108 protein-coding genes, 1 tRNA gene and 1 riboswitch (2 of these 110 running past the window's edge) are annotated in these 113337 nt (G+C 64.2%); of the genes, 48 read left to right on the forward strand and 61 right to left on the reverse strand.

All coding sequences use genetic code 11. The annotated features are described in order from the left end of the window. Positions 1-82, reverse strand: partial view of a winged helix-turn-helix transcriptional regulator gene (locus tag ACLFLU_RS12415; protein ID WP_426412467.1) — the 5' portion only. It extends 383 nt beyond the left edge of the window; 82 of the gene's 465 nt are visible here — the first part of the coding sequence; the start codon lies at positions 80-82; its stop codon lies beyond the left edge, outside the window. A gap of 163 nt (positions 83-245) precedes the next feature. On the opposite strand from ACLFLU_RS12415, the gene ACLFLU_RS12420 reads away from it, so the two are divergent. The 5 genes from ACLFLU_RS12420 (at position 246) to ACLFLU_RS12440 (ending at position 5206) form a co-directional block, all read left to right on the forward strand. After that, positions 246-983, forward strand: coding sequence for an SDR family oxidoreductase (locus tag ACLFLU_RS12420; RefSeq protein ID WP_426412468.1), 738 nt, complete (start codon positions 246-248; stop codon positions 981-983). A gap of 64 nt (positions 984-1047) precedes the next feature. Then, complete coding sequence (locus ACLFLU_RS12425) at positions 1048-2049, forward strand: NAD(P)H-dependent flavin oxidoreductase (RefSeq protein ID WP_426412469.1); 1002 nt, start codon at positions 1048-1050, stop codon at positions 2047-2049. A 108-nt stretch (positions 2050-2157) separates the two neighbouring features. Further along, entirely contained in the window at positions 2158-2577 is a 420-nt protein-coding gene (locus tag ACLFLU_RS12430) for a hypothetical protein (protein ID WP_426412470.1), read from the forward strand. Between the two features lie 118 nt (positions 2578-2695). Continuing rightward, positions 2696-4261, forward strand: coding sequence for an alkaline phosphatase D family protein (locus tag ACLFLU_RS12435; RefSeq protein WP_426412471.1), 1566 nt, complete (start codon positions 2696-2698; stop codon positions 4259-4261). A gap of 126 nt (positions 4262-4387) precedes the next feature. After that, a complete protein-coding gene (locus ACLFLU_RS12440; protein WP_426412472.1) occupies positions 4388-5206 on the forward strand; it encodes an aldo/keto reductase in 819 nt (272 codons plus the stop codon). Between the two features lie 71 nt (positions 5207-5277). Here ACLFLU_RS12440 and ACLFLU_RS12445 read toward each other — a convergent pair whose 3' ends face one another. Then, positions 5278-5496, reverse strand: coding sequence for a hypothetical protein (locus ACLFLU_RS12445; protein ID WP_426412473.1), 219 nt, complete (start codon positions 5494-5496; stop codon positions 5278-5280). 105 nt (positions 5497-5601) lie between these two features. Then, a complete protein-coding gene (locus tag ACLFLU_RS12450; RefSeq protein ID WP_426412474.1) occupies positions 5602-6054 on the reverse strand; it encodes a hypothetical protein in 453 nt (150 codons plus the stop codon). 158 nt (positions 6055-6212) lie between these two features. On the opposite strand from ACLFLU_RS12450, the gene ACLFLU_RS12455 reads away from it, so the two are divergent. Then, positions 6213-6491, forward strand: coding sequence for a helix-turn-helix domain-containing protein (locus ACLFLU_RS12455; RefSeq protein WP_426412475.1), 279 nt, complete (start codon positions 6213-6215; stop codon positions 6489-6491). A gap of 54 nt (positions 6492-6545) precedes the next feature. Here the strand turns inward: ACLFLU_RS12455 and ACLFLU_RS12460 are convergent, their stop codons facing one another. Both ACLFLU_RS12460 and ACLFLU_RS12465 read right to left on the reverse strand, forming a co-directional pair. Beyond that, positions 6546-7778, reverse strand: a complete 1233-nt coding sequence (locus tag ACLFLU_RS12460; RefSeq protein WP_426412476.1) for a PLP-dependent aminotransferase family protein — start codon at positions 7776-7778, stop codon at positions 6546-6548. Between the two features lie 228 nt (positions 7779-8006). Next, on the reverse strand, positions 8007-8534 hold the full coding sequence (locus ACLFLU_RS12465) for a DUF3124 domain-containing protein (RefSeq protein ID WP_426413975.1): 528 nt from the start codon (positions 8532-8534) through the stop codon (positions 8007-8009). 67 nt (positions 8535-8601) lie between these two features. Between ACLFLU_RS12465 and ACLFLU_RS12470 the strand changes: the two genes are divergently transcribed. From ACLFLU_RS12470 to ACLFLU_RS12485, 4 genes are all read left to right on the forward strand, one after another. Then, positions 8602-10332, forward strand: a complete 1731-nt coding sequence (locus ACLFLU_RS12470; RefSeq protein ID WP_426412477.1) for a cation:proton antiporter — start codon at positions 8602-8604, stop codon at positions 10330-10332. Positions 10333-10515: 183 nt separating this feature from the next. Then, positions 10516-11592 (forward strand): 3,4-dihydroxy-2-butanone-4-phosphate synthase, encoded by a 1077-nt coding sequence (ribB, locus tag ACLFLU_RS12475; protein WP_426412478.1) that lies wholly within the window; start codon positions 10516-10518, stop codon positions 11590-11592. 162 nt (positions 11593-11754) lie between these two features. Further along, on the forward strand, positions 11755-12969 hold the full coding sequence (locus ACLFLU_RS12480; protein WP_212323360.1) for an acyl-CoA dehydrogenase: 1215 nt from the start codon (positions 11755-11757) through the stop codon (positions 12967-12969). Between the two features lie 177 nt (positions 12970-13146). Further along, entirely contained in the window at positions 13147-14064 is a 918-nt protein-coding gene (locus ACLFLU_RS12485; RefSeq protein ID WP_426412479.1) for an MBL fold metallo-hydrolase, read from the forward strand. A gap of 47 nt (positions 14065-14111) precedes the next feature. Here ACLFLU_RS12485 and ACLFLU_RS12490 read toward each other — a convergent pair whose 3' ends face one another. Together ACLFLU_RS12490 and ACLFLU_RS12495 are read right to left on the reverse strand one after the other, a co-directional pair. Next, positions 14112-14966: a DUF1499 domain-containing protein gene (locus ACLFLU_RS12490; protein WP_426412480.1), complete on the reverse strand. Its 855-nt coding sequence runs from the start codon at positions 14964-14966 to the stop codon at positions 14112-14114. A 204-nt stretch (positions 14967-15170) separates the two neighbouring features. Continuing rightward, complete coding sequence (locus ACLFLU_RS12495) at positions 15171-16799, reverse strand: fatty-acid--CoA ligase (RefSeq protein ID WP_426412481.1); 1629 nt, start codon at positions 16797-16799, stop codon at positions 15171-15173. Between the two features lie 65 nt (positions 16800-16864). On the opposite strand from ACLFLU_RS12495, the gene ACLFLU_RS12500 reads away from it, so the two are divergent. Then, positions 16865-17977 carry an extensin family protein gene (locus ACLFLU_RS12500; protein ID WP_426412482.1) on the forward strand — a complete coding sequence of 371 codons (1113 nt, stop codon included), beginning with the start codon at positions 16865-16867 and terminating at the stop codon, positions 17975-17977. 38 nt (positions 17978-18015) lie between these two features. Here the strand turns inward: ACLFLU_RS12500 and ACLFLU_RS12505 are convergent, their stop codons facing one another. After that, positions 18016-18699 carry a L,D-transpeptidase gene (locus tag ACLFLU_RS12505; protein WP_426412483.1) on the reverse strand — a complete coding sequence of 228 codons (684 nt, stop codon included), beginning with the start codon at positions 18697-18699 and terminating at the stop codon, positions 18016-18018. Between the two features lie 339 nt (positions 18700-19038). Between ACLFLU_RS12505 and ACLFLU_RS12510 the strand changes: the two genes are divergently transcribed. Both ACLFLU_RS12510 and ACLFLU_RS12515 read left to right on the forward strand, forming a co-directional pair. Beyond that, positions 19039-20016, forward strand: a complete 978-nt coding sequence (locus tag ACLFLU_RS12510) for a magnesium transporter CorA family protein (protein WP_426412484.1) — start codon at positions 19039-19041, stop codon at positions 20014-20016. 205 nt (positions 20017-20221) lie between these two features. Next, on the forward strand, positions 20222-20461 hold the full coding sequence (locus ACLFLU_RS12515) for a hypothetical protein (RefSeq protein WP_426412485.1): 240 nt from the start codon (positions 20222-20224) through the stop codon (positions 20459-20461). A gap of 82 nt (positions 20462-20543) precedes the next feature. Here the strand turns inward: ACLFLU_RS12515 and ACLFLU_RS12520 are convergent, their stop codons facing one another. From ACLFLU_RS12520 to pdxH, 3 genes are read right to left on the reverse strand one after another with little or no spacing between them, the layout of a single operon-like run. After that, the gene (locus ACLFLU_RS12520) at positions 20544-21314 is read right to left on the reverse strand and encodes a class I SAM-dependent methyltransferase (RefSeq protein ID WP_426412486.1); all 771 of its coding nucleotides are present in this window, start codon (positions 21312-21314) and stop codon (positions 20544-20546) included. A gap of 48 nt (positions 21315-21362) precedes the next feature. Then, positions 21363-22115, reverse strand: coding sequence for an SDR family NAD(P)-dependent oxidoreductase (locus ACLFLU_RS12525; RefSeq protein WP_426412487.1), 753 nt, complete (start codon positions 22113-22115; stop codon positions 21363-21365). Positions 22116-22141: 26 nt separating this feature from the next. Continuing rightward, positions 22142-22783, reverse strand: coding sequence for a pyridoxamine 5'-phosphate oxidase (pdxH, locus tag ACLFLU_RS12530; RefSeq protein ID WP_426412488.1), 642 nt, complete (start codon positions 22781-22783; stop codon positions 22142-22144). A 113-nt stretch (positions 22784-22896) separates the two neighbouring features. Between pdxH and ACLFLU_RS12535 the strand changes: the two genes are divergently transcribed. Together ACLFLU_RS12535 and ACLFLU_RS12540 are read left to right on the forward strand one after the other, a co-directional pair. Next, the gene (locus ACLFLU_RS12535; protein WP_426412489.1) at positions 22897-23304 is read left to right on the forward strand and encodes an RT0821/Lpp0805 family surface protein; all 408 of its coding nucleotides are present in this window, start codon (positions 22897-22899) and stop codon (positions 23302-23304) included. 159 nt (positions 23305-23463) lie between these two features. Then, on the forward strand, positions 23464-24429 hold the full coding sequence (locus ACLFLU_RS12540) for a DnaJ C-terminal domain-containing protein (RefSeq protein ID WP_426412490.1): 966 nt from the start codon (positions 23464-23466) through the stop codon (positions 24427-24429). A gap of 324 nt (positions 24430-24753) precedes the next feature. On the opposite strand, the gene ACLFLU_RS12545 is transcribed toward ACLFLU_RS12540, so the two are convergent. Both ACLFLU_RS12545 and ACLFLU_RS12550 read right to left on the reverse strand, forming a co-directional pair. Beyond that, positions 24754-25527 (reverse strand): anti-sigma factor family protein, encoded by a 774-nt coding sequence (locus tag ACLFLU_RS12545; protein ID WP_426412491.1) that lies wholly within the window; start codon positions 25525-25527, stop codon positions 24754-24756. Between the two features lie 106 nt (positions 25528-25633). After that, on the reverse strand, positions 25634-26122 hold the full coding sequence (locus tag ACLFLU_RS12550; RefSeq protein ID WP_128953175.1) for a sigma-70 family RNA polymerase sigma factor: 489 nt from the start codon (positions 26120-26122) through the stop codon (positions 25634-25636). Positions 26123-26291: 169 nt separating this feature from the next. Between ACLFLU_RS12550 and fabI the strand changes: the two genes are divergently transcribed. The 5 genes from fabI to ACLFLU_RS12575 all read left to right on the forward strand — a co-directional run bounded on the left by fabI (position 26292) and on the right by ACLFLU_RS12575 (position 30643). After that, on the forward strand, positions 26292-27101 hold the full coding sequence (gene fabI, locus ACLFLU_RS12555; protein ID WP_426412492.1) for an enoyl-ACP reductase FabI: 810 nt from the start codon (positions 26292-26294) through the stop codon (positions 27099-27101). A gap of 12 nt (positions 27102-27113) precedes the next feature. Continuing rightward, complete coding sequence (locus ACLFLU_RS12560; protein ID WP_426412493.1) at positions 27114-27713, forward strand: histidine phosphatase family protein; 600 nt, start codon at positions 27114-27116, stop codon at positions 27711-27713. A 70-nt stretch (positions 27714-27783) separates the two neighbouring features. Continuing rightward, the gene (gene aroC, locus ACLFLU_RS12565; RefSeq protein ID WP_426412494.1) at positions 27784-28878 is read left to right on the forward strand and encodes a chorismate synthase; all 1095 of its coding nucleotides are present in this window, start codon (positions 27784-27786) and stop codon (positions 28876-28878) included. A gap of 63 nt (positions 28879-28941) precedes the next feature. Further along, complete coding sequence (locus ACLFLU_RS12570; RefSeq protein WP_426412495.1) at positions 28942-30132, forward strand: adenylate/guanylate cyclase domain-containing protein; 1191 nt, start codon at positions 28942-28944, stop codon at positions 30130-30132. Positions 30133-30148: 16 nt separating this feature from the next. Then, entirely contained in the window at positions 30149-30643 is a 495-nt protein-coding gene (locus tag ACLFLU_RS12575) for an N-acetyltransferase family protein (protein WP_426412496.1), read from the forward strand. Between the two features lie 39 nt (positions 30644-30682). Here the strand turns inward: ACLFLU_RS12575 and ACLFLU_RS12580 are convergent, their stop codons facing one another. From ACLFLU_RS12580 to leuC, 3 genes are read right to left on the reverse strand one after another with little or no spacing between them, the layout of a single operon-like run. Beyond that, positions 30683-31996, reverse strand: a complete 1314-nt coding sequence (locus tag ACLFLU_RS12580; RefSeq protein ID WP_426412497.1) for a 2-hydroxycarboxylate transporter family protein — start codon at positions 31994-31996, stop codon at positions 30683-30685. Between the two features lie 45 nt (positions 31997-32041). Beyond that, on the reverse strand, positions 32042-32644 hold the full coding sequence (gene leuD, locus ACLFLU_RS12585) for a 3-isopropylmalate dehydratase small subunit (RefSeq protein WP_426412498.1): 603 nt from the start codon (positions 32642-32644) through the stop codon (positions 32042-32044). Next, positions 32641-34065 (reverse strand): 3-isopropylmalate dehydratase large subunit, encoded by a 1425-nt coding sequence (gene leuC / locus ACLFLU_RS12590; protein ID WP_426412499.1) that lies wholly within the window; start codon positions 34063-34065, stop codon positions 32641-32643. Before leuC ends, leuD begins: the two co-directional genes overlap by 4 nt. Before the next feature lie 114 nt (positions 34066-34179). Here leuC and ACLFLU_RS12595 point away from each other — a divergent pair, with 114 nt between their 5' ends. After that, entirely contained in the window at positions 34180-35139 is a 960-nt protein-coding gene (locus ACLFLU_RS12595) for a LysR family transcriptional regulator (protein ID WP_426412500.1), read from the forward strand. Between the two features lie 4 nt (positions 35140-35143). On the opposite strand, the gene clpS is transcribed toward ACLFLU_RS12595, so the two are convergent. The 5 genes from clpS to ACLFLU_RS12620 are packed head-to-tail and all read right to left on the reverse strand — an operon-like array spanning position 35144 to position 37899. Next, complete coding sequence (gene clpS / locus ACLFLU_RS12600; protein WP_426412501.1) at positions 35144-35461, reverse strand: ATP-dependent Clp protease adapter ClpS; 318 nt, start codon at positions 35459-35461, stop codon at positions 35144-35146. Between the two features lie 41 nt (positions 35462-35502). Next, positions 35503-35844, reverse strand: a complete 342-nt coding sequence (locus ACLFLU_RS12605) for a DUF190 domain-containing protein (RefSeq protein ID WP_426412502.1) — start codon at positions 35842-35844, stop codon at positions 35503-35505. 2 nt (positions 35845-35846) lie between these two features. Next, a complete protein-coding gene (gene crcB, locus ACLFLU_RS12610) occupies positions 35847-36275 on the reverse strand; it encodes a fluoride efflux transporter CrcB (RefSeq protein WP_426412503.1) in 429 nt (142 codons plus the stop codon). A gap of 6 nt (positions 36276-36281) precedes the next feature. Beyond that, complete coding sequence (gene crcB, locus ACLFLU_RS12615) at positions 36282-36716, reverse strand: fluoride efflux transporter CrcB (protein ID WP_426412504.1); 435 nt, start codon at positions 36714-36716, stop codon at positions 36282-36284. Continuing rightward, complete coding sequence (locus ACLFLU_RS12620) at positions 36691-37899, reverse strand: MFS transporter (RefSeq protein ID WP_426412505.1); 1209 nt, start codon at positions 37897-37899, stop codon at positions 36691-36693. The genes crcB (ACLFLU_RS12615) and ACLFLU_RS12620 overlap by 26 nt, the downstream gene beginning before the upstream one ends. Positions 37900-37986: 87 nt before the next feature. Further along, positions 37987-38065: riboswitch (Fluoride riboswitch) on the reverse strand. A gap of 251 nt (positions 38066-38316) precedes the next feature. Here ACLFLU_RS12620 and ACLFLU_RS12625 point away from each other — a divergent pair. Both ACLFLU_RS12625 and ACLFLU_RS12630 read left to right on the forward strand, forming a co-directional pair. Further along, positions 38317-39195 (forward strand): DUF1194 domain-containing protein, encoded by an 879-nt coding sequence (locus ACLFLU_RS12625; RefSeq protein ID WP_426412506.1) that lies wholly within the window; start codon positions 38317-38319, stop codon positions 39193-39195. A gap of 126 nt (positions 39196-39321) precedes the next feature. Then, positions 39322-39957, forward strand: coding sequence for a hypothetical protein (locus tag ACLFLU_RS12630; protein ID WP_426412507.1), 636 nt, complete (start codon positions 39322-39324; stop codon positions 39955-39957). A 296-nt stretch (positions 39958-40253) separates the two neighbouring features. Here ACLFLU_RS12630 and ACLFLU_RS12635 read toward each other — a convergent pair whose 3' ends face one another. Further along, on the reverse strand, positions 40254-41312 hold the full coding sequence (locus ACLFLU_RS12635; RefSeq protein WP_426412508.1) for a class I SAM-dependent methyltransferase: 1059 nt from the start codon (positions 41310-41312) through the stop codon (positions 40254-40256). Positions 41313-41566: 254 nt separating this feature from the next. On the opposite strand from ACLFLU_RS12635, the gene ACLFLU_RS12640 reads away from it, so the two are divergent. After that, the gene (locus tag ACLFLU_RS12640; RefSeq protein WP_426412509.1) at positions 41567-42160 is read left to right on the forward strand and encodes a hypothetical protein; all 594 of its coding nucleotides are present in this window, start codon (positions 41567-41569) and stop codon (positions 42158-42160) included. 4 nt (positions 42161-42164) lie between these two features. Here ACLFLU_RS12640 and ACLFLU_RS12645 read toward each other — a convergent pair whose 3' ends face one another. The 8 genes from ACLFLU_RS12645 to ACLFLU_RS12680 all read right to left on the reverse strand — a co-directional run bounded on the left by ACLFLU_RS12645 (position 42165) and on the right by ACLFLU_RS12680 (position 51130). After that, complete coding sequence (locus ACLFLU_RS12645) at positions 42165-43409, reverse strand: class I SAM-dependent RNA methyltransferase (RefSeq protein ID WP_426412510.1); 1245 nt, start codon at positions 43407-43409, stop codon at positions 42165-42167. Then, positions 43402-44136, reverse strand: a complete 735-nt coding sequence (locus ACLFLU_RS12650) for a TlyA family RNA methyltransferase (RefSeq protein ID WP_426412511.1) — start codon at positions 44134-44136, stop codon at positions 43402-43404. The genes ACLFLU_RS12645 and ACLFLU_RS12650 overlap by 8 nt, the downstream gene beginning before the upstream one ends. 25 nt (positions 44137-44161) lie before the next feature. Beyond that, the gene (locus tag ACLFLU_RS12655; protein WP_426412512.1) at positions 44162-44716 is read right to left on the reverse strand and encodes a nucleoside 2-deoxyribosyltransferase; all 555 of its coding nucleotides are present in this window, start codon (positions 44714-44716) and stop codon (positions 44162-44164) included. 38 nt (positions 44717-44754) lie between these two features. After that, entirely contained in the window at positions 44755-46683 is a 1929-nt protein-coding gene (gene dxs / locus ACLFLU_RS12660; RefSeq protein WP_426412513.1) for a 1-deoxy-D-xylulose-5-phosphate synthase, read from the reverse strand. 589 nt (positions 46684-47272) lie between these two features. Further along, positions 47273-47524 carry an exodeoxyribonuclease VII small subunit gene (locus tag ACLFLU_RS12665; protein WP_008132970.1) on the reverse strand — a complete coding sequence of 84 codons (252 nt, stop codon included), beginning with the start codon at positions 47522-47524 and terminating at the stop codon, positions 47273-47275. A 74-nt stretch (positions 47525-47598) separates the two neighbouring features. After that, the gene (locus ACLFLU_RS12670; protein WP_426412514.1) at positions 47599-48528 is read right to left on the reverse strand and encodes a histone deacetylase family protein; all 930 of its coding nucleotides are present in this window, start codon (positions 48526-48528) and stop codon (positions 47599-47601) included. Positions 48529-48663: 135 nt separating this feature from the next. Next, positions 48664-50322, reverse strand: a complete 1659-nt coding sequence (locus tag ACLFLU_RS12675; RefSeq protein WP_426412515.1) for a bifunctional metallophosphatase/5'-nucleotidase — start codon at positions 50320-50322, stop codon at positions 48664-48666. A gap of 49 nt (positions 50323-50371) precedes the next feature. Continuing rightward, complete coding sequence (locus ACLFLU_RS12680; RefSeq protein ID WP_426412516.1) at positions 50372-51130, reverse strand: enoyl-CoA hydratase-related protein; 759 nt, start codon at positions 51128-51130, stop codon at positions 50372-50374. Between the two features lie 267 nt (positions 51131-51397). Between ACLFLU_RS12680 and ACLFLU_RS12685 the strand changes: the two genes are divergently transcribed. Continuing rightward, the gene (locus ACLFLU_RS12685) at positions 51398-52633 is read left to right on the forward strand and encodes an MFS transporter (RefSeq protein WP_426412517.1); all 1236 of its coding nucleotides are present in this window, start codon (positions 51398-51400) and stop codon (positions 52631-52633) included. Positions 52634-52750: 117 nt separating this feature from the next. On the opposite strand, the gene ACLFLU_RS12690 is transcribed toward ACLFLU_RS12685, so the two are convergent. Next, on the reverse strand, positions 52751-54529 hold the full coding sequence (locus ACLFLU_RS12690; RefSeq protein WP_426412518.1) for an acyl-CoA dehydrogenase: 1779 nt from the start codon (positions 54527-54529) through the stop codon (positions 52751-52753). Between the two features lie 240 nt (positions 54530-54769). On the opposite strand from ACLFLU_RS12690, the gene ACLFLU_RS12695 reads away from it, so the two are divergent. Then, positions 54770-54844 (forward strand) — tRNA-Gln (locus ACLFLU_RS12695). A 27-nt stretch (positions 54845-54871) separates the two neighbouring features. On the opposite strand, the gene ACLFLU_RS12700 is transcribed toward ACLFLU_RS12695, so the two are convergent. Next, the gene (locus tag ACLFLU_RS12700; RefSeq protein WP_426412519.1) at positions 54872-55828 is read right to left on the reverse strand and encodes a hypothetical protein; all 957 of its coding nucleotides are present in this window, start codon (positions 55826-55828) and stop codon (positions 54872-54874) included. Positions 55829-56106: 278 nt separating this feature from the next. Here ACLFLU_RS12700 and ACLFLU_RS12705 point away from each other — a divergent pair, with 278 nt between their 5' ends. Further along, positions 56107-56580 carry a hypothetical protein gene (locus ACLFLU_RS12705; RefSeq protein ID WP_426412520.1) on the forward strand — a complete coding sequence of 158 codons (474 nt, stop codon included), beginning with the start codon at positions 56107-56109 and terminating at the stop codon, positions 56578-56580. A gap of 87 nt (positions 56581-56667) precedes the next feature. Here ACLFLU_RS12705 and ACLFLU_RS12710 read toward each other — a convergent pair whose 3' ends face one another. Continuing rightward, the gene (locus ACLFLU_RS12710; RefSeq protein ID WP_426412521.1) at positions 56668-57690 is read right to left on the reverse strand and encodes an alpha/beta hydrolase; all 1023 of its coding nucleotides are present in this window, start codon (positions 57688-57690) and stop codon (positions 56668-56670) included. A 281-nt stretch (positions 57691-57971) separates the two neighbouring features. Between ACLFLU_RS12710 and ACLFLU_RS12715 the strand changes: the two genes are divergently transcribed. Further along, entirely contained in the window at positions 57972-58559 is a 588-nt protein-coding gene (locus ACLFLU_RS12715) for a DUF6538 domain-containing protein (protein WP_426412522.1), read from the forward strand. Here ACLFLU_RS12715 and ACLFLU_RS12720 read toward each other — a convergent pair. Then, positions 58539-59036 (reverse strand): winged helix-turn-helix transcriptional regulator, encoded by a 498-nt coding sequence (locus ACLFLU_RS12720; RefSeq protein WP_426412523.1) that lies wholly within the window; start codon positions 59034-59036, stop codon positions 58539-58541. The genes ACLFLU_RS12715 and ACLFLU_RS12720 overlap by 21 nt on opposite strands. Positions 59037-59242: 206 nt before the next feature. Here ACLFLU_RS12720 and ACLFLU_RS12725 point away from each other — a divergent pair, with 206 nt between their 5' ends. From ACLFLU_RS12725 to ACLFLU_RS12775, 11 genes are all read left to right on the forward strand, one after another. Then, entirely contained in the window at positions 59243-59881 is a 639-nt protein-coding gene (locus tag ACLFLU_RS12725) for a 2-hydroxychromene-2-carboxylate isomerase (RefSeq protein ID WP_426412524.1), read from the forward strand. A gap of 53 nt (positions 59882-59934) precedes the next feature. Beyond that, positions 59935-61488: a class I adenylate-forming enzyme family protein gene (locus ACLFLU_RS12730; RefSeq protein WP_426412525.1), complete on the forward strand. Its 1554-nt coding sequence runs from the start codon at positions 59935-59937 to the stop codon at positions 61486-61488. A gap of 46 nt (positions 61489-61534) precedes the next feature. After that, on the forward strand, positions 61535-62272 hold the full coding sequence (locus tag ACLFLU_RS12735; RefSeq protein ID WP_426412526.1) for an SDR family oxidoreductase: 738 nt from the start codon (positions 61535-61537) through the stop codon (positions 62270-62272). 12 nt (positions 62273-62284) lie between these two features. Beyond that, entirely contained in the window at positions 62285-63466 is a 1182-nt protein-coding gene (locus ACLFLU_RS12740; RefSeq protein WP_426412527.1) for an acyl-CoA dehydrogenase family protein, read from the forward strand. A gap of 25 nt (positions 63467-63491) precedes the next feature. Then, complete coding sequence (locus ACLFLU_RS12745) at positions 63492-64622, forward strand: acyl-CoA dehydrogenase family protein (RefSeq protein ID WP_426412528.1); 1131 nt, start codon at positions 63492-63494, stop codon at positions 64620-64622. A gap of 13 nt (positions 64623-64635) precedes the next feature. Beyond that, complete coding sequence (locus tag ACLFLU_RS12750; RefSeq protein ID WP_426412529.1) at positions 64636-65823, forward strand: acetyl-CoA C-acyltransferase; 1188 nt, start codon at positions 64636-64638, stop codon at positions 65821-65823. Between the two features lie 18 nt (positions 65824-65841). Continuing rightward, entirely contained in the window at positions 65842-66852 is a 1011-nt protein-coding gene (locus ACLFLU_RS12755; RefSeq protein ID WP_426412530.1) for an NAD(P)H-dependent flavin oxidoreductase, read from the forward strand. Between the two features lie 100 nt (positions 66853-66952). Then, positions 66953-68113 carry an iron-containing alcohol dehydrogenase gene (locus ACLFLU_RS12760; protein WP_426412531.1) on the forward strand — a complete coding sequence of 387 codons (1161 nt, stop codon included), beginning with the start codon at positions 66953-66955 and terminating at the stop codon, positions 68111-68113. 73 nt (positions 68114-68186) lie between these two features. After that, on the forward strand, positions 68187-69386 hold the full coding sequence (locus ACLFLU_RS12765) for an ABC transporter substrate-binding protein (protein WP_426412532.1): 1200 nt from the start codon (positions 68187-68189) through the stop codon (positions 69384-69386). Between the two features lie 55 nt (positions 69387-69441). Continuing rightward, positions 69442-70248 (forward strand): glutathione S-transferase, encoded by an 807-nt coding sequence (locus tag ACLFLU_RS12770; protein ID WP_426412533.1) that lies wholly within the window; start codon positions 69442-69444, stop codon positions 70246-70248. Positions 70249-70281: 33 nt separating this feature from the next. After that, the gene (locus ACLFLU_RS12775; protein WP_426412534.1) at positions 70282-70983 is read left to right on the forward strand and encodes an SDR family NAD(P)-dependent oxidoreductase; all 702 of its coding nucleotides are present in this window, start codon (positions 70282-70284) and stop codon (positions 70981-70983) included. Positions 70984-71500: 517 nt separating this feature from the next. Here the strand turns inward: ACLFLU_RS12775 and dinB are convergent. The 7 genes from dinB to ACLFLU_RS12810 form a co-directional block, all read right to left on the reverse strand. Next, positions 71501-72601, reverse strand: coding sequence for a DNA polymerase IV (gene dinB, locus ACLFLU_RS12780; RefSeq protein ID WP_426412535.1), 1101 nt, complete (start codon positions 72599-72601; stop codon positions 71501-71503). A gap of 72 nt (positions 72602-72673) precedes the next feature. Continuing rightward, the gene (locus tag ACLFLU_RS12785; protein WP_426412536.1) at positions 72674-73729 is read right to left on the reverse strand and encodes a threonine aldolase family protein; all 1056 of its coding nucleotides are present in this window, start codon (positions 73727-73729) and stop codon (positions 72674-72676) included. A 17-nt stretch (positions 73730-73746) separates the two neighbouring features. Then, positions 73747-75384 (reverse strand): ABC transporter permease, encoded by a 1638-nt coding sequence (locus ACLFLU_RS12790; RefSeq protein ID WP_426412537.1) that lies wholly within the window; start codon positions 75382-75384, stop codon positions 73747-73749. Then, a complete protein-coding gene (locus ACLFLU_RS12795; RefSeq protein ID WP_426412538.1) occupies positions 75381-76442 on the reverse strand; it encodes an ABC transporter ATP-binding protein in 1062 nt (353 codons plus the stop codon). Before ACLFLU_RS12795 ends, ACLFLU_RS12790 begins: the two co-directional genes overlap by 4 nt. A 4-nt stretch (positions 76443-76446) precedes the next feature. Further along, entirely contained in the window at positions 76447-77454 is a 1008-nt protein-coding gene (locus ACLFLU_RS12800) for an extracellular solute-binding protein (RefSeq protein WP_426412539.1), read from the reverse strand. Between the two features lie 29 nt (positions 77455-77483). Continuing rightward, positions 77484-78662 carry a pyridoxal-phosphate-dependent aminotransferase family protein gene (locus ACLFLU_RS12805; RefSeq protein ID WP_426412540.1) on the reverse strand — a complete coding sequence of 393 codons (1179 nt, stop codon included), beginning with the start codon at positions 78660-78662 and terminating at the stop codon, positions 77484-77486. A gap of 86 nt (positions 78663-78748) precedes the next feature. Next, positions 78749-80017, reverse strand: coding sequence for an ROK family protein (locus ACLFLU_RS12810; protein WP_426412541.1), 1269 nt, complete (start codon positions 80015-80017; stop codon positions 78749-78751). Between the two features lie 256 nt (positions 80018-80273). Between ACLFLU_RS12810 and ACLFLU_RS12815 the strand changes: the two genes are divergently transcribed. The 3 genes from ACLFLU_RS12815 (at position 80274) to ACLFLU_RS12825 (ending at position 83886) form a co-directional block, all read left to right on the forward strand. After that, complete coding sequence (locus tag ACLFLU_RS12815) at positions 80274-81239, forward strand: sugar-binding protein (protein WP_426412542.1); 966 nt, start codon at positions 80274-80276, stop codon at positions 81237-81239. Between the two features lie 62 nt (positions 81240-81301). Further along, positions 81302-82828 carry a sugar ABC transporter ATP-binding protein gene (locus ACLFLU_RS12820; protein ID WP_426412543.1) on the forward strand — a complete coding sequence of 509 codons (1527 nt, stop codon included), beginning with the start codon at positions 81302-81304 and terminating at the stop codon, positions 82826-82828. Next, a complete protein-coding gene (locus tag ACLFLU_RS12825) occupies positions 82825-83886 on the forward strand; it encodes an ABC transporter permease (RefSeq protein WP_426412544.1) in 1062 nt (353 codons plus the stop codon). Before ACLFLU_RS12820 ends, ACLFLU_RS12825 begins: the two co-directional genes overlap by 4 nt. A 75-nt stretch (positions 83887-83961) precedes the next feature. Here ACLFLU_RS12825 and ACLFLU_RS12830 read toward each other — a convergent pair whose 3' ends face one another. Beyond that, the gene (locus ACLFLU_RS12830; protein WP_426412545.1) at positions 83962-84849 is read right to left on the reverse strand and encodes a VOC family protein; all 888 of its coding nucleotides are present in this window, start codon (positions 84847-84849) and stop codon (positions 83962-83964) included. 187 nt (positions 84850-85036) lie between these two features. On the opposite strand from ACLFLU_RS12830, the gene ACLFLU_RS12835 reads away from it, so the two are divergent. Then, positions 85037-86221, forward strand: coding sequence for a CaiB/BaiF CoA transferase family protein (locus tag ACLFLU_RS12835; RefSeq protein WP_426412546.1), 1185 nt, complete (start codon positions 85037-85039; stop codon positions 86219-86221). Positions 86222-86455: 234 nt separating this feature from the next. Here the strand turns inward: ACLFLU_RS12835 and ACLFLU_RS12840 are convergent, their stop codons facing one another. Continuing rightward, positions 86456-86641: a hypothetical protein gene (locus ACLFLU_RS12840; protein ID WP_426412547.1), complete on the reverse strand. Its 186-nt coding sequence runs from the start codon at positions 86639-86641 to the stop codon at positions 86456-86458. Here ACLFLU_RS12840 and ACLFLU_RS12845 point away from each other — a divergent pair. Both ACLFLU_RS12845 and ACLFLU_RS12850 read left to right on the forward strand, forming a co-directional pair. Beyond that, complete coding sequence (locus ACLFLU_RS12845) at positions 86640-89747, forward strand: DEAD/DEAH box helicase (RefSeq protein WP_426412548.1); 3108 nt, start codon at positions 86640-86642, stop codon at positions 89745-89747. The two genes, ACLFLU_RS12840 and ACLFLU_RS12845, sit on opposite strands and share 2 nt — an antisense overlap. 73 nt (positions 89748-89820) lie before the next feature. Continuing rightward, complete coding sequence (locus tag ACLFLU_RS12850) at positions 89821-90462, forward strand: glutathione S-transferase family protein (RefSeq protein ID WP_426412549.1); 642 nt, start codon at positions 89821-89823, stop codon at positions 90460-90462. 1 nt (position 90463) lies between these two features. On the opposite strand, the gene ACLFLU_RS12855 is transcribed toward ACLFLU_RS12850, so the two are convergent. The 7 genes from ACLFLU_RS12855 to ACLFLU_RS12885 form a co-directional block, all read right to left on the reverse strand. After that, entirely contained in the window at positions 90464-91141 is a 678-nt protein-coding gene (locus ACLFLU_RS12855) for an SDR family NAD(P)-dependent oxidoreductase (RefSeq protein WP_426412550.1), read from the reverse strand. A 4-nt stretch (positions 91142-91145) separates the two neighbouring features. After that, complete coding sequence (locus ACLFLU_RS12860; RefSeq protein ID WP_426412551.1) at positions 91146-92330, reverse strand: sialidase family protein; 1185 nt, start codon at positions 92328-92330, stop codon at positions 91146-91148. Further along, a complete protein-coding gene (locus tag ACLFLU_RS12865; RefSeq protein ID WP_426412552.1) occupies positions 92327-93754 on the reverse strand; it encodes a sodium:solute symporter family protein in 1428 nt (475 codons plus the stop codon). The genes ACLFLU_RS12860 and ACLFLU_RS12865 overlap by 4 nt, the downstream gene beginning before the upstream one ends. A 243-nt stretch (positions 93755-93997) precedes the next feature. Beyond that, positions 93998-94276, reverse strand: coding sequence for a hypothetical protein (locus ACLFLU_RS12870; protein ID WP_426412553.1), 279 nt, complete (start codon positions 94274-94276; stop codon positions 93998-94000). 380 nt (positions 94277-94656) lie between these two features. Then, positions 94657-95805: an amidohydrolase gene (locus ACLFLU_RS12875; protein ID WP_426412554.1), complete on the reverse strand. Its 1149-nt coding sequence runs from the start codon at positions 95803-95805 to the stop codon at positions 94657-94659. A 101-nt stretch (positions 95806-95906) separates the two neighbouring features. Continuing rightward, complete coding sequence (locus ACLFLU_RS12880) at positions 95907-96995, reverse strand: mandelate racemase/muconate lactonizing enzyme family protein (RefSeq protein ID WP_426412555.1); 1089 nt, start codon at positions 96993-96995, stop codon at positions 95907-95909. Positions 96996-97022: 27 nt separating this feature from the next. Beyond that, on the reverse strand, positions 97023-97523 hold the full coding sequence (locus ACLFLU_RS12885) for a hypothetical protein (protein ID WP_426412556.1): 501 nt from the start codon (positions 97521-97523) through the stop codon (positions 97023-97025). A gap of 33 nt (positions 97524-97556) precedes the next feature. Between ACLFLU_RS12885 and ACLFLU_RS12890 the strand changes: the two genes are divergently transcribed. Beyond that, entirely contained in the window at positions 97557-100100 is a 2544-nt protein-coding gene (locus ACLFLU_RS12890) for a hypothetical protein (RefSeq protein WP_426412557.1), read from the forward strand. Between the two features lie 35 nt (positions 100101-100135). Here ACLFLU_RS12890 and ACLFLU_RS12895 read toward each other — a convergent pair whose 3' ends face one another. Both ACLFLU_RS12895 and ACLFLU_RS12900 read right to left on the reverse strand, forming a co-directional pair. Beyond that, entirely contained in the window at positions 100136-101341 is a 1206-nt protein-coding gene (locus tag ACLFLU_RS12895; protein ID WP_426412558.1) for a M20/M25/M40 family metallo-hydrolase, read from the reverse strand. 34 nt (positions 101342-101375) lie between these two features. After that, complete coding sequence (locus ACLFLU_RS12900) at positions 101376-102623, reverse strand: MFS transporter (RefSeq protein WP_426412559.1); 1248 nt, start codon at positions 102621-102623, stop codon at positions 101376-101378. Positions 102624-102930: 307 nt separating this feature from the next. Between ACLFLU_RS12900 and ACLFLU_RS12905 the strand changes: the two genes are divergently transcribed. Further along, on the forward strand, positions 102931-103704 hold the full coding sequence (locus ACLFLU_RS12905) for a metallophosphoesterase family protein (RefSeq protein WP_426412560.1): 774 nt from the start codon (positions 102931-102933) through the stop codon (positions 103702-103704). Positions 103705-103777: 73 nt separating this feature from the next. Then, positions 103778-104749, forward strand: a complete 972-nt coding sequence (gene dapD / locus ACLFLU_RS12910; protein ID WP_426412561.1) for a 2,3,4,5-tetrahydropyridine-2,6-dicarboxylate N-succinyltransferase — start codon at positions 103778-103780, stop codon at positions 104747-104749. A gap of 27 nt (positions 104750-104776) precedes the next feature. Here dapD and ACLFLU_RS12915 read toward each other — a convergent pair whose 3' ends face one another. The 9 genes from ACLFLU_RS12915 to ACLFLU_RS12955 form a co-directional block, all read right to left on the reverse strand. Further along, positions 104777-105133 carry a response regulator gene (locus ACLFLU_RS12915; RefSeq protein WP_426412562.1) on the reverse strand — a complete coding sequence of 119 codons (357 nt, stop codon included), beginning with the start codon at positions 105131-105133 and terminating at the stop codon, positions 104777-104779. A gap of 330 nt (positions 105134-105463) precedes the next feature. After that, positions 105464-106135, reverse strand: coding sequence for a hypothetical protein (locus ACLFLU_RS12920; protein ID WP_426414238.1), 672 nt, complete (start codon positions 106133-106135; stop codon positions 105464-105466). Continuing rightward, on the reverse strand, positions 106020-106868 hold the full coding sequence (locus tag ACLFLU_RS12925) for a DUF4747 family protein (protein WP_426412563.1): 849 nt from the start codon (positions 106866-106868) through the stop codon (positions 106020-106022). Before ACLFLU_RS12925 ends, ACLFLU_RS12920 begins: the two co-directional genes overlap by 116 nt. Positions 106869-107111: 243 nt before the next feature. Next, positions 107112-107375 carry an HGGxSTG domain-containing protein gene (locus ACLFLU_RS12930; protein ID WP_426412564.1) on the reverse strand — a complete coding sequence of 88 codons (264 nt, stop codon included), beginning with the start codon at positions 107373-107375 and terminating at the stop codon, positions 107112-107114. Beyond that, entirely contained in the window at positions 107372-107968 is a 597-nt protein-coding gene (locus tag ACLFLU_RS12935; protein WP_426412565.1) for a hypothetical protein, read from the reverse strand. The genes ACLFLU_RS12930 and ACLFLU_RS12935 overlap by 4 nt, the downstream gene beginning before the upstream one ends. Before the next feature lie 380 nt (positions 107969-108348). Then, on the reverse strand, positions 108349-110889 hold the full coding sequence (locus tag ACLFLU_RS12940) for an ATP-binding cassette domain-containing protein (protein WP_426412566.1): 2541 nt from the start codon (positions 110887-110889) through the stop codon (positions 108349-108351). Continuing rightward, complete coding sequence (locus tag ACLFLU_RS12945) at positions 110886-111761, reverse strand: branched-chain amino acid ABC transporter permease (RefSeq protein WP_426412567.1); 876 nt, start codon at positions 111759-111761, stop codon at positions 110886-110888. The genes ACLFLU_RS12940 and ACLFLU_RS12945 overlap by 4 nt, the downstream gene beginning before the upstream one ends. 28 nt (positions 111762-111789) lie before the next feature. Continuing rightward, a complete protein-coding gene (locus tag ACLFLU_RS12950; protein ID WP_426412568.1) occupies positions 111790-113034 on the reverse strand; it encodes an ABC transporter substrate-binding protein in 1245 nt (414 codons plus the stop codon). Between the two features lie 142 nt (positions 113035-113176). Continuing rightward, positions 113177-113337 carry the 3' end of an IclR family transcriptional regulator gene (locus ACLFLU_RS12955; protein ID WP_426412569.1) on the reverse strand. 751 nt of this gene lie beyond the right edge of the window, so 161 of the gene's 912 nt are visible here — the last part of the coding sequence; its start codon lies off the right edge, out of view; its stop codon occupies positions 113177-113179.

The raw sequence follows: 113337 nt of genomic DNA on the forward strand, positions 1-113337 counted from the left end.
TCAAGAGCGTCCAGCGGTCGCCGACGACGGCGACGGTGCGGGAGAGCGAGCAGGGCTCCTCGTCCAGCGTATCCCACTTCATGATCCCGTCTCCGGCCTTCGTGCCATAAGTCTGAAAAAGCAACTGGCTTGAATGACCAGTGATATTTCAACAGAAACCTAGCATCTGCTCTCGAAGTTTGACGGTTCTATTTTAGAACTATAGCCTCCGGCGCAATCACATGCTCTCACCGGAGGAGGCGACCTTGCCCAAGCGAAACGCGACTGCGGCCGTGATCGGGGCCGGCGATTTCATCGGCTCAGAGATTGCCAAGAAATTCGCCGCCGAAGGCTTTTCGATCTATGCGGGCCGTCGCAACGGCGACAAGCTCGCGCCGCTGGTGAAGGACATCGAAGCTGCCGGCGGCGAGATCCATGCGCGCTCGCTGGACGCGAGGAAGGAGGAGGAAATCATCTCCTTCCTCAACGATGCCGACACGCACGCGCCGCTGGAAGTCTGCATCTTCAATGTCGGCGCCAACGTCAATTTTCCGATCCTCGACACCACCGAGCGCGTGTTTCGCAAAGTCTGGGAGATGGCCTGCTATTCCGGCTTCCTCGCAGGGCGCGAGGCGGCGCGGCTGATGCTGCCGCGCGGCGGCGGCAAGATCTTCTTCACCGGCGCGACGGCGTCCTTGCGCGGTGGCAGCGGCTTTGCGGCCTTTGCCAGCGCCAAGTTCGGACTGCGTGCGGTGGCGCAGGCGATGGCGCGCGAGCTCGGTCCGAAGAACATTCACGTTGCCCATCTCATCATCGATTCGGGCGTCGATACGGCCTGGGTGCGGGAGCGCCGAGAGCAGCTCTGGGGCAAGGAGGCGCTCGACAATCCCGATCTGCTGATGCCGCCGTCGGCGGTCGCCGATTCCTATTGGCAGCTCTACCAGCAGCCGAAGAGTGCCTGGACCTTCGAGATGGAGATTCGTCCGTTCGGTGAGAAATGGTGACCGCGGCGCGAAAGTCCGGCTAGACTGATCCCAATACCAGGCAAAATTCCGGGAGGTAATCTAAGTGAAGACCGCGATCACCGAACTGTTCGGCATCGAGCACCCCATCATCCAGGGCGGCATGCATTTCGTCGGCTTTGCCGAGCTTGCCGCCGCCGTCTCCAATGCCGGCGGGCTCGGCATCATCACGGGCCTCACGCAGAAGACACCGGAGCTGCTCGCCAAGGAGATCGCGCGCTGCCGCGACATGACCGACAAGCCGTTCGGCGTGAACCTCACCTTCCTGCCGACCTTCGCAGCACCGCCTTATCCGGAATACATCGCAGCCATCGTCGAGGGCGGCATCAAGGCGGTGGAGACCGCGGGCCGCAGTCCGGAGGCATACATGCCGGCACTGAAGGCGGCCGGCATCAAGGTGATCCACAAATGCACCTCGGTGCGCCATTCGCTGAAAGCCGAACGCATCGGCTGTGATGCCGTCAGCGTCGACGGCTTTGAGTGCGGCGGTCATCCCGGCGAGGACGACATCCCGAACATGATCCTGCTGCCGCGCGCGGCGGAGGAACTGAAGATCCCGTTCGTGGCCTCCGGCGGCATGGCCGACGGGCGCAGCCTCGTCGCAGCGCTGTCGCTGGGTGCGGCCGGCATGAACATGGGCACGCGTTTTATCGCGACCAAGGAAGCGCCTGTCCATCAGAACGTGAAGAATGCGCTGGTCGCGGCAACCGAGCTCGACACCCGCCTGATCATGCGGGCCCTCCGCAATACCGAGCGCGTGCTGAAGAACGCCAATGTCGATCGCCTGCTCGAGATCGAGCATGCCAAGGGCGACAAGCTCACGATCGGCGACATTCACGACCAGGTCGCGGGTGTTTATCCCAAGATCATGCTGGAGGGGCAGATGGATGCCGGTGCCTGGAGCTGCGGCATGGTCGCGGGCCTCATCCACGACATCCCCACCTGCAAGGAACTCGTCGATCGCATCATGAGCGAGGCGGAACAAATCATCCGCGGCCGGCTTATGGGTTTCCTGGATGGGACGGGTGCGACGCGAAAGGTCGCCTGACACCGCCAAACTTCTTAACCACAGCGGCAGTTGACCGCTGGATTTGCACGCGACGCCTCCTAAATAAAGGTAGATTACTCCTTTAATCATCAATTTCAGGAGGCGTCCGTGGTCCTGAAAAGCGTTCCTTTTGCAGTTGCCATTGCCCTCGTGCTCGCATGGGGCGGCATCGCGCGCGCTGACGACTACAAGCCTGACGAATATCTCGGTCTCGATCTCTCCACGGCAATCCTGTCGCCGAAACGGCTCGGGCCCGAGACGCAATTCGCGCCGGTCGCGCTGGAGGCGAAGGGCGGCAGCGAGGCGCAGGCCCGTGCCGAACCGGTTGACGTGCCGAAGAAGGTCGCGGCCGAACGCGTGCATGTGTCCGAACCGAAGATCGCTCACACGAAGAGCGCTCAGCCGCGTGGCGCAGCACGCACCAAGCTCGCGCATCGTCATGGCAATCCGCTCGATGCACAGGCGATGGACACCCGCATCCAGACCTGGCCGTGCCGTTCCGGCGGCATCTGCAACTGGAAGCACTGACCCGGTCCGAGACCGTCACCTCCGCGTCGCAAAACCGTCGGCGTGGAGTCAAGAAACCGTAAGCTAGCAGTCAAACGGCGCAGGCACCTTCCGTCACGATTCGACGAAGGTCTCCTGAATGGCAACGTCTCGCGCGTCGCGCGCATGGACTCGGCGGCAGTTCCTGGCCCGCTCTACGTCTTCCCTGGCCGTCGCCTCGCTCGCAAAGCCCCGTATCAGCCGCGCCGCCGACCGCCCGCAGATCGCGGGCGGCATCCAGTCGGGTGACGTTTCGGATGGCTCTGCCGTGATATGGGCGCGTGCCGACCGACCTGCGCGGATGCAGGTGGAATGCTCGACCGTCGAGAGTTTCAAGACCATCATCGCGTCAGCTTCGCGCGAGGCGTTGCCGGACGCAGACTTCACCGCAAAGCTGCTGTTCGGCGAACTGCCGCCCGGGCAGGACATCTTCTATCGCGTGCGCTTCGACGACATCGCGACGGGCATCGCCGGCGAAAGCCGCATCGGCCATTTCCGCACCGCGCCGGCTGCCGGCCAGTCAATCTCGTTCCTGTGGTCGGGCGACGTCGCCGGGCAGGGCTGGGGCATCGACATCTCGCGGGGCGGCTATCGCAGCTACCGCACCATGCTCGACAATCGTCCGGATTTCTTCATCCATTCCGGCGATCACATCTATGCCGATTGCACGATCCCGCCCGAGCAGAAGCTGCCGAACGGCGAGATCTGGCGCAACGTCGTGACCGAGGAGAAAGCGCAAGTCGCGCACACGCTGGCGCAGTTTCGCGGCAACTACAAATACAACCACCTCGATGAGGACTTCCGCGCCTTCCATGCGCAAGTGCCGATGCTCGCGCAATGGGACGATCACGAGGTCACCAACGATTGGTCGCCGACCGGCAGCTACGACGACGCCGGCTACGAGGACGACGGCACGCCGCGCCTGGTCGCGCGCGCACGCCGCGCCTTCTTCGACTTCATGCCGATCCGGGACATCGGCGCGCGGCAGGGCCGGGTCTATCGCAAGATCACCTACGGCCCGCTGCTCGACGTCTTCATGATCGACATGCGCAGCTATCGCGACGAGACCTGGAATAAGGGCGACGATCATCGCGGCTGGATTCTCGGCGGCGAGCAGCTCGCCTGGTTGAAGCGGGAGCTCGCTGCCTCGTGCGCGACCTGGAAGGTGATCGCGGCAGATTTGCCGATCGGGCTGATCAGCCTCGATGCTGTCGCGCTCGGCGACGGCCCGCCCGACCGGCGTGAGCACGAAATCGCCGATCTGCTTGCGTTCATCAAGCGCGCTTGTGTCCGCAACATCGTCTGGCTCACCGCTGACATGCACTACACCGCCGCGCATTACTACGATCCGGACAAGGCGCAATTCCAGGATTTCGAGCCGTTCTGGGAGTTCGTCTCGGGTCCGCTCCATGCCGGCACCTGGGGCCCCGGCGAGCTCGACAACACGTTCGGCCCCGTAGCGATGTACCGGAATGGGTGTAGCGAAGCCCAGGGCGAGAACCTCGCGCCCAGCTTCGGCCTGCAGTTCTTCGGCCGCGTCGACATTGACGGCACAAGCGGCGTGATGACGGTGACCCTGAAGGACGTCGACAACCGCGATCTCTGGTCCGTCGATATCGTGCCGCAGCCGCAGGCGCGTTCGGCCATGGTTGCGCAGCATTCGTGATTGGCCGCCGCGCGCCTGCCGCGTTATAGTGTCCGCTCCCGCCACCTCTTTTCCATCACCGAAGAGTCTGCTCACGCGGCATCGCCGCGCGCATCCGGCGGGCTGAAATGCTCAGGAGCCTGTTTAATGGACAATCTGAAAACACGGGGCATCAGCATGCCCAAGCTCGGCCTCGGCACCTTCCGCATGCAGGGCGATGCCTGCCGCGCCGCGGTCGAGAGCGCGCTGTCGATTGGCTATCGCCACATCGACACCGCCGAAATGTATGCCAACGAGGAGGCGATCGGCGCCGCGCTCGCGGCGGCCTCCGTGCCGCGCGGCGAGCTGCATGTCACGACAAAGGTCTGGCACGAAAATCTGGCGCCGGATGCGATCCGCCGCGCCTTCGATTCCAGCCTGAACAAGCTGAGGCTCGATCATGTCGATCTCTATCTCGTGCACTGGCCATCGAGATCGGCGAATTGGGGCGCGGTGTTCGAGACCCTGATGAAGCTGAAGGAAGAGGGGCGTACGCGCGCGATCGGCGTCGCCAATTTCACCACGGCGCTGCTCAAGATCGCGGTCGAGGACGTCAAGGCGCCGATCGCCTGCAATCAGATCGAGTATCACGCGATGCTGGATCAATCGAAGGTGCTGGCCTATCTCAAGGCCAAGTCGATCCCGCTTGTCGCTTATTGCCCGCTTGCGCAGGGGCGTTTTGCCTCGGATCCGGTGCTGGGCGAAATCGGCGCCAAGCACAATGCGAGCGCCGTGCAAGTCGCGCTGAAATGGCTGCTCGACCAGGATGGTGTTGCCGCGATCCCGAAGGCATCACGCCGCGAGAGCCAGCAGGCCAATCTGGACGCGCTGAAGATCAAGTTGGATGATGCCGACCGCAAGAAGATCGCAGCGCTGCCGAAAGACAGACGTTGCGTCAATCCCGGCTTCGCGCCGGCCTGGGATTAGTTTCGTCAGTCAGCTTTTCGAACGCAGAGAAATGGCCCCGCGAGGGGCCATTTCCATGTTTGCGTTGCGCATTAGTCCCAGTGGTGATGGCCGTGCTTGATCATCACGACACGGTCGTGATGGTGCCAGCCACGATGCCAGCCATTGTCGCGATGCTCGCGGAATTCGGCGCGAGCGCCGTACGGGCCGTGATGACCGTGGTTGACGATCACAGTCTCAGCACTTGCCAGTGTCGGCGCCGCAACCGCGAGCGCACCCAGAGCGGCAACGACATAACCAAGCTTCTTCATGATGTCCTCCTCCAACGTAATGCAATTGAGAACGGTGCATACGTGTGAACGTTCCGAAGGAACGGGAAGAGAATTCTGAATGGATATTCAGGATCAAAACGATCGTTAATCGCAGCGCTGTTGTAGAGGCGTCGGCGCACCGGTCTTGACGTATTTGCCGTCCCTGATCGTGTACTCGCCGCGCTCGCTGCGATTGTAGATCGCTCGCAGGCTACCTTGCTCTGAGAGCAACAGTCCGAACTCGCGCGTCTGCTGCAGCGAGGGGAAGTACACCATCACATTGAGCAGGCCTTCGGCGTTGACCGTGGCGGACACCACCTCGTTCTCGTCCTTGGCGTCGCCGAAATTGCGCCGGTACATCACCCGGCCGTCCTTCCGGATTTCGTAGGTCAGCAGCGCGCCCTTGTCGCGGTCGGGCCTGACAGCGCAGTCGACCGCCCACGAGCCGAGCAAGCCCCATTGCTCGACCGTCGCCGCGGGCGACTCGGCACGCGCGAGCGACGTGGACACAATCCAAAGCACCGCCGCTGCCACCCAGCGGCTCAAACAACGCGTCATGTCCCGAAAAGCCCCGCCTCGAACAATTCCAAGTTCTAGCATTCCGGGCGCGGCCGTCCATGGCAGCCGGGTAATCGCGCGCGAATTTGATCCGCGTCAATGAGGCCGTACGTGTCGGGGGTAAGATGGCGCTCCCGAAGGCGAGATTGGTGAGAGCGATGCTGAATCAGGTGATGGATTTCGCGGGCGAGGTGCTGCCGGGAAGCTGTGCGCTGCCGCCTTATTCCGAGACCGCGTTCCTGGCCGAACTGGGCGAGCGCCTGAGGTCCTCGCGCATGCGTTGCGAGCTGTCGCGCCGGGAGCTCGCCCGCCGCTCCGGGATTTCCGAGCGCTACATCGCTCAGATCGAGGCCGGCAAGGGCAACGTTTCGATCGTCCTGTTGCTGCGGCTGGCCTCCGCGATCCACGGCAGCCAGCCCCAGGCGGCTCAAGCATGATCCGGAAAAGTGCGAAGCGGTTTTCCGAAAAGATCATGCTTAAACAATAAGCCGTTAGGCGCGCTTCTCCACATTGGCGCTGCGAGCCGGCACGCCAAACTCCTTGCGGCAGACTTCCGCCAGCACGGCGACGCCTTCGCGGATCTGCTGATGCGAGGGGCTCGCAAAGCACAGCCGCAGGCGCGAGCCTGAGTGGCCTTTGTTGGTCGACCATTCCGGTCCGGGATTGATCGAGACACCGGCGGCGAGCGCAGCCTGATAGAGCTTGAGCGTATCGACCTGGTCGGGCAGCTTCACCCAAAGGAAGATGCCGCCCTTGGGCTCCTCGAATTCCGCCGCCGTCCCGAACTGCTCGTTCAGCGCCTCCATCAGCGTGTCGAGCTTGGTGCGCAGCGTCTTCGTGAGTGCCGGCACGTGGCTGGCGAAATGCGGCTTGCAATAGGTGGCGAGCACCATCTGCTCCAGCGCGCCGGAGCCGGCATCCGTCTTCAGCGCCAGCATCCGCGACATCACATCCCAGGGCGCCACGATGAAGCCGACGCGCAGGGCCGGCGCGATCGACTTCGAGAACGATCCGATATGGATCACGCCGCCGTCCTTGCTCAAGGCGTGGATCGCGGGCGGGCGCTGTCTCGACCAGACCAGGTCGGCATAGCAATCGTCCTCGAACACAGGCACGCCATATTCGGCCGACAACTGCAGCAACTCGACGCGACGCGCCTCCGGCATGATGCTGCCGGTCGGATTCTGGACGGTCGGAATGGTGTAGATGTATTTCGGCCGGATGCCGCGGCCCTTCAGCTCGGCGAGCGTCGAGGCCAGCGCATCCATGCGCATGCCGTCGTCGTCAAGGGGAATGCCGACGGTGTTGACGCCCAGCCGCGTCAGCCGCTGCAGCGCTCCCTGGTACGTCTCTTGCTCGACGATCACGGTGTCGCCGCGCGAAAGCAGCGTGTTGTTGACGAGGTCGAGCGCCTGGAGCGAGCCGGAGACGATCATGAGATCGTCGACCGTGCAGCTGATGCCGGCATCGCGCTTCAGTTTTGTCACCAGGAATTCGCGCAGGGGCAGGTAACCCTGCGGGCCATGCGCAAGCCCGTAAGTCGCGAGCGACCGGCCCTCGCGTCGCAGGGCCTGATTGGCAGCCTCGATCAGCTCGTCGAGAGGCACCTGCTCGGAATCGTTGTTGCCGCCGACAAAGCTGTATTTGGCAAGGCCCGTCCAGCGCGCAGAAGGGGCCGGCAGCCCTGCGGGAAACAGGGGCGCGAAATCGAAGCTGGACGTCATGGGAGCGTTCCTCGTTGTTTTTTTATTGAGCGGCCGGCCTGGTCCCGACCGGGCGCCGCGATTTCGATGATGTCATCATGCCAGTGTTTTGCCCGACGGGTCAAACAAAATTCGTAAAATCCGCATCCTCATCGCGCGTGTCAACATGGCATTGATTTTTGCTGGGCGTGGCTACTGTGCATGGGGTTGTTTTCGTGTTTTCGATCTGCGGTCGCGACAGCGCTCGCTTCACTTCTTGCCGGCCGTCCGGGTCGGACGTCCCTGGCTGATGAAAGCGTAATGCGCATTGGCGACGCCGCCAACCATCAAGGCCTCGACCACCGGCTCGGCGATCTCGCCTGTGGCGGCCCAGTCGACGATGAAATTGGCTCCGGTCCCGCCGCGCACGTCTTCGGTCGGAATGAAAATCGAGATGGTCGCGAGCGGCTTTATCGCGACCGGCGCCTTCAAATAGCTCTCGACCTGCTTGCCGGCCGTGTCGAAATAGGCGATCCGCTTGACCACCAGTGCTTGCGTCTCGGAGGCGTTGTGGACGCTCAGGGTCACCGAGAAATCGACCCGCAGCTTGCCCTGGCTCATGGTGACGCTGGAATAGGCCGGTACGTAGAAGCCGCCGGAGACGCCGAGATCCTCCTTCGGCACCGCAGTCAGCGAATCGGCAAAGTTTTGCTCGATATTGACCTTTGGCTGCGCGAGCGCTGGCTGCGCGAAGGCGAGCGGGCATAGCAGCATTGCAGCGGCGAGCCCCATCAGCATGTGACGAATTGCTCGCTTGCCGCGCTGCACTCGGTCTCTAGGGTGCGACGAAACGGACCGATCTGGCATGCACGAGCTCATTCGCGACATCACTCTCTGTATCCTGTTTGCCTGGATGCTGGGCCTGCTCGCCCATTTCTCCCGGCAACCGCTGATCCTGGCTTACCTTATCGCCGGCTTCTGCATAGGTCCATTCGGCGCCGGCTGGGTCAAGTCGCAGGAATCGATCAGCGTCATCTCCGAGCTCGGCCTGATCTTCATGCTGTTCATGATCGGGCTCGAGATCGACCTGAAGAAGATCGTGCGGGCGGGCAAGGTGATCCTGTTCGCGGCCGGCGGCCAGCTGATCGGCGGCTGCCTGCTCGGCATCCTGTTCTTCGTCGGCATTGGGCTTTCGCTCGGCGGCGGCCATTTCGATGCGCTCTATCTCTGCATTGCCTGCGCGCTCTCCTCAACCGTCATCATCGTCAAGGTGCTCTACGAGAAACGCGAGCTCGACACCTTGCCCGGCCGCATCACGCTCGGCGTGCTGGTGCTTCAGGACATCTTCGCCATCCTGTTCCTGGCGGTGCAGCCGAGTCTGGCCAATCTGCAAGTCAGCGTCATCCTGCTCTCGATCGGCCGCGTCGCGGTGCTGGTCGCAGCCGCGCTGCTGGTCAGCCGCTATGTGCTGCCGCGCCTGTTCCACCAGATCGCGCGCCGCCCCGAGCTGATCCTGCTCGGGGCGCTGGCCTGGTGCTTTCTCGTCGCCGAGACTGCCGAGCAGCTCTCGCTCTCGCGCGAGATGGGCGCGCTGATCGCCGGCGTCTCGCTCTCGACCTTTCCTTACGCGCTCGACGTCACCGCCAAGGTCACGACGCTGCGCGACTTCTTCATCACGCTGTTCTTCGTGGCGCTGGGCATGACCATTCCCGTGCCCGGCCTCTCGGTGATCGGGCTGGCCTTGATGATTGCCGCGTTCACGGTGGTGAGCCGCCTCGTCACCACCTTCACTCCGCTCTATCTGATGAAGCAGGGTCTGCGCGCGAGCCTGCTGCCCGCGATCAACCTGGCGCAGATCTCCGAGTTCTCGCTGGTGGTGATCCAGACCGGCGTCGCCGACAATCACATCGCTCCGGAGACGGCGAATGCGGCCTCCTTCGCCTTCGTGGTGCTGGCCGTGCTCTCGACCTTCGTCATGACGCGCAGCGATGAGATCACCCGCTGGGCCATCGGCCCGCTCAAGCGGATCGGCTTGCGCGATCTCGACCATGGCAACGGCCACGCCGAGGAGGGCGGCGAAGGCGGCCACGGCGAAGCGCGCCGCATCGTCATCCTCGGCTTTTTCCGCAGCGCGAGCGCGCTGCTGGCCGAGATCGAACGGCAGACACCGGTGCTGCTGGAGCAGATCACGGTGATCGACTTCAACCCCAATGTGTACCAGACTCTGCTTTCGCGCGGCCTGCACGTGATCTATGGCGACATCAGCAGCGCTGACACGCTGCTCCATGCCGGGATCGGCAAATCCGAGATGATCATCCTTAGCGTGCCGGATGCGCTGCTGAAGGGCGCCAGCAACGAGAAGCTGGTCCGCCACGTCCGCACCCTCAACCCCAAAGCCCTGATCGTCGCCACCGCCGATCTCCTCTCCGACGTCGGCGAGCTCTACGCGGCCGGCGCCAGCTATGTCACCGTGACCCGGCTCAGTGACGCCCATGAATTGTTTACGGTGATCGAGGCCGCCCAGGCCGGCCTGTTGGACGACAAGCGCGCCGAGCTCGATGCTCGGCTTGGCGAGCGGCGCGAAGTTCTGCCCTGAGGGCACCCGGCTGCCTTCCGCCCGGGCCGCCGGCGCCTATATCCCTGGTATCTTCGGTGCAAGCCTCGTTAGCAGGTCTGCCTCCGGACATGTGCGGTTGCGTCCAGGACACTAGCGCCGGAGCCCAAGTCCGGCTAAGGCGTCCGGCTAAGCCTCCGGCCCATAACCGATAGAGATTGGGAAATGCCCGATACCGTTCAGGAAGTCTTGCAGGCCTTTGCCCGGGGCGAGCTCGTCGTCGTGACCGACGACGAGGATCGCGAGGGCGAGGGCGATCTGATCGTCGCCGCCTCATTCTGCACAGCGGAAAAGATGGCCTTCATCATCCGCCACACCTCCGGCATCGTCTGTGCGCCGATCACCACCGAGGATGCGCGCCGGCTGCGGCTCGATCCGATGGTCGCCCACAACGATTCCGCCCACACGACAGCCTTCACGGTCTCGATCGATTACAAGCCCGACGGCGGCACCGGCATCTCGGCCGAGGAGCGCGCCTCCTGCTGCCGTGCGCTGTCCAATCCCAATGCCGGCGCCAACGACTTCGCCCGTCCGGGCCACATCTTCCCGCTGATCGCCAAGGACGGCGGCGTGCTCCTGCGCTCCGGCCATACCGAGGCCGCGGTCGATCTCTGCAAGCTCTCGGGGCTCCCGCCGGTCGGCGTCATCAGCGAATTGATGAACGACGACGGCAGCGTGATGAAGGGCGAGCAGGTCGCCCAGTTCGCCGCCAAGCACAAGCTGAAGCACGTCACCATCGCCGACATGATCGCCTATCGCCAGGCGCGCGAAAAGCTGATCGAGCGGGTCTCGACCTTCACCACCGAAAGCCCGATCGGGCCGCTTCAGGGCTACGCCTACCGTTCGCCGTTCGATTCCATCGCCCATGTCGCCTTCGTCTACAACGGCGTTGGTGACGGCAAGAATGTGCTGACGCGCTTCCACAAGCCGAACATCGTCAAGGACACCTTTACCGGCCACAAGCGCATGGCGGTCGTGCTCGAACATTTCAAGAAGTCCGGCCGCGGCGTGCTGGTCTATCTGCGCGATGGCGCGGCAGGCGTGCCCGTGGCCCCGCTGCCTGATGAGAGCGCGACGGAAGCCGACCGCAACCGCCAGTGGCGCGAAGTCGGCGTCGGCGCGCAGATCCTGCGCGATCTCGGCGTCACCTCGATCCGCCACCTCACCTCGTCGGTGCATGACTACAAGGGCCTGTCGGGCTTCGGCATCGAAATCGTCGCCAACGAGCAGCTTGAAAGCTAGCGCTGTCATTCCGGGGTGCGCGAAGCGCATCCCCCGGCGCGCGCGACACGCATCCGCGGGATTCACGCAGACCCGTACTTCTGCAACGCAATTGCACTTGTTGCCGCGGCGCATTAATTTGTCCGGCAATTTTTAGACGGAACCAGACCGAAAGGACGTTTCATGAGCGTGCGCCCTCAGACCAAGGACAAGCCGGCTGCGGCTTCCTTCCAGTGGGACGATCCGTTCCTGCTCGACGAGCAGCTGACCGAAGACGAGCGCATGGTGCGCGACACGGCGCGCGCCTACGCCCAGGACAAGCTGCTGCCGCGCGTCACCAAGGCCTATCTGGAAGAGAAGACCGACCGCGAGATCTTCAACGAGATGGGCGAGCTCGGCCTGATCGGCATCACGCTGCCGGAGGAATATGGCTGCGCCAATGCGAGCTACGTGGCTTATGGCCTCGTCGCGCGCGAGATCGAGCGGGTTGATTCCGGCTATCGTTCGATGAACTCGGTGCAGTCCTCGCTGGTGATGTACCCGATCTACGCCTACGGCGACGAGAACCAGCGCAAGAAGTACCTGCCGAAGCTCGCCAGCGGCGAGTGGGTCGGCTGCTTCGGCCTGACCGAGCCCGACGCCGGCTCCGACCCGGCCGGCATGAAGACCCGCGCCGAGAAGGTCTCCGACGGCTATCGCCTGACCGGCAGCAAGATGTGGATCTCGAACGCGCCGATCGCCGACGTGTTCGTGATCTGGGCGAAGTCGGCCGAGCACGACAACCAGATCCGTGGCTTCGTGCTGGAGAAGGGCATGAAGGGCCTCTCTGCGCCGAAGATCGGAAGCAAGCTCAGCTTGCGCGCTTCCATCACCGGCGAGGTCGTGATGGACGGCGTCGTGGTGCCGGAAAGCGCGCTGCTGCCCAACGTCTCCGGCCTGAAGGGTCCGTTCGGCTGCCTCAACCGCGCCCGCTACGGCATCTCCTGGGGCGCGCTCGGCGCCGCTGAGGACTGCATGCATCGCGCCCGCCAGTATACGCTCGACCGCAAGCAGTTCGGCAAGCCGCTCGCTGCGACCCAGCTGGTGCAGAAGAAGCTCGCCGACATGGAAACCGAGATCGCGCTCGGCCTCCAGGGCTCGTTGCGCGTCGGTCGCCTGATGGACGAGGGCAAGTTCGCGCCCGAGATGATCTCGATCATGAAGCGCAACAATTGCGGCAAGGCGCTCGACATCGCCCGCGTTGCCCGCGACATGCACGGCGGCAACGGCATTTCGGCCGAGTACCACGTGATGCGCCACGTCCATAACCTCGAGACGGTCAACACCTACGAGGGCACCCACGACGTCCACGCCCTGATCCTGGGCCGCGCGATCACGGGCATTCAGGCGTTCTTCTGAGTGAGTGACCTCCGCGTGGGTTGCGACTGAACTCTCCAAGTGCGTCATGGCCGGGCAAAAGCGCGAAGCGCGTCTTCGCGCTAGATGTCCCGGCCATCCACGTCTTGGCCGCCAGAAAGAACGTGGATGCCCGGCACAAGGCCGGGCATGACGAAGTCAGCAAGGTATGAGCCAGCCATGTCCGACAACGACGACGTCCCGTTCAACCGCAACTTTCCGCTCAAGGCCGGTGTCGTCGAGGAAGTCCGCCCCGGCGTGCGGCGGGTGCTCTGCAACAATCCGAGCCCGTTCACCTTCACCGGTACCGTCAGCTACATCGTAGGCACCGGCAACGTCGCGATCATCGATCCCGGTCCCGACGATGAGGCTCACGCGGCCGCGCTGCTCGACGCCGTGCGCGGCGAGACGGTGACCCATATCTTCGTCACCCACACCCACCGCGACCACTCGCCCAATACACCCCGGATCAAGCAGGCGACCGGCGCGCCGGTTTATGCCGAGGGCCCGCACCGCGCCTCGCGGCCCCGCTTCGAGAGCGAGAAGCACAATCCGGAATCCGGCTCCGATCGCGACTTCGTTCCCGATGTCAGGATCGCTCACGGCGACGTCGTCGAAGGCGCCGGCTGGCGGCTCGAGGCCGTGGCGACGCCCGGCCATACTGCCAACCACCTCGCCTTCGCCTGGCCCGAACGAAAGTTCAACTTCGTCGGCGATCACGTTATGGGCTGGTCGACTTCGATCGTGGCGCCGCCCGACGGGTCGATGATCGACTATATGGAATCGCTCGATCGGCTCGCTGCGCGCGAGGAGGATCTGTATTTCTCCGGTCACGGTCCGGAGATCCCGGAGGGCCAGCGCTTCGTGCGTTTCCTGATCCGCCACCGCAAGGCGCGCGAGGCCTCGATCCTGCACCGCCTCGCCAAGGGCGAGACGGATATCCCGACCATGGTGCGCGCGATCTATATCGGCATCGATCCGCGGCTGACGACGGCCGCCGGCTATTCCGTGCTGGCGCATCTGGAGGACCTCGTCGCGCGCGGCGTTGTCGCGACGGACGGCGATCCCGTGATCGCCGGGACGTATCGGATGGCTTAGGGGCGAATGGCGAATACGCGCTATTCGCTACTCACCATTCGCCAATCTCACTTCTTCACTGTCTTTGCCGGCGCCTTCGGCGGCGCGACCGGGGTCTTCTTCACCGGCTTCAGCGCGTCGGCGTCGGCGGCGGTGTTGAGGTCGTCGATGAATTTCGTCACGCGCGCCGCGTTGCTGCCGAGATCGCTCTCGAAATAGCGCGATGCGGAGCGGATATCGACGCGGGAATCGTCGCCGTCAGGCACGACCCTGATCGAGATGTCCTCGCGAAAGCCCATGATCGGCGTGCGTGCCACCGCCTCGATGCGGCCCATGCGGCGCGGTGGCTGCGGCTCGCGTTCGTCGATGACGGTCCATTTGCGCTTGATGACGAGCTGGCGCGCGATCGCATAGGCGCGGTCAACGGGGATCTCGAGCTCGATCGGCTCGATGTCGGGATAGAACTGGCGCTGCTGCTCGGCCGAATAGAGACCGGCATAGACGGCGGTGTTGGTGCCGTCGCCGGTGCGAAGGCGCGACAGCGCGTCGAAGCGCGGCGGGTCGATCGGGTCGGTGGTGATGTCGTGGATCGGCGGCAGCTTGCGGTACAGCAGGGCTTGATACGCGGGATAGGCGAGAATCGCCCCGTCGATCAGGAGGGCAAGCAGGATGCGCGCCATGCCGCGCGAGCCGTTCTGCCAGATCGCGGCAAAGCCGGCGAGGCCGAACAGGATGGAAAGTCCGGCTATCGCGAGCCCGCCGAAGAAGGTGGCCAGCGCCGGCTTCATCTCCAGGAAGTCGAAACGGACGATGATGATCGATACCACGACCGCCACCACCGCAAACACGGCCAGATTGCGCGCCCAGCTCGCGAGGCTGGACACGGGCTCCGATTGATAGGGAGCGGAAAACCTGCGGGCCATCGGGTGAGCTCTGCCGGAGTCTTGGGGCTTGCCGGCCGATTTGGCGCGACGATGAGCCGTTGAGACCACGGCCCGGAGGCAAATTCAAGAGTTCCGCGGGCTCTTGCATCGTCATGGTCCGGCTTGTTCCGGCCATCCACGCCATTCTTGCAGCCCAAGACGTCGATGCCCGGGAAGCAGCCCGGGCATGACGGTGGTGGTGATTTACGCTGCCGCGTTCGGGAAGCGGTATTCCTTGAACTGGTCGCGCAGCGCGGTCTTCAGGATCTTGCCGGTCGCGGTATGCGGGATGCCGTCGACGAAGGCGACGTCGTCGGGCATCCACCATTTGGCGATCTTGCCGTCCATGTATTTCAGGATGTCGTCGCGCGTGGCCTGCTGGCCCTGCTTGAGCTGCACGATCAGCAGTGGCCGCTCGTCCCATTTGGGGTGGAAGACGCCGATCACAGCGGCCTCCGCCACGGCCGGGTGGCCGACCGCGAGGTTCTCGAGGTCGATCGAGGAGATCCACTCGCCGCCGGACTTGATCACGTCCTTGGAGCGGTCAGTGATCCGCATATAGCCGCCCTCGTCGATGGTCGCGACGTCGCCGGTGTCGAAGAAGCCCTCCTCATCGAGGATGTTGGCATCGAGACGGAAGTAGGCCTTGGCGACGGCCGGGCCCGAGACCTTGAGGCGGCCAAAGGTCTTGCCGTCCCAGGGCAGCTCCTTGCCGGCATCGTCGGTGATCTTCATTTCGACCGCGAACGGCGCATAGCCCTGCATCTGCAGCACGTCGAGACGCGCATCGCCGGTCGCGTTCTGGAACGGCGGCTTGAGCGCCGAGACGCTGCCGATCGGGCTCATCTCGGTCATGCCCCAGGCGTGACGGACGTTGGAGCCCATGTCGAGGAAGGCCTTGATCATCGAGCGCGGCATCGCCGAGCCGCCGCAAATCACCATCTTCAGCTCCGGCAGCTTCAGATTATTGGCGGTCATGTGTTGAAGCAGCATCAGCCACACCGTCGGCACGCCGGCGGTGTGCGTCACCTTCTCGGTGGAAAGCAGCTCGTAGACCGAGGCGCCGTCGAGCTTCGGCCCGGGCATCACCAGCTTGGTGCCCTGCGAGGGCGCGGAGAAGGCGATGCCCCAGCTGTTGGCATGGAACAGCGGAACCACCGGCAGCATCGTCTCCGATGCGCTGGTGCCGAGCGCGTCGACGTTGTTGGCCATCAGCGCGTGCAGCACGTTGGAGCGATGCGAATACAGCACGCCCTTCGGATCGCCGGTCGTGCCGGAGGTGTAGCACATCGCGGCCGCCGTGTTCTCGTCAAAGTCCTTCCATTTGAATTTGCCGTCGGCCTCGGCGATCCAGTCCTCGTAGGCCACGACGTTCTTCAACGTGGTCTCGGGCAGATGCGCCTTGTCGGTGAGGATGATGTACCGTTCGACGCTCGGCAGCTTGTCGGCGAGCTTTTCCAGCACGGGGACGAAGGTGAGGTCGACCATCACGATGCGGTCCTGCGCATGGTTGATGATCCAGGCGATCTGCTCGGGGAAAAGCCGGGGATTGACGGTATGGCAGATGGCGCCGATGCCCATGATGCCGTACCAGACCTCGAGATGGCGCCAGGTGTTCCAGGCGATCGTGGCGACGCGGTCGCCGAGCTTGATGCCGTCGCGCTCCAGCATCTGCGAGACCTTGAGCGCGCGCTGGTGGATTTCGGCGTAGGTGGTGCGATGGATCGGTCCCTCGACCGATCGTGTCACGACCTCCTGCTTGCCATGAATCTTGGCGGCGTGTTCGATGATCCGGTGGCAGAGCAGGGGCCAATCTTGCATCAAGCCGAGCATTCAGACGTTCCTCCGAGAAGTCGCTGGGCGCGTTATCGCTCTCAGCGCAGGGCCAAAGAATTGTCATGAGTTTTAGCCTGCCGGACTTTCGCCGCAAATGGTCTTGTCGCGGCAATATGTCCGTCCGCGCGGTAATGGTTACCGCTGCGCTGGGACTAACGCTTGTGCTCGCGGATCGGGCGGAGGCGCGAAACTATGCTGCGCCGCTCGATATCTTTGGTCTTGGTAGACCACGGCCGCGCGGGAGCGCTCATTCGGCCAAGATACCGCTACCAAAGCCTCGCCCCGAGGAGGCCCCCAAAGCAACGGACGGGGCCGCGCCGGAGACCGATGGCAAGCCTTCGCCAGACAAGCCTTCCCCGGATAAGCCCAGCAAGCCGGCCGAGGGCGCGCCGCCGCCCGAGAAGCAGCTCTCGGCCTGCCGTATTGCGCTGACCGAGGAGATCGCGGTCGCGCCATCCATTCCCGATATCCATGGCCCCGGCGCCTGCGGCGGCGAGGATCTGGTGCGGCTGGAAGCGATTGTGCTGCCGGACAAGCGCAAGGTCGCAGTCAAGCCGGCGGCAATCCTCCGCTGCACCATGGCGTCAGCCATCGCCGATTGGGTCCGCACCGATATGGTGCCGCTGGCCGCGAGCCTCCGCTCGACCATCACCGACCTCGACAATTTCGACAGTTTTGAGTGCCGCGGCCGCAACCGCATCGTCGGCGCGATGCTGTCCGAGCACGGCAAGGCCAACGCGCTCGACGTGCGCTCGCTCAAGCTCGCCAACGGCCAGTCGATCAGCCTGACCGACCGCACCATGTCGCGCGACGTGCGCGAGCGCGTGCTGCATTCGGTCTGCTCGCGCTTTTCCACGGTGCTCGGCCCCGGCTCGGACTGGTACCACGAGGACCACATCCACCTTGATCTGGCGCAGCGTCGCAACGACTACCGAATCTGCCAGTGGAACGTTTGGGACCCATTGCCCCAGGTTGCGCCCCTGCTGCCGGCCGAGCGCCCCGAGGAGGCGCCGCCCCGCGAGGTCGCGGCCAAGTCGGAGGGCGCCAAGGATGACGTCAAGGATGGCCCGAAGGATGGGGCTGAAGATCAGGCGAGCGCGAAACCTGCCGCGCCGCCGGACAAGCCGGCAGCCGACTCCGGCAAGAGCAAGCCGGCAGCAAAAAAGCGCCGGTGAAACCGGCGCTTTTTAAAAGCTTGAGGCAAAAGTCCCGCTTAGTAGGAGCTGGTGCCGCCGCCGCCACCCTGGAGCGCAAGGCGCGAGTTGTACGGCGAGTCGCCATGCTTCGGCTCGAGCACCACGACGATGGTGCCGAGCTTGACGCGGCCGTAGAGGTCGATTGCGTCCTCGTTGGTCAGGCGGATGCAGCCCGACGAGATCGAGGCGCCGATATATTCCGGCTGGTTGGTGCCGTGAATGCGGAACAGCGTGTCCTTGCCGCCGGAGTAGAGATACAACGCGCGGGAGCCCATCGGATTGTCCGGACCAGGCGCGACATAGGTCGGAACGCCCAGGCGCGAAATCTCGCCCGGGGTCGGATGCCAGGCCGGCCACTCGGTCATGCTGCCGACCTTGGCGATACCGGACCAGGCCATGGCCTCTTCGCCGACGGTGATGCCGTAGCGGATCGCCTTGCCGCCATCCATCACGTAATAAAGGTAGTGGTTGTCGGAATCGACCACGATCGAGCCCGGCGATTCCTTGCGGTGATAATCGACGATGGCGCGGCGGAAGGGCTCAGCGACCGGGGTGTTCTCGTACCGGATCTTGGCGAGCAGTTCCTTGTCCTTCGGCTTGAAATTCTGCGTGTTGGTCGCCTCGAAGTGCGTGGACTGCATGCAGCCCGACAGCATGAAGCCGGCGGCCAAAATACCAAGCGTAACTTTCAGCGACGACATGATTTGGTTCCAATCGAAAACAAAAAGCTTTCGCGGGGCTTGAGCCAAGCTCAATTCCACGACTCCTTGGCCTCTATTATCGTTGAAATCTGCCACAATTCCAGCTTTTCGGGGCTTGTCCCGCGCTGCGAGACCCAACCTGTGGCTTTTTTGCCGCAATTTTTGCAGCCATGGGCTGGATTTTGGGCGCGGAATTCCGGACTGTCGATTCCATGCCACAGTTGGGCCATGCCGTCGCCACAAATGCGGACGCTCCGTTAATGTGCTTGTCATCATGAACTTGTCAGAATCGCGCTAAGGGCCTGTCATTCTGTCGCAGGCCGCCTCCTGGAGTTGTTCATGTTTTCTGTGTTCGTTCCCACCGACTCCTCCCTAAAGAAGGCCGTTGTCGACGATCTCGCCGTTGTGCCGGAGCACGCGGTGTGGGTTGACCTGGTCAACCCGACCGCGGCCGAGGACAAGGCCGTGGAGCGGCTCCTGGGGATCGTGATCCCGACCCGGGAAGACATGCAGGAGATCGAGATCTCCAGCCGCCTCTATATCGAGAACAGCGCGCGCTACATGACCGCGACGCTGATGTGCCACTCCGACACCGACATGCCCCGGACCACGGCGGTGACCTTCATCCTCGGCGACCATCGCCTGGTCACGGTGCGCTACGACCAGCCCAAGCCGTTCGCCCTGGTCGAGGCCAAGCTGGCCCGCTCCTGCACGCCGGCCATCACCGGCGAGATGGTGCTGATGGAACTCCTCGACGCCGTGATCGACCGCTGTGCCGACATTCTGGAGCGCTGCGGTGCCGAGATCGACCAGGTCTCGCACGACATCTTCGAGCCCGAGAGCGAGCGCCACGGCCATGCCAAGCAATATTCGCAGATCCTGATCTCGATCGGACGCAAGGGCGATCTGACCTCCAAGGTTCGCGAGAGCCTGGTGTCGATCGGCCGCGTCGTCGCCTTCCTCTCGGCGGTGGTGGAAGGCGTGAAATGGTCGAAGGACATGCGCGAGCAGCTCAAGACCATGCAGCGCGACGTCGTCTCGCTGACCGACCACGCCTCCTATCTCTCCAGCAAGATCACCTTCGTGCTCGACGCCATGCTCGGTGTCGTCAATCTCGAGCAGAACAACATCATCAAGCTGTTTTCGGTCATGGCTGTTGTCCTGATGCCGCCGACGCTGATCGCCTCGGTCTATGGCATGAACTTCAAGTCGATGCCGGAACTCGAATGGGCACACGGTTATCCGTTTGCGCTGGTGTTCATGCTGTTCGCCGCGATCGTTCCGTACTGGATCTTCAAGTGGAAGAAGTGGCTGTGATTTCTGCGTGCTCGGAAAATAGCTACCGAGACCTTACACCGGCCGCAGAGACAGGGCCGATGGTGTCGCAGAATAGAGCGCCATTGCGGCTGCGCGGTGATGCGTGTGCTGTGCCCCAATTCCTCCGGTAAAATTTGAGTAGTAGGCTGAACGTTTGCGCGAAACTTGTCTGCGATAAGCAGCGGGTTAGCCGCGAGGAACAGCCATGGTTGAAAAACACATAACGACGCCCCCCCGCAACGTCATCGACCTGACAAGCTATCGTCAGGCCGTGGCGAGCGGCAAGGCGCCGTCGTTGTCGGCACGCATGTGCCGGCACTGTGGTGCTCCGCTGCTCGATGGCGAGAACGATGACGATTGCTCGACTGCATTCAACGCTGCCGCCGCTCCAAGTGCTGCAGCTTTGAGGCTACGCGAACGGTCGCGTCGGATTCGAGTCGATTGAGGAGTGGAAGGAAGGGCGGGCGATCCAGTCTTGCGGCGGCGTTGTCTGGATCGCCTTGCTTCTCGCCTTTTGCAGCAATGATCTAGCGCTTCACGATCTGCGCCGTCGAGACGATGGTCTCGGCGATGGCGCCATCGCGGCTGAACGATGCCAGATGGCTCTCGACGTCGCGCAACATCGCCTCGACATTGTCGCCCAACGCTTCCGGTGAGGACGACGAATAGGTGAGGGTGCGTTGCGCCAGATCCTGCATGCTGACCGTGTGGCTGGTCTCGACCGTGACGAGCTCGGTGGGCGCAAAGGCGCTGCCGCGGAAGAACGCGGGAAGGTCGCGATGGGTCCGTGTGCCTTTGCCGGCTTCCTCCCAGAGCTTCGCGGGTGACCAGCGGCGGCGGATCTCGTTGTAGCCATCAAGCCATGGGTTGCGGCCGTCGGTGACCGAGAACGAGGCGCAGATCAGGATCGCGCCGTCACGCGTGACCAATCCATCGAGCCGCGCAAGCGTCGCGTCGCGATCCATCCAATGTAGCGCGCGGCCGATCGTGACGATGTCGAACGTGCCGATCTCTGGGATGAGCGTTTCGGCCTTGCCTTCGATCAGCGTGAGCGTGTGGCCCGCGCGCGCCGCCGCCTGCCGCGCAGCCTCGAGCATCGCGGGTTCAGGGTCGACCGCGACGATGCGACCGGCATAGGGCGCAAAGCCGAGCGCGAGCAGCCCGGGACCGGTGCCCAGATCGATCAAGGCGCATCGTTCGGAGAGGCCGAGCTTGTGCGCGACGCTGCGAAAGAACTCGCCCGGGTAGGGCGGCCGCAAGTGCTCGTAAGTTGACGCCGTGCTCGCAAACCGGCCCATGGATCACCTGACGTATCACTTGACGTATCACTTGGCGCGTCACCTGGCCTAGACGTGCTGGCCGCCGTTGATGTGGATCTCGGCGCCGTTCACGTAGGAGCTGGTGTCGGTGCACAGCACGTAGATGATCTTGGCGACCTCGTCAGGCGTGCCGAGCCGGTGCATCGGGATCTGCTGGTCGACGATCTTCTCGGTGCCCGGCGACAGGATCGAGGTGTCGATCTCGCCCGGCGCGATCGCGTTGACGCGCACGCCGACGCGGCCGAAGTCCGAGGCCATCTCGCGCGTCAGGGACGCGAGTGCGGCCTTGGAGGTCGCATACGCCGCGCCCGCGAAGGGATGCACACGCGAGCCTGCGATCGAGGTGACGTTCACGACCGAGCCCTTGGCCGCCTTCAGTTCCTCGATTAAGCCGCGCGCGATCATGATCGGCGCGAAGAAATTGACGTGGAAGACGTGCGTCCAGGTGTCGAGGTCGGTGTCGACCGAGCCGAGCCTGGAGCCGCCGGGACCTTTCGGCGAGATCGCGGCATTGTTGACCAGGGCGTGCAGCATCCCGCCTTCGAGGCGGTCGCGGATGTCGGAGATCGCGCGCGTGGTGTCCGCGGGATTGCCGAGATCGACCTGGATGTGATCCTCGGGGCCCGCATCCCACGGGCAATCCTCCGGAAAGGGATGCCGCGAGCAGGTGATGACGCGCCATCCCGCCGACGAGAAGCGGATCACGGTGGCGTGGCCGATACCGCGACTCGCTCCGGTCAGGAGCAGCGTGCGGCGCGGCGCATTGGACGAATGCGGCATGGACATCTTTCAGGTCGGCCTAAAGCTTAGGGGTACATCCGCGTCTTGGACCACGGCTGACCGGCCGCGTCACGACGGAATTCGATGCGGTCGTGCAGGCGGAACGGGCGGTCGTGCCAGAACTCGATGCGTGAAGGCGTGATGCGCCAGCCGCTCCAGCCCGGTGGCCGCGGCACGTCGCCGATGATATGTTTGGCCGCGACCTTTGCGATGGCCTGCTCGAAGGCGAAGCGGCTCTCGAGTTCTTGCGACTGCTTGCTCGCCCAGGCGCCGATCTGCGCTTGCTTTGGTCGCGTCGCGAAATAAGCGTCGGCCTCGGCATCGGTCACCGGCGTCACGTTGCCGCGGATGCGGACCTGACGGCGCAGCGACTTCCAGTGAAAAAGTAAAGCAGCCTTAGGATTTGCGGCGAGTTCGCGGCCCTTTTGGCTCGCGATGTGGCTGTAGAAGACGAAACCATCGGTATCGAAGCCCTTCATCAGCACCATGCGCACGTCGGGCAGGCCGTCGGGATCGACGGTTGCGAGCGCCATGGCGTTCGGATCGTTCGGCTCGCCCTTGATCGCCTCGTTCAACCAGGCCTCGAACAGCGCAAAAGGCTCGTCGGCGGCGGTGAAATCACCGGATGTTAAGGGTGTCTGGTGTTTCATCGAGGTCGTGTCGGTCATGTCTGGAGTCCGAATTGCGTCCCGCGGCCCAAAGCGCGCTGTTGTCTGCTACCGCCCTATATAGGGCATGCGGACGCGTTGGCCTATCGGCGATGCGGCCGGCGGGCCTTGCCATGACGATGATTTTGATCGGACTCGGCGCCGGCGGCTGCAGTGTGTCCCGCACTGACACCAACGCCTATGCCAAGGCCGACGACAACGACCTCACCGGCTCGATCGCACGGCCGGCGAAAGACGCGCCCCCGACCGAGAGTGATCTCGCCTTCGCCCGCAATGCCGCCTCCGACGTGCTGAGCATGGGTGACAAGGATGCCAGCCAGCACTGGGAGAATCCGGAAACCGGCGCGCGCGGCTCGGTGACGCCGATCGCGCAATCCTACGCCGCCGAGGATGGCCGCAAGTGCCGCGATTTCCTGGCGAGCTATGTCAACGGGACGACCGAAAGCTGGCTCCAGGGCGCCGGCTGCCAAAGCAGCCGTGGCCGTTGGGAGATTCATACGCTAAAGCCGTGGCGGAGCTGAGCATGATCCGGGAACCAGTTTTCCGATAAGATCGTGCTCGAATCGTAGCGGGTCGCTTCACTCGACTAGTTGCAAAAATGCCACTCGCCCCCCACATGAGGCTCAGCTGGGGCGGGGAGCCCTTTGAACAATCGATTTTCCCTAGAGGAGACGTGACGGATGCGCGACCCCTATGAGGTCTTGGGGGTGCCGCGGAGCGCTAACGCTGCCGCTATCAAGAGCGCCTATCGCAAGCTGGCCAAGAAGCATCATCCCGACAGCAACAAGGATGATCCCAAAGCCGCCGAGCGCTTCTCCGAGATCAATTCGGCCAACGAGATCATCGGCGACGAGGACAAGCGCAAGCAGTTCGACCGCGGCGAGATCGACGCCGATGGCAAGCCGCGCTTCCAGGGGTTTCCGGGTGGCGGCGGGCCGCGCGGTCGCGCGGGTCCCGGCGGGTTCGAGAGCTACAATTTCCGTAGTGGCGGGGCAGGCCCCGGCCAGGGCGCCGGCGCGTTCGAGGACATCCTCAACAGCATGTTTGGCGGCGGGGTGCGCGGGGCGCGCCCCGGGGCCGGCGGCGGTGCCCAGTTCGAATTCGACACCGGCGGGGTCGGGCTCGATCTCGACGTCAACGTCGCCATGTCCGTCTCGCTGGAAGAAGCGGTCAAGGGTGGCGACAAGCGCGTCCGGCTGCCCAATGGCAAGGAACTCAACGTCAAGATTCCGGCGGGCGTCGTCGAAGGTCAACAGATGCGGCTGCGCGGCCAGGGTGAGACCGCCCACGGCCATCCGCCCGGCGATCTCCTGATTACCATCGGCATCGCGCCGCATCCGTTCTTCAAGATTGAGGGTGCGGATCTGCGGATCGATCTGCCGGTCACGCTCTACGAGGCTGTGCTCGGCGGCAAGGTCCGCGTGCCCACGCTCGGCAATGCCGTGGAATTGTCGATCCCGAAAAACACCTCCAGCGGCCGGACCTTCCGCCTCAAAGGTAAGGGCTTGCCGAAATCTGGCGGAACCGGGGATCTCTTCGTCACCATCAGGATTATGCTACCGGACGGGAACGACGCCGAGCTTGAAGCATTGATGGAAAAGTGGCGGGACCAACACCCCTACAATCCACGTAGCGGGCTTGGTTAGGGCGAGATCCAACCGAAGGGGTTCTCCTAAACGTCTAGGGCATCTTCCGGCAGATGATGCTCATCATACGCCTGAAGCGTGGTCGCGCTTCTCGGCTCGTATGCTCGACGTGTCGGCTGTCCGGCGGGACAGCCGATAAAAAGGTGCGGCCTCGAGAGGGGGACCAGCGCGGTACCAAAAACCCCAATCGAGGCCGCCCGCGTCGATCGGCGGATCGAACGCTGCTCATAATCGCGTGAACACCCGGTGCGATAATGAGACGCACACATGTCTTGATTCGAAATTTTCAATGACGGAATCGAGGCACCGTGCTCGTGCGGTTGTTCAGCCGCCGTTCTTCTCTGCCTGGTCGTACACGGCCTGCGCCACCTTGGTCAGCCGGTCGCGGTCGGCGCCGCCGCCGCTGACGACGTAGCCGACGCCGCGCTCGGCCCAGAACAGCGCCCCATCCTTGTCCGCCTTGGCGTATCGCATCTGCGTCGCGCCGGTCTCGGTCTTGGAGGTGTAGATCGTGTAGCGCTCGCCGGAGGCGCCCTCATACATCAGGAAGGACGCCGGCCCATTCGGCCCCGGCAGCAGCCGGCCGCCGACCAGTTTCAGCCCGCTCGCCTCCAGATTGGGGGCGAACACGGTCCAGCCGCAGCGCCGGGTCAGCCAGGCCTGGAGGTGGTCGCGCTCGTTGCCGCCGACCTCGACGGGATGGCGCACCTCGACGACGTAGAGGCGGTGGGCATCGAGCGCATCCGCGGTAAAGCTCTGGAAGGTCGAGGGCGCGTTGGCGGCGCCATGCGCCACCCAGCCGGCCGCGCCGCCGGCGACGAAAGCGACCAGCGCAGCCGCAACCGCGCCGTAGAGCCATTGCCGTGGACGGCGCTCCAGTCGCTCGAGCTCCAGCCGGGCCGGCACCGGCTCCTGGGCGACGCCGTCGTAGCGGGCGTGCAGCATCTCGGCCATCGCGCGCCAGGATTGCACCCGCTCGGAATCCTCGGGATGGGCGGCCAGCCAGGCCTCGACGTCGGCGCGGCGCTCGGCCGGCAGCTCGTCGTCGACATAGGCGTGCAACTCGTCTTCGGTCACTGAAATCCTGTGGTCGTTCATATCGGTCGTCTCTGGCTCTGCGGCCCAAAATATCTGACGCGGTTCAACTGCGCTGCTTCTCTCTCCGTGCAGGGGACGCGGCATGCGCGATGCATCAATCCTGCCATCATTTCACCCGCCTGAGCGCCGGGCGCTCACCCTCCAGCGACGCTTTAACGTGTGCGCGGGCGCGCGCCAGGCGGGACATGACGGTGCCGATCGGCACGCCCTGGATGTCGGCGACCTCGCGGTAGCTCATGCCTTCCAGCATCACCAGCAGCAGCACCGAGCGTTGCTCCTCGACCAGTGTCGAGAGTGCCCGTTCGATGTCGCGTCCTTCGGCCTCCGTCCCGCTGGCATCCGGGTTGTTCTCCGTCAGCTGCATGAATTGCGGACGCCTTGCCAGCGACCGCCGCCGGTTCTTGTTGAGGTTGGTCAGGATCGTGTAGAGCCAGCTCCTGACGTCGCCTCCGAGAAACAATCGCTCCGAACGCAACGCACGCACCAGCGTGTCCTGCACCAGATCGTCGGCCGCATCCGCATCGCGCGTGAGCGCGCGGGCGTAGCGGCGCAACGCCGGGATCATGGCTTCCACGCTCTGGCGAAACGCACTCATTGCCGTCTGGACGTCCTTCACATCAGGCGCGAGCGCCTCAACGATCATAACACCCGAACGGAACGGCTATTCCGGCGCTGGAAACAGCGTTAACGCCGCGTATTAGGACTGTACCGCAGGGGAGGGCTGGTGTACCTCCAGACGTTAACGAGAGACAGGACGTTAGCAAATGGCGCAGAATTCAGGTCTGATGCAAGGACTGATGCAAGGCAAGCGCGGGGTCATTCTCGGCGTTGCCAACAACCGCTCGATCGCCTGGGGCATCGCCAAGGCATGCCAGGCGGCCGGCGCCGAGATCGCACTCACCTACCAGGGCGATGCGCTGAAGAAGCGGGTCGAGCCGCTCGCCGCCGAGCTCGGCGCGCTCGTGCTCGGCCACTGCGACGTCACCGACGCCGCGACCATCGATGCGGCCTTCGATGCCCTCAAGGAAAAATGGGGCAAGATTGATTTCGTCGTGCACGCGATCGCTTATGGCGAACAGCTCGACGGCCGCTATGTCGACACCACGCCGGAAAACTTCTCCAAGTCGATGCTGATCTCCTGCTACTCGCTCACCGCGCTCGCGCAGCGCGCCGAGAAGCTGATGACCGACGGCGGCTCGATCGTCACGCTCTCTTATTACGGTGCCGAGAAGTGGATGCCGCGCTACAACGTGATGGGCGTGGCGAAGGCCGCGCTCGAAGCCAGCGTGCGTTATCTTGCCGCCGATCTCGGCGAGAAAGCGATCCGCGTCAACGCGATCTCGGCCGGCCCGATCAAGACGCTGGCATTCGCCGGCATCGCCGATTCACGCCTGCTCTTGAAATATAACGAGGTCAACGCGCCGCTGCGGCGGAACGTGACGATCGAGGAGGTCGGCGACAGCGCGGTGTATTTCCTGTCGGACATGTCGCGCGGCGTTACCGGCGAAGTCCACCATGTCGATTCCGGCTACAACGTGCTGGGCATGATGCGACCTGACGCGCCGAAGGACTGACCACGACCAGCAATGCCCGCGCCCACGATCTATTATCTTCGCCACGGCGAGACCGAGTGGAATGCGCTCGGGCGGCTTCAGGGCACCAGGGACATTCCGCTGAATGCGCGCGGGCGCGGCCAGGCCGTGCAGGCAGGCCTCATTCTCGCCGACCTCTTCAAGCGCGACGGCCGCGACAAGGCTTCGCTGCCTTATGTGTCGAGCCCGCTCGGCCGTGCGCGCATGACCATGGAGCTCGCGCGCGGCAAGCTTGAATTGCTGCCCGCCGACTACGCGCTCGACGATCGCCTGCGCGAGATCGGCTACGGTGTCTGGGAGGGGCTGACGCTGCCCGAGAGCGAGGCAACCGACCCCGACATCTATGCCAGGCGCCTCGCCGACAAATGGACGGTGGGGCCCGCAGGCGGCGAGACCTATGCCGATGTTCAGGTCCGCGTCCGCGCCTGGTACGACGAGCTTCGGACTGACACCGTCGCGGTCGCCCACGGCGGCACCTGCCGGGCCCTGATGGTTTCGCTCGGCCTGGAGACGCCGGCCAGCGCCGCCGAGCTCTATATCGAGCAGGGCGCCGTCTATGTGTTCCGGGACGGGCAGCTGGAGAAGTATAGTTAAGGCGGCATGCGGGTTTGACCCCCGGCCCCCCGCGCGTTACCACACGCCGGAACCGAGCCAGCGAGCAGCAATGTCCTTCAACACCTTCGGCCACATGTTCCGCGTCACCACCTTTGGCGAGAGCCATGGGATGGCGATCGGCTGCGTGGTCGACGGCTGCCCGCCGATGATCCCGCTCACCGAGGCCGACATTCAGCAGGACCTCGATCGCCGCAAGCCGGGGCAGTCGCGCTTCACGACCCAGCGCCAGGAGCCGGATCAGGTGAAGATCCTGTCTGGCGTGATGGCGCACCCCGAGACCGGCGTGCAGGTCACGACAGGGACCCCGATCGGGCTCCTGATCGAGAACACCGACCAGCGCTCCAAGGACTATTCGGAGATCAAGGACAAGTTTCGCCCCGGTCACGCCGACTTCACCTATGAAGCGAAGTACGGCCTGCGCGACTATCGCGGCGGCGGCCGCTCCTCGGCGCGCGAGACCGCAATGCGCGTCGCCGCCGGTGCGATCGCGCGAAAGGTGTTGCCCGACGTGAAGGTGCGCGGCGCGCTGGTGCAGATCGGGCCGCACAAGATCGACCGCGCGAAGTGGGATTGGGACGAGGTCGCCAAAAATCCGTTCTTCTGTCCCGACAAGGACAAGGCCGCGTTCTTCGAGACCTATCTCGACGGCATCCGCAAGAGCGGCTCTTCGATCGGCGCCGTGCTCGAAATCGTCGCCGAGGGCGTGCCGGCAGGACTTGGCGCCCCGATCTACGCCAAGCTCGATTCCGATTTGGCGGGCGCGATGATGACCATCAACGCGGTGAAGGGCGTCGAGATCGGCGCCGGCTTTGGCGCCGCCGAGCTCACCGGCGAGGAGAACGCGGACGAGATGCGCACCGGCAATGACGGCACGCGCTTCCTGTCCAACCACGCCGGCGGCGTTCTGGGCGGCATCTCCACGGGACAGCCGATCGTGGTGCGCTTTGCCGTGAAGCCGACCTCGTCGATCCTGCAGCCGCGCCTCACGGTCGATCGCAAAGGCGCCGACACCGAGATTTTTACGAAAGGCCGTCACGACCCCTGCGTCGGCATCCGCGCCGTCCCGGTTGGCGAGGCCATGATGGCCTGCGTGCTGGCTGACCATTTCCTGCGCGACCGCGGGCAGGTGGGGCGCTGGCGCTAGCGCCAAGGGCACCAGCCTACCGCGCAGCTTGACGATCCCACAACTTCGTCGGCAAATGCACCCATGCAGAACTCCGAGCTTCAGCGCATCATCAACTGGCTGATCGACGGCGCCAGGTCGTCGCGGGGGCCGGCGGAGATGATTGCGGACGCCTGCGAGCAACTGGTCGCGGCCGGCCTGCCGCTGTGGCGGTTCGGCGTCTTCATCCGCACGCTGCATCCGGAAATCTTCGGCCGCAACTTCATCTGGCGGCAGGGCGAGGAGGTCGAGATCGGCACCGTCGATTTCGAGATCCTGGATACGCCCGAATTTGCGCGGAGCCCGCTGAAGATCGTGTTCGAGGAGGGGCTGGAAGTCAGGGGACGTATCGACGATATCGACACCAAACGGTTTCCGTTCCTGGCAGACATGCGCGCCGAAGGCGTCACCGACTACATCGCGACGCCGATGCGCTTTCTCGACGGCTCGATCCACGCCATCAGCTGGACCACGCGGCATCCCGGCGGCTTCAGCGAGGAGGACATCGCGACGATCCGCTCCATCGTCGCGCCGCTCGCCCGCGTCAGCGAGATCGTCACCCTGCGCCGCACGGCCTCGATGCTGCTCGACACCTATGTCGGCAACCGCGCCGGTGCGCGCATCCTCGGCGGTCAGATCCGCCGTGGCCACAACGACACCATGCAGGCCGCGATCTGGCTGTCGGATTTGCGCGGCTTCACGGCGCTGTCGGACCGGCTGCCGGCCGAGACTGTGGTCGATATCCTGAACCGCTATTTCGACTGCCAAGTCACCGCGATCCGCGCCCATGGCGGCGAAGTCCTGAAATTCATGGGCGACGGCCTGCTCGCGGTGTTCCCGATCGACGAATATGTCGGCGATGCCACCCATGTCTGCACGCGCGTGCTGGAAGCCGCACGCGAAGCCCGCGCCAGCGTCGATGCGCTTGCCCACCCGGTCGGCGACGTCATCGAGCGCTTCCGTTTCGGCGTCGCGCTGCATGTCGGCAACATCCTCTACGGCAATATTGGCGGCGGCAACCGGCTCGACTTCACCTGCATCGGCCCGGCCGTCAATCTTGCCGCGCGGCTGGAGAAGATCGCGGGCCGCCTGGGACGGACGGTTGTGGTGTCGGAGGGCTTTGCCAGGATCTGCCGCCATGACTGGCGCGAGCTCGGCGATTTTCCGATCGCGGGGTTCTCCAAGGTGCAGCGCGTGTACGGGCTTGCCGAGGAGACGCCCGTGGTGATGGCTTGATGCGACGAGACTGCTGATGACCGTCGAATTCCGCCAGATCCAGGTCGCCGATACCGACGCCTTTCGTGCGGCCGTCGACATCGTCGCCCGCGAACGCAAATACATCGCGCTGGTGGAGGCGCCGCCGATCGAGCAGGTCCGCACCTTCGTTGCGCGCAATGTCGAGCGCGGCTACCCGCAGGTCGTCGCCGTCGTCGGCGGCGCCGTGGTTGGATGGTGCAACGTGCCGCCCGCCAGCCGCGCCGTCTCGGCGCATGTCGGCGATCTCTTCATGGGGCTCGTACCGGAGTTCCGTGGCAAAGGCTTTGGCGAGCGGCTGTTGCGGCAGGCCGTTCAGGCGGCAGATGTGTTCGGCTTCCGGCGCATCGAGCTCGGCGTTTTCGCGACCAACACCGCCGCTGCCGCCCTTTATCGCAAGGTCGGGTTCGTCGAGGAGGGCATCAAGCGGATGGCGATCCTGGTCGACGGCACCTATCACGACGAAATCATCATGGCGCGCCTCAAGGATTAGCCGGCGTTGTGGGGCAACGCCGGCCGCCGTGTGCAGGCCCTAATACGCGATCTTCATCGCCAGTGTCGCGATCACGATCATGATGGCGCCGCCGACGCGGGTTGCGATCTGGGCGAAGGCCATCAGCCCCATGCGGTCCGCAGCGCCGAGAATGGCGACGTCGCCGGTGCCGCCGAGTCCGGAATGACAGGCGGTGACGATCGCGGCCTCGACCGGATACATGTTCAGCCATTTGCCGACGAAGAAGCCGGACGCCACCATCGCCAGCACCGTCGTCGTGCAGACCGCGATGTAGCCGGGATTGAATGACGCCACGAACTGCTGCCACGACACCAGCAGCGTGCCCATCGCCACCAGGATCGCGAAGGTGAGATTGGTCGACATGAATTTGTTGATCTGGTAGGCGCCGAGCTCCATCTCGGCCGGTAGCAGCTTTGTCAGCTTGAGCGCGACCGCTGCGATGATCATCAGGATCGGGCCGGGAATGCCGGTTGAGGGCGCGAGCAGCATACCGAGCACGAACAGCACACAGGACAGCACGATGCCGGCGCCTAACAGGCCGAGATCAATCGGATGGTCGGATCGCGCGGGGCCCAGGATGTCGTCATCGCCCGTTTTCACCAGCATGCCGTGGCCGCTGAGATCGCGCCGTTTTTCGCCGAGGCGAGCGAGAAGTCCAGCCGCGACGATGGCGACGACGTTGCCGAGCAGCGCCGCAGGCACCATCTGCGCCACGAGCTCGGCCTGCGGCCGGTGCAGCATTTCAGAATAGGCAATGGACAGCGGCAGCACGCCCTCGGCGAGGCCACCGCCGATGATCGGGATGATCACGAAGAAAAAAGTCTCTTTCGGGTTGTGGCCGAACAGCAGTCCGATCGTGATGCCGATGGCGATGGCGCAGAGCGTGCCGACCAGCAGCGGCACGAACATCCGCAAGAAACCCTGGACCAGGACGCGGTGCGGCATGCCGAGGATCGAGCCGGCGACGAGGCAGGCGATGAAGAAATACTGGAAATTAGCGGTGCGGAACGTCGTCGTGATCGCCTTCAGCGCCGTCTCCGGCATCAGGCCATAGGCGACCAGCGCGGCCGGCACGAACAGGCACATGATCGCCGTGCCGCCGATCCGCTTCAGAAGCGGAATAGTCTGGCCAAGCTTGCCGAGCAGGAAGCCGAGCAACATCAGCACCGAGAGACCGCCGATAACGTCGTTGGGCAGCCTTCCGGAATAGACCGCGGCGGCGCAAACGAGCGCAGCGGGAACATAGACGGTGATTGGCAGCGGGCCGATCTTGAGTGCCGCGAGCGCGGATGGCTGCGTCGTCTCCGCGAGCTTGATGGTGGTGTCGGTCAAGAATGCCTCCCTCTGTCGTTTTGTGCTTGTTTGTGTGCCGGTCCCTCAGAACCAGGGATTGTCCGACCGGTGCCGCGCCTCGAAGGCGCGGATGTCATCGGCAAAGACCAACGTCGAGCTGATGGCATCGCGCCCGGTTAGGAACGCTTCCTTCCGCTCGGGCTCGATCGCGAACGGGATGGTGCCGCCGCCTTCGACGCGGACGGTCTGCTGTTCGAGGTCGACAGTGAGGCGGTTGCTCGCAGGGCTCGCGACGATGTCGGCGAGCGTGCCGATCGTCGCGGCATCGAGACTGATCGTCAGCAGGCCGTTGTTGGCGCAATTGTCGTTGAAGATCCCGGCGAAGCTGGTGCCGATCAGGGCGCGGATGCCGAGTTGCTGAAGGCCCCAGACGGCGTGCTCGCGGCTCGATCCGCAACCGAAATTCGGACCGACGACGAGGAAGCAGGCGTCGCGATAGCCGTCCTTGTTGAGCACGAAATCCGGGTTCGGCTTCCCGGCGATGAACCGGAGCAGGTTGAACGCGCCGTCGCCGAGGCCGCTCCGGTCGACGCCCTTCAGGAACATTTTCGGCATGATCACGTCGGTGTCGATATTGGGCGTCGTCATCGGCGCGGCGGCGCCGGAGACACGATGGAACGGTGTCATGGCACATCTCCTCCGATCAGGTCGCGAACATCGGTGATGCGGCCCGTGACCGCGGCGGCCGCGACCATCGCGGGGCTCATCAGATGCGTGCGCGCGCCGGGCCCCTGGCGGCCCTCGAAATTGCGGTTGGTCGAGGAGGCCGAGCGCTGGCCCGGCGCGAGAATGTCGTCGTTCATCGCAAGGCACATCGAGCAGCCCGATTGCCGCCACTCCACGCCCGCATCGATCAGGATTTTGGCGATCCCCTCCGCCTCGGCCTGCGCGCGGACTTGCGTCGAGCCGGGAACGACGATGGCGCGAACGCCAGATGCGACGTGGCGACCTCTGAACACGCGCGCCGCATCGCGCAAATCTTCGATGCGCGAATTGGTGCACGAGCCGATGAAGGCGAAATCGATCGGCACCGACTGGATCGGCGTTCCCGCCGTCAGGCCCATATAGGTGAGTGCGCGCACGGCGGCGGCCTTGCGATCGGCGGAGGCATTGCCGTCGGGATCCGGCACGCGATCGGTTACGGCGATCGCCTGGTCCGGACTCGTGCCCCACGTCACCAGCGGCGCGACATCGCCGGCATCAATCGTCATTTCCCGGTCGAAGCGGGCGTCGGAAGCGGAGCGAAGCTGCAACCAGGCTTTCGCGGCGTGGTCCCACATCTCGCCCTTCGGCGTGCGTGGCCGCCCCTTGAGATAGTCGAGCACCTTCTGGTCGGGCGCGATGACGACGCCGCGTGCACCGGCCTCGACGATCATGATCGACATCACGATGCGTCCCTCGACGCTCATCTCGGTCACGGCGGGGCCGGCGAACTCCACTGCATAGCCGGCGGCTCCATCGGCGCCGATGCGGCGGATGATCTCCATGACGATGTCCTTCGGCGTCACCCCGAGCGGCGGGCGTCCGGTCACATGGATGCGCATCGTCTTCAGCCGGCGATAGCGCACCGTCGAGGTCGCCAGATAATGCTCGATATCTGAGGTGCCGATGCCGTAGCCGAGCGCGCCGAAGGCTCCGTAAGCCGTGGTGTGGCTGTCGCCGGCTGCGATCACCATGCCCGGCGTGACCAGTCCCTGCTCGGGGGCGACGACGTGCTCGATGCCCTGGCGCGGATCGAGGATGTCGAAATATTCGATGCCGAAATCGCGCGCATTGTCGGCGAAATAATCGACCTGCCGCGCGGCGTCGGCGTCCGGCATCTCGCGCGTACGGCGGGCCGCGGTTGGATTGACGTGATCGACCACCATCAGCGCGGCGGACGGATTCCACACCTTGCGCCCGGCGGCGCGCAGGCCGGCAAAGGCCTGGGGGCTGGTATATTCGTTGAGCACGGTGCGATCGACATAGAGCAACACGAGTCCGTCATCGTCGAGCTTGCGCACCACATGCGCGTCGATCAGCTTGTCATAGAGCGTGCGCCCGGACATTCCGCCTCCCAAATGAAAATCTGACTTTCTTCGAGCGTGCCGGCCCGGCTTCTGGAAATCCAATGTCACCTCATGATATGATTATGCAGAATTTGCATAAGCAGGATGGACGCGATGGAGATCAACTGGCTGCACGATTTCATCGCGGTGGCGTCGACCCGCAGCTTTTCGCGCGCAGCCGAGCAGCGGAATTCGTCGCAGCCCGCGCTGAGCCGCAGGATCAAGGCGCTGGAAGTGTGGGCCGGAGCGGCGCTGTTCGAGCGCACGACGCATGCTGTCAGCCTCACGCCTGCCGGTGATGCGTTCCGCCTTACTGCCGAGGATATCATCCGCCGCCTGTCCGCCGGCCGACTGGAGGCGCAGGAGCTCGCGCGCGGCGCCTCCGACGTGCTGAAATTCGCATCGACCAATGCGCTGTCGCTGACGTTCTTTCCGGATTGGCTGCGCCAGGTCGAGGCGACGCTGTCGTTCGTGCCGAACGTGCAGCTCGTCGCCAACCACATGGAGGCGTGCGAGCGCATGCTGCTGGCGGGCGAGGTGCACTTCTTGCTGTGCCACCATCATCCCGCCGTCGTCACAGCGTTGACGACCTCGCAATTCCGCTCGGCTCATGTCGGCGACGACTGCCTGATCCCGGCCTCCGTGCCGATGTCGCGATCAGGCAAGGCTCCGCGCTTCAAGCTGCCGGGAACGGAAACCGCGCCGGTGCAGGTCCTGAGCTACCGTCAGGAATCCGGAATGGGAAAGATCCTCGACGCGGTCCGCTCGACCTCGCCGTTGCGGGCGCAGCTGAAGCCCGCTTTCACGTCACATCTTGCAAAACTTCTCGTCACCATGGTCCAGGCCGGCCGCGGCATGGCCTGGCTCCCGCAAAGCCTGATCGCCGATCAGCTCGCATCGGGCGAGCTGGTGAAGGCCGGCGGACAGGAGTGGGAGATACCGATCGAGATCCACGTGTTCCGCCCGCGATCGCGACTGACGCCGGCGGCCGAAGCGTTCTGGACGCACGTTCAGGAGCATCCGCCCGCGAGCAATCCGCGCAAGGTAGTGCGCTCCCGTCCCGGTCGCAGCTAGCTGCCTATTCCTCCGGCTCGGTCGTGAACAGCAGCGGATAGCCCTTGGTGCGGGCAGCATCGGTGGCGCGGGTGGCCTTGGTTTCGGCGACGTCCTTGGTGAAGACGGCGACGACGCAGGCGCCCAGCTTGTGCGCGGTGATCATGACCTTGTAGGCCTGATCCTCGGTCATGCGGAATTCGGCCTTGAGGATCATGGTGACGAACTCACGCGGCGTGTAGTCGTCGTTGATCAGGATGACCTTGTGCAGCTTTGGCCGCTCGACCTTGGTCTTGGTCCTGGTCTTGGTCCTGGTTTTCGGTGTGGTGACGGTGTCGTTCATTCCGCCTCCCGGAAACGACGGGCTTGGGTTCCTGCCTGCGATCAGCTCGCGGCCTTCTTACCATATTGCAGGACCTGCACCTTCTCCAAGGTGATCAGCCCGCTCGACATCATGCCATCCAGGATGGGCAGGAATGCGTTGATGTTGTCCTCGCTGTCGACGATCTCGATCAGCAGCGGCAGATCCTCCGACAGCCGCAGGATCTTCGAGGTGTGCAGCCGGCTCGACTTGCCGAAGCCCATGGGGCCGCGCAGCACGGTGGCGCCGGCGAGGTGCTGTTCGCGCGCTCTCATCACAATTGCTTCATAGAGCGGCTTGCCGTCGAAATGGTCGCTCTCGCCGATGAAAATCCGGAGCGAGACCGCGTGATTGGGAATTTGCATGGTCAGCTCCTTTTCAAGCGGTTGTAGCGGCTCGCCATCATATGGCCGAACCACACCGACACCAGCCAGCAGACGACGGACGCTGCGACATAGGAAAGCGCGGTCAATTTCATGCCGCCATGGAACAGGCGGAAGGTTTCCAGGCTGAAGGCCGAGAAGGTGGTGTAGCCGCCGCAGAAGCCGGTCATGACGAACTGCCGATGCTCGGGCCGCGCCAGCACGCGGCCGTCAGGACCGGTCAACGTCGCATAGAAGCCGATGATCATGGATCCGGTGGCGTTGATGAACAGCGTCGCGAACGGAAAGCCCGGGCCGGTGTCGAGCACAAGCGAGACGAAATAGCGCGCCAGCCCGCCAAGGATGCTTCCGAAGGAAACCCAGGCATAAAGCTTCGCGCCGGGCCAGCGGTCGGTGAAGGAGGGCAATTTCATCCGCCTCTAGCCTCCCAAGCCGTCGGCGAGGAAGAAGCCGCAACTGACGGCGAAGAGGCACAGCCCGACCGAGAAGGCGATGTTGCCGAACGCAGAGAGCGGCTCGCCGTTGCGGGCGAGCGTCAGCGTTTGCAGGCTGAACGAGGAGACCGTGGTGTAGCAGCCGAGGAAGCCGGTCACCGCGAACAGCCACGGATTGGGCGAGGCGAAGACCGAGCCGGGATGCGTTGCCAGCGCGCCAAAGATGCCGATCAAGAAGGCGCCGCTGACATTGATGGTCATGGTGCCCCAGGGAAACGTCTCGCCCAGCCGCCGCGCGATCGCCCCGGAGACGAAATAGCGCGCGCAGCCGCCGAGGATGCTGCCGATCACGATCGCGATCACTCCGCTCAGCACGATATTTCGCCCCCCGTCATCACTTGCGCTCCGCTGCCAGACCATTGCCGGTCGCGAGTAATCCCGCGAGCGCGACCAGCGCGAACCCGAGCCCTGCGAGGAATGTGCCGGCCGGACCGTAGGCGTCCCACAGCGCGCCCGCGATCACGCTCGCGGCCAGCAGTGCGAGGCCCGTGAACAGGTTGAAATAGCCGAACGCGGTGCCGCGCAGGCTGGGCGGTGCATTATCGGCGACCAGCGCCGAGAGCAACCCCTGCGTCAAGCCCATGTGCAATCCCCACAGCACGACGCCGAGCGTGAGGCCCGCAAGGCTCGGCAGCAGCGCGAGCGCGAGATCAGCGCCCGCGAGGAAGACGAGACCGAGTGCGAGCAGGGCGGTCCGGTTGATCCGGTCCGACAGCACGCCGGCCGGGTAGGCCGACAGTGCGTAGGCGATATTCATCAGCACCAGCACCGCCGGCACCCACATCGCGTTGAGGCCGATATTCTGGGCGCGCAAGATCAGAAACGCTTCGCTGAAGCGCGCGAGCGTGAAGACGATTCCGACCGCGACGACGCGCCAGTACACGGGTCCGAGTTGCCGCATCGCGGCGATGTTGAGCGGATTTTTTGCCGGTTCCCGGCTTGCGTCCGGCTCCGGTTCGTTCACCGCAAGCGCAATCAAGCCGAACGACAAAAACGCCGGCACCACGGCCACCCAGAACACCGCGGTAAAATTGTCCGCCGTCCACCACATCAGGCCGATCGCGGCGAGCGGTCCGACGAAAGCGCCGATGGTGTCGAGCGATTGCCGCAAGCCAAAGCTCGCGCCGCGTGAGCCCGCGGGCGCAATGTCGGCGATCAGCGCATCGCGCGGTGCGCCGCGAATGCCCTTGCCGACGCGGTCGATGAAGCGCGCCGCCACCAGCCAGCCGACGCTGGGCGCGAGCGGGAACAGCGGTTTTGTCACCGCGGCCAGCCCATAGCCGAGGGCCGCTAGCAGCTTCCGGCGGCCGAGCCAGTCCGACAGCGCTCCGGAGAAGATTTTCGTGATCGAGGCGGTCGCCTCCGCGATGCCCTCGATGAAGCCGACGGTCAGCGTGGAGGCGCCGAGCACCGTGACGAGATAGACCGGCAGCAGCGCGTGGATCATCTCGGAGGAGACGTCCATCAGCATCGAGACGAAGCCGAGCACCCAGATTCCCCTGGGTAGCCTGGTGCGCGCAGCATTCGATGTGGTCGTCGTCACGTCCCTCGCCTTCGTTTCAGACAACAAAAAACCCGCCAGCGGCGGGTTTGTCCATGCTCCCGCCAAAGGCAAAGGCTGATTGCCTCACCTCGAGCAGGAGTCATCAGCCCACTACGGTCATGCGACCGCCGGGCGGTTGTCGGGGGACTCCATCCCCATCTGTGTGGTCAGCCTAGCATGGAAATCACAGGGAACAAGTAGGCGAGGCGCTCTGTCCAATGGCGTGGACGCGTGGCGGCGCAAGCGTGGCGACATGGCGGCGGTTTCGCGCAACGCAGGAAAACCCTGACTCGCAAACTCCAACCTGCAAATCTGTAACCTGCAAATCTCTAACCTGAATGTGAAGCACAAGCGATCTTCGCGCTTTGCGGCAAGACGTTTGCATGTCACCATCGCGTCATACGACGGGAGACTGCGATGCGGTTGCTGTTCTCGATCGGGGCTGTGCTGGTGGCCGGCGTGCTTGCCGGAGGGGATGTCGCGGGCATCGCGGCACCAAGTCCTAAATTTGAACCGCCAAAATTCGAACCGTCAACACATCAGCGGCAAGCCGCCGACGGCGATGCGCAGTCGGTCGATGTCGAGCTGATCCTCGCGGTCGACGTCTCCTACTCCATGGACATGGACGAGCTCGCGATCCAGCGCGAAGGCTATGCGCAGGCGATCCAGTCGAAGGAGTTCCTGCAAGCATTGAAGGCCGGCCCCAACGGCAGGATCGCGGTGACCTATTTCGAATGGGCCGCCTCCAACGACCAGAAGATCATCATCCCCTGGCGCCTGATCGACGGACCCGAGACTGCGGACGCGGTTGCCACCGAGATATTGAGGACGCCGATCCGCCGCGCCTCGCGCACCTCGATCTCCGGTGCGATCGGATTTGCGATGCCGCTGTTCGATGAGGATCCCTATCACGGAATTCGCCGCGTCATCGACATCTCCGGCGACGGTCCCAACAACAATGGTGGCCCGGTCACCGTGGCGCGTGACGCCGCGCTCGAGAAAGGCATCGTCATCAACGGCCTGCCGATCATGGTCAAGGAGCCGTCCTATTCGACCATGGATATCGACAATCTCGATTACTACTACGAAGATTGCGTCGTTGGCGGTCCCGGCTCGTTCGTGGTCGCGATCAAGGATCGCGACAAGTTCAAGGAGGCGATCCGCACCAAGCTCCTGTTGGAAGTCGCCGGTCGCACGCCAGACCGCCCGGTCGTACATGTTGCGGAGAAGGACAAGGAGCCGCGCGTGAGCTGCCTGATTGGCGAGAAAATCTGGTCGGACCGCTGGGGCCGCTAAAGGCTCATCCCGATGAGACCGTTTGCCTCATCGTGTCACGCGTTCGAAATTAACGGCTCGTTAACTGTGGCATGGTCCTACTCGAATTGTTTCTGAATGTTTCTGACGCTGCTTCCGGGCAGGTCCATGTCCATCGTCTCGCAGAGCACCAGCCAGATTTCGCCCGCCAATGAGCGGATGTATCACCAGAGCGCTCTGCTCGGTGATTGGAAAGGCAATTGGGCGGGCAACAATCAGCCCGTCGGCTTCAAGGTCGTGAACATCCGCGGCAGCCGCGCACAGGTCGAGTACACCCATAACGGGCACACCGAGCGTGGTTTCGCCCAGATCAGCGGCTCGCTCATCACCTTCGGTTCGGTGACGGTCGGAACCAAGGACGGCAAGAACCTGGTGCTGTTGTTCTCCGCGGGCGGCGCCGGCAAGCAGACCGCGACGCTGGCGAAACAGGCGCCGCCGGCCTCCGACAGCCGCCTGATGGGAAGCTGGGGCGGCTATTCCAGCGACAACGGCAAGAGCGCGAGTTTTCGCGTGCTTGCCGTCAACGGCAATGAAGCCCAGGTCAGCGTCACCACCGACGGCATCACCCGCCAGGGCACCGGCATCGTCTACAAGAACGTCATCATGTTCGGCCAGGCGCAAATCGCGACGGATGACGGGCAGAACGGCAAGATCATCTACCAGGTCGGCATGAAGTCCTTCATGGTGCCGGTGACGAAATATCCGCCGGCGGATTCGTCATCCTCGGTGGACCGCACGGCATGAGCCGGACGCGGTTGGGCTGCCGCACTGTCTCAGCGCGCTCGCGATTGCTAACTCCGTCATCCTGAGGTGCGACCATGCGGCGCGAAGCGGCGCATGGGAGCCTCGAAGGATGCACGGCCGCGATGCAGCCGGGCCGTTGCCCTTCGAGGGCCGCTGAAGAAGCGGCCACCTCAGGGTGACGGTGATAGATTTGCACTCGACGTAACGCTAAGCCCACCCTTCGCTATTTCTCCGCAAGCGGAGGCAGCGGGGGCACGCTGTCGTTCGGGGCTTCCGCTACGGCTTCCGATGCAAGATCAGATCCGGGCCTCCAGGATCAGGTTGAAGGGTGTTTCGGCGGCGCGGCGGAAGCGCGACAGACCGCCTTCGCTGGCGACCTTGCGCAGCCTTGCCTCGCCGGCTTGCGCGCCGAGTGCGAGGCCCACCTCCTGATCGAGCGAGGCCGGCGTGCAGATCATGGTCGACGCCGCATAGTAGACGCGCCCGACCGGGTTGAGATTGTCCTCGAGGCGGTCGCCCGCGAATGGCTCGACCAGCATGCAGGTGCCGTCCTTCGCCATGGTTTGACGCACGTGGCTGATGGCGCCAACGGGATCGCCCATGTCGTGCAGGCAATCGAAGAAGCAGACGAGATCGTATCCGTCGGCCGGATAGGTCTTGGCTGAGTGAACCGCGAAGCTGACGCGATCGCCGAGCTTGGCCTCGGCTGCCGTCTTGCGCGCCGCATCGATCGAGCCCTCGTGATAGTCGAAGCCATAAAAGCGCGAATTCGGGAAGGCCTCCGCCATCAGCCGCGTCGAGATGCCGTGCCCGCAGCCAACATCGGCGACCTTGGCACCACGCTTCAGCTTGTCCACGACACCGTCGAGCGCAGGCAGCCACTCTTGCACCAGATGATGCATGTAGCCGGTGCGGAAGAAGCGGGCCGTGCCGCAGAACAGGCACTCGCTGCGCCGGTTCCAGCCGACGCCTTTACCGGACTTGAATGCATCCGAGATCTTCGGCTCGTCGAGAAAGGTCGAGGCGATGACGTTGCCGAACGCGCCGAGAAAGACCGGGCTGTCCTCGTCGGCGAGCGCCATCGCTTGCTCCGGCAGCATCGAGAATTTTCCGGATGCGGAATCATATTCGACGTACCCGGACGCGGCCTGGCTCGACAGCCATTCGCGCACATAGCGCTCCGCCGTTCCGGTGGCGCTCGCGAGCTCGGATGAGTTCATCGGTCCCTTGGCGGCGAGGGTACGGTAGAGACCGAGCTTGTCGCCGAGCAGGACCAGTGATGCATTCATCGCCGCGCCGAACTCGGTCACCATCTTGCCCATAAAGGCATTCAACCTGTCGGAATTGACCTCCATGACAGCCTCCATACTAACGTTGGGCATTTTCAAGGGTCTGCGCAATTGCGCGCTGCGGACCACACAAGGCCTTCGTGATCAAAGCCGCGGCCTGAGCATGTGCGTCCTCTATGTGGGTCAATCCGGCGCCGGGGAGGTTCAATGCGTCGGCAAGACCTAGTCCTGGAACTGGATTGAGCGATGTCCAGCGCGCCTCCGCTGGCATTCGCGCGATCCCGGAGGTATAATCGGGAACCTTTTCGACGGAAGCCTGAATGTCTCGCCTTGCAGGTTCTTGCGGTATCGCAGCTCTCTTCGCCGTGCTTTGCCTCGGTGGAACACCGGTTCATGCGCAAGTTGCGCCGCTGAGTTATTGGATACCGGGCGGAGCTTTCGGCTTTGGCGGCAGCGCCGGCCAGGGCTCCGATACCTACGGCAATTTTCCGAGCTTCGATGCCAGCGGGCGCACCAATTTTGCGAACGGCTTCTTTGTCGGCAGCCAACGCGGCAACCTCAATTGGAGCGGCCTCAATCAGACTGGACCAGCCGGCAATTTTAGCGCGCTGTCCTACGACAGCACGCAGTTCGGCTACAACATGAAGAGCGCGGGCGGTATGCCCGTGACGTTCTTTGCCGGCTTCGACACGCTGAAATACGGCAGCGGCATCGGCAGTTCGGTTGCGCCGCTGACCTCCGGCGCTGCGCCCGGCTACGGCGGATTTGCCGGTGTCGAATTCAAGCCGACGTCGAACCTCAGCCTGTCGTTCGGGGCCGGTTTCACCCAGCGAGGCTCGGGCCGCATGGACAGCGATATCAGGTCGGACATGCTGCCCGGCGAGTCGCCGGCGCTCGGGGCGCTTCGGCGTTAGGACTTCATCGCGAAAATCGCGCCACCAACTCCACATGCGGCGTATGACGGAACTGGTCGACCGGGACCACTGCGTCGATCTTGTAACCACCGTCAATCAGCAGCCGCGCGTCGCGGGCGAAGGTGGCGGCGTTACAGGACACCGCGATCACGACAGGCACCTTGCTCGCCGCGAGTTTCAGCGCCTGCGCCTGTGCGCCCTGGCGCGGAGGATCGAACACCACGGCATCGAAATCGCGCAGCTCCGGCGGCACCAGCGGACGGCGGAACAGGTCGCGCGGCTCGCACCTGATCGGCTTCAGCCCCGGCGTGCGCGCGGCCTTCGCGAGCGCGGCGATCGCGCCGGCGTCGTTGTCGTAAGCGGTGACGCGAGCCTTCTCGGCGAGCCGCAATGCGAACGGGCCGACGCCGCAGAAGAGGTCGAGAACCTCCTTCGCCTTGCCGACACGCGCGGCAACGAGTGCAGCGAGTGTCTCTTCGCCCGCCACCGTTGCCTGCAGGAACGAGCCCGGCGGCAGTGTCACTTCGGCACGGCCCATCCTTAACGTTGGCGGTAGGCGTTGCAGCACCAGCTCGCCATGCCGCGTCAGCCGCGCCAGGCGATGCTGCTCGGCGACGCGCGACAGCGCTGTGACCAGCGGCGTCGGCAGCGGGCCGGAGCCGCGCACGTCGACATCGAGGCCGCTGGCAGTGGCAGTGACCTGAATGTCGAGCGGCTTCGTTACCGGCATTTTTGACGTCAGCGGCTCCGCGAGCGCCCAGGCGGCATCGAGCGCGCCGTCGAGCGCGGGATCGAGGATCGGGCAGCGATGGATCGGGATCACGTCGTGCGAGCTTGCGGCCGAGAAGCCGACCTTCAGAACGTTATGCGTGCCGAACCTTCCGTGTAGCGTGACGCGCCGGCGGCCGGCGCCATGGGCATCGACCAGCGGCGCCACCTCACAATCGATGCCGGCCTGCGCCAGCGTCTCGACCACGATGCTGCGTTTCCACGCGTGATAGGGCTCGGCCGCCCAATGCTGGATGGCGCAGCCGCCGCAGATGCCGAAATGCGGACAGAACGGCTCAACGCGCTCGGGGCTTGCGACGTCGACCGCGAGCAGCTTGCGGCGGTCGGGATGGCCGGCGACATGGTCCACCTCGACACTCTCGCCGCCAAGCGTGTAGGGCACATAGACCGCATCGCCGGTCGTCAGCGAGACGCCATCGCCGCGATGGCCGACATGATCGATCGTGACGCGTTCAACCACGGCGCGCGCCCAGGAAGAATTCGATGTTGCCGTCGCCGCCCGCGATCGAGGAGGGAAACACCGCGATGTCGGTGCAGCCGAGCGACGCGGCAAAGGCCGCGATGTCGTCGCAAATCTCCCGATGCACCGCGGCATCACGGATGATGCCCTTCTTGTTGTGCTTCCGGTCCGCCTCGAACTGCGGCTTGATCAGTGCGAGCAGGCTCATCGGCGCAGCCGCGAGCGACAGCGCCACGGGCAGCACCGTCTTCAGCGAAATAAAGCTAACATCGATGACGACGACATCGGGCCGCGCCGGCAGTCGCTTGCCCTCATAGCTGCGAATGTCGGTCTCCTCCATCGACACGATCTTGGGATGATCGCGCAGCGAGGCATGCAGCTGGCTGGTGCCGACATCGATGGCGAACACCAGGCTCGCGCCGTTTGCCAGCAGCACCTCGGTAAAGCCGCCGGTGGACGCGCCGACGTCGAGACAGACATGGTCCTCGATGTCGATCGGGTAGCGCTCCAGCGCGCCCGCGAGCTTGACGCCGCCGCGCGAGACGTAGGGGTGCGCAGGCTCGGCCTGGATCACCGCGTCCTCGGCGATCGTCTCCGAGGGCTTTGCGACCTGCTTGTCGTCAGCCGTGACGAGGCCGGCCTCGATCGCCGCGCGCGCCCGCGCCCGGCTCTCGAACAGGCCGCGCTCGACCAGCAGAATATCCGCGCGCTTGCGGGCAGGGGACATCGGTTCTCCAAAGACGACTGAGCGCTTATCTAGCGATCAATCGCGCGGCTGCCATCCGGACGCAAGTCTCGAACGCGGCGAGATCGTGCCAGACGTCGGCCGGCGGTTCTGCCGGCGTCACCAGCGGGCAGCCATGCAGCTCCAGCGCATGGATCATCATGAGATTGTCGACGAGACCAAAATCCTCGACCGTCAGCCCCTGTGCGTCGACCAGCCGCCCGTCCTCGGACGTGACGTGCATGGAGCGGCCGACACGGTCGGCATAGGTGGTGCCATCGTTGGAATAGGCCAGGCAAAACTTGCGGCGGCCGGCCATGTAGCCGAGCTCGTAGACGGTGCCGGGATCGGCACCGGCCCCGCGGAACGGGGTGAGATTGGCGATGATGGCGTCGGCCCCGTCCATCATGGCCTCGTTGCCGCAAAAGATCTGCCGCGACGCATCGGGCGCGGTGAGGTCGGTGGCGTTGTCGAGGGGATAGAGGCCGGTGAGGCCGTAGGCAGCGCAGATCGCGGCCTTCTGCCGGCCGGTCTCAACCGCATCCGGCAGGAACATGTCGGGACCTGCCAGATAGATTTTCATGAAAGTCGCGCCGCTTCGCGTGAGGCCGAAGCTCGCCCTTAGGCGAGCTTGACCGTCTCGGTCTTGACGTCCTTGCCGAGCGCCTCAAACACCTTGGCGACGATCCCCTTGGCGTCGAGACCGGCGCGGGCGTACATCGCGTTCGGCGTGTCGTGATCCAGGAACACGTCGGGCAGGACCATCGTGCGGAACTTGACCATGCCGGTGTCGAGCACGCCCTGATCGGTCAGGAACTGCGCGACATGCGAACCGAAGCCGCCGACCGAGCCCTCTTCCACCGTGATCAGGACGTCGTGGTCGCGGGCGAGCTTGAGCACCAGCTCGGTGTCGAGCGGCTTCATGAAGCGCGCATCCGCAATCGAGGTCGAGAGGCCGTGGGCGGCGAGCTCGTCGGCCGCCTTCTCGCATTCGGCCAGACGCGTGCCGAAGGAGAGCAGGGCGATCTTGCTGCCCTGGCGGATCATGCGGCCCTTGCCGATCTCGAGGGGAACGCCGATTTCGGGCATCTCGATGCCGCGGCCTTCGCCGCGCGGATAGCGCAACGAGCTCGGACGGTCGTCGATCGCAACCTGGGTCGCCACCATGTGGACGAGCTCGGCCTCATCCGCCGCCGCCATGATCACCATGTTCGGCAGACAGCCGAGATAGGCGTTATCGAACGAGCCGGCATGCGTCGCGCCGTCGGCGCCGACGAGGCCGGCGCGATCGATCGCGAAGCGGACAGGCAGGTTCTGGATCGCGACGTCATGGACGATCTGGTCGTAGCCGCGCTGCAGGAAGGTTGAGTAGATCGCGCAGAACGGCTTGTAGCCTTCGGTCGCAAGACCGGCGGCGAAGGTCACCGCGTGCTGCTCGGCGATGCCGACGTCGAAGGTGCGATCCGGGAACGCCTTGTTGAAGATGTCGACACCGGTGCCCGACGGCATCGCCGCGGTGATGGCGACGATCTTGTCGTCCTTCTGGGCTTCCTTGACCAGGCTCTGGCCGAACACGTTTTGGTAGGCCGGCGCGTTCGGCTTGGCTTTCGCCTGGGTGCCGGTCGCGACGTCGAACTTGACGACGGCGTGGTACTTGTCGGCGGACGCTTCCGCCGGACCGTAGCCCTTGCCCTTCTGCGTCACGACGTGGACCAGGATCGGGCCGGTCTCCATGTCGCGGACGTTCTTCAGCACGGGCAGCAGATGGTCGAGGTTATGGCCGTCGATCGGGCCGACGTAATAGAAGCCGAGCTCCTCGAACAGCGTGCCGCCGTCCATCATGAAGCCGCGGGAATATTCCTCGACGCGGTTGGCGCGGTTGGCGAGGATTTTTGGCAGGCGCTTGTTGATCTGCTTGGCCGCATCGCGCAGCGTGCGATAGGTCTTGCCGGAGTAGAGGCGCGACAGATAGGCGCTCATGGCGCCGACCGGCGGGGCAATCGACATGTCGTTGTCGTTGAGGATGACGATCAGGCGCGAGTTCATGGCACCCGCGTTGTTCATGGCCTCGTAGGCCATGCCCGCCGACATCGCACCGTCACCGATCACTGCGATAACGTTGTTCTTGCCGCCGGCGAGGTCGCGCGCGACGGCCATGCCGAGGCCGGCGGAGATCGAGGTCGAGGAATGGGCGGCGCCGAACGGATCGTAATCGCTCTCGCTGCGCTTGGTGAAGCCGGAGAGGCCGCCGCCCGTGCGCAGCGTGCGGATGCGGTCGCGGCGTCCGGTGAGGATCTTGTGCGGATAGGCCTGATGGCCGACGTCCCAGATCAGCCGATCGCGCGGCGTATCGAAGACGTAGTGGATCGCGGTGGTGAGCTCGACCACGCCGAGGCCCGCGCCGAAGTGACCGCCGGTCACCGAGACGGCATCGATGGTCTCCTGACGCAGCTCGTCGGCGACTTGGCGAACCTGCTCGATCTTGAGCTTGCGCAGGTCTTCCGGCGTCCGGATGGTGTCGAGAAGCGGCGTTTTACTGTATGCGTTCACGGCGATTTCCAATTTGTCAGCGCCGGAACATCGTTCCGGTGCGCGATGGGTTTGCACAATGTCGGCGCAGCGCGAGTCCTCAAACCGTCGGAGCCACCTGCATGGGGCAGGGCCCCTTGTTCAAGCTTAGGTGAGCTCAAGTGCGCTCCGGTTCAGTCTCTGTGACCCCTGTCACGAAGATCGGCTTCGTCCGTCCCAGCCAATTTCATTAGCAATTTGAAGCGCTTGACGTCGAAAATCAGTCCCCACGTCAAAGCTAACAAAAAGCCACACTCCGCGCAGCTTTACACCAAAGCTTAGGCCAAAGCCAACCCGCCCGACCGATTACGGGTATGCAGGTGCAACCGGCGGGCCAATTTGGTTAATCGCGGCGCCGGCGGGGAGTTCCACTCCTGCTCGGTTCCTTGGCAGGATTCTGGGCCGAAGGACAGGGATTTTAGCGGAGTTCGCCGGGCCAAGACGCGCCGGCGAGGGAACTCGTCATTTCCGGCGCCCGGCTGCTCGCCCCTGTGAGCAGAGATAGCGGCGTGCGATCTCGAAAAAATGCAGGCAGGCGATGCTCGAAACGGGCAGCTTAGGACGGCGCCCTTTACTGCACGTCGAGCGGAGCGGTGCCAGTAGCCTGGCCGCTGGCATCGGTGGTGATCTTGTCGACGCGCGCCTCGGCCTGGCGCAACAGCTCCTCGCAGCGGCGCTTCAAGGCTTCGCCGCGCTCGTAGATCGTGACGGATTCCTCGAGCGGCACCTTGCCGTCCTCGAGCCGCTTCACGATCGTTTCGAGTTCCTCGATCGCGCGCTCGAAGGTGAGCCGGGAGACGTCCACTTGGGTATTTTCGGCCATATCCGTTTCCGATTGCCCGATTCGCTTGTCGTGTAAAACAGCAGAGTTTTGCGGGCTTAATGTGGCGGGTCTGTCTAGGCGCCCATCAGGGCGCCGACATGCGCCGTAACAGATTCTTTCAGTCCTTGCAGGTCGTAGCCGCCTTCGAGCACGGAAACAACGCGGCCGCCAGCGGACTTGTCGGCAAGGTCCATCAGCTTGCGCGTGACCCAGGTGTAGTCCTCGGCGCGCAAATTCAGCGAGGCCAGCGGATCGCGGTAATGCGCGTCGAAGCCCGCGGAGATGATGAGCAGCTCGGGGCTGAATTTTTCGAGTTGCGGCAGGATCAAATTCTCGAACGCCGAGCGGAATTCGGGCCCGCCGTCTTCCGACGCGAGCGGTGCGTTGACGATGGTGTCGTGATCGCCGCGCTCGCCCTTGGCGCCGGTGCCCGGAAACAGCGGCATCTGGTGCGTCGAGCAGTACATTACGGTCGGGTCCGACCAGAAGATGTCCTGGGTGCCGTTGCCGTGATGCACGTCGAAATCGACGATGGCGGCGCGCTTGATGCCGTATTTGCGCTGCGCATGGCGCGCGGCGATCGCGACATTGTCGAAGAAGCAGAAGCCCATCGGCTTGCCGATCTCGGCGTGATGGCCGGGCGGGCGCACCGCGACGAAGGCGTTGCGATGCTCGCCGTTCATCACCGCTTCGGTCGCGGCCACCGCGCCGCCGACGCCGCGCATCACCGCTTCCCACGTGCCAGGGGACATCGAGGTGTCGCCGTCGACATAGACCTGGCCGCTGGTCGGCGCGATGTGACGCAGCTCGGTGACGTAATCCTCGTTGTGGCACAGCGTGACGAGATCGAGATCGCCCTCCGGCGCCAGGTCGCGCGCCAGGAACTGGAAGCGCTCAACCGACAGCGCTTCCTCCACCGCGCGCAGGCGGTCCGGTCTTTCAGGGTGTCCCGGCGGCGTGATGTGGTCGAGGCAGGCCTTGTGGGACAGGAGAAGCGTGCTCATCAGGTCGGCCTCACTGGGAACGAACTCTCGACGTCGCTTGGCGCATCCGGCGCCAAAACGCAATGCAAAACCCAATCTATGCGTTCCACCACGAATGGCAAAGGGCTGTCCTGTTCCGCCCAGGTTTGATCAGCATCAGTTTACTCGCATGATGCGGGTCGGCGGCAGCGGGCCGATCGGACCATGTGCCTTAAAGAAGGCAAACAGCGCATCGGCGTCGTAACCGCCATATTGCGGCGAGGCGCCTTGTTTGGCGACCGTGAAACCGTCGCCGCCGACGGCGAGATAGTCGTTGAGGGTCACGCGGTAGCCGGTACCCGGCTCGATCGGCTTGCCATTGAGCGTCATCTTGTCGGCTATCACGCGCTCGCCGAGCGGCTTTGATGCGTCCCAGCTGTAGCTGAATCCGATCGACACCTGGAGGATCCGCGGCCGCTTCGGATCGAGCCATTGCTGCTCCAGCATGTCCTTGAGCTGGCTGCCTGACAGCGTCATGGTGACGAGGCGGTTGCGGAATGGCTGGCTCGCGAACAGTTCGCCGTAGGACACCGCGCCGTTCTCTTTCGGGATGATGTCGGTGCGGATGCCACCGGGATTGGTGAACGCAATGACGGCGCCGCCATCCTTGGTGTCTCTGGTTGCGGCAAGCTGTGCATCGGCAATGACGTCGCCGAGTGCGCTTTCGCCGGCGTCGTTCGGGACGCGCGACAGCGTCTGCGTCACCGATCCGGCCGGCCGGTTGGCGATGGGCGCCGAGAGCTTGTCATAGGCGTCGATCAGCGCGGTCTGCTCGGGATCCTTGGCGAGCGAAGCGTTGGCAACGATGACGTTCTCGGCCCTGGCACTGACGATGTCGCGGGTAACAGGATCGAGCTTGAGGTCGATCGCGGTGACGAGTGTGCCGTATTTGTCGCCGCTGGTCACCAGCCGGCCGTCGATGTTGCAGACATAGGCACGATGGGTGTGGCCGCTGACCACGACGTCGACGGCGCGGTCGAACTTTTTCACGATATCGACGATCGGTCCGGTGATATCAGGGCATTCGTTGTAGTCGCCGCTGGGCTCGCCGCCCTGGTGGATCAGCACCACGATCGCCTCGACGCCCCGCGCCTTCAGTTGCGGCACCAGCGCGTTCACCGTCTCGGCCTCGTCGCGGAATTCGAGCCCGGCAATGCCTGACGGAGAGACGATGCCGGCGGTCTCCTTCAAGGTCAGCCCGATGAAGGCGACCGGAATGCCCTCGAACTCCCTGATCTCGTAAGGTGGCAAAATGCTTTTGCCGGTCGCGGTCTCGATGGTGGAGGCCGCGAGATAGTGGAATTTCGCGCCGGTGAAGGGATGCGGTCCCTGGCATCCGTCCTCCGGATGGCAGCCGCCGTTCTGCATCCTGAACAGCTCGGTCTTGCCTTCGTCGAATTCGTGGTTGCCGACCGAGGTGATCGCAAGCCCCATCATCGAGAGCGATTCGACGGAGGGCTCGTCGTGAAACATCGCCGACAGGAACGGGCTCGCTCCGATCAGATCGCCGGCCGCGACGAAGATGGTGTTCTTGTGCCCCTCGCGCAACTGCTTGACCAGCGTCGCCATGTACTCGGCGCCGCCGGAGGCGACCATCACCTTCTTGCTCTTGTCCTCGGGATCATTGATGCGGATGCCGCCAGGCGGCGGACGGAGATTGCCGTGGAAATCGTTGATGGCGAGAATGCGCAGCTCGACGGGCGCCGCGGTCTGGGCCGCGGCGGGCAGGGCGGCGAGCGCGAGGGCGAAGCTGATCAGGCGGAGAAGATGTCGCATGGAACAAGATTAATCGTTCCGCGCGAAGATTTCACGAAAGTTCTCGTGCCTACCTCTTCTTCCTGTTCGCAAACGCATTGAACGCGGCCGTGGCCTCGTCCGATTTCAACTTCTCGCCGAACAGATGGCCTTCCTGGTCGATGCGGCGGGTGAGTTCTTCCGGCGGGGCACGCAGCAGCTTGCGCGAGGTTGCGACCGCCTCGGCCGGCAGCCGGCAGATCTCGCGCGCCGCCTTGCGGGCCTCGACCTCGGTATGTCCCGGCGACACCACGGTGCTGACGAAGCCGGCGGCATGGGCCTCGGCGGCGGTGAAGCTGCGTCCCATCACCAGCATGGCGAAGGCGCGCTGGTAGCCCATGATGCTCGGCATCAGCAGGCTGGCGGCGCCGACCGGAACAAGCCCGAGAGTGACGTAAGGCGCCGAGAAGGTCGCGGCGTTGGAGGCGAGCACGTAGTCGCAGTGAAACAGCATCACGGTGCCCATGCCGATCGAGGCGCCGTCCACGGCTGCGATGATCGGCTTGACGTTGAGGGCCAGCGAATACAGGAATTTGGCGCCGTCCGACAGCGTCTCGGGACGCGACGCGTCGGCCTTCATGAAATCGTCGATGTCGTCGCCGGCCGTGAACACGCCGGAGCCGCCGGTGATGATCATGCAGCGGATATCGGGATTGTTCTGCGCGGTGTCGATCGCGCAGCTCATCTCGCGATACATGTCCTGCGTGATCGCGTTCTTCTTGCCCGGGCGGCGCAGGGTGATGACTCGCGTTCCACGCTCTTCGGTGACGACGATGTTGCCGATCGGCATGAACACTCCCTGCGGCCGCCGAGGCGCCTGCCATCGGCGGGTCTTGCGATGCTGAGCCTACATGATCCGGAAGGCGTGCCAAACCTGCCACACAACCATTTCGGCGGTGATGGTGGCGCGCGTCCGGGAACCGTGGCGCGAAAAGCTGCATCACATGTGCTACGGCGCTTTGCGCATTGCAACAATTGGCTACAATGTTTCATTTGAAAAACCGGTGGTTGTGCGTCACGATCAGCCGTCTCGTTCCATGAGGTCGATACTTGATCGATGATTGCCGCAACGGGCGCTGACGAATCCTCGGTTCACTACCGCGGCTGGCGCGTGGTGCTGGCCTGCTTCCTGATGGCTTTTTTCATGTTCGGCTTTGGCCTCTACGGCCAGGGCGTCTATCTCGCCGAGCTCCAGCGCGCCCATGGCTGGTCCGGTACGCTGGTGTCCGCGGCCAGCACATTCTCGTTCCTGCTGACCTCCGTCCTCGTCATCTTCACCGGCGATCTGCTCGCCCGCATCGGGCTGCGGGCGCTGATCCTGTGCGGACTGACGGCGCTTGGCGCATCGACCGCGCTGCTGGGACTGATGCAGGCGCCCTGGCAGCTCTATCTTGCCTATGCGCTGATGTCGGTCGGCTGGACCGGCATGGGCTCAGTAGTGATCGCGACGGTGCTGAACGCGTGGTTCGTGCGGCGCCGCGGGCTCGCTCTCAGCCTCGCCTTCAACGGCGCCACCTTCGGCGGCATCATCCTCGTTCCGGTTTTGTTGGCGCTGAGCAGCAGCATCGGTTTCCGCTCGGCCATGCTGGCAGCCACGATCGTGATGGTGGTGCTGGTGCTGCCGGTGGTCATCGTCTTCACCAGCTGGCCGGTCGACGCGTCGCCGAATGCAGCAGGTGTCTCTGGGGGCAAGACCGCACGGAAGGAGCTGCTCGCCAACGCGTCATTCTGGACCATGGTGCTGCCGATCGCGATCGCGCTGTTGGCGCAGATGGGATTCATCATCCACCAGGTGACGTTTCTCGAACCGCTGATCGGCCGCGCCAATGCAGGCCTCGCGGTCACCATCATGGCGGCGATGGCCGTGATCGGCCGGCTGTCGCTCGGCCTGTTCGTCGACCGGCTCGATCCGCGGCTTGCCTGCGCGGCGTCGATGACCAGCCAGGCGGCGGCGCTGCTCGTTCTCCTGCAAAGCCAGAGCCCGGCCGTGCTGCTCCTGTGCTGCGCCGTCTATGGCTTCTCGATCGGCAACATGATCACGTTTCCGCCTTTGATCATCCAGCGTGAGATCGGCAGCACGGCTTTCGCGGCGGCGATGGGGTTGGGGACGTCGATCAGCGGCATCGTCAGCGCCTTTGGCCCGGGCATCATCGGCCTCGTGCGCAGCGTGAGCGGTGATTACACCATGGCGTTTGCAGTGTGCGTGGTGCTCGATGTCGTTGCGGCCGGCGTCGTGCTGTGGCGGCCAGGGAAAAGGGCTGAAGGTAAGCGAAGTCTATCACCGTCACCCTGAGGTGCCGGAACGAAGCGGAGGCCTCGAAGGGCGACGGCCCCCGCTGCATCCCGGCCGTTCATCCTTCGAGGCTCGCTACGCGAGCGCCTCAGGATGACGGATCGGCAACGAGCCCACTTACCCCAGCAGCACCGCATCCGCCGCGGCGACCGACGCCGCGCTTTCCGTCACGGTGCGCTCGAGCGCGGGCGCCTGCACGGCGATGTTCTCGGCGAAGAAGCGCGCGAGCGAAACGTAGCGCGCGGCTTCCGTGTTGCCGTCGGCTTTGGCGGCGAGCGCCTCGGAGGCCAGCATGCAGCCGCCGAGCGTCGCGCCAAACTGCTGCAAATACGGCGTCGCGCCGGCGAGGGCCTCGTTCGGCGCAGAGGTGACGCGCTCCAGCAGCCATTTGCTGGTGCGCGTCAGCGCCTCCAGTGCCTCGCGCAATTTCACGCCAGTTGTGCCGAAAGCGGGATCGTTCGAGGCTTCGACCTGCTTGACGGTGGCTGCGAGCTCGCCGAGCAGCGCCCACACCGACGCGCCGCCATTGGCCGCGAGCTTGCGCGTGACGAGGTCGATCGCCTGGATGCCGTTGGTGCCCTCGTAGATCGCGGTGATGCGCGCATCGCGATAATGCTGCGCGGCGCCGGTCTCCTCGATGAAGCCCATGCCGCCATGCACCTGGACGCCGAGATAGGCGACCTCGTTGCCGATATCGGTGGAATAGCCCTTTGCCATCGGTGTCAGCAGCGCGGCGCGCGCGGCTGCATCGGCGCGGACCTTCGGGTCCTTGGCGCGCAGGGAAACGTCGAGTGCGACCGCGGTCGCATAGCAGATGGTGCGCGCGGCAGCGGTCTGCGCCCGCATCCGCATCAGCATGCGCTTGACGTCGGGATGCACGAAGATGGCGTCCGACCCGTCGCCCTTCTTGCCGATCGCGCGGCCCTGCTTGCGCTCCTGCGCATAGGCCAGCGCCTGCTGATAGGCGCGATCGGCGACGCCGACGCCTTCGAGACCGACGCCGAGACGAGCCTGGTTCATCATCGTGAACATGCAGCGCATGCCCTGGTTCTCTTCGCCGATCAGGAAACCGATCGCGCCGCCATGATCGCCCATGGTCATGGTGCAGGTGGGCGAAGCGTGCATGCCGAGCTTGTGCTCGACGCCGCTCGCAAAGATATCGTTGCGCGCCCCGAGCGAGCCGTCGGCGTTGACCATGAATTTTGGCACGAGGAACAGCGAGATCCCCTTGGTGCCGGCGGGCGCGTCGGGCAGGCGCGCCAGCACGAAATGAACGATGTTGTCGGTCATGTCGTGCTCGCCATAGGTGATGAAGATCTTCGTCCCCTTGATCCGATAGGTGCCGTCGGCCTGCTTTTCGGCGCGGGTGCGCAGCGCGCCGACGTCGGAGCCGGCCTGCGACTCGGTGAGCTGCATCGTGCCGGTCCATTCGCCGGTCACGAGTTTTTCGAGATAGATCGTCTTGAGCTCGTCGCTGCCATGCGCATCGAGCGCCTCAATCGCAGAGGCCGTCAGCAGCGGGCAGAGGCCGAAGGCGACGTTGGAGGCGCTCCAGATCTCGGTGCAGGCGGCGTTGATCGCGAGTGGCAGGCCCTGGCCGCCGAAATCCTCTGGCCCCGAGACTGCGTTCCAGCCGCCCTCGGTCCAGCGCTTGTAGGCATCCGGCCAGCCCGGCGCGGTCGTGACCTTGCCGTCGTCGAGCTTGATGCCGTGCTCGTCGCCGACCTTGTTGAGCGGCGCCAGCACATCGGTCGCGAACTTGCCGGCTTCCTCCAGCACCGCGGAGACGATGTCGGCGTCGAAATCGCCGTAATGGCCGGCTTCCAGGGCGGCCTTGAGGCCGGCGCCATGGTTGAGCGACAGCAGCATGTCAGAGATCGGCGCGCGGTAGGTCATGGCTCACTCCCGGGACAGGTTTGACGTCGTATTCCCATGAAATGCCGGAGGTCTCAATGGGCTGGAGGGCCGGGGCCGGGCAGGGATCGGGCCTATATTAAAGTGTGGCCGGGCCGGCCCCGGCCTCGCGGTATTTTGCCCCTCCAGGCGGTTGAAATGCTGCGCCGCTCCCTATAGACCGGCTGCGACCAGAGGGAATCTGCGGCGGCCGGTTCTTCCGCCGTTCCCCTCGTCGCCTGTTGGGGCGTAGCCAAGCGGTAAGGCAGCGGATTTTGATTCCGCCATTCGGAGGTTCGATCCCTCCCGCCCCAGCCAGCTGATATTGCTCGTCAAATTGCCTTCTCAACCCGGCCTTTGCGGCTTGCTGCTGTTTGGTGATGGGACCGCTGAGGCTTGCCGTTCCTTTGCTTCGTAATATTCAGCCGAGAACTTGATGGACCATCGCGCGAAGAACGAACGCAATTCCTGAGTGGGCTTCTCGACGCCGAGATGCTCTGCGACGTGCGCCTCGCGCAACCATCTCACCACCGACGTGAGGCCGGCAATGCGCTCGAGCCTCTCAACCGCCGCGATCCCGGCGATCTCTGCCTGCCGATAGCGAAGGCCGACCTTCCTGATCACATGCAAGCGCTTGATGATGTCGTAGCCCCTGAAGACGAGCTGAACGAAGGGATGTTTTCTGGCCTGCGGCCAGGCTGCCGGATAGACCGGTAGCACCAGAAGCTTGCTCTTCGCGATGACCGTTGCGAGCGGATGCAGGAGTTGCATCCAGGCTGGCCAGGACGTGACCTTGGCAAGCAATATCGCGTGCATCGCCGTTGCAGCACCGAAAGAGATCGGCAGCCAAAGGACCGCGCACAGGATCACGAGCAATGCGGCGTTCGGCGTGAGATCCCGGCAGGTTCTGAACACCCATGCCATGCCGCCTTCAAAGGCATCATGCACAGCGTGTTCGAACGCTCGATAGCTGATCTTCCGCCGGAACCACAACCAGTTTCGGCGAATCGATCTACCCCACTGTCGACGCTTCGCGGCGGACAGGGGAAGGAAGCGCACCGCGCCATCGATGACAGTAACGATGACATCGCCGACAAGCCTGGCCGCGAAGAGCGGAAGCCAGACAATCTGCATTGCAAAAGGGAAGGCGTAGTCAAGCATCCGCATCAAGATTGAAAGAACGAAACGCAGGATCTTGTTCGTGGCGAGCGTGACGACAACAAGCGGGATGATAATCACATCGTCGAGCGCACCGCGAAAGCGGCTTTCCTCGGTCCATGCCGGGTGACGACCATCGGTCACGGTGCACCGTCCGGGCTGAGTGCCGCCTCAGATTAGCACGTTGCAAGCTCGAGGGGGGCCTCAGGTACCAGTCGGTGGGCAACAGCGAGCACTCCGCACAAGGGGCCAGTTCGCATGACCCGCGTTAACCCTGTCTCTGATCTTGTCCCGTGGCCGTGCCGGCTGGTTCAGTTCTGCCGCCAAGCCGCCTTATTGGATGTCTGCAATTGGTCTCCGATTTTCGGGAGCTTGTTTTTCGGCTTTGAACGAGGCGTCTCGTTCGGGAAGCGTGAAATCAGATGAAGGCGGCTCTCATCCTCGTTGGCTTCGGTACACTCGCGGTGATGGAGCTTGAGACCGCGCCGCGCATGACAAAGCCCGTGAACGCGCCGCCTGTTCAGGCGACCGTCGGGTTGCGCGTCTCAGCCGATACGCTGACGACGGCAGACCGGCTCGAAACCCCGCACATGCAATTTGAGGCGCCTCCGCAGGCGGTCGCCTTGAGCGAACCGATGCCTCGGCCGGATCAAACGGCGACTGTTGCGCAAGAGCCTTTGAAGATCATCGAGCCACACCAGCGCACCGCAAGCGAGGGAAAATTCGCGGTCATGCTGCCTAGACCTCGGCCCGCGCAGGGAACGTCCAAGGCAATTGCGAAGGCAATTGCGAATGCCAAGCGCGCCAAGCCCGTCGCGGAGGCCAAGCCCTGCCGGTCAGGCGTCTTCGATGGCCTGTTCAAGGCATTGAACCTGTCAACGGGCTGTCAGAGCTAGCCCCAACTTCGCGCATGCGTCACAGCAAACACGCCGTGCCGACGAAATCCGGCAGCCTCGCCCGGACGAGCCGCGGCCACGGCGGATTCACGCGGCCACGCTATCAATCGAGCGGCGTATCACCTGGCGCACCTCCGCATTCGACAGGAACAGGTCGTGGTTGATAATGCCCCAGCCTGCCTCGGACGCATCGACCACACGCACCCCGAGCCCTTCGATGGCGGTCTTCTCGGCAGCGCCGACCCTTGTCATCCCACCAGCGATTTGCCCCGACAACGCCAGCGCGCGGTCGTTCGTTGCGGCGATGACGGTGATCTTGCGCGAAAGCGGACCGATGCGGTTGATCGACGACGAGAACACGTCCATGTCGATGTCCGGCGCGGCGAACACCACGGCACCGATCTTGCCCGCAACGGCGTCACCAGATCGCGCATAGAGCTGGCGCAGGCTTTCGAGCGTGAGCATGGTTCCCATGCTGTGCGCGACGATGTGGACGCGGCCGGCGCTTGAACTCGTCATGACAGATTGCAGCACGCGTTCGAAGCCATCGCGGGACCACATCGCGCTGTCGCGGTCATAGGCGTAGTCGAACAGTCCAGCCTTCGAGGGCCAGGAGAATACCATCGTCTGGCCGCGGAACCTGATGCCATCGGAGAGATGCGCGGCATCGAGCGCCGCTGTCTCGAACGTCTGCTTGAAACCGTGCACGTAGATGAGAACATCTGGTCCGCCGCCGGCCTGCGCGACAAGACTGCCGACATCGCCCGATACCGGCTCGACCCCATCAAGACGCCAATCGTCAAGTCCGGCTGCAGCCAGAGAGAAACGGCTGTCACCAGGCGGCACGAGCTTCGCTCGTGCGACAGTCATCGTAGAAGCCCGCTCCGGCCCGAACCACGGCTTCGACCGGCCGCCATTCACTGGCTTGCGCGTGGTTACGACGAGCAACGTAGGGTCGACCGAGAGCGAGGAAGCGTCGTAGCGTGCGCCGGTAGCACCCAAGCTGGCGCATCCGCCCAGCGCGACAACGCAGGCTGAGGACGCAAGCCCGCCAAGGAGCGCACGGCGGGACGCAATCACTTCGTGTTGCACTAAACGTTGGATGATCACGCAGAACCTTCAGGAACTGCCCCCTGGAGGAGCCCGCCCCTGCGCGTTCCTGAATGACGATGGCGGCGAGAAGAGGGCGGGTGCCGCACGCCGCTTTTTCCAAATGCGGGTTGATATCGTCGAACAATCAAACAGGTCTTGGTTCCGCCATTCGGAGGTTCGATCCCTCCCGCCCCAGCCAGGAGCTCCGCTTCCCCTGAAATTCCTCACGAAACCGGCCTGGCTGGGGCGCTGCTGCACAGCGCTGCGACACATCACTGCTGCACAGGAGTGTTGTGGCCATGGCTGCGCATATTTTCCGAAGGAATGCTGTGTATTACGGGCGCCGCCGTCCACCGCGGCCGCTTGCCAGCCTGCTCGGCCGCCCGCATCTTTCTATGAGCTTGAAAACGACGAACCGCGCGGCGGCTCGCCGTCTGGCTACCCAGGTGAACCTTTTCTTGGATGACGTTGCGATGCTTGCCGATGGCGCCGACCTCCGTCTGACACGGTCTCAAATTGAGACGATGCTGCATGCTGTCGTCGACAAGCAGGTCGCCAAGCTTGATCTGGTGGCGCTCGTCGCCAAGAACGTGCCTGGCTTTGACGTTGACCAGGCGCGGTCGGACGACAGGCGAGCCCTGTGGACCTACACGCTGCTGGACGCCCAAGGACACGGCGCGGCCGTGCGTCCGGACGACCGCGACCGCATGATCGCCGAAGGCATGTCGGAAGCGGACGTCGAGGCAGTGCAGCGCCACCTGGCGATGCTGCGGGCCAACTTCATGGTGCCGACCAAGTATGACGTCCTGCGGCGAATGATCGAGGGTGTGCAGGCGGTAGTGCCCCAGCGGGCGCTTAGCGGAAGGTCAACCAACGTTCTTCGCTGAAACATCGATGCCTTCCGTTGAAGACCGTCTAGCGCCGGGCCCGGCATGCACATGGACCGCTTTTGCCGTCAGCGGTTCACCGCACTCAGAGCAGACCATAACAGGATCAAACATCTTGTGGCAGTTCTTGTGTTCATGCAGAAGCGGTCGTCCGCGCGCGTCGACCATATGTACGTCACCCCAGTGCACGATCGACATGATGATCGGATAGAGGTCGAGACCCTTCTGTGTCAGGATATATTCGTACCGCTTCGGCGCTTCCTGGTAGGGAATCTTGCGCAATACGCCGAAGCGTACCAATTTCTTCAGCCGGTCGGCGAGCAGGTGCCGGGTGATCCCGAGCGACGCTTGGAATTCATCAAACCTGCGGATGCGCAAGAAACATTCGCGCAGGATGAGCAGGCTCCAGCGGTCACCGATGACCGCCACGGTACGGGCCAGCGAGCACGGCTCCTCTTCGAGCGCATCCCATTTCATCAACGTCTCCAACGAACCTGCAGCCTCTCCTGAAATAAATTCTAAATCAGAACTCACGGAATTTCAATAGGATGTCGCGTTTTCAGCTAGATATTGGCTATTGAATGATGATCATCATATTGACAGTTCTAAAATAGAACTTTAGGAAACGGAGCGCGATCAATTTGCCGGCGATCAATCGCCGCCATCAAAGGGAAGGGCGTTCCATGGCAGCTCCGCTCAAGGTCGAGTTTCACTTCGATTTCGGCAGCCCCAATGCCTATCTCGCCGAGCTTGCGCTGCCAGCCATCGAGCAGCGAACCGGAGCGAAGTTCGACTATGTGCCGGTGCTGCTCGGCGGCGTCTACAAGGCGACCGGCAACATGTCGCCCGCCGAGTCGCTGCGCGGGATCAAGAACAAGCCGGAATACAATGCGCTCGAGACCGAACGCTTCCTGCGCCGCCACAGCATCACAAAGTTCCGGATGAACCCGTTCTTCCCGGTCAACACCCTTGCGTTGATGCGCGGCGCCGTCGCGGCCGAGTTCGAGGGAATGTTCGAGCCGTATTTCCGCGCAGCGTATCATCACATGTGGGTCGAGCCCAAGAAGATGGACGACACGCAGATCTTTCGTGAAGCGTTCCTGTCATCGGGGCTGGATATCGATCGCATCACGGGCCGAGCCCAGCAGGACGACGTCAAGAGAAAGCTGATCGAGAATACCAGCAACGCCGTAGCGCGCGGCACATTCGGTTCTCCCACGTTTTTCGTGGGCAACGAGATCTATTTCGGCAAGGACAGCTTGCGCGATGTCGAGGACGAAATCCTCGCGCAATCAGCCGCGCAGAAGCGCAAGAGCGCCTGACGGCGCGGAGGCATCGGAAAGAACCGAGCCCGCAAAGGGCCTTTCAACGGGAGGTGTCATTGGCGAACTGGCAGCAGACTGCAGCCGAGATCGTGAACACGTTGCCGCAACGCATCCATGAGGTGATGGACCCATACGTTGTCGCCACGCCCGACCGGCTTGCATTGATCGAAGACAACGCCAAACTGACCTATCGCGAGCTCGATCGGGCAGTTGGGACCACGGCGGACGCGCTCCGCGCGCTCGGCATCCGTGCCGGCGATCGCGTGATGATCGTCAGCGAGAATTCGATCGCGCTCGCCTGCCTGCTGTACGCGACCAGTCGCCTCGATGCCTGGGCGATTGTCGCCAATCCGCGGCTGTCGCCGCGGGAAATCGATCAGATCAGGGATCACAGCGGCGCCCGGCGCATGTTCTTCACGGCAAAGGTGTCCGAGGAGGCGTCCATGCACGCGACGCGTTACGAAGCGCCGGTGCAGGATGTTGGGCCGCTCCAAGGTATCGGCGTGTCGGCGCTGAACCAGAACACGCAGGCCGAGCCGGTCGAGGCCGACGGAGCGCGCCAGGTAGCTGTCCTCATCTACACCTCAGGTACGACCGGAACGCCGAAGGGCGTCATGCTCACTCACCGGAACCTGCTGTTCTCGGCCAGGGTCACGGCGAATTTGCGCAGCATGACGGCGGATGATGTGCAGTATTGCGTACTGCCGATCTCGCACATCGTCGGCATCTCGCTGCTGACTATGACGTTGATGGTCGGGGGCCTCACTCGGCTGGTCACCAAATACAATCCAGCCGCGCTGGCCAAGGCGTTAGCCGAGGAGGGCGTCACGCTGCTGAACGGCGTCCCCGCTACCTATCAGCGGCTGCTCGAATACAAGCAAATGGCTGGCTTACCGAAGCTGGAGCGCGGTGCGTTGCGCCTGATGAGCGTCGCCGGAGCCCCGCTCGACCTCGACCTCAAGGCCAGGGTCGAGAAGGAGATCGGTCTTCCGCTTGGCAATGCCTTTGGCATCACCGAATGCTCGCCCGGAATTTCCGGCGTGCGACCGGAATCACCGCGCAGCGACAATTCGGTCGGCACTCTCGTGCCGGGTATCGATGCTCGGATCGTGGCGCGCGACGGCACCATCGTGACCAACGGTGATATCGGCGAATTGCATGTCCGCGGACCGAACGTGATGCGCGGCTATTATCGCGCGCCCGACCTCACGGCGAAGGCGATCGATCCGGATGGGTGGTTCAACACCGGCGACCTTGCGCGCTTCGAGGGCGATGCGTTGTTCATCGTTGGCCGCACCAAGGAGATGATCATTCGCTCCGGCTTCAACGTCTATCCGGCCGAGATCGAGGCAGTGCTGAGTACCCATCCGGACGTGGTGCAATGCGCCGTGGTCGGGCGGTCGGTCCCGGGTAATGAGGAGATCGTCGCTTTCGTCCAGCTCCTCAAGGGATCCTCGGCCACCGCGCAGGACGTAATGGCGCACGTCGCGCCGGAGCTCACTTCCTACAAGCGGCCGTCCGAAATCATCCTGATGGACGCACTGCCGGCCACGTCGACCGGCAAGCTGCTGAAGCACAAGCTGGCGGAATCGCTGCGCAACTGAAGCGAGCGAGATGGCCTCAACATTTCACGAAGCTGGGAGAAGTCACATGCAGAAGAGAAACAAGACCGTTGCGGTGATCGGCGCCGGTGACTTCATCGGCGGCGAGATTGCCAAGAAATTCGCCTCCGAAGGCTTCACGGTGTTCGCTGGTCGCCGCAATGGCGACAAGCTTGCGCCGCTGGTCAAGGACATCGAGGCCGCCGGCGGCGAGATCCACGCCCGCTCGCTCGATGCGCGCAAGGAGGAGGAGATCATCTCCTTCCTCAACGATGCCGACAAGCACGCGCCGCTCGAGGTCTGCATCTTCAACATCGGCGCCAACGTCAATTTCCCGATTCTGGAGACCACCGAACGGGTGTTTCGCAAGGTCTGGGAGATGGCCTGCTACTCCGGCTTCCTGGCAGGCCGCGAGGCCGCACGGCTGATGCTGCCGCGCGGGGGCGGTAACATCTTCTTCACCGGCGCGACCGCGAGCTTGCGCGGCGGCTCCGGCTATGCCGCCTTCGCCAGCGCGAAGTTCGGCCTGCGGGCTGTCGCGCAGGCGATGGCGCGCGAGCTCGGACCGCAGAACATCCATGTCGCGCATCTCATCATCGACTCCGGTGTCGATACCGAATGGGTGCGGCAGCGCCGGCTCGAAGCGCTCGGTCCCGATGCGCTCGACAATCCGGACCTGCTGATGCCGCCGGCGTCGGTGGCGACGTCCTATTGGCAGCTCTACCAGCAGCCGAAGAGCGCCTGGACGTTTGAGCTCGAGATCCGTCCCTTCGGCGAGAAGTGGTAGGGAGCGCGTCCGATGGAGCTCGCGCTATCCCCAGAAGACGCAGCGTTTCGTGACGAAGTCCGCGCATTCATTAAGGACAATTATCCGGCCGAAATGCGCGTCCCCAATCCGGAGACCGACCTTTCCAAGGAGCAGATGCTGCTGTGGCATCGCATCCTTCACGAGAAGGGCTGGATCGCGCCGCTTTGGCCAAAGGAATATGGCGGGCCCGGCTGGTCCATCACCCGCCGCTTCGTCTTCGAGCAGGAGACGACGCGCGCCGGCACGATGCCGCCCTTGGCGTTCAGTGTCACCATGGTCGGCCCGGTGATCTATACGTTCGGCAACGAAGCGCAGAAGCAGAAATTTCTGCCGCGCATCCTCTCGGGCGAGGATTGGTGGTGCCAGGGCTATTCCGAGCCCGGCTCAGGCTCGGACCTCGCCACCGTCCGCACCAAGGCGGTGCGCGACGGCGACCATTACATCGTCAGCGGCCACAAGACCTGGACCACGCTGGCGCAGCACGCCGACTGGATCTTCTGCCTGGTGCGAACCGATCCGGCCGCAAAGCCGCAATCCGGCATCTCGTTCCTGCTGATCGACATGAAGTCGCCGGGCGTCACCGTGCGTCCGATCATCACGATCGACGGCTCGCACGAGGTCAATGACGTCTTCCTCGAAAACGTCCGCGTGCCCGTCGAAAATTTGATCGGCGAGGAGAACAAGGGCTGGACCTACGCCAAGTTCCTGCTCGGCAATGAGCGCACCAGCATGGCCGGGATCGGCCGCTCGACGCGCTACATCGCGAGATTGAAGAAGATCGTAAAGGCGGAGATCCCGGAAGACGATCCGGCACATCTCGAATTCATCAGGGACATCGCCCGGGTCGAGCTCGACGTGCTGGCGCTGGAGGCAACCGAGCTGCGTGTCGTTGCCCAGATGGCCCGCGGCACCGATCCGGGGCCGGCGGCCTCGCTGTTCAAGATCCGCGGCACCGAGATATTCCAGGACATCACCGAGCTGACCCATCGCGCTATCGGCAATTACGGGCTCGCAATCCGCGAGCATCCGGCGAGTGCCAATCACTTCATGCCGGGACCGGATTACGGCCACACCGCGTCAGAGAAGTACCTCAACTCGCGCAAGCTCTCCATCTACGGCGGATCAAACGAGATCCAACGCAACATCATCGCCAAGGCCGTGCTCGGTCTTTAGCAAACGGCAGCACGGGAGGAATCGGATGGATATCCAGTTCACGGAAGAGCAAGAGTTGCTCCGATCCAGCGTCCAGCGCCTACTACGCGACCAGTATGAATTTGATGCGCGCCGCAGGATCCTCGCGAGCGAGGAGGGGTACAGCCGCCCGCAATGGCAGGCTTTCGCCGAGCTCGGCCTGCTGGGCGCGCCGTTCTCCGAGGACGTCGGCGGTCTCGGCGGCGGTCCGCTGTCGACCATGATTATTATGCAGGAGTTCGGCCGTCACCTCGTGGTCGAGCCCTTCGTCGAGACCGTTGTGCTCGCTGGCGGTCTCCTGGAGAAGCTGGGCTCCGCCGAGCAGAAACAGAGCTTCATTCAGGACATCATCGCTGGCACCAAGATCTGGGCGCTCGCCTGGACCGAGAAAGGCTCGCGCTTTGATCTCGCCAACGTCACCACCACCGCACGGCGCGAGGGTAACGGCTATTTGCTGACCGGCGAGAAGACCGCGGTGATCGCCGCGCCCTGGGCCGACTATCTGATCGTTTCGGCGCGGACCTTCGGTCAGCCGCGTGACCGCGGCGGCGTCAGCCTTTTTGTGGTCGATCGCCGTGCCGCCAATTTGGATTTGCAGAGCTTCAAGACCATCGACGGCCGCCGCGCGGCAGAGATCAGCCTGCGCGGCGTAGCCGCCCAGTTACTGGGCGAGGAGGGCACGGGCGTGGCCGCGCTGGAAGCCTGTCGCGACCGTGCCATTGGCGCGTTCTGTGCCGAGGCGGCCGGAGCGATGGCTGAGCTGAACGCCTCGACGCTGGACTATTCCAAGACCCGCAAGCAGTTCGGTACGACCATCGGCTCGTTCCAGGTGCTGCAGCATCGGATGGTCGACATGTTCATCGCCCATCAAGAGGCGCTCTCGTTGATGCAGCACCTCACGCTCAGCCTGGATGCAGGCGAGGCTGATGTCTCGCGGCTCGCATCGGGCGCCAAGTCCAAGATCGGCCGTGCGGGCAAGTTCATCGCCGACCAGGCAGTGCAGCTGCATGGCGGCATGGGCATGACCGACGAGTTGAACGTCGGGCATTATTTCAAGCGGATTTGCTCCATCAACATCCAGTTCGGCGATCCCGCCTTTCACCTGTTGCGCTACGCGCAGCTCGATGCGGCCGCCTAGCAGAGAGGCAAACATGACGACTGAAGCAGTTATCGTTTCCACCGCGCGCACCGGCGTTGGCAAAGCCTACCGCGGCGCGCTCAACAACACCGATGGCCCGACGCTGGCCGGCCATGTGATGGCCGAGGCCGTGAGACGCGCCGGCATCGCGCCCGGCGAGGTCGAGGACGTGGTGATGGGCTGCGCCATGCAGCAGGGCACCATGGTGATGAACGTCGCCCGCAAGGGCGCGATCCGCGCCGGCCTGCCGGTCACGGTGGCCGGCACCACGATCGACCGGCAGTGTGCGTCCGGCCTGCAGGCGATCGCGGTTGCGGCACGCTCGGTGATGCTCGACGGCGTCGAGATCGCGATTGGCGGCGGCATCGAGTCGATCAGCCTGGTGCAGAACGATCACATGAACCGCTTCCACGCCGTCGACGAGGAGCTGATGGCGATGAAGCCCGAAATGTACATGTCGATGTTGGAGACGGCCGAGGTGGTCGCCGACCGCTACAAGATCGGTCGCGACCAGCAGGACGAATACAGCCTCGAATGCCAACGCCGTGTCGGCGCCGCTCTGCAGGGTGGTCGCTTCAACGACGAGATCGTGCCGATCACGACCAAAATGGCGGTTGTCGACAAGGACACCAAGCAAGTCAGCTACCAGCAGGTCACGCTGAGCCGGGATGAAGGCCCGCGTCCGGATACCACTGCGGAAGGCCTTGCCAAGATCAAGCCGGTGTTCGAGGGCAAGACCATCAGTGCCGGAAACGCCAGCCAGCTCTCGGATGGGGCCTCGGCATGCGTGATCATGAGCGACAAGATCGCGGCGCAGAAGGGCCTGAAGCCGCTCGGCATCTTCCGCGGCTTCGTCGCGGCCGGCGTCGAGCCCGACGAGATGGGTGTCGGCCCGGTCGCGGCGATTCCGCGGCTTCTGAAGCGGCATGGTCTGAAGATCGACGACATCGATCTCTGGGAGCTCAACGAAGCCTATGCCGTGCAGGTGATCTATTGCCGCGACAAGCTCGGCATCGACCCGAACAAGCTCAACGTTAACGGCGGCTCGATCGCGATCGGTCATCCCTATGGCATGACGGGGTCGCGGCTGACCGGCCACCTCCTGATCGAGGGCCGGCGCCGCAAAGCCAAGTACGGCGTGGTGACCATGTGCATCGGCGGCGGCATGGGCGCGGCCGGCCTGTTCGAAATCGTCCACTGATCGGAAACGGAGTTTCAAGTGAAGACAGCAATCACGGAACTGTTCGGCATCCAGCATCCGATCATCCAGGGCGGCATGCACTATGTCGGCTTCGCCGAGATGGCGGCGGCGGTGTCCAATGCCGGCGGCCTCGGCATCATCACCGGTCTGACGCAGAAAACGCCAGAGCTCCTCGCCAAGGAGATCGCGCGCTGCCGCGACATGACCGACAAGCCGTTCGGCGTGAACCTGACCTTCCTGCCGACGCTGTCGGACCCGCCCTATCCGGAATACATCGCCGCGATCCGCGAGGGCGGCATCAAGGCGGTCGAGACCGCGGGTCGTAGTCCCGAGGCCTACATGCCGGCGCTGAAGGCCGCGGGCATCAAGGTGATCCACAAATGCACCTCGGTGCGGCATTCGCTCAAAGCGGAGAAGATCGGTTGCGATGCCGTCAGCGTCGACGGTTTCGAGTGTGGCGGTCATCCCGGTGAGGACGATATCCCCAACATGATCCTGCTGCCGCGGGCCGCGGACGAGCTGAAGATCCCGTTCGTGGCCTCCGGCGGCATGGCGGATGGACGCAGCCTCGTCGGCGCGCTTGCAATGGGCGCGTCCGGCATGAACATGGGCACGCGCTTCGTCGCTACCAAGGAAGCCCCGGTCCACGACAACGTGAAGCAGGCGCTGGTCAAGGCGACCGAACTCGACACCGTGCTGGTGATGCGCGCCCTGCGCAACACCGAGCGTGTGCTCAAGAACAAAGGTGTCAATGAGCTGCTCGAAATCGAGCGCGAGAAGGGCGCAAATCTGAAGATCGACGACATCCTCGACCAGGTGGCCGGCGTCTATCCCAAGGTGATGGTCGACGGCCATATGGATGCCGGCGCGTGGAGTTGCGGCATGGTGGTCGGGTTGATCCACGACATCCCGACGGTCAAGGAGCTGATCGATCGTATCATGGCGGAAGCCGAAGCGATCATCCGCCAGCGATTGACTGGCTTCCTCGACGGCGAGATCGAGACGCCGCGGGCACGCGCCGTCGCCTGACGAAGGGCGAGATACGAGCAGATCAAGACTGGGATAGCCGACGGCGTCGCGCTGCTGACGTCGCAGTGATGCAGTGAACAGTACACCAGGGAGGAAGAGCATGCCCGTCGTTGGTAGCCATCAATATCCCACCATGGAATCCGTGATCTACGGCAAGCCGGCGGCCGAGGCGCTGCGGGAGGAGGCGGAACGGCTGGGCGCCAAGCGCGTCTATCTGATCGCGAGCCGCACGCTCAACACCACGACCGACGAGATCGAGAAGATCCGGACGGCTCTCGGTGAACGCCATGCCGCGACTTTTGACGGCGTGCCGCAGCACACGACGCGCGATGTGGTGACGCAGATCGCCCGGCAGGCCAGGGATGCTCAAGCGGATCTGGTTGTCGCAATCGGCGGTGGCTCGGTGGTCGATGCGGCAAAGATCGTGCTGATGTGCATGGAACACGAGATCTTCGAGCCGATGGGGCTCGATGGCTTCGAGACCACGCCGGACCGCCGCTTCGGGCCATTCCGGACCCCGAAGGTGCGGATGATCGCGATCCCGAGCACGCTCTCCGGCGGCGAATACAATTCGGGCGCGCTGGTCACCGACACCAGCCGCAAGCTGAAGCAGATCTTCAATCATCCGATGATGATGCCGCGAAGCATCATCCTCGATCCGGCGATCACGAAATACACCCCGGAGAAGCTCTGGCTGGGATCCGGCACGCGCGCGATGGATCATGGCATCGAAGCGATCTGTTCCAGCCGACCCAATGTGCTGGTCGATGCCGTGTGCCAGCAGGGATTGCGCTATCTGTACCACGGGCTTCGGCGCACAAAGGACAATCCGAACGATGAAGCCGCGCGGCTGAGCTGTCAATTGGGGTCCTGGATGTCAGCCTTCGGCTTGCAGTCGCGCGTACCGATGGGCGCCAGCCATGCTATCGGCCACGTTCTCGGCGGGACCTGCGACGTTCCGCACTATTTCTGCACGGCGGTGATGATGCCGAGCGTGCTGCGGTACAATCTGCCAGCTACGGAAGTGGCTCAAAGATCGGTCGCCGCCGCGCTCGGGGCGGCGGGTCGCGATGCCGGGGAAGCCTTTGCAACCTTCATCGCGGAGCTCGGTTTGCCGCGGCGGCTCGCCGACGTCGGCGTAGCCGAGGACCGGTTCGAGCTGATCGGCAAGAACGCAATGTTGTCGATCTTCACGCGGGCAAATCCGCAGCCGATCCGTGAGCCCGGCGACATCATCAAGATACTCAAGCTGGCCGCCTGACGCGGCCGCCAGATGTCTGTCACGCCCTGCGGCAAGTAGGGTGCGCGCTAATCAACAGTGGAGGGAATTGGCGATGTCCTGGGGCATGCGACTGGCCTGTGCGCTCGTGATTGCGATGTCTACGCCCTGCTGGGCGGGTGATACACCCGGTGTCACGCCGACGGCCATCAAGATCGGCGGCATATTTCCCTTGAGCGGACCGGCGTCCTCGATCGGTCAGGTCGGGCAGGGCGTGAAGGCTTATGTGCAATCGATCAACGATCGTGGCGGCATCAACGGCCGCAAGATCGATTATGTCATGATGGACGACGCGTACAGCCCGCCCAAGGCCGTCGAGCACGCGCGAAGGCTGGTGGAAAGCGACGAGGTCGCGTTCATGTTTAGCCAGCTTGGCACGGCGGGCAACTCGGCGGTCGCTAAATATCTCGCTGCGAAGCACGTGCCGACCATTGCGATTGTCACCGGTTCGAGCAAGTTCTCCAACGTCAAGGACTATCCGCTGACGACCACTGGTCTCGTCAGCTATGATACCGAAGGCAAGATCTACGCAAAATACTTAACGCGGGCGTTGCCCGCGGCGAAATACGCCATCCTCTACCAGAACGACGATCTCGGTCGCGACTACGTCAACGCCTTCAAAGCGGTGCTTGGCGCCGATTTCGACAAGCGCGTGGTCACCGCCAGCTACGAGGTCACGGAGCCAACGGTCGACTCGCAGGTTGTTGCGCTCAAGAGCTCTGGCGCGCAGGCGTTGTTCATCGCCGGCACGCCGAAATTTGCGGCGCAGGCTATCCGCCGCGCGGCCGAGACTGGGTGGAAAGCGACAGTCCTGATCAACTTCCCTTCGTCCTCGGTCGCGGGCACGCTGAGGCCCGCGGGCCTGGAGAATTCGATCGGTGTCATTGTCGGGACCCCAAACAAGGATCCGAACGATCAGAAATGGATGGACGATGAGGCGGTCAAAGCCTATCGCGCGTTCTTCGAGCGATATCTGGCTGGCTCCGACATCACCAATACCAGCTATCTGACCGGGTACCAGCAGGGCATGGTGCTTGAGCAGATCCTCAGGCAATGCGGCGACGATCTCTCGCGTGAGAACATTATCAAGCAGGCAAAGTCGCTCAAGGACCTTGTTTTGCCCACGGCCTTGCCCGGCGTCAGGATCAATACCAGCGAGAGCAACAACATGATCTGGACGCAGCTTCAGCTTCAGCGCTGGAACGGTTCCCGCTGGGAGCAGTTCGGCGACATTCTCGACGCAAGCTCGGAGTAGTGGGTCTGCGCGGAGCCCATCCAGCGAGGACGGAGTTCATCAGGGGAAATCCACGATGGCCGATTTGCGCATCTTCTCATATCTGCCGAACCCGCGCGTTTGGAAGGCAACCATAGCCGCGCGGTTCTGCGGCGTGGATGTCGAAGTCAGGGGCGCGCCTGCCAAGGAGCTGAGAGGTTGGCTATGGGATTACGATGCCCGTCCTCTGGCCGAGGAGGAGCTCCAATCGCTGTCATCCTTCGCACGCACGGGCCGGGTCGGGCTGACCGGCGCGCAGCTCTTCAAGACCGATGCCTTTCTGGCGGCGCAGCCGTTCGGCAACGTGCCGGCCGCCTTCGGGCCCGGCGGCGGAGTTGGAATCTTCGAATCCAATAGCATCATGCGCGCGGTGGCGCGCCTGGGCGAAGCGACATACCGGCTCTATGGCAGGGACGCCTATGAAGCTTCCAGGATCGACGGCTTTCTCGATGTCAGTCTGGTCTTTGCGAGGGACGCGCAGATCTATCTCCTTGCGCTGTCGGGCGGCACGGTTGATGCGGCCATTCACGCCCGTGCGAAGGAGGCATTCGCGATCTATGCGTCGGGGATCGAACAGGCCTTGTCGCCGCGGCGGGAGACGTTGGTCGGGAACGGGATCACGCTGGCCGACATCTGCTTTGCCGCCGAACTTGCGCTGTTTATGAACGAGCATTCGCGGGCCGAACAACTGAACGGGCTCGGACTCGACAAGATCCTGCATGCCGGTGTCCGAAGCGAATACCCCTTAGCGTTCGCTCATTTCGACCGGCTTGTTGCGCACGAGCACTTCCGTCCTGATCTCGCGCCCTACGTTGAGAAGTTGCTGTCCAAGGCTACGGTGTGAACTCCGCCGGCCATAAAAGGGAGGTCTGACCACATGACCGCGCCAGTTTGTCTGATCTCAGGTGTCGGCCCCGGTACGGGCTCGGCCCTTGCCAGGAAGTTCGCCGAAGGCGGCTATCGCGTGGCGCTGCTCGCGCGCAATGAGGAGCGTCTCGCGGCGCTCGAAACGCAACTGCCGGGCGCGAAGGGATTTCCCTGCGACGTGTCGGATCCCGCGCAGGTGGATGCAGTGGCATCCGCTGTGGAGCGCGATCTCGGGCATCCCTCAGTCGTCATCCACAACGCCGTCGGCGGTGCTTTCGGCACGTTCCGCGAGATTGACCCGGCGATCCTCAATCGCAATTTCCAGGTCAACACGATGGGGCTGCTGTACCTGGCCCGGCGATTTACCCCGGCGATGATCGCCGCCGGTGCCGGCTCCATCATTGCGACCGGCAACACCTCGGCACTGCGGGGCAAGGCTCGCTTTGCCGGCTTCGCGCCGACCAAGGCGGCGCAGCGGATCCTGGCGGAGTCCATGGCCCGGGATCTAGGACCGCAGGGAATCCACGTTGCCTATGTCGTGATTGATGCGGTGATCGATCTCGAATGGACTCGAAAGCGGTGGCCGGAGCGGCCGGACGAATTCTTCATCAAGCCGCGCGCTATCGCGGACGAGATCTGGCATGTCGTCCATCAAAACCGAAGTGCGTGGTCGTTCAACGTTGAGGTACGACCATTCGGCGAGAACTGGTAGTCGATCGGAAGCCTTGATTGGTAGGTCGGTCTTCCGGAAAGCTAATTGATCGCTTAACGCGAGGGTGAGAGGCGGGAATGCCTGCGCCGTTGTCGCGAATGCTGAGCGGTGGTCGTTAGGTTGAGGGCCCCGCGCTCTAGCCGCCGTTTCCGTCGACGTGGAGGCCAGAGGCCGCAAGCCCGGAGCCTGCTGCCCGCCACGCACCAGTCCGTGATCGTCTCGACGGCGTGTTCCTGAGCATCGTGGGCTTACCAACAATCGCAACTGCCTGACGGACGCGCCGTCTCGTCAATTGCAGTGTCCTCGACGACAGTTTCGTCGCCACGGCGCAGATCATTTGGCGCACTAGATGATGACGCACGTGGGTGCTACACATCCCCAGCGTTGCCCGGATTTTCTTCAGTCTTTTCAGCTGTGTAGCTGCAAGGGCCACGGGCCGAAATCTGGGTGGGGACCCTCCCGCCCCAGCCAGAAGCTCTTTGCCCCGACATTGCTGATGAAACCGGCCCGGTGCGGCTCAGATGCCGAAGGTCAGTTGCGGCTCCGCATCGTCTCCGAGCTGGAGGGACGACAGCGATACACCCAGCAGCCTGACGCGTTTGGGCAGCGGCATCTCGACTTCGAGCAGGCCGCAGGCGAGGCGTTCCAATTCGTCCCGGCCTGCGACCGGCGCGAGGAGCGACCTGCTGCGTGTGATGATCTCGAAGTCGGCAAACTTGATCTTCAAGGTGACGGTGCGGCCGCGGTTGCCGGTCGTCTCGCAATGGCGCCAGACCTTGTCGACGAGGGGACGAAGCTCGGCGACCAGCGCGTTGAATTCGAAAAGATCGGTCGAGAACGTGGTTTCCGCACCGATGGATTTGCGGATCCGGTTGGCCCGGACCGGCCGTTCGTCGACGCCGCGCGAGATCCAGTAGTAATAGGCGCCCGACTTGCCGAAGTTCGCGTTCATGAACTCGAGCGTCTGGTTGCGGATGTCCAGACCGGTAAACAGGCCGAGTGCGTTCATCTTCGCACCTGTCGCCGGGCCGATGCCGTGGAACTTGCCGACGGGCAGCGTCTCCACGAAGGCGGGTCCCATCTCCGGGGAGATCACGAACTGACCATTGGGCTTGCGGTGATCGGAGGCGAGCTTGGCGAGGAACTTGTTGTAGGAAATGCCCGCCGACGCGTTGAGGCCGGTCTCGGCCTTGATCTTCTCGCGGATCCGCAGCGCAATGTCGCGCGCGAGCGGGATGCCTTGCAGGTTCTCCGTCACGTCGAGATAGGCCTCATCGAGCGACAAGGGCTCGATGATCTCGGTGTGCTCGGCAAAAATCTCGCGGATCTGCCGGCTGATCGCCTTGTAGACCTCGAAGCGCGGCTTCACGAAGATCAGGTCGGGACATTGCCGCTTCGCGGTGACCGACGCCATCGCGGACCGAACGCCGAATTTGCGCGCTTCATAGCTCGCCGCGGCAACCACGCCGCGCTCGGCCGAGCCACCGACAGCGACGGGCTTGCCGCGCAGCTCCGGATTGTCGCGCTGTTCCACCGACGCGTAGAAGGCATCCATGTCGATATGGATGATCTTGCGAACGCGCGTTGCGTCGCCGTCCACGGTGCCGGATTCTCTCATGCGCGGATAATACAATCGGGCCGTGAGAATCGCGAGGTCTGGCGTTTGAACTGAGGCGGCGGCTCGACGCTCTCAGCCTCCCGTCGTCGCATCGCGGACGAGCGCGATGACCTCGTCGGCTTCCTGTTCGGTGCTGTCGAAGCGGGTCACGAAGCGGATGACGTCCTGGCCACGTCGCGCGAATGGCAAGCCGGTCGCTGCGAGCTGGTTGATGGCGGGCACAGGCAGGTTGATGAAAACCAGATTGGCTTCCACTGGCGCAACGAGCCGAACGCCCGGCAATGCGGCGAGACCCGCTCCAAGGCGCGCGGCCACTTCATTGGCCTTGGTCGCGAGCCGCAGATAAAGGCCGCCCTCGACGTAGGCGAGCAGCTGTGCAGACGCATAGCGCATCTTCGACCAGGCCTGGCCGGCGCGGCGAAGCCGATAGGACAGGGGTTCGACGAGGTCGCGGTCGAACACCACGATCGCATCCGCCGACATGGCCCCGTTCTTGGTCGCGCCAAAGGACAGGATGTCGACGCCCACGCGCCATGTCATCTCCGCCGGGCTGCAGCCGAGCCGCGCCAGGGCGTTGGCGAAGCGGGCGCCGTCCATGTGAACAGACAGATTCTTGTCACGGGCGATTGCGCTGATTTCCGCGATCTCGGCGAGAGAGTAGACGGTGCCGAATTCGCTGGACTGAGTGATCGACACCGCGTCGGGTTGCGAGCGATTGCGGACTCCCCAGGCCGTCCCGGCGAGCGCTCGGCGCAGGAGTCCCGGCTCGATCCGAAAGTTCGAACCCGGCAGAGTGAGGAGCTTCGCGCCGCCAGTGAAGGCTTCGGTCGCGCCGCCTTCCGCCGTGTGAACATGCGCCTCTTCGTGGCAGTAGATCGCGCCATATGGTCGCGCGCAGGCCGCGAGCGACAGGGCATTGGCTGCGGTGCCGGTCGCGACAGGGAAAACCGTAACCTCAGTCTCGAACAGTGCCGAGAATCGCTGGTTCAGCAATTTCGAATAATCGTCGTCGCCGTAGGAGGCGGCCGGTCCGCGATTGACCTCAGCGATCGCCTGGAGAATCTCAGGCGCGACCGGCGCGACATTGTCGCTGCGAAAGTTCGGGAGCGTCCGGGTTGTGTCGTTCATAACGTCCTGCCCTGCCGTCATATGACGGTCGCTTCCTGCTTGTTGACGCGCCGGTTGATGAGAAGCAACGGGATCGCGGTGACGAGAATGAGGACCGCGGCTGCGGCGGCCGCAAGGCCTGCGCCGGTGCCTTCGATCGCGTGGTACATGACGACGGTCGTGGTCGCCCAACGGCTCGAATAGAGCACAATCGTCGCGCTCAGCTCGGATGCGGCCGTGATCCAGACGAGGACCAGGCCGCCGACAAGACCGCTCGCCATCAGCGGCACCGTCAGGCTCGCGAATGTCGTGGCTGGCGACACCCCGAGATTGATCGAGGCTTCCTCGAGCGACGGATCGAGCTGATGCACGATCGCCGAGGACGACCGGATGGCGAAAGGCAGCTTGCGGACGACATAGGCGATCACCAGGATCAGCCAGCCGCCGGTCAGGACGAGAGGCCCGCTGTTGAAGGCAACGATCAGGCCGATCGCCAGGATCGTGCCCGAGACCGCAAATGGCACCATGCCGACGAAGTCGAGCAGTCCCGACAGGCGGGAGCGATGCCTGGCGACGACATAGCCGATCGGCGCACCGATCAGCATCGTCGCCACCGCAGCGACGCTCGCAAGCGTCAGCGTGTTGAGCAGCGGCCGATAGGAGCCGGAGAGCAGGCTGGCGTAATTGTCCAGGCCCAGCTCCCAGGTCAGGACCGGGCCGCGGAAGCGCAGGACCGAGACCATCAACACGGCCGCGAAGGGCAGCAGCGAGACGACCACGATGCCCCAGCTCATGATCGCTGCAAGCAGCCGCAATCCCGGCGTCAGCGACAGCTTTGCCGGCGCGCTGCGCGCGCTGGTCGAGAAACGGCGCTTGCCGAGATAGTGCCGTTGAACGAGAAGCGCGAGTGCGGTGCAGGCGATCAGGAGCACACTGAGCGCACCCGCGGCGGCCGGGTTTGCGTCGGACTCACCGGCGAACAGCTTGAAGATGTCGACGGCCAGGAACGGCCGGTCTTCGGCCAGCACCGCGGGCACGCCGAAATTCTCCAGCGCCTCGATGAAGACAAGGAGACCGCCGGCCAGGATTGCGGGCATCACGATCGGCAGCAGGACAGTGCGGACGACGTAAGACTGCGAGCCACCGAGGTTGCGGGCGGCCTCTTCCATCGAGGCGTCGACGGCCTGAAAGCCCGCCAGCACGGGCATCACCACGTAGGGATAGAGCGTCAACGTGAACACGATCACGATGCCGGGCATGCCGTAGATCGAGCCGATCGGGATGCCGATCCCGCGCAGGGCCGTGGTGACGACGCCGGCATGGCCGAACAGCAGCACCAGAGCGTAGGCGCTCACGAACGAGGGGAGCACCAGCGGCAGCGACGCCAGCGTCAGCAGCAGCGCGCGGCCCGGCAACTCAACCCTTGCGAGGCAGAAGGCGAGCGGGATGCCGATGGCGCAGGCAAGGCCCGTTGCAAGCGCCGCCGCGAGCAGACTGTTGCCGATGGAGCCGAGGTAATAGCGGCTCTTCACGATCGCCGCGTAGTTTCCGAAGGTGAAGGCGCCGGTGCCGTCGATCCGGATGCTCGCATCGAGCACGAGCGCCAGCGGGTAAAGCAGGAAAACCGCGAGCAGCACCAGGGCCACCAGGGCCACGATGGTGGCGAAGCGCCTCATGGCGCAGGGAACGCAATGATCTGGGCGGGGTCATAGGCAAGGACAAGCGGCGCGCCGGGCAGGGCATCGAACGCCGTGCCACCGAGGGCCGAGACCCGAAGCCGGGTGCCATCCGGCAGCGTCGCGTGGAGACGCTGCACCGGGCCCAGAAACTCGCGCAACGCCAGCCGGGCCTGAACGCGAGGGCCGTCGGTGCCGTCGGCCAGCCGCAAGGCCTCTGGCCTCAGTGACAGCAGGACCGGTGCACCTGGCGCTGCGATCTCGCCCCGAACCGTGAACTCCGTTCCGGCTGCGGCGACCTGGGTGTTGCGGCCGTCGAAGGCTTTTGCGACGCCGGGCACCATATTGGTCGAGCCGAGGAATTCGGCCACGAAGGCGGTCTGCGGCATCCGGTAGATGCGCTCGGGCGTGTCGACCTGCTCGACCTTGCCGTGCCGCAAGACGGCGATGCGGTCGGAAATGGCGAGCGCCTCCTCCTGATCATGCGTCACATAGATCGCGGTGAGGCCGAGCGCCTGCTGCAATTGACGGATCTCGATGCGCATCTCGGTCCGCAGCTGCGCGTCGAGATTGGACAGGGGCTCGTCGAACAGAAGGACCGCGGGCTCGATGACGAGCGCGCGGGCGATGGCCACGCGTTGCAGCTGACCGCCCGAGAGCTGGTGCGGCGAGCGCGGACCGTAGCCGGCGAGGCGCACCCGCTCGAGCGCCTTGTCGACACGCGACGTGATGTCGGCCGCCGGGACTTTTCTCGCCTTCAGTCCGTAGGCGACGTTTTCGGCCACGGTATGGTTCGGAAAGATCGCGTAGTTCTGAAACACCATGCCGGTGTCGCGGCGATGCGCGGGCAGATTGTCGATGCGCCGGTCGCCGAAGGAAATCGATCCGGATTCGACGTCGACGAAGCCGGCGATCATGCGCAGCAGCGTCGTCTTGCCGCAGCCTGAAGGCCCGAGCAGCGTGAACAGTTCGCCATGCGCGATGGCGAGCGAGATGTTGTCCACCGCGCGCACCGCGCCGAAGCTGCGCGTCAGCTGTTCGATCCGGATCGCGGTCATGAAATCAGCGCGTATCCTGGATCGTCGTCTTCAGCCGCGCGAGGGTATCGCGCCGCGCCGCTTCCCATTTGGCATCGTCGTAGGGCAACACCTTGATCGCCGAAAAGGGCAGCATGCCGGGTGCGACGGCGCCGAGATCGATATCCTGACGCGCAGGCCGCCGGAACGTTGCCTTCAGCAACATCTCCTGCACATCCTTGCTGGCGAGATAATCGATGAGCTGCTTGGCTGCCTCGCCGTTTGGTCCGCCTTTCAGGACGCCGGCGCCTTCGACGACCGCATGCGTGCCCTCGGCCGGATAGACGACGTTCACCGGCGCACCGTTGTGCGCCCACAGGAAGCCGGCATATTCCAGCGTAATGCCGAGCGGATATTCGCCGCTGCCGACCCCTTCAAACACCTGCGTCGAGCGATTGAGCACTTTTGCGTTCGCAAGCAGCTGGCCCATCTTGGTCCAGGCTGCGTCTCCGTCTCCCCATTGCGACAGAAGCAGTGTGGCGGCCGCATATGAGAAACCGGAATTGCTGGGATCGGTGAAGGCGAGCTTGCCCTTCAATTTCGGATCGAGGAGGTCGGCCCACGCTTTTGGTCCGCTGTCCTTGTCGATCGCCTTGGTGTTCTCTCCGATCACGACGACCTGGATGTTGGTACCGAGCCAGAGATCCCCGGGATCGCGAAACTGCGCCGGCACAGCTTCGCGGTCCTTGGCCGGGTAGGCCTGAAGATAAGGGCTCGCTAGCCGCAGGATCGTCGCGCTGACGCCCCAGATCACGTCGCCTTGCGGATTGGCGGCCTCGGATGTGATGCGGCGCACAAGCACGCCCGATCCGGTCGACACCACGTCGACCTTGATTCCGGTCGCCTTGGCGAAGCCGTCGGCGACGAGCTTGTTCACGGTGTCGTCGTTGGCCGAATAGAGCACGACATGCTGCTCGGCCCAGGCCGATCCGGCCGCAAGGAGCGAGACTGCCAGCGCGACGCCGCGAGCGAGGATCGAGGCCGGAGTTCTCATCGTGTTCGCCTTTTCGGTTCTGTTGTTGCTTATGTGGTCTTGGCGAGATGTTCGGTCGCCGCCTTGAGCCCGGCACCAGCTTCGACCGGGAGGCCGAGCTTGGTCAAGACGTCTTCGAGATGAAGCAGGTCGGTCAGGATGGTTGCGGCGCTGAATGCACCCATTGTGCCGAACCGGATGACGCGGCCGGAGAGACGATTGCGCGCTCCCGCGATCACCGTGCGATGATCCGCGTAAAGCCGCCGCACGATCGTTCCGCCCTCGAGCCCGTCAGGCACCTTAAAGACGACGACGGTGCTCGAGCGCGGTCCGCGCGCGCAAAAATCCGCGAGCCCGAGCGCCGCGCCGCCGGCGCGCAGCGCGCCGGAAAGCTGCTCATGGCGGGCGAGCACGTTCGGGAGGCCTTCCTCGTGCATCATGGTCAGGGATTCACGCAGGCCATAGAGAAGGCTGACCGGCGCCGTGAACGGTGTTTCGTTCTGCTCGATGGATTTCAGCGCCCGGCGGAAATCCCAGAAGAAGACCGATCGCCGCTCGTCCTGCTCGATCACGCGCCACGCCTTGGGGCTGACGCTGGCAAGGGCGAGGCCCGGCGGGCACATCAGCGCCTTCTGTGAGGCCGAGACGACGATATCGACGCCCCATTCGTCCTGCCGCATCGCGATGCCGCCGAGGCCGCTGACGGAGTCCGCGATGAGCAACGTGGGCCGGTCGCGCACCAGCGCGCCGAGCGCCGCCAGGTCGGCCACCATGCCGGTCGAGCTCTCGTTGTGGACGACGACAATGGCGCGATAGCTGCGCTCGCGTAGGCGAGCCTCCACCGCGGCAACATCGATGGCCTGGCCCCACTCGGTCGCAACGGTGTCGACCGAGATGTTCATGGCCTTGGCGATTGAGGTGAAGCGCTCGCCGAACTGGCCATGCTCGACCACGAGAATCTGGCTATCCGGCCCGACCACGTTGACGAGTGCAGCCTCCATGACGCCTGTTCCGGAACTCGCAAAGAACATGACGCGATTTGTCGTGCCGAGGACCGGACGGATCATCTCCTCGGTCTCGCCGATCGCGGTTTTGCACTCGGGACCGCGATGGTTGACGATCACCCGTGCCGTGGCCTGTCGCACCCGTTCGGGCACTTCAGTGGGGCCGGGAAGCCGAAGACGATATCCCGTCGCGGGAATGGCGGATGGCGTGTCTGTCGTCGTCATAGCCTGAAGTCACCGTTCTGACGCATGTCGGGAGCAAGGCCGCCTGCACGCAGGATCGTCTTCATGACCGGGGCGGGGTTCGTTGCTTATTCTGTTGCGTCCATGTGGTTTCGGTCAACGTCCCGCAGCGTCCGTCGCATCATGCCATCGACGATGGCCGCCGACTCGCTTGGACGCAGATGGATCGTCGTGGACTTGAGCAGCCATGGCAAGACCGCTTGCTCGAGCCGCTCCTCATAGGCGGGGCGCATCATGTCGAAGGCCTGCAGGCCGGGCCCTGCCAGGACGACATGGTGTGGGCGCAGCACGGATATCGTTGCCGCGACCGCCTCGGCAAGCGCGCGGCCGGCCTGCTGGAAGACGTGCTCGAGACGGGGATCCCCGCTCCGTGCCCGCTCGTGCAGCAGGGCCATCTGCGCCTCGGAAGGCTGCTGCGACGCCGCTGGCGGCAAGTCGAGAAAGGTGCGGGCGTCGCGGTAGAGCGCATAGTCGGCGAGATGGGCCTCGATGCAGCCGCGCTGGCCGCAGCGGCATTGCGGCCCGTTCGATCCCAGCTTGGTATGGCCGATCTCGCTGCCGGCGCCGGCGCCCAAACGCGCTTCACCGTCGACCACGATGCCCATGCCGACGCCGTGACCGATCAGGATCAAGGCCATGAGGCCCTGCGCCAAGGACGGCTCCGCGGCGGCGAGGGCGAGCGCTACCGCGACGGCATCATTCGCCATCACGACTTCGGTGCCGAATGCCTGGCGCACCGGCTTCGCCAGATCGATGTCGGTGACGGACAGCACCGGGCTCCACAGATGACGGCCGGTGTCCGCGTCCACGATACCCTGGAGGGCAATCCCTATTCCCAACAGCCGATGGCGCGGTGTGGCCGTCGCCTCCAACATCGCATTGATTTGCGTGATCACGAGGTCGCACAGCGCGCCGGCATCGAGAGCCCGGGTCGCGATTTGGAGGCGTGATTGCGCCAGGCTGAAGCCGCTGAAATCCGCGATCAGCGTCTCGATCAGATTCATGCGCAGCGAGACCGCGATGATGCGGCCGAATTCCGGGTTCAGGGTCAGCAGCACGGCTGGCCGGCCACGGCGGCGGCCATTCAGCCCATCCGGATCCTCGTCGTCCGCGTCGTCGGACCATGGGGGGGCCGCGGTCTCGGTCTCGCACAGCAGCTCTTCCGCGATCAGCCTGGAGGTCAGGCCGGACACGGCGGGGAAGCTCAGTCCCGTGCTCCGGGCCAGCTCCACGCGCGGCAACGGTCCGTGGCGCCGCAGGACCTCCACCAGGCGGCCCCGGTTCGAGCCACGGGTCATGCCTGAAATTCGTCGCGGCAACTCGGTCTGGTCAGTCATGCTGTCCTATTTAATTCAGGGCATGAATTTAATAAGCGCCTATTGCTGCGGTGTGATTAGAGAAGCACACAGCGGAGTGCGTGGTGGCGAGCCATATTTACTAATATCATGCCTCATGTACTATTTCCGCTTGAAGAAGCGGCCAGTGCATCTTGATTTTGATGTTCTGCTCTGCAACATTTCTTCGCTGTGTGAATAAAATAGAGCGCAAAAGCGCTGTAAAGCCCCGCATCCGGGGTGACCAAAGGGAGGTAACATGAACGGATCAATGAAGAAATTTCTAGTGCCGTTGCTCGCGACCGCTGCTGCGTTCGCGCTTGCTTCGGGTGCGGCGCAGGCCCAGCAGAAGAAGACCATCGCGCTGGTGACCAATGCCGCGGCCGATTTCTGGGTCATCGCCGGCCGCGGGCTCGAGAAGGCTCAGAAGGAGCACCCGGAATACGATATCCAGTTGATCGTCACCAACGATGCCACCGCGGCGGGCCAGCGGCGCGAGCTGGACGACCTGCTGGTGCGCGGCGTCGCCGGCATCTCCATCTCGGTCGACGATGCGCCGCACGCAACCGAAGAGCTCAACAAGGTCGCGTCCCAGACCGTCTTGATCACGACGGACAGCGACGCGCCTCAGAGCAAGCGTCTCGCCTATATCGGCACCGACAACGTCGCGGCCGGGCGGCAAGCAGGCGAGGAGTTCAAGAAGGCGTTGCCGAGCGGCGGCAAGATCGCGCTGTTCGTCGGCACGATGGACGCGGACAACGCCCGCGAGCGGGTGCAGGGTATCAAGGAAGCGATCGCCGGCACCAAGATCGAACTGGTCGACGTGTTCACCGACCAGGTGGACTCCGCCAAGGCCAAGGCGAACATGGAGAACGTGCTCGTCAAATATCCCGACATTGCGCTGCTGTCCGGCCTCTGGAGCTACGAGACACCGCTGATCTATGATGCGGTCAAGGCGGCGGGCAAGGCCGGCAAGGTGAAGATCGTCGGCTTCGACGAGGATCAGCGCACGCTGCGGGGAATTGCCGACGGCACGATCGAGTCGACGGTGGTGCAGCAGCCGTTCGAATTCGGCTATCTCTCCGCCACCAACATCATCAAGACGCTGAACGGCGACAAGTCCTGGATTCCGGCCGACAGCAAGCTGATTGTGCCGACCCAGGTGATCAGCAAGACCAACGTCGCGGAGTTCACTGCTAAAATGAAGGATCTGCTGAAGAAGTGACTTTGAGTGCCTTTCGACGCCCGGCGGCCATTGGCCGTCGGGCGTCGAGCAGGAGGAAGTGAATGGCGGAAATCCTGTTCGAACTCGTCGGGATCAGCAAGTCCTATCCCGGGGTCATGGCCCTCAACGATGTCAGCCTGCGCGTGCACCGCGGCGAGGTGTTGGGCCTGATCGGCGAGAACGGTGCCGGCAAGTCGACGTTGATGCGCGTGCTGGGCGGCGTGACTGAGCCAAGCGCGGGCGTCATCCGCATCGGCGGCACGGACCATGCCCAATTGACGGTGACCGAGGCGACGCAGACCGGCATCGCCTTCGTGCATCAGGAATTGAACCTGTTCGAGAATCTCGACGTCGCCGCGAACGTCTTCATCGGACGCGAGAAGCTCGTCGGCGGCCCGCTGAAGCTGGTCGACAGCGCGCAGATGCGCGCCCGCGTGACGCCGCTGCTGGAGCGGCTGGGCGCCGATTTCGGCCCTGACACGCTGGTCGAAAATCTGTCGATTGCCGAACGTCAGATGGTGGAGATCGCCAAGGCGCTCTCGATCGACGCCCGCGTGATCATCATGGACGAGCCGACCTCGAGTCTCACGATTTCGGAGACCGAGCGGCTGCTGGAGGTGATTGCCGATCTGAAGGCGCACGGCATCGCGGTGATCTATATCTCCCACCGGCTCGGCGAGATCATGACCTGCGCCGATCGCGTCGTGGTGCTGCGCGACGGGCGCACGGTGGGAGAGCTGGCGCGAGACCAGCTCAGCCATGCCGCCATGATCCGGCTGATGATCGGCCGCGACCTGAAAGCGCTGTATACGCCGCCGAAACGGCCGCCGCAGCCGGGCGGCTGCGACATCGTCGGCCTCGTGACGTCAGCCTTCCCCGACCGGCAGATCGATCTTTCCGTGCGGCATGGCGAGATCCTCGGACTGGCAGGACTGGTGGGCGCTGGTCGCACGTCGCTGGCCCGCGCGGCCTTCGGCATCGATCCGGTGCTGGGTGGCGAGATCAGGATCGACAACGCGCCGGTCGATGTCGCATCGCCCCGGGACGCGATCAGGCAAGGCATCTATCTGGTGCCGGAGGACCGCAAGAAAACCGGGCTCGTGCTGGAGCTGCCGATCCGCGAGAACGTGACGCTGGCGAGCCTGCTGAATTACGCGCGGATGTGGCTGGTCAATGGTTCGTCCGAGCGCAATGTCGCGAAGGAGCAGGTCAGGCGGCTCTCCATCAAGGTGCCGAGCGTCGATATGGAGGCCGTGACCCTCTCCGGCGGCAACCAGCAGAAGGTCGTGCTGGGCAAGTGGCTCTCCATGCAGCCGCGCGTGATGTTCTTCGACGAGCCGACCCGCGGCATCGATGTCGGTGCCAAGAGCGAGATCTATGCGCTGATGCGCGAACTCGCCGACCAGGGCGTCGCGATCGTGATGATCTCCTCGGACATGGAAGAGGTCATCGGCGTCTCCGACCGGGTCGCGGTGATGCATGAAGGCAGAGTCAGCGGTATGCTGGAGCGCCCGCAATTCAGCGAATACAACGTGCTGCGGCTTGCAATAGGCCAGGCGCTGGAACCCGTGGAAGCCGCTGCGCAATGAACAAGAAAGAACTCGGCCTCGGCCTGCTGCTCGTGGTGATTTCCGTCATCACGGGCATGATCAATCCGGCCTTCCTGTCGGTGGTGAACCTGCTGAACCTGGCCAATCTGATCGGCCTGTTCGGCGTGTTTGCGCTTGGTGAAGGGCTCGTGATCATCACCGGGGGCATCGACCTTTCGCTCGGCTCGATGTTCGCGCTGCTCGGTGTCGTCTTCGTCGATCTTCTGACGACGTACCAGGTTCCCTGGCCCCTGGCGCTGCTGGCTGTGTTGCTGGGCGGACTGGTGCTCGGGGCCATCCAGGGGCTCCTGATCACGCGGCTGAAAATGCAGCCCTTCATCGTGACGCTGTGCGGGTTGCTGATCTATCGCGGCGCCGCCCGCTACTACACGACCGACTCGACACGCGGCTTCGGATATGGCGACGAGGCCGGGACCCTGAGCAACATTGCCTCCGGTCATGTGGCGGGCATCCCGAACACCTTCATCCTCCTGATCATCCTTGCGCTCGTCCTCGGCGTAGTGCTGCACCGCTCGGTCTATGGACGCTGGCTTTATGCCGTCGGCAAGAACGAGGAGGCGGCGCGCTTCTCCGGCATCAACACGAATATGGTGATCGCAACCGCCTATATCATCAGTGGTGGGCTCGCCGGAGTTGCGACGGTCCTGTTCGTGTTCTACACGAACTCGGTGTCTCCGAGCTCCTTCGGCAATTTCTATGAGCTCTACGCGATCGCGGCTGCCGTGCTGGGCGGGTGCAGCCTGCGCGGCGGCGAGGGTTCAATTCTCGGTATCGTGCTGGGGACTGCGCTGCTGCAGGTGCTGCAGAACCTCGTCAATATCCTGGGCATCCCCAATTCCCTGAACTTCGCGGTGATGGGAACGGTGATTCTGATCGGCGTGTTGGCGGATCAGCAATTGCAGGCCCGACGCCGGCGCAAGCTGGCGCTGGCCGGCATCGCCCGAACGGCGCCGAAACCGACGCTTGTGCCGGGACAGCAGGACACATCATCGCGCAGCGTGGACGCGCTGCCGGTGAGAACGGGCGACCAGGCCTGACGGACCCGGCCTCGCGTTGACACAAGCCGCTTCGTCGGCGGTCGAGACGGTGTGTGCTGGCGAAGGCTGGTCGCCTTATCCCTCGTATTGATCCGGGCCCATCGCCCACGATGCCTGATCGTGGCTGTAGGCGTAGTTGCGATTGTTCACCGCAGGATTGCGATTGACCATCGGCCGCATGAACATCGGATGCGTTGCGCTGCGCACCTCGTGCTCGACGGTGAAGAGAGGCTTGCCGCTGTCGAGATCGACGATGTCGCAGAACCGGTACTGATACTGGTTGTCCTCGCGCGAGATCAGGTCGCGCGCCAGCAGCTTGCGGTAGGGGCCGGAGAAATCGGTGATATACATCTGCACATGATGGCCGTCATAGCCGGGCTGCGGCCGATCGGTTTCGCGGAACAGCAGATGCTGGTCGCGGCCGGTCTTCACCGCCGCAACCTTGCCGTCGCCGTTGCGCAAAGCCGCCGGCATGCCCATGATCTCGGGATAGAACGCACAGATCGCCTGCGCCGATCCAGCCGGAACATCAAACTCGACATAGGGGATGCCGAGCGTGATGCGCCCGAAGCGCGCCGCGTCGGGTTCGTAGACGCGAATGCGGTTGCCCCACGGGCAGCTCGCTTCGACATGATCATTATGCTCGGCATACGCGAAGGCGGTGCCTTCGAGCTTGCTTCTGACCGAGGCCAGTCGCGCCAGCAGCGCCTCGCGGCCCTCGATAATCAGCCCGGTATGGCCGCGCAGGACCTGCGCCTTGCCGCTGGGCAGATGAAACTGGCTTCGTCCGGCATTGATCCACATGTTGGTGTCGGACACCATCAGATAGGGATCGCGGGTCAGCCCGAGGCCGGTGACGTAGAATAGCGCGGCGAGGCGCTGGTCCGGAACCTGGATGTTGACGTGCTCGAAATGGATGGCGTTGCCGAGATCTTCTGCGGATCGATCGAATTGTTGCGGCATGGCTGTGCGCTTTTCGCTGGAGGGACTGCTGGCTCCATACTAGAGCAGAATTTCCGCCAGCCGAAACGGTTGGATGATCACATCTTGAGGGCAGCATCTTGAGGACAAGGCATCGTGTGCGCTGCACCTTGCCGTGGCACCCATTCCCTGTAATCTGACGGGACATCGCGAGAGAAAGAAGAGGTCGATGGGAGTTCTGGAAGGCGTGCGCGTCCTCGATTTCGGGCGCTATATCGCGGGGCCGTATTGCGCGACATTGCTGGCCGAGTTCGGTGCCGAGGTCATTCGTGTCGAAAAGCGCGACGGCAGCGAGGATCGCTTCGTGGCGCCGGTCGGCGAAGGTGGCGAGGGCGCGCTGTTCCTCCAGGTCAACCGCAACAAGAAATGCATCACGCTCGATCCGATGACGCCGGAGGGGCAGGAGGTGATGTGCCGGCTGATCAAGACGGCGGATGTCGTCGTCGCCAATCTACCGCCGCAGACCCTGCGTGCGATGAAGCTCGATTACGAGCAGCTCAAGGCGATCAAGCCCGACATTATTCTAACGACCGCCACTGCGTTCGGCGGACCGGGGCCGTGGTCCGACCGCGTCGGCTTCGATGGCGTCGGCCAAGTCATGTCGGGCTCGGTCTACATGACCGGCGCCGGCAATCCGCCTTACCGCGCGGCGGTGAACTGGGTCGATTTCGGCACCGCGCTGCATTGCGCGTTCGGGACGCTTGCCGCCCTGATCGAGCGCGGCAAATCCGGGCGCGGGCAGATCGTCGAGGGCGCATTGCTCGCGACCGCGCTGTCCTTCACCAATGCGACGCTGATCGAGCAGGCAGTTATCAACGTCAACCGCGTCCCAACAGGTAATCTCGGCCAGACCGCGGCGCCGGCCGATATCTACCGCACCAAAGATGGCTGGGTGCTGTGCCAGGTCACGGGCCATCCGCTGTTCAAGCGCTGGGCCAGACTGATGGGCGAGGAGGAGCAGTGGCTGAACGATCCGCGCTTTGCCGACGACATCAGCCGCGGCAACAACGGGCCCGTCATCAGCGAGCGGATGGCGCGCTGGTGCGCCGAGCGCACCACGCAGGAGGCGGTCGACACCCTCGGCAAGGCGATGATTCCGACCGGGCCTGTGCTGAGTCCGCAGCAGGCGCTTGATCATCCGCACATCCGCGCCGCCGGCTTTTTGCAGGACGTCGACTATCCCGGCTTGCCGAAGCAGGCACCGGTTGCGCGTGCCGCTATCCGGCTGTCGGAAACGCCAGGTGAAATCTCAGCACGTCCGCCGACGCTCGGCGAGCATACTGATTCTGTGCTGGCGGAACTCGGCTACGACAAGGCTGCGATTGCAGCGCTGCGGCAGAGCGGCATCATTTAGCCGCTGCGTGATCACAACAGTGGAAATGGGCCGGCGCGTCTGCTAGACGACTGGCGGCTTGTCCTCGCGCTTTTTGCGTTTGCCGGCGACGTTCACGTCGCACGAGGTTTGGGGAGGCGTGCGTTCGTGCGCCCCTTCCCATATGCATGCATGACCATCCGCGACCGAATCGACCTGACCTCGGCTGCGCGTGCCATTGACGATTGCCTACGACGAGAAACGGATTCACGTGCGTCATTCCAGGAAACTGCTGCCAGCAGCCAAGAGCTCGCTCAAGAAGAGTTCGCCAGTCAAGAGCGCGGTAAAAAAGCGCCCGCCGGCCAAGAGCCCAACAAGCAGGCGCTCGCCAGGCAAGACCTCCTCGAAGCAAGGCAAAGGCTCGCAGCGCGCCACAATCTCGTCGTCGTCGCCGCTCGGCATGATGGCGCTGCATCTGCTGGCGCAGTGGAAGGAGTCCGGGCGCAGCGGTCTCGTGTTCCTCGCCGAGAGCGAGAACAGGGCGGAGCGGCTCGGCAGCGTGATTCACGCGCTCGACCCGTCTTGCGAGGTGCTGGTGTTTCCGCGACTGAACACCCTGCCATTCGATCAACTGGAACCATCGCGCGAGATTGCCGGCCGCAGAGCCTCGGTGCTGCGGCGCCTGGCGAAAGCCAAACAACCGATCTTTCTGGTCTCGACGGCGGAAGCCGTGATGGAGCGCCTGCCGCCGCCGGCGAACCTGTTGCGCCTGAACACGAGCTTGAAGGTCGGCGGCCATTTCTCCGAGAACGAGCTTCGCGTCCGTCTCGAAGAGCTGGGCTATGATCTCGATGACGAGCCGGATTATCCCGGCGGCGCGCTGTTTCACGGCCAGACTTTCGAGATCTTTCCCGCAGGCGCGCTGGGGCCGTTCCGAGTGGAGCATTCCGGGCGCGCCATCCGCCGGATCGTGGCGTTCGATCCGCAAGAGCACGACATCATCTTCGAGACCAAGGAGCTTCTGGTCGATCCCATGTCGGAACGAACAGCCATCACCGGCGCGCGGGCCAAGCGCGCGACGCTGTTCGACTATTGCGGAAAGGCCAAGTGGATCGCGGACGCCGGCGTGTCGGTGCATGCCGATGCCTGGCTGAGCACGATCGAGGAGGCCGCGGGCCGCGCGGACCGGGAGCGCGAATATCTGGGACGCCCCGACTGGAAGCAGTCGACCCGCGGCATGAAGGTGCTGCCGCGCACCGCGCCGTTCCAGCCGACGCCGGAATTCTCCAAGCTGACATCCACCCGCAAGGCCCTGCGCGCCTACGTCGAAGAGATCAGGCGCGCTGGTTCGCGCCTCATCCTCGTCGCGGCCCAGGAAGAAGATCTGCGCGCGATGGAACGGATGAGCGGCGTGCGGGCGGAGCGCGTCGCGAATTGGGGCGAGGCCGAGAGCGCGCGCCATCGCGACGTGGCGCTGCTGGCCGATCTCGATTCCGGCTTCGTCATTCCCGGTAAGAAGCCTGCCGTTGTGCTGACCGCGAGTGACGTGCTCGGCAGCCGCGCGCATCACCCGCAGCCGATGGCGCGAAGCTGGATCGCGGCGTTCGATCATGCCGACGTGCCGGAGCAGGGCACGGTGGTCGTGCATCTCCAGCGCGGCCTCGCCGTGCTCGCTGGCTTGCAGACCGTGAACACCGGCGGCGGCGCCTTGCGCGAGATGGTCAGATTGTCCTTCGCCGGTGACAACGCGGTTCTGGTGCCGCCGCCTGATCTGGCGCAGATGTGGCCCTATTCAACAGAGCGCGGCAAGCTCGCGCTCGACAAGGCCGATGGCAGCACATGGTGGGCCCGCCGCACCGGCGCCGAGCAGGAGATCCAGCTCGCCGGCAAGGCGCTCGCCAAGCACATCAGTCAACGCAAGCGGCGGAAGGCCGCCAAGCTGGTTCCGCCGGGATCGGCCTACGAAAAATTCGTCGCGCGCTTCCCCTATTTTACGACAATCGATCAGGCCAAGGCGATCCACGACGTGCTGGATGATCTCGCGTCAGGCCATCCGATGGACCGGGTGATCTGCGGCGATGTCGGCTTCGGCAAGACCGAGGTGGCGCTGCGCGCGGCGGCCGCCGTGGTGCTGTCCGGAAAGCAGGTGGCGATCGCGGTGCCGACGACCGTGCTGGCGCGGCAGCACCTCGCGACCTTCCGCAAGCGGTTTGCGCCGCTCGACATCGAGGTCGGCAGCCTGTCGCGCGCCACGTCCGGTGCCGAGACGCGGGAGACCAAGGAAGGCTTGCGCAGCGGCCGGATCAAAGTCGTGGTCGGAACGCAGGCGCTCACCTCGAAGGACGTGAAGTTCGACGACCTCGGCCTCGTCATCATCGACGAGGAGCAGCATTTTGGCGCCGCCGAGAAGGCAAAGCTCTCGGGGCTTGCCAAGAATGCCCATACGCTCTGGATGAGCGCCACGCCGATCCCGCGCACGCTCGCCGCGGGTCTTGCCGGCTTCAGGGATCTGAGCGTCATTGCCTCGCCGCCTGTGCAACGGCTTCCGGTCGCGACCAAGATCGCGCCGCTGTCGGATGCCGCCATCGCCTCGGCCTTGCTGCGCGAGCAGCGGCGGCACGGGCAGAGCTTTCTGATCTGCCCGCGCATTCAAGATCTCGAGCCCATGCTGGCGCGCGTGCAGGCGGTGGCGCCAGATCTCAAGATCGTCTGCCTGCACGGCAAATTGCCGGCCGACGAGATCGACGACCGCATGATGACTTTCGTCGAGGGCAAGGCCGACGTCCTGCTCGCCACCAACATCGTCGAGAGCGGCCTCGATATTCCGCGCGCCAACACCATCGTGGTGTGCTGGCCCGAGAATTTCGGTCTCGCCCAGCTGCACCAGCTGCGCGGACGCGTCGGTCGTGGCGGCATCCGCGCCTTCGCATTTCTGCTGACCGAGTCGGCCTCGGTGCAGTCCGAGAAGCGGCTCGCCGTGCTGGAGGAGTTCAGCCGGCCGGGCGCGGGCTTTGCGATCAGCGAGCGCGACCTCGACCTCCGCGGCGCCGGCGATCTGTTCTCGGAGCAGCAATCCGGCCACGTCCAGGTTTTCGGCCCGGTGCTCTACAGTCATCTGCTGAAGATGGCCTCGGAGAAGGTCGACGACGGCAGGTCCGTGGTGTGGGTGCCCGACCTCAATTTGCCGGTCGCGGACATGCTCCCGGAGAGCTACGTGCAATCCGCTCCCGTACGGCTGGAGCTCTATGCCCGTGCCGCGCGCTGCGCCAGCGAGGACGAGCTCGACGATCTCGAGGAGGAAACCTCGCGCCGCTTCGGACCCTTGCCGCCGGCCGCCCGCGATGTCTTTGCAGCTGCGCGGCTGCGGCTGGACTGCAAGCGTCGAGGCATTGTTCGCCTCGACGTCGGGCAAAGCGCGGTGGCCGCGACGTTCCTGCCGGGACGCTTGCGGAAATCCAAGGGGAAGACGCTGCAACGCGACGGCGATCGCGTCGTCTATCACAGCCAGACGCGCGATGCCCCGTTCGACATGGTCGAGGAATTGTTCGAGGTTCTCGACGAGGCGTGAGCTAGGAGCCCGTTGCGCGACTGGCTGACCTCTGCGAGTTGGTACATCTAGCCCAATCTAGGAGCGCTTAACCATGCTCACCGTCTATGGCGAAGGCCGTGGCTTCCGTGTTGTCTGGCTGCTCGAGGAACTGGGATTGGCTTATCGGCTGCGCCCGGTCGATCTGCTCGCAGCCGAGATTGATCGCGATTTCCTCGCGATCAATCCCGCGGGCTTCATTCCCGCATTGCAGGACGGCGAGACGATCATGGTCGAATCGATCGCGATTCTCGAGTACCTGCTCGCCCGCCACGGCTCGGGTTCGCTTGCCGTCGCCCCGGACGATCCCGCCTTCGCGTCCTATCTCCAATTTCTTCACTTAGGCGAGGCCGGGCTCGCCGGGCCGATGAACGCCGTCATTGTCGGCCGCCAACTGGCGCCGGAAGCTGAGCGAGAGGTGCGGGTGACCCGCTGGGCACGCGAGACCTTCGAGGGCCGGCTGGGGTTGGTTATCCGCCGCCTCGCGGATGGCCCCTATCTCGCCGGCGGCCGATTCACGGCTGCCGATATCTCGGTGAGCTACGCCCTGCTGCTCGGTCTGCGAACCGGCAACTACGTCCCGGGTTCTGTCGAGCGGGACTATCTCGCCCGTACGACCGCACGCCCTGCCTACGTTCGAGCGATGGAAAGCTGCCAGGCCACCAAGGCCTGGGCGGCGAGATCACCGGGATTGTAGCTCAGAGCGAGCTGCCGCCGCAGATCACGAGCTGCTGCCCGGTGATGGCGGCCGCTTCGCCTGAGAGCAGGAACGCCACGGCGGCTGCGACTTCTTCCGGTTGAATGAAGCGGCCGATCGGCGGCAGTTTTGGCGTGACATTGGCGCGCGTTGGGTCGTTGAGCATCGGCGTCTCGGTCGCGGCGGGCGCAACGACGTTGACCGTGATGCCACGCGGCGCGAGCTCGCTCGCCCAGGATCGCGCCAGCGCGACCAGCGCTGCTTTCGTCGCCGCATATTGACCGCGGCCGGCTGCGCCCGATGCGGTGCGGCTGCCGATGAAGATAATGCGTCCGCCCTGCGGCAGGCGCGGCGCCAGCGCGTCGGCGAGACGCATCGCAACGTCGACATGCAGCCGCCACATCGCGGCACCGTCGTCGTGGCTCAGCGATCCGAGCGGAGCGACCTTCAACATGCCCGCGGCATGAACGAGCGCCATCGGCGCGAGTTCGGCAACGGCGGCTTTGATAGCATCGACATCAGCGAGATCGAGCGACAAATGCGCGTACGCCGGATGGTCGAACGTCCCAGCACGACGGCTGATCCCGGTGACGCGCCAGCCGTCGCGCAACAGGCGATCGACGATCGCCGCGCCAATCCCCGAACTGGCGCCCGTGACGAGCGCGTGCCGCTTGTCCATGCTCTCAGCCTCGCGTCACCCATGTCTCGCTCACGCGCACATATTTGATCGCGCGGCGATGGAAGGTAAAGGCCGTGTGGATCGCGCCGTCGGCGGTCTGCTTGACGGACGGATAGGACAGCTCGCGATTGGTCTGGTCGCGCGAATTGTTGGTCATGCAATAGCCGTCGCCGGTCTCGACGTTGCGCTTGCGCCAGCTCGTTCCGCCGTCGGCCGAGATCGCCAGCGTCATCGGCGCCCGCGGCGCGCCCCAGAACGCGGTGCGTCCGTCCGACTTGCCGCCATCGCCGGCGAGCACGGGCGGAAGGTCGTCCTCGATCTCGTCATAGAGCGAGAGCCGGCGCCCGGTCGCATCCTTGGAGCTGGAATCGTTGAAGACCAGCGCGAGATGGCCGTTGCCGAGCCGCGTGAGCTGGATCGAGGAATTGTTGTTGGGCAGCGCGGTCGCAACCGGCGCCGACCAGCTGCGGCCGTGATCGGTCGAGCGGCTCTGATAGATGTTGTCGGCCCAACGGCTGCGATAGACCGCAATCAGCGAGCCGTCGTCGAGGCGCGCGATGCACATATGCACGCAGCCGCGGCTGCCGGGGACGTCGACATCGCGCCAGGTTGCGCCGGCATCGGACGAGATTTTTACCGCGCTGGTGTCCTCGTCGCCGTTCCATTTCTTGCCGGGCGTGCTGTGGCAATAGAACACCGGCAACAGCCAGTCGCCATTGTCGAGCACGACGATCGGCTGCCGGATGAAGGTGCCGCGGCCGCGATGCTCGGGAAACAGCGTCTCGATTGGCCCCCAGCTCTTGCCATGGTCGCGCGAGAGGCGGCGGCGGATGATGGCGGTGTCCTGGTTGCCCGCAAGCTGCGCGGTCCACATCAGCCACAGCATCCCGTCGGGCGCGGGGAAGAGCACCGGGTTCTGCTCGGAACGGCCGGAATCGTCGGACAGCTTTTCGGCCGCCGACCATTGCGTCGTGCCGCGAGGAAGCCGCGAGAAATACACCGAGATATCCGACATGCCCTCCTGCGTGCCGCCGAACCAGACGCAGGCGAGATCGCCATTGGCGAGCGGCATCAAATTGGCGGCGTGGTTCTGCACGCACGGTGAGGGAATGAAGGCCTCGAACCGGTCGGGATCGCCAGCCGCTGGGCGAACGGCGCCGTCGGCCGTGATCTCGAGTTCGGTAATCATGTCGAAGTCCTTTCCACGAGTGCATTGGGTTGCGCCGCCTGCGGCGCGGCGGGAGCGTGGCCCATCACCAGGCGCTCAACTGCCATCACCAGAAGCGGCGTCGCGGCTGCGATATACATGTTGTCGATGCCGAAGGGATTGCCGAGCAGGTACCAGACCGTGGTCGAGACGGCAGCGCCGATCAGGCCGGCGGTGGCGCCGCGGTTGCTGGCGAACAGCGGCAGATAGAAGCCCATCATCGCCACCATCGTCACCGACAGCCGCAACGCGCGCGTGAAGAACGACAGCTTCAGGATCTCCGGAATGAAGAACACGAAGATCAGCGGCACGATCGCGATCACGATCGAGAACACGCGCGTCATCTTCAGCTCGCGCTCCGGCGTCGGCTTCCAATAGGGCACATAGAAGTCGCGCACTACCAGCGAAGCGATCGCGAGCGCGACCGTGCAGACGCTGACGAAGATCGAGGCGACCAGCGAGGTCGTCACGAAGGCGGAGGCCAGCGGCGGCATCTTCTCCAGGAACACCGGAAGCGCATAGAGGCTGTTCATGTCAGGATAGAGATATCTTGCGGCAACCCCGATCAACGCGAGCAGGAAGCCGAGCGGAAGGCAGAACGCGGCGGCATAATACGTCGCCTTGCGCGCGGCATCGGCGCTCGGCGTCGAGGAGATCGCCTGCACGATGAATTGCGTCGAGAAGATCGCGCCGACCGTGCCGAAGGTCCAGGCGAAGATGGTCGTAAAGCCGATCTTGCCGTCCCAGGAGAAGTAATACGCCGGCAGCTTGGCCTGGATCGGCGCGATGCCGCCGGTCAGCGACATCGCGACCGCGAAGATGATGATGATGCCGACGACCTTGAAGGCGCTGTGCAGGATCGTCACCCAGGCCACGCCCTTCAACCCGCCGAACACGTAGTAGAAGGTCGAGACCGCCGCGATGATGCACATCGCAACGGGGAGGCTGACATGCAGCGCGGTGGCGATCGCGGCTGCGCCGCTGACATAGTTGCCGACATTCACCAGCAGCAGCGCGTAGATCATGATCACGGAGACGGTGAGCATGGTCGACTTGCCGTATTTCTGCGCGATCGCGGCCGAGATGGTGTATTCGCCGGAACTGTAGAGCTTCTTCACCATCAGCAGGCCGAACAGCAGGAAGCCGATCGAGGCGCCGAGCACGGCCCATCCGGCCGCCATGCCTGATTGAAACGCTTCCTGCGCCGTGCCGACGGTCGATTTGGCACCGACGAATTCGGACATCATCAGCACGCCGACGACGACGGCCGGCATCGCGCGGGACGCGGTCATGAACTGATCGCTGGTCCGGCTGCGCAGCTTCAGCGTGAGCCAGGAGGTGAAGGCGATATAGGCGACGATCATCGCGACGACGAGCGTGCTTTCGCCGGAGAGGATGGCTTGCATCGGTGACGTTTCCTCTGGTGGCGCGGGACGCGGTGTTGTGAACCCGCTTTTGCCCGACGGCAGAATGTTCGGAATGCGAACAAATGTTGTTGAAATCCATTAAACCTGCCCGGGCGTGATGCGTCAAGGCGCGCAGCGTTGCGGCATTGGGGAAATCCGGGTTCCAGAGAGCAGGGTGCGGGGCTACGACGCGGCCACGAACGCGGCCCTTGAGGGAGACGGCATCAGCGCGCGCATGCGCAGCTACTCGGCGCTGCGCTTCCAGGCGCCGGTGCCCAGCTTGCCTGTGATCACTGCCAGCGCATCGTGGATCTCGTATGCGCCGCTGTCGCTGTAGCCCGGCAGGCCTCTTTGGGCGTGCAGTGTCCAGTGGCCGTTCGCGGCGGTGATCGTGCCTTCGTGCGGACGAGCCGAGCGCGGTGGCTCGGCGTGGAATCTGTAAGTGCCGTCGCCCATGATCTGCCAGATCCAGCGCGACTGCCCGCGGCCGCTCGGCACCATGATCTCCCAGGTGCCGACCAAAGCGGGATCGATCGTTGGCGACGCCGGCGTACGAGGCGCGCCGCTGCAAACGGGCTATTGCGCGCGTCGCCGTCAAGCGCCGTGGTGCCGTCGCGCGCGGCATAGGCGACGAGGACGTTACCGACGGGCTCGATGCGGCCGAGCCCGCTCATCGTGGCCGCGCGCGTGGCGATCGAGCGATTCATCCGGGCCGCAAACGGATTGTTGCGGCAGGCGTCGAGGATGACGAGGCCAAGGCTCGTGGTGTTGGACACCTCAACATCACGCTTTGCAGGTCGATGGCTTCATTCGCCGCGTCGGTGTCCCGCTTCAGGTCCGGATCTCGCTGGCTCGAACGAGCGCCTATCCTAGCGCAACCGATCCGGGGGAGCCACGGGGCCTCAGTTCGCCGACAGCGCGGTCTTGGCGACTTCGGCCATCCAGGTCGATGTGACGGGAAGGATCGCGTCATTGAAATCGTAGCGCGGGCCGTGCAGCTCGGCGCCGTCGCGCAAGGGCCCGTTGCCGATCCAGACGAACGCGCCGGGGCGTTTCTGGAGATAGAAGGCGAAATCCTCACCGGCCATGCTGGGCGCGAGATCGCGCCGCACCGGCACCTGCACTTTGTCCGCGGCCATGCGCGCGAAGCCGGCCTCGTCCGGCGTATTGATCGTCACGCCGACGCCCATGACGATGTCGGGCGTGACCTTGACGTCAAAGCTCGTGGCGATGCCGGCGCAGATGTCTGCGATGCGCGCGAGCAGAATGTCCTTCACGTCGTTGCGGTGATGCCGCAGCGTGCCGCGGATCACGACCTTGCCGGCGACTTGATTGGGCGCCGTGCCGCCCTCGATCGTGCACAGCGAGAGCACGGCAGTGTCGAGCGGGTCGACGCTGCGCGACACGATCGATTGCAGCGCCACGATCAGATGGCCGGCCGCCATCACGGGATCGCGCGTCAGATGTGGCATGCCGGCATGTCCCGCATGGCCCTCGATAGTGATGGTGACGCGTCCGCCGGAGGCCATGACCACGCCGTCATGGACGGCGATGGTGCCGGCATCCAGGCCCGGCCAGTTGTGGAAGCCGAACACCCGGTCCATCGGGAATCGCTCGAACAGCCCGGCCGCGACCATCGCGCGCGAGCCGCCAAAACCTTCCTCGGCCGGCTGGAAGATGAAGTCGATGGTGCCGCTCCAGTCGGTATCCGCCGCCAGCAGCGCGGCAGCACCGAGCAGCGAGGCGGTGTGTCCATCATGCCCGCAGGCATGCATCACGCCGGGCGTTTTCGAGGCGTAGGCAAGCCCGGTATCCTCGGTGATCGGCAGCGCATCCATGTCGGCGCGCAGGCCGACGCGCCCCTCGGCCGATCCGCGCGTCAGCGTCGCGACGATGCCGTGACCGCCGATGCCGGCCTCGAAGGGAATGCCGAGCTCGGTGAGTTTTTCCTGCACGAAGGCCGCGGTGGCCTTCTCCTGCAAGGACAGTTCGGGGTGGGCATGCAGATGCTGGCGCCACGCGGTCAGTTTCTGGTGCAACTCGGGGGTCAAGGCGTGGCTCTCTCGCAAGGGTGACGGCTGACGCCACTCTAGCCGATTATCCGCGCCCCGCATCAAGCCCCTTGGAATGCCTCGCGTGCAGTAAAGCGTCTCTAAGCCGCCAGCTTCGCCAGTCCCTTCCAATCAAAGCTGATGCCGTGGCCCGGTCGGACCGGCGCCAGCGCCTTGCCGTCCTCAAGGACCAGCGGATGCTCGATATATGCGTCGAGGCCAAAACCGTGCGCCTCCAGATAGGAGCGGTTCGGGCAGGCCGCGAGCAGATGCACGGTGATGTCATGCGCGCCGTGGCTGGTGACGGGCAGGTTGAAGGCCTCCGCCAGCCGGGCGATCTTCATGAAGGTGCTGACGCCGCCGCAATTGGTGACGTCAGGCTCGGGATAGGACACCGCGCCTGATGCGATGTAGTTCTTGAACTCCCACAGCGAGCGCAGATTCTCGCCGGCTGCGATCGGCACGCCGCCGGCCTGCATGATGCGCGCGTGTCCCGCGACATCGTCGGGGATGATCGGCTCCTCCAGCCAGGTGAGGTCGTAAGGAACGAACGCGCGGGCGGCGCGGATCGCTTCCTCCACCGTCCATTTCATGTTGGCATCCGCCATCAGCGGAAAGCCGTCGCCGAGATGCTGTCGCATCGCCGCAACGCGCGCGACGTCGGATTTGAGATCGGGCCGGCCGACCTTCATCTTGATGGCGCGAAACCCCTTGGCGAGATTGCCGTCGGTCTGCTTGAGCAGCGCCTCGACCGAGAGATCGAGGTCGATGCCGCCGGCATAGCACGGCACGTGCGCATCAAAACCGCCGAGCAACTGGTACAGCGGCAATTTCGCGCGCCGCGCCTTCAAATCCCACAGCGCGATGTCGAGCGCGGACAGCGCCAGCACCGCAGGACCGCCGCGCCCGCCGTAATGCAGGCCCCACCAGACGTGATGCCAGACCGCTTCGGTATCGCCGGCCTCGCGTCCGTCGATGAGCGGCGGGATCTCGCGCTTCAGGATATCGGCGACAGCCCCGCCATTGCGCCCGACCGTGTAGGTGTACCCGACGCCTTCAGCGCCATCGGCGTCGCGGATACGGCAGGTGATCAGCTCGAACGCCGCGATCTCGCCATGGGTAGAGTCGGACAGCGTGACGGGGAGGGGGATCCGGTAGAGTCCGGTTTCGATATTTGCGATGCGCGGCATGTAGCCTCCCTGCGTTTTCTTTGCAGGCTAGACCGGCCGCGCGGTGCGGGCAATCGGCCGGGAGCGGGATGCAGGTCTGCGGCCGTACCGGCCGGGTGCGTCGTCGCGACGCGGTTCATCCCGGACGAACTCCTTCAGCAGCCGCTTGGTGTTGCTCGCGCAACTCACATCATTGGATGGGTTTCGCCGCACTTGATACGCCTGAGGATCGACATCGGGGACTTCTCGCTGAACAGGCGCTGAATGAGTTCGTCCCGCGCAATCACGATAGATTTTCCGCGGCTGGCTTGTTGGCGTATTGCCGATGTCCGCGTTTGCATTTACCCGGTGAAGCCGACGTCGGGCGACATGCTCCACATCAGTTTGGAATGGGTCGATGCTGTCATGATGGGCGTTTCTCGTCGGCTCGTTCTGATCCTGCTTCTGATCGGCCGCGCGCAGGTGGCCTCGCGGTGCTTGAGTTTTCTCCGCGGCTTGCTCGTGATCCTGCCGCTCCTCCCCGTTGCGGTACACGCCGGCGCCGATCAATCCGCACCTTCGGCGGCGCCGGAGATCTGGATCATGGCGACGTCCAAGCCGCTGAAGACTCTGCCGCGCTGGACAGGCGTCAGGACCGACGCCGTTGATCTATGGAAGCAGATCGCCGCCTGGCCGACGGTCGCCGCGCGCGCCCGCGTCGTCAAGCTCGTCGCCGGCAACATCGAGAACACCTCCGAAGCCGACCTCAAATCCATCATCGATGAGGTGCGGCAACATCGCATGGCGCTGGCCCTGGAGATCGGCCCGCTGGTGCGAACGCCCGCCTGCGGGCCGCCGACCGAATCCTACGGCCGCGCCGGCGAGACCGAGGCCATCTTGCAGAGGATCCGCAGCGCCGGCGGCGAGTTCGACTATGTCGCGATGGACGAGCCCTTCCACTATGGCCATGTCGATCCCGGCGGCTGCCGGCTGGCGTCCGTTGAAATCGCCCGCCAGGTCGCGGCCAGCATCACCTCCATGCGCCGGATCTTCCCGAACCTGAAGGTCGGCGATATCGAGGTGGCCGGGGCCAATCGCGCCGCTGTCGCCGAACTCGTCCAGTGGACGGACGACTATCGCGCGGCGACCGGCGAGCAGCTGGCTTTCCTGCATGCCGACGTCGCATGGTCGGAGCTCGCCATACGAAATCTGCCAGTCCTCGCCGCCGGGCTGCGCCAACGACAGGTCCCCTTCGGGATCATCTACAATGCCGACAGCGCTGTCGGAAGCGATGCGGACTGGACGCGCAGCGCCCTCGATCATGCCGCCGAGATCGAGACTGTGATGAATGTCCATCCGGATACGGCGATCTTCCAGAGCTGGACGCGCAATCCCACCCATGTTCTGCCGGAGGGCCAGCCGGGGACATTGATGAACGTCGCGCTTCAATATCTGCGGCCGGCCTCCAGACTCAGCCTGATGCGGACCGGTGACGGAGTTTCGGGAACGCTTTCAGGACCGGATGGCGCGCCCATCGGCGGCGCCGCCATCCGCCTCACTGCGCGCGACACGGATGCGCACGCCTGGCCGACGTTGCGCGCATTGGCCGGAAACGTTCCAGAAGGCGCCGCCACCGCAGTCGTCGGCTTCCGGGTTGGGATCGAGGGCGCCTGCGACTGCGCCGGCCCGACGGCGGTGATCCTGGGCGGCTTGCATTATCGCGAGCAGGGGCAGCCGGCTCAGGACGTTTCGCCGGTGGCGCTGCCGGTCGCCGATGCGCCGGTCAGCCTGCGCACGGTGGTCATCGCTCCGGGAAAGACGCTGGCGCCCAATATCAAGCAGTTTCCGGTGACGCCCGGGGCGGCGTTCCGTTTCGAGACCTGGATCGCCGCACCCGAATTGGCCGAACGATCCGGCTACGCGACGGTGATCTTTCTCGATGCGCAAGGAAAGGGACTGCTGCGCGAGAACCTCTGGTTCGAACCTTCAACGGAATCCCTGGGGTCTGTGACCACCGATGCCCAAGGCCGCTTTCGTCTTGCCTGGCCGGCCAACGCGGCGCTCGGGCCCGAAGCAGAGATCCGCGCCATCTCCGATTCGATCCTGTCGTTCCGACCAGCGATGGCAATCGTCCCGGCCACCGACGCGCAGGCAACCAACCTGCAGCCGGCCGTGCTTGAGCGGGTGCTGCCTGCGGCCGCATCGCCGATCACCATTCTCGGCCCCCACTGGACCGAGCTCGCCAAGCTCTATGACGGCAGCGCGCGATCTCCGGCTCTCACTGCCCAATGGGACCGCACGGCCGGCCGAATCCAGGCGATCCGGTTGACCGGTGCCGCGATCAAGGGAATGTCGGATTCCGTTTTGGCCGCGCTGGCCCGCGACCTCAAGGCCCGGCACATTGCGTTGGGTCTCGAAATCCTTGCCACCAATTGGTGGCATGAGCCGGCCTGTGGCGCGGGGCTCGAAGGCTACATCGATCCGGGCGCGACAAACCAGATCGTCGCCAAGCTGGTGAAGGCGCATGCTGTGCTCGACTTCATCGCCATGGACGAACCATTCTGGTTCGGTCACCTCTTCAGCGGCAAGAACGCCTGTCGCAGCGCGATCGCCGACCTGGCCCGCCGCGTCGCGGTCAACGTCAAGATCTACACGGCCGCGTTTCCCAATCTGATTGTGGGAGACATCGAACCCTTTCCGGCAATCTCGAAACAGCCGAACTGGCAAGCTGACTACGCGCTATGGGTCAAGGCGTTCGCCACTGCGACCGGAAGCAGGCTCAGTTTCCTGGACCTGGATTTCGACTGGTATGCGCCGCCTCTGAATGTTGCGCCCGCGCCGGGGCGGCCGGATCCTGCGGCGATCGCCGGCCTCGCGCGCACGGTCGCGACTGTCGCGCGCGAAAACGGACTTCAGGTTGGGATGATCATGAACGGCGGCGGCCCTCCGGCCGCGCGCTCCGACGCCGACTGGATCGCTCAGGCCCGACGGCACATCGAGGCGTTGGGCGCATCCGGGGTGCGATTTGACCGCGTGCTGTTGGAGACTTGGGATAAATATCCCGCGCACACCTTCTCCGAAAGCGACCCTGCCGACACTCTGGCCGGCCTTGTCGCCGACCATGCAAGTGCGCGTCCGCAGCGGTGAAAACAACCGCGCGGCGAAGCCGTGGCGCGCTCATCTCACCGCATCGTAGCGAGCTGCAGTGCCAGCGCGCAGGCACGATCATATTCGTCGAGATTGATCCACTCGTCGATCGTGTGCGCCTCGTTCTGCCCGGCGCCGAAGGTCACGGTCGGAACGCCGTGGCGCACCATCCAGTTGGCGTCGAGACCGCCATTGGCGGTGCGGACGTTCGGCGTGCCGCCGACCGCGGACACTGCCTCGACGGCGCGCTTGATGACGGGCTGGCTGTCCTTCATGCGGAACGGATAATAGTCGGTCTCGGCCTTGAACTTGACCTTGCCGGACTTGCCCTGCACATTCGTCACCTTCTTGGCCGCCTTCTCGAACGCGGCCTTGTAGGCTTTCGTGATCTCCTTGAAGAATTTTCCGTCGTGGCTGCGGCTTTCGCCGCGCACATGCACGTAGTCGGTGACGACATTGGTGGCATCGCCCGCGGGGCGGCCTTCGCCACCGGTGACGGGGCCGACATTGCTGGTGCCCTGCCGCGCGCTCGCGCCCTTGCCCTTCACCACCTTGCCGAACCAGCCGCCGGCTTTCACGTCGGCGAGCGCGAGGGCCATGATCATGGTCGAGGAGATGCCGCGCTCGGGCGCGACGCCGGCATGCGAGGCGCGGCCAAAAATCTCCACGGTCCAGCGGTCGGCGCCGACCGCGCCGATCACGACGTTGGAGGCCGAGCCGCCGTCATAGTTGAACGCCATCACCGGCGAGCCGAGCTCGTCCAGCTTGACGTGGCGCGCGCCGTAGAGCCCGCTCTCCTCGCGCACGCAGAACAGCAGCGTGATTGGCGGATGGTCGAGCTTCTGCTTCTCGAGCTCGGCCGCCAGCGTCACCAGCACGCCGCAGCCGCAGCGATTGTCGCCGCCGAGCGCGGTCTTGGCCTCGTTGACGATCTTGCGGCCGGATTTCTTCGGCTTGGCGCCGGCGCAGAGCGGCACGGTGTCCATGTGGGTCATGAACATGATGCGCGGCTGGTTGTGCAGCGCGCCGCGGCCGGGCAGGTCGACGATGAGGTTGCCGGTCTCGGTCGGCACGGGAATGCGGGTGTTGGCATCGTCGAGCCGGATCGCCTTGGCCGGCACGCCGCTCTCCTTCAGCGCGGCGGTGAGCTCACGCCCGATCGCCGCCTCCTGTCCGGTGACGCCTTCCACGGCGAGGAAGCGCATGAGGCGGTCGGTGGCGGCCTTGGTGTCGACTGGCATGGACTGAATTCCCTTGATGCTCGAACCACCCATCCTACGAATGCGGCGAGGTGTAAGTCAAAAAGATCATCACCCCCACGAGCAGCGCAGCGGCCATGAACAGCAGCACCGCCGGCAGCCCCGCGAACGCCGCCACCGCGCCGGTGATCGACTGCATCAGCGCCGTGCCGAGGAAGAAGGCGAGGTTCACCGCCGCCAGCGCCTTGCCTGCGGTCTGCGCGTCGACCAGCTGCCGGCACATGCCGAACAGCAGCGGCTGGGCCGAGGTGGCGAGCCCGATCAGCACGAACAGCACCAGATCGTATTGCGGCGGCATGACCGGCACGCCGAACAGCCATGCAACCGCATAGTGCGGCGCACCGAGCGCCATCAGCACCACCAGCAGCGCGGCGATCGTGTGCGTGCCGGCGACCAGTTCGCGGCGGCGGCCGACCTTGCGGTCGATCATGCCCATCAGAAGCGGGCCCGCGATCATCGCCAGCGTGTAGGCGCCGAGCTGGTTGCCGGCCTCGACCCGCGACAGGCCTTTGACCTGCATCAGCCACGGCCCGCCCCACAATCCGCGCAGCACCAGCGAGGTTGCCAGCGACACCATCGCCAGCGCGATCAGCCCGCGCAGCGGCCGCGACAGGCCGAGCCTGAGCACCTCGATCATCTGCGAGAGCGGCGAGGAATCGTCCTTGTGCTCGGCCGGCTGGTTCGGCACCAGCGCGAACACGGCGAGCGCCACCACGACGCCGCCGGCTGCGGCGATCCAGAAGCCGGCGCGCCAGCCGTAGTGATCGACCACGAAGGCGAGCGGGCTCGATGACAGCAGCATGCCGATATTGCCGATCGAGAGGATCGCGCCCGACCACAGCCCGAAACGTGCCGCCGACAATTGCTTGGCCGCGAGCGTCATCGGGCACATCAGCATGCCCGAGGTCGCGATGCCCAGCAGCAACTGCCCGAAGGCAAAGCTCTCTGGCCCCGTCGCAAAGCCCGATGCGATTGCGCCGACGATGGTGCCCGCAAGCAGGCTGAGCGACACCGGCCGCACGCCAAATCGATCCATCGCCGCGCCGACCGGGATCTGCGACGCCGCAAAGGCGAAATGATAGACCGAGGTGAGGCTCGCCAGCGCCTGCGGCTGGACGTGGAAATCCGCCGCCATCAGATCGAGGCTGAGCGCCGGGATGGTGCGCAGCAAGGTCGACAGCATGTGCCCGCATGCGAGCGCGACCAGCGCAAAGATCAGCGCGCGGGTGCCATGTCCCGCTTCATCATTGGCAACCGCACTCATCAGCGTCCCGTCCCGGCAAGGGTTTTGGCCGGGTTACACGATTGGGGCGAGGGTGCCAATGGCGGGAGGGGGCGGCTTATCGCATGGCCCGCCAGCCGTGGCGGCACAGCGCACAAGTGTCTGCTCCCGATCTCCTTGCCGAGGCCGTCACTTGCTTGCGCCGGCCAGGCGATGATACTTTTGCGCACAGCGCCGATTTGACACTCAGCTTGCGGGCGCTTCTCAAAATGCAGCTAAAGCGAAGCGTCACGTCTGCATCGTCCCGCAACAAGAGTGTCGTTGGCCGTCTCGAAATGGGGAGGGCTCGATGAAATTTGCCGCGATCGCGGACATCCACGGAAATTGCGCGGCACTCGAGGCCGTGCTCGCCGACATCGCCGGCCTCGGCATCGGCGAGATCGTGAACCTCGGCGATCACGTCAGCGGCCCGCTCGAGGCGGCGCGGACGGCGGATCTGCTGATCGAGCGCGGCTTTCCATCGGTGCAGGGCGACCAGGATCGCATCCTCGTCGACCTATGGCGGGTCGGCAAATCGGGACGAAGCGACTTCCAGCAACTTGAGCGCCGACACTTCGACTGGATGGGCAGCATGCCGCCGACGCTCGTCTATCGTGAGGACGTGTTTCTTTGCCATGCATCCCCCAAGGATGATGCCGCCTTCTGGCTCGACCAAGTCACCGCCGACGGCAGCGTCCGCGCCAGCCCGATCGAGATGATCGAGGCCGGCGCCGAAGGCATCGACGCAAATCTCATTCTATGCGGACACACGCATATCCCGCGCGTGCTCCGCCTGAGGGACGGGCGAATGATCGTCAATCCCGGCAGTGTCGGACTACCCGGTTACGATGGGCGGACGCCTTTTCCCTATGTCGTCGAGGTCGGCACGCCTCACGCCTGCTACGCAATTCTGGAGCGCGCCCGCGCAGGCTGGTCCGCGACCATCCGATACGTTCCCTACGACAGCACGGCCATGGCCGAACTGGCCCGCAGCAAGGGCATGCCGATTTGGGCAAGCGCGATTGCCAGCGGTTGGGTGGAGCGGGAGAGCTGGCGAAAATGCTCCCAAAGCAGACGTGTTTGAGAATGCAGAAGTTGCTAATTCCAGGAGAACTCGCGTATTTACTATGGGTAGGGTCGATGTGTGGGCAATTCAAATGGCGATGGAGCTGAGCGGCGCGAGAGGCGAGGGATTTGCGACGGTGACCGCTGACGGTCGCGTGCTGGATTCCTGGTTCCTTCAACTGCGCCTGGTTGGGGAGGCCGGCAAGGCCGCAACGGTACGGCTGACCAGGGACGAGATCGTCGGATCGTTGGGTGAGTCGGCAGACGGATATGCGCGACACGACGACGTCCGCAATGTCGATATCGTTGCAATCCGTACGGACATCGACTCCCTTGCATCTGCGCCGACTGATGTGCACGACGCATATCTTCGACTCCATCTTCTGAGCCACCGGCTGGTCCAGCCCAATTGCCTGAACCTTGACGGCATTTTCGGTCTGTTGCCTAACAATGCCTGGACGACCCTCGGTCCCTGCGAACCCTCTCGTGTACCGGAAGCACGACTCTTGGCGCGAAAGCGTGCCCTCGGGTTCGAGGTGGCAGGCGTGGATAAGTTCCCGCGCATGACTGACTATGTGACGCCTGCGGATGTGAGAATTGCAGATGCGGATCGCGTCAGGCTCGGAGCACACCTGGCCCCGGGCACGACCGTCATGCACGAAGGCTTCTGCAATTTTAACGCAGGTACGCTCGGTCCCTGCATGGTCGAAGGCCGGATCAGCGCCGGCGTGGTCGTCGGACGTGGCAGCGATGTTGGTGGCGGCGCGTCGATCATGGGCACTCTGTCCGGAGGCGGGAAAGAGCGGATTACGGTTGGTGAGCGCTGCCTGATCGGTGCCAACGCCGGCATCGGCATTTCATTGGGTGACGATTGTATCGTCGAAGCGGGCTGTTATGTCACGGCAGGCGCGCGCATCCTTTTGGAAGATGGCCGGGTCCTGAAGGCCAAAGAACTCTCAGGCCAGAACGGCCTTCTTTTTCGTCGCAATTCCCAGAGCGGCGCTCTTGAGGCAACCAGACGCGCCCAAAATTGGGACGGCCTCAACGCGCAACTTCACGGCTAGGCCGCTCACGCGAAGACGTCGTTGGCGCTATCGCGCCGCCTCCGCCAGCAGCGCCGTCGGATAGACCGGCTTGGTGAAGAACGTTGCGCCAGGCGGCAGCGGCCGGGGCAACGGACGACCTGAGATCACGATGATCCGCACATTGGCGTCTTGCTGCTGAGCGAAGTAAGCCAGATCCACACCATCCATCTTCCCGACCAGACTGATGTCGGTGACGATCAGGGCTGGGTGCCGTGCCTTGAGTGCCAGTGCGGCGGTCTCTGCATCCTCGCACTGCAGCACTTCGAAATTGCGCTCCTGGAGCAGCAGCGCGAGCATCTCTCGCTGAATGTCGTCATCCTCGACGACGATCGCGGTCGGGCGGAGCGGTTTCGGCTGGCCCATGGTTGCACCTCATTTCCTGTCATTTGTTAAGTGCGACGGAGCTGAATCCGTTCCCGGCACGGTGCGTTGGGTTCCGCTCTCACAGGGGGGGGTGGGGCCGCGGTTCCTTGTTCAGCTCAACTTGTGTAACAACTTCTCGGCATCCGTCAGCACGGTGCGAACGAGCGCTTCGCTGGTGAAGAAGCCTTGCTTTAATACAAGTCGGCGCAGGTATGAAATGACCGATAAAAAATTCCATGTTGGAAATGTCGGCGCTTCTAGATGTCATTAGCGATCGAGTGTTGGAGCAAAGTCGATGCGCCGTTCGATCTTCCACCTGGCCCAAACAATTCATTTGGCGCGCCTGAGGACCCGGGGCTTCGGGGGGCGGATGCGCAAGGTCTCTGCAGGGCGCTCGGGGAGGCTTGCCTTCGCGTTGTATATTCGTGCTGTTTGAAATAGCTGGAAGGCAGCTGAAAGTGTGACTAGGACAGCATAGAAGAGCAAAAACAAACTCAGGACGTCTAGAATTCGAAAGTCGACAATCTTGGCAACGATGCCTGTTACGAGAGCGGCAACTTGCACAAAAATGAAGTGAACTAGATTGGCAGTAAGGGTCAGAAAGAACGATGTTGGCTCACCGTCCTCAGATAGCAGCCTAAAAATGTCAGCGGACGAAAAGGCCAACACGATCGCCAGCGCGCCGACTGTGAACCCGAGAAGATTGGGCAGCACTCCGACCGCAACATCTGCCGCGTGCGCGGCAGTATCTGCTTTCGGCCAATGCAGAAAGCAAACACCGGTCAGAAGTAGCGCGATATGAAGATAGGGAGACTTTAGAAGGGCAGATCGCCCTCCATATACGCTCCAGTAATTTTGGAGGGTGCGTCCTTGGCCACGCCATTGCTCAAAGAAACGATTGAATCTTGGAGAAAAAAGTTGCGACAGACGACGTGCCCACCTCAGCTTTGACAGTTTTTGGGTGATCTTTGGTAGACTCGAAGACAGTTTTTCCATCTTCATCTCTTCCTTCCGCCGACACCGACCCATTGATCGCGGCAACCTGCGCCAAAGTCCGCGTGTCCTCGTCAGGCGTCAATTTCTGAATACCAGGCCGTTTCTTCAGTACAACCGTTTGTTCCTTGGCCCCTTGGTCTAGCAGCTTTTGCAAGATACGTTCTTCATGCTCGTCGAGGCTGTCTGGATTGGGGCGCACCACAGTAATTTCGAGCTTCCACAGCCGCGGCATAGCAAAAATCAAGTCCAATGCCTCAGCCGACGGTACAACCGTGACTTCGACCCGCGGCTCGTCTTCTTCGGGTTCATCTTTGACGAAGAGTTTTCGAAACAGAGTTTCAGCGCGCCTCGCTCCGAAGTTTTCTCTCAACTCATTCTGAAACTCGATGATCAGCAGATGCCGCCCCTCAATAAAAACAAAATTGAACGACCGGAAGTTGGGGTCAAGCTCTTCTGGAATGCGAATGTTGCGCTTTTCTGTGGGAGTCGCCTCACGATCCTCCTGTTGATTTAGCCACTTGCCGTCGCGATCGATCTCCGTCCAGACCAAAACGCGGCCATAGAAGCTCGGAGGATCGGTGTCTCTGTCGATGGGCGCAGTAATCTTCGCCCAATCTGAACCCCAGATTCTCACAGGTTCATCGGCGGCGGCTTCAAACAATCTGCGGTAAATTCCTGGCGGGTGCGGATCTGCGGCAATGTTCAGCGCGCCCATTACAATTGTGGTGTTTTCGGCCATTTCGTCTCTCCCCCGTTAGAGAGACTTTCACAGGGAGTGTGGGCCTGCAACTGTCGCGAGTACGGAGTGCTGATAGTTATGAACAGGCGACTGTGCAAAATGGGGCCGGTTCGGAGAGAGCGCCCGCTTACCGCGCGATCTGGAGTTTGATAACTGCGGTTAGGAGAGCAGGGAATTCCGGTGGCATCGCTCTCAATCCATAGCGTCGACGGCAACGTATCTTGAGGCGGGATATGACCGGATTCACGTCAACTTTGTCAGCAACTGTTGCGCCTCATCCAACAGCGTTCGAATCTGCCGCCGCTCGTCGAGCGCCTCGCCAGTGAAGAAGCCGTGTTTCACGGCATTACCGTTTCCAAATGGTGCCCCGGATCCCCATGCGCCGCCGTGCATGCGGCAGCGCGCCTTGCCGCGCAGGGCAGGCGCGCGGCAATTTTCACCGTTTCGTGTTTGCGCGCCGCAACGCGGGCTCGCCAGCATCGGGCCGGTGTTGCGGGTGTGACTCATGCGAGGACGGCCTCCACCAGGCCCGGCTGCGCAGCGATCAGGTTCGCGTGCTGCGTGAAATGGCCGACGACGGCCTTGCCGCCGTCCTGCACCGATAAGTTCCGCACCGTGATCGCACACGCGCCGTTGCTGCGGTGACGGCTCAGGGCCTCCATCTGGGCGGCGTAAGTGCGGGCCAGCCGGGTCAGTGCGCGCGTGAGGCTCTCCTGCTGCGGCACGTCGTCGGTGCAGGCGAGGCGGCAGGCGCAGCGCATCGACGCGACGTGAATGCTCACCATCTGCGCCGCCAGCATGGCCTCGAGCGAATCCTTCGGCGTGATGCTCTTCAGCATCGAGACCATGAAGGAGAGATTGCCCTGGTCGGGCTTGCGCGCAACCACGCTGGCTTTCACCAGCTGGCTCAACAGGCCATGCAGCGCGTCGCGGTCGACGGCGCCGATCGCCTCGGCCAGCAGCTTTTCGCCGGTGCATGGATCGGGGTGGTCGATCACGATGCGCCTGCGCCGGAGTTTGACCTTCGGGCTTGCGATGATTGGGGTGGGATCGTTCGCCGCAACGGGCATCGTCTCGGTAGGTGTCGGTAATGTCGTCATGCGCTGTCCTATGCCGGCGCAGGCGCAATGGTTCGCGGCGAGCGAAGCCGATCGCGCGCTGAGCGGCGGTTGAGATTTTCAGATGTCGATGAGGAGTATTCGCGCCGCCAGGTCGAGCGCGCCCATGAGCGGGCGGGGCCTGGACACAGGCGATTGTCGCGATGATGCCATCGTGCGCCTGTTTTGCCCGACGTGTCAAACGGAATTTCGGGATACGCGAAGCCGTCTTCGCGCAAGTCCTTGTTATGGCTGACGTCGGCTACTGTGCATGGGGTTGTTTTCCGGGTGAGGGCTCTGTCCGCTTGAGGACTGTCCCTTCGCGGAGACACCCTCTCCCCAACCCTCTCCCGCAAGCGGGAGAGGGAGCGCACCTGTTTCCGTCACAGCCAGAGGATCTGCTTGCGATAGCCGAGATCGTTCAGCAGCGGCGCCGCCGGTCCCTGGTGGAACACGGCGCCGCGCTCCAGCGCGAAGACGCGGTCGGCGAGCGCCAGCACGAGGTCGAGATTGTGCTCGACGATCACGATCGACATGTGCCGGCGGAGTGCATCGAACACTTTGAACAACTCCAGCGTCACCGCTGGCGCGAGGCCCTCAAACGGCTCGTCGAGCAGCAGCAGGCGGACATTGCCCGACATCGCGCGGGCCACCGCCACCATCTGCTGCTCGCCGCCGGAGAGATAGTCGGCCGCGATATTCATCCGCTCCTTCAGGCGGGGGAAGTATTGCAGAATCTGTTCCTCGTCCCAGACCACGCCATCGCTGCCGTCGGTCTTGCGCGCGAGGCGCCCGAGCGCGAGGTTCTCGCGCACGGTCATGCCGGCAAACAGCCCGCGGCCCTGCGGCACATAGCCGATGCCGCGACGCGCGATGTCGGGCGCGGCGAGGCGGGCGATATCGTCACCGCGATAGGCGATGCTGCCTGATGCCGTCGTCACGAGCCCGGCGATGGTTTTCAGCAGCGTCGACTTGCCCGCGCCGTTGCGCCCGAGCAGGGCGACGATCTCGCCCTCGCGCACGTCGAGCGCGGCATCGTTGAGGATGTGGCTCTTGCCATAGAACGTGTTGACGCCGTCGAGCCGCAGCACGGTCGCCTGCGCGCCGGATGCCTCGTCGCTGCGGCGATGCTCGACGGCGGGAATGCCCTTGCCGGTGTAGATCTCCTGCACCCGGAGGTCGGCCCGCACGGCGCCGGGGCAGTCGGACATCAGCACTTCGCCCTGGTTCATCACGGTGACCACCTGTGAGAAGCCAAGCACGCGGTCGATGTCGTGCTCGACGATCAGCACGGGAATGTTGGCCGCGATGTTCTTGATGAGGTTCGACACCCGCTCGCGCTCGGCTGCGGCAAGGCCGGCCAGCGGCTCGTCGAGTAGCAGCACCTGCGGCTTGGAGCCGAGCGCGATGCCGAGATCGACCAGCCGCTGCCCGCCATAGGAGAGCTCGCCGCCCTCGATCTCCTCGATGCCTTCGAGGCCGAGGAATTTTGTCAGCGCGGCGGTCTCGGCGTGGATGTCCTTGTAGGCGTCGATGTCGTTCCAGATGTTGAAGCGCATCGCCCGCCGCGCCTGCAGCGACAGGCGCAGGTTCTCGTAGATCGAGAGCCCGCGAAACAAATTGGTGATCTGGAACGAGCGCGCCAGCCCCTGATGGCAGATCGCATTCGCCGGCACGCCCGCGATGTCGCGCCCCTGCAGGCGGATCGTGCCCTGGTCCGGCGCGTAGAGGCCGGAGACCAGATTGAACAGCGTGGTCTTGCCGGCGCCGTTCGGCCCGATCAGCGCGTGGATCTCGCCAGCCTGGATTTTGATGCTGGCATTCTCCACCGCGCGGATGCCGCCGAACTTTCGGGAGACGCCGCTGACTTCCAGCACCGTGCCTTTCAGTGCTACGGGCCGGAGGAAATCGGGCAGGGGCAGGCCGTCATAGATCTTGCGCCGGCTCATCGCCGCCGTCTCTTCCGCGGGCGGACGGAAGCGGCGCATGACCAGCGCGCCGATGCCGACGAGGCCGCTTGGCGAGTACATTACGAAGGCCACGAAGGTGAGGCCGAACCAGAACAGCCAGTCCGACGTCCAGATCGAGAACAGCTCGCGGAACAGAATGAAGAACGCCGCGCCGAGCGCAGGCCCGAGCAGGCTGCGCATGCCGCCGATCACGACCATCGCCAGCAACTCGCCCGCGAACGGCACGGAGACGGCTTCCGCCGAGACGAGATAGTTCAGGAACGCGATCAGCGCGCCGGCAAGGCCCGTGACGACGGCCGAGATCACGAACACCGTGAGCTTGTAGCGTTCGACCGGATAGCCCTGAAAATTCGCCCGCAACTGGTTTTCGCGGATCGCCACCAGCACATGCCCGAACGGTGAGCGCACCAGGCGCATCAGCACATAGAGCACAGCGAGGCTGATCACCGCGACCACGATGTAATAATTCAGCGCACTGTCGAAGCTCACGGGGCCGATGCCGCCGCGCTTCAACCCGCCGAGCCCGTCCTCGCCGCCGGTGAGGCTCGTCCAGCGGAAGGCGGTGGTGTAGACCAGCGCTGCCAGCGCCAGCGTCAGCAGCGAGAAATAGACGCCGCGCCGGCGCAGGATCAGCATGCCGATCACGCTTGAGGCGATCGCGACGACGACCACCGATCCCAGCAGCGGCAGCCAGATCTCGCCGGGAAAGAAGCGCAGCTGGATCAGCCCGGCGGCATAGGCGCCGATGCCGAACCAGGTGCTGTGGCCGAAGGAGACGAGGCCGGTGTATCCGATGCAGAGGTTGAGCCCCATCGCCGCGATGGCAAGGCCAAGCATCCAGGTGCCGGTGTTGAGCGAGAGGCCGAGCGCGCGCAGCAGGAAGGGCAATGCGATGACCGCAACGCCTGCGATCAGCAGCGGCCTCAACCGTTCCATGGTCGAGGCGTTCTTCATTCGAACTTCTCGATGCGTTCGCCGAGCAGGCCGCGCGGGCGCACCAGCAGCACCACGAACATCAGGAGGTAGATCGAGGCTTCGCCTGCCGCGGGCTCGAAGTGAATGGCGATGCCGCGCACGACGCCGACGAGAAGCGCCGCGATGACCACGCCCCAGAAGCTGCCGAGCCCGCCGATCACGACCACGACGAAGGCGATGGTCATGATATCGGCGCCCATGGCGGGGTGCACAGTCGTGATCGGTGCGAAGAACGCGCCGCCGAGCGCGGCGAGACCGACGCCGAGTATGACGATCGCCGTCATGTAGGGCTGCAGGCGAATGCCGAGCGCCGCGACCATGTCGGGCCGCTGGATGCCGGCGCGGACCACGCGTCCGAACGAGGTTTTTTGCAGGAGCCACCAGACGCCGAGCAGTATCGCCGCGACGACGCCGACGATCAGCAGGCGATAGCGCGAGAACAGGAAGTCGCCGACGATGACCGAGCCGCGGAAACCCTGCGGGATCTCGGTCGTAACAGGCGCCGCGCCCCAGATCATGCGGATCGCCTGCTCTGCGACCATCGCCAGTCCGAAGGTCACGAGCAGGCTGAGGATCGGATCAGCGGTGTAGAAGCGGCGCAGGATGAAGCGCTCGAACAGGATGCCGAGCAGGGCGACAGCAAGCGGCGAGATCACCACGGCGGGACCGAAGCCGAGGCGGCTGGTCAGCTCGACGCAGATGTAGGCACCGAGCGCATAGAAGGCACCATGCGCGAGATTGACGATGCCGCCGACCGAGAAGATCAGCGACAGCCCGAGCGCGATGAGCAAATAATAGCCTCCGAGCACGAGGCCATTCACCACCTGTTCCAGCAGGAACTCGAACTGCATGTTGCGTGCGCCTTGCCGGGTGCTGGTGTCAGGCCTTGATCTCGCAGGGGTTCTGCTCTTTGGTCGGATAGATCGTCTCCAACGGATCGTTCGCCGCCGGCACCGCATCGCCCAGCACCAGCATGTCCCACTGGTCCTTCATCTGGTCCTTTGGCTTCACGGTGAACGGATAGGCTTCCTGCACCAGCTGGTGATCCCAGGAGCGGAAGTAGGCCTTGCGCGCCTTGCCGATGTCGAATTGCGCCTGCTTCTCGAAATAGGCGATCAGTTCGCCGCTGTCGGTCGATTTGGTGGTGCTGATCGCTTCCGCCAGGAGCTTCAGCGTGACGTAGTCGATCCAGGCGTGGTTCTCCGGCGGCTTGCCGTATTTCTTGGTGAAGGCGGCGACGAAGGCCTGCGATGTCGGGTTGGCCAGCGTGTGGTACCAGACCGTCGGCCAGGTGCCGCTGAGATTGCCGGCACCCGCAGCCCAGGCATCGCCGGTGTTGAGATTGAATCCGACCAGCGGATAGGGGAAGCCGAACTCGGCATATTGCTTGACGAGATTTGTCACCTGATTGCCGGCGAGGTTGCAGCAGACCACGTCGGGTTTTGCCTGCCGCACTTTTAGGAGATACGGGCTGAAGTCGGTGACATCGGTTGCGATCAGCTCGTCGCCGATCAAATTGGCATCATGCGCGCCGAAGAAGGTTTTTGCGGCCTTCAGCAGGTCATGGCCGAAAATGTAGTCCGCCGTCAGCGTGAAGAATTTCTTGCCTTTCACCATGCCCTGCTGCGACAGCGCTGTGCCGACCGCGTTCACCATCACGGTGTTCGGGATGTCGCAGTGGAACGAGTATTTGTTGCAGCTCTTGCCGCGCAGCGCGTCCGAGCGCGCGCCGGTGGAGAAGAACACCTTCTTGTTGCGTTCGGCGACCTGCATGATGGTCAGCGAGGAGGCGGATGAGATTTCGCCGAGCAGCACCACCGCGCCGTCCTGCTCCAGCATGCGCTGCGCCTTGGTCGCGGCGGTGGCCGGGTTGATCGAGTCTTCCGAGAGCAGGTCGATCGGTTTGCCCAAAATGCCGCCGGACGCGTTGATCTCTTCGGCTGCGAGTTTTGCGCCGAGCTGCGCGTAGCTGCCGATTACGCCGAGGAAGCCGGTAAGCGGCGTCAGGTGCCCGATCCGGATTTTCTCGGCCTGGGCCCTGACGATCGCGGGAAACCCGAGGGCGGCCGCGCCAGCAAAGGCTGCGGCAGCCCGTAACAACGTCCGTCGTGGGTAGCGGATCATCTCTGTCTCCTCCCGGGTGCATCGCGTGCCTCCCTTCAAAACCGGGTATCCGGTATTGTGAGAGAGCTTTTTCTAATGCTGGAGGATAATCCCGAACGCCATTGCCGGTGTCAACCGGCAAAATCGCCGCTTGGGTCGCGGCTCAGGCTTTCTGCGTGAACGGCTTGTGCGCCCGGTCCTTGGCGCCGAACTCCACCGACAGGCGGTCAGCGGCGGCCTGCACGACCTGCGCGCCGGCGTGCAGTGCCTGGTTGGACAGGCGCCAGATCGGCCCGGAAATGCCGAGCGCGCCGATCACCTGCC

The organism is Bradyrhizobium ganzhouense (assembly GCF_049949285.1).
Lineage (GTDB): Bacteria > Pseudomonadota > Alphaproteobacteria > Rhizobiales > Xanthobacteraceae > Bradyrhizobium > Bradyrhizobium ganzhouense.

Excerpts from the sequence above, each read along its gene's own strand:
- ACLFLU_RS12435 (WP_426412471.1), top strand. The coding sequence starts at position 2,696 with ATGGCAACGTCTCGCGCGTCGCGCGCATGGACTCGGCGGCAGTTCCTG.
- ACLFLU_RS12440 (WP_426412472.1), top strand. The coding sequence starts at position 4,388 with ATGGACAATCTGAAAACACGGGGCATCAGCATGCCCAAGCTCGGCCTC.
- ACLFLU_RS12445 (WP_426412473.1), bottom strand. The coding sequence starts at position 5,496 with ATGAAGAAGCTTGGTTATGTCGTTGCCGCTCTGGGTGCGCTCGCGGTT.
- ACLFLU_RS12450 (WP_426412474.1), bottom strand. The coding sequence starts at position 6,054 with ATGACGCGTTGTTTGAGCCGCTGGGTGGCAGCGGCGGTGCTTTGGATT.
- ACLFLU_RS12455 (WP_426412475.1), top strand. The coding sequence starts at position 6,213 with ATGCTGAATCAGGTGATGGATTTCGCGGGCGAGGTGCTGCCGGGAAGC.
- ACLFLU_RS12460 (WP_426412476.1), bottom strand. The coding sequence starts at position 7,778 with ATGACGTCCAGCTTCGATTTCGCGCCCCTGTTTCCCGCAGGGCTGCCG.
- ACLFLU_RS12465 (WP_426413975.1), bottom strand. The coding sequence starts at position 8,534 with ATGCTGATGGGGCTCGCCGCTGCAATGCTGCTATGCCCGCTCGCCTTC.
- ACLFLU_RS12470 (WP_426412477.1), top strand. The coding sequence starts at position 8,602 with ATGCACGAGCTCATTCGCGACATCACTCTCTGTATCCTGTTTGCCTGG.
- ribB (WP_426412478.1), top strand. The coding sequence starts at position 10,516 with ATGCCCGATACCGTTCAGGAAGTCTTGCAGGCCTTTGCCCGGGGCGAG.
- ACLFLU_RS12480 (WP_212323360.1), top strand. The coding sequence starts at position 11,755 with ATGAGCGTGCGCCCTCAGACCAAGGACAAGCCGGCTGCGGCTTCCTTC.
- ACLFLU_RS12485 (WP_426412479.1), top strand. The coding sequence starts at position 13,147 with ATGTCCGACAACGACGACGTCCCGTTCAACCGCAACTTTCCGCTCAAG.
- ACLFLU_RS12490 (WP_426412480.1), bottom strand. The coding sequence starts at position 14,966 with ATGGCCCGCAGGTTTTCCGCTCCCTATCAATCGGAGCCCGTGTCCAGC.
- ACLFLU_RS12495 (WP_426412481.1), bottom strand. The coding sequence starts at position 16,799 with ATGCTCGGCTTGATGCAAGATTGGCCCCTGCTCTGCCACCGGATCATC.
- ACLFLU_RS12500 (WP_426412482.1), top strand. The coding sequence starts at position 16,865 with ATGAGTTTTAGCCTGCCGGACTTTCGCCGCAAATGGTCTTGTCGCGGC.
- ACLFLU_RS12505 (WP_426412483.1), bottom strand. The coding sequence starts at position 18,699 with ATGTCGTCGCTGAAAGTTACGCTTGGTATTTTGGCCGCCGGCTTCATG.
- ACLFLU_RS12510 (WP_426412484.1), top strand. The coding sequence starts at position 19,039 with ATGTTTTCTGTGTTCGTTCCCACCGACTCCTCCCTAAAGAAGGCCGTT.
- ACLFLU_RS12515 (WP_426412485.1), top strand. The coding sequence starts at position 20,222 with ATGGTTGAAAAACACATAACGACGCCCCCCCGCAACGTCATCGACCTG.
- ACLFLU_RS12520 (WP_426412486.1), bottom strand. The coding sequence starts at position 21,314 with ATGGGCCGGTTTGCGAGCACGGCGTCAACTTACGAGCACTTGCGGCCG.
- ACLFLU_RS12525 (WP_426412487.1), bottom strand. The coding sequence starts at position 22,115 with ATGCCGCATTCGTCCAATGCGCCGCGCCGCACGCTGCTCCTGACCGGA.
- pdxH (WP_426412488.1), bottom strand. The coding sequence starts at position 22,783 with ATGACCGACACGACCTCGATGAAACACCAGACACCCTTAACATCCGGT.
- ACLFLU_RS12535 (WP_426412489.1), top strand. The coding sequence starts at position 22,897 with ATGACGATGATTTTGATCGGACTCGGCGCCGGCGGCTGCAGTGTGTCC.
- ACLFLU_RS12540 (WP_426412490.1), top strand. The coding sequence starts at position 23,464 with ATGCGCGACCCCTATGAGGTCTTGGGGGTGCCGCGGAGCGCTAACGCT.
- ACLFLU_RS12545 (WP_426412491.1), bottom strand. The coding sequence starts at position 25,527 with ATGAACGACCACAGGATTTCAGTGACCGAAGACGAGTTGCACGCCTAT.
- ACLFLU_RS12550 (WP_128953175.1), bottom strand. The coding sequence starts at position 26,122 with ATGAGTGCGTTTCGCCAGAGCGTGGAAGCCATGATCCCGGCGTTGCGC.
- fabI (WP_426412492.1), top strand. The coding sequence starts at position 26,292 with ATGGCGCAGAATTCAGGTCTGATGCAAGGACTGATGCAAGGCAAGCGC.
- ACLFLU_RS12560 (WP_426412493.1), top strand. The coding sequence starts at position 27,114 with ATGCCCGCGCCCACGATCTATTATCTTCGCCACGGCGAGACCGAGTGG.
- aroC (WP_426412494.1), top strand. The coding sequence starts at position 27,784 with ATGTCCTTCAACACCTTCGGCCACATGTTCCGCGTCACCACCTTTGGC.
- ACLFLU_RS12570 (WP_426412495.1), top strand. The coding sequence starts at position 28,942 with ATGCAGAACTCCGAGCTTCAGCGCATCATCAACTGGCTGATCGACGGC.
- ACLFLU_RS12575 (WP_426412496.1), top strand. The coding sequence starts at position 30,149 with ATGACCGTCGAATTCCGCCAGATCCAGGTCGCCGATACCGACGCCTTT.
- leuD (WP_426412498.1), bottom strand. The coding sequence starts at position 32,644 with ATGACACCGTTCCATCGTGTCTCCGGCGCCGCCGCGCCGATGACGACG.
- leuC (WP_426412499.1), bottom strand. The coding sequence starts at position 34,065 with ATGTCCGGGCGCACGCTCTATGACAAGCTGATCGACGCGCATGTGGTG.
- ACLFLU_RS12595 (WP_426412500.1), top strand. The coding sequence starts at position 34,180 with ATGGAGATCAACTGGCTGCACGATTTCATCGCGGTGGCGTCGACCCGC.
- clpS (WP_426412501.1), bottom strand. The coding sequence starts at position 35,461 with ATGAACGACACCGTCACCACACCGAAAACCAGGACCAAGACCAGGACC.
- ACLFLU_RS12605 (WP_426412502.1), bottom strand. The coding sequence starts at position 35,844 with ATGCAAATTCCCAATCACGCGGTCTCGCTCCGGATTTTCATCGGCGAG.
- crcB (WP_426412503.1), bottom strand. The coding sequence starts at position 36,275 with ATGAAATTGCCCTCCTTCACCGACCGCTGGCCCGGCGCGAAGCTTTAT.
- crcB (WP_426412504.1), bottom strand. The coding sequence starts at position 36,716 with ATGGTCTGGCAGCGGAGCGCAAGTGATGACGGGGGGCGAAATATCGTG.
- ACLFLU_RS12625 (WP_426412506.1), top strand. The coding sequence starts at position 38,317 with ATGCGGTTGCTGTTCTCGATCGGGGCTGTGCTGGTGGCCGGCGTGCTT.
- ACLFLU_RS12630 (WP_426412507.1), top strand. The coding sequence starts at position 39,322 with ATGTCCATCGTCTCGCAGAGCACCAGCCAGATTTCGCCCGCCAATGAG.
- ACLFLU_RS12635 (WP_426412508.1), bottom strand. The coding sequence starts at position 41,312 with ATGGAGGTCAATTCCGACAGGTTGAATGCCTTTATGGGCAAGATGGTG.
- ACLFLU_RS12640 (WP_426412509.1), top strand. The coding sequence starts at position 41,567 with ATGTCTCGCCTTGCAGGTTCTTGCGGTATCGCAGCTCTCTTCGCCGTG.
- ACLFLU_RS12650 (WP_426412511.1), bottom strand. The coding sequence starts at position 44,136 with ATGTCCCCTGCCCGCAAGCGCGCGGATATTCTGCTGGTCGAGCGCGGC.
- ACLFLU_RS12655 (WP_426412512.1), bottom strand. The coding sequence starts at position 44,716 with ATGAAAATCTATCTGGCAGGTCCCGACATGTTCCTGCCGGATGCGGTT.
- ACLFLU_RS12665 (WP_008132970.1), bottom strand. The coding sequence starts at position 47,524 with ATGGCCGAAAATACCCAAGTGGACGTCTCCCGGCTCACCTTCGAGCGC.
- ACLFLU_RS12670 (WP_426412514.1), bottom strand. The coding sequence starts at position 48,528 with ATGAGCACGCTTCTCCTGTCCCACAAGGCCTGCCTCGACCACATCACG.
- ACLFLU_RS12675 (WP_426412515.1), bottom strand. The coding sequence starts at position 50,322 with ATGCGACATCTTCTCCGCCTGATCAGCTTCGCCCTCGCGCTCGCCGCC.
- ACLFLU_RS12680 (WP_426412516.1), bottom strand. The coding sequence starts at position 51,130 with ATGCCGATCGGCAACATCGTCGTCACCGAAGAGCGTGGAACGCGAGTC.
- ACLFLU_RS12685 (WP_426412517.1), top strand. The coding sequence starts at position 51,398 with ATGATTGCCGCAACGGGCGCTGACGAATCCTCGGTTCACTACCGCGGC.
- ACLFLU_RS12690 (WP_426412518.1), bottom strand. The coding sequence starts at position 54,529 with ATGACCTACCGCGCGCCGATCTCTGACATGCTGCTGTCGCTCAACCAT.
- ACLFLU_RS12705 (WP_426412520.1), top strand. The coding sequence starts at position 56,107 with ATGAAGGCGGCTCTCATCCTCGTTGGCTTCGGTACACTCGCGGTGATG.
- ACLFLU_RS12715 (WP_426412522.1), top strand. The coding sequence starts at position 57,972 with ATGGCTGCGCATATTTTCCGAAGGAATGCTGTGTATTACGGGCGCCGC.
- ACLFLU_RS12720 (WP_426412523.1), bottom strand. The coding sequence starts at position 59,036 with ATGAAATGGGATGCGCTCGAAGAGGAGCCGTGCTCGCTGGCCCGTACC.
- ACLFLU_RS12725 (WP_426412524.1), top strand. The coding sequence starts at position 59,243 with ATGGCAGCTCCGCTCAAGGTCGAGTTTCACTTCGATTTCGGCAGCCCC.
- ACLFLU_RS12735 (WP_426412526.1), top strand. The coding sequence starts at position 61,535 with ATGCAGAAGAGAAACAAGACCGTTGCGGTGATCGGCGCCGGTGACTTC.
- ACLFLU_RS12740 (WP_426412527.1), top strand. The coding sequence starts at position 62,285 with ATGGAGCTCGCGCTATCCCCAGAAGACGCAGCGTTTCGTGACGAAGTC.
- ACLFLU_RS12745 (WP_426412528.1), top strand. The coding sequence starts at position 63,492 with ATGGATATCCAGTTCACGGAAGAGCAAGAGTTGCTCCGATCCAGCGTC.
- ACLFLU_RS12750 (WP_426412529.1), top strand. The coding sequence starts at position 64,636 with ATGACGACTGAAGCAGTTATCGTTTCCACCGCGCGCACCGGCGTTGGC.
- ACLFLU_RS12760 (WP_426412531.1), top strand. The coding sequence starts at position 66,953 with ATGCCCGTCGTTGGTAGCCATCAATATCCCACCATGGAATCCGTGATC.
- ACLFLU_RS12765 (WP_426412532.1), top strand. The coding sequence starts at position 68,187 with ATGTCCTGGGGCATGCGACTGGCCTGTGCGCTCGTGATTGCGATGTCT.
- ACLFLU_RS12770 (WP_426412533.1), top strand. The coding sequence starts at position 69,442 with ATGGCCGATTTGCGCATCTTCTCATATCTGCCGAACCCGCGCGTTTGG.
- ACLFLU_RS12775 (WP_426412534.1), top strand. The coding sequence starts at position 70,282 with ATGACCGCGCCAGTTTGTCTGATCTCAGGTGTCGGCCCCGGTACGGGC.
- dinB (WP_426412535.1), bottom strand. The coding sequence starts at position 72,601 with ATGAGAGAATCCGGCACCGTGGACGGCGACGCAACGCGCGTTCGCAAG.
- ACLFLU_RS12785 (WP_426412536.1), bottom strand. The coding sequence starts at position 73,729 with ATGAACGACACAACCCGGACGCTCCCGAACTTTCGCAGCGACAATGTC.
- ACLFLU_RS12790 (WP_426412537.1), bottom strand. The coding sequence starts at position 75,384 with ATGAGGCGCTTCGCCACCATCGTGGCCCTGGTGGCCCTGGTGCTGCTC.
- ACLFLU_RS12795 (WP_426412538.1), bottom strand. The coding sequence starts at position 76,442 with ATGACCGCGATCCGGATCGAACAGCTGACGCGCAGCTTCGGCGCGGTG.
- ACLFLU_RS12800 (WP_426412539.1), bottom strand. The coding sequence starts at position 77,454 with ATGAGAACTCCGGCCTCGATCCTCGCTCGCGGCGTCGCGCTGGCAGTC.
- ACLFLU_RS12805 (WP_426412540.1), bottom strand. The coding sequence starts at position 78,662 with ATGACGACGACAGACACGCCATCCGCCATTCCCGCGACGGGATATCGT.
- ACLFLU_RS12810 (WP_426412541.1), bottom strand. The coding sequence starts at position 80,017 with ATGACTGACCAGACCGAGTTGCCGCGACGAATTTCAGGCATGACCCGT.
- ACLFLU_RS12815 (WP_426412542.1), top strand. The coding sequence starts at position 80,274 with ATGAACGGATCAATGAAGAAATTTCTAGTGCCGTTGCTCGCGACCGCT.
- ACLFLU_RS12820 (WP_426412543.1), top strand. The coding sequence starts at position 81,302 with ATGGCGGAAATCCTGTTCGAACTCGTCGGGATCAGCAAGTCCTATCCC.
- ACLFLU_RS12825 (WP_426412544.1), top strand. The coding sequence starts at position 82,825 with ATGAACAAGAAAGAACTCGGCCTCGGCCTGCTGCTCGTGGTGATTTCC.
- ACLFLU_RS12830 (WP_426412545.1), bottom strand. The coding sequence starts at position 84,849 with ATGCCGCAACAATTCGATCGATCCGCAGAAGATCTCGGCAACGCCATC.
- ACLFLU_RS12835 (WP_426412546.1), top strand. The coding sequence starts at position 85,037 with ATGGGAGTTCTGGAAGGCGTGCGCGTCCTCGATTTCGGGCGCTATATC.
- ACLFLU_RS12845 (WP_426412548.1), top strand. The coding sequence starts at position 86,640 with ATGATGGCGCTGCATCTGCTGGCGCAGTGGAAGGAGTCCGGGCGCAGC.
- ACLFLU_RS12840 (WP_426412547.1), bottom strand. The coding sequence starts at position 86,641 with ATGCCGAGCGGCGACGACGACGAGATTGTGGCGCGCTGCGAGCCTTTG.
- ACLFLU_RS12850 (WP_426412549.1), top strand. The coding sequence starts at position 89,821 with ATGCTCACCGTCTATGGCGAAGGCCGTGGCTTCCGTGTTGTCTGGCTG.
- ACLFLU_RS12855 (WP_426412550.1), bottom strand. The coding sequence starts at position 91,141 with ATGGACAAGCGGCACGCGCTCGTCACGGGCGCCAGTTCGGGGATTGGC.
- ACLFLU_RS12860 (WP_426412551.1), bottom strand. The coding sequence starts at position 92,330 with ATGATTACCGAACTCGAGATCACGGCCGACGGCGCCGTTCGCCCAGCG.
- ACLFLU_RS12865 (WP_426412552.1), bottom strand. The coding sequence starts at position 93,754 with ATGCAAGCCATCCTCTCCGGCGAAAGCACGCTCGTCGTCGCGATGATC.
- ACLFLU_RS12880 (WP_426412555.1), bottom strand. The coding sequence starts at position 96,995 with ATGCCGCGCATCGCAAATATCGAAACCGGACTCTACCGGATCCCCCTC.
- ACLFLU_RS12890 (WP_426412557.1), top strand. The coding sequence starts at position 97,557 with ATGGCGACGTCCAAGCCGCTGAAGACTCTGCCGCGCTGGACAGGCGTC.
- ACLFLU_RS12895 (WP_426412558.1), bottom strand. The coding sequence starts at position 101,341 with ATGCCAGTCGACACCAAGGCCGCCACCGACCGCCTCATGCGCTTCCTC.
- ACLFLU_RS12900 (WP_426412559.1), bottom strand. The coding sequence starts at position 102,623 with ATGAGTGCGGTTGCCAATGATGAAGCGGGACATGGCACCCGCGCGCTG.
- ACLFLU_RS12905 (WP_426412560.1), top strand. The coding sequence starts at position 102,931 with ATGAAATTTGCCGCGATCGCGGACATCCACGGAAATTGCGCGGCACTC.
- dapD (WP_426412561.1), top strand. The coding sequence starts at position 103,778 with ATGGCGATGGAGCTGAGCGGCGCGAGAGGCGAGGGATTTGCGACGGTG.
- ACLFLU_RS12915 (WP_426412562.1), bottom strand. The coding sequence starts at position 105,133 with ATGGGCCAGCCGAAACCGCTCCGCCCGACCGCGATCGTCGTCGAGGAT.
- ACLFLU_RS12920 (WP_426414238.1), bottom strand. The coding sequence starts at position 106,135 with ATGAAGATGGAAAAACTGTCTTCGAGTCTACCAAAGATCACCCAAAAA.
- ACLFLU_RS12925 (WP_426412563.1), bottom strand. The coding sequence starts at position 106,868 with ATGGCCGAAAACACCACAATTGTAATGGGCGCGCTGAACATTGCCGCA.
- ACLFLU_RS12930 (WP_426412564.1), bottom strand. The coding sequence starts at position 107,375 with ATGAGTCACACCCGCAACACCGGCCCGATGCTGGCGAGCCCGCGTTGC.
- ACLFLU_RS12935 (WP_426412565.1), bottom strand. The coding sequence starts at position 107,968 with ATGACGACATTACCGACACCTACCGAGACGATGCCCGTTGCGGCGAAC.
- ACLFLU_RS12940 (WP_426412566.1), bottom strand. The coding sequence starts at position 110,889 with ATGAAGAACGCCTCGACCATGGAACGGTTGAGGCCGCTGCTGATCGCA.
- ACLFLU_RS12945 (WP_426412567.1), bottom strand. The coding sequence starts at position 111,761 with ATGCAGTTCGAGTTCCTGCTGGAACAGGTGGTGAATGGCCTCGTGCTC.
- ACLFLU_RS12950 (WP_426412568.1), bottom strand. The coding sequence starts at position 113,034 with ATGATCCGCTACCCACGACGGACGTTGTTACGGGCTGCCGCAGCCTTT.